At 69.1% G+C, this 112951-nt stretch carries 103 protein-coding genes and 1 tRNA gene; 41 read left to right on the forward strand and 63 right to left on the reverse strand.

Annotated features, from left to right (window positions below):
- The 4 genes from QWY80_RS05275 to QWY80_RS05290 all read right to left on the reverse strand — a co-directional run.
- On the reverse strand, positions 1–1455 hold a 1455-nt coding region (locus QWY80_RS05275), incomplete at its 3' end, for a fumarate hydratase (protein WP_290229658.1).
- Between the two features lie 212 nt (positions 1456–1667).
- Complete coding sequence (gene uvrB / locus QWY80_RS05280) at positions 1668–3695, reverse strand: excinuclease ABC subunit UvrB (RefSeq protein WP_290229659.1); 2028 nt, start codon at positions 3693–3695, stop codon at positions 1668–1670.
- 12 nt (positions 3696–3707) lie between these two features.
- Entirely contained in the window at positions 3708–4124 is a 417-nt protein-coding gene (locus tag QWY80_RS05285) for an OsmC family protein (RefSeq protein ID WP_290229660.1), read from the reverse strand.
- Between the two features lie 13 nt (positions 4125–4137).
- Positions 4138–4335, reverse strand: coding sequence for a hypothetical protein (locus QWY80_RS05290; protein ID WP_290229661.1), 198 nt, complete (start codon positions 4333–4335; stop codon positions 4138–4140).
- Positions 4336–4468: 133 nt separating this feature from the next.
- On the opposite strand from QWY80_RS05290, the gene ygfZ reads away from it, so the two are divergent.
- Positions 4469–5506: a CAF17-like 4Fe-4S cluster assembly/insertion protein YgfZ gene (gene ygfZ, locus QWY80_RS05295; RefSeq protein WP_290229662.1), complete on the forward strand. Its 1038-nt coding sequence runs from the start codon at positions 4469–4471 to the stop codon at positions 5504–5506.
- A gap of 12 nt (positions 5507–5518) precedes the next feature.
- Here the strand turns inward: ygfZ and QWY80_RS05300 are convergent, their stop codons facing one another.
- On the reverse strand, positions 5519–6280 hold the full coding sequence (locus QWY80_RS05300; protein ID WP_290229663.1) for a TatD family hydrolase: 762 nt from the start codon (positions 6278–6280) through the stop codon (positions 5519–5521).
- A 170-nt stretch (positions 6281–6450) separates the two neighbouring features.
- Entirely contained in the window at positions 6451–8040 is a 1590-nt protein-coding gene (prfC, locus tag QWY80_RS05305; protein WP_290229664.1) for a peptide chain release factor 3, read from the reverse strand.
- A 133-nt stretch (positions 8041–8173) separates the two neighbouring features.
- On the opposite strand from prfC, the gene QWY80_RS05310 reads away from it, so the two are divergent.
- Together QWY80_RS05310 and QWY80_RS05315 are read left to right on the forward strand one after the other, a co-directional pair.
- Positions 8174–9448 carry an ATP-binding protein gene (locus QWY80_RS05310; RefSeq protein ID WP_290229665.1) on the forward strand — a complete coding sequence of 425 codons (1275 nt, stop codon included), beginning with the start codon at positions 8174–8176 and terminating at the stop codon, positions 9446–9448.
- Between the two features lie 23 nt (positions 9449–9471).
- The gene (locus QWY80_RS05315; RefSeq protein WP_290229666.1) at positions 9472–10011 is read left to right on the forward strand and encodes a response regulator transcription factor; all 540 of its coding nucleotides are present in this window, start codon (positions 9472–9474) and stop codon (positions 10009–10011) included.
- Between the two features lie 109 nt (positions 10012–10120).
- Here QWY80_RS05315 and QWY80_RS05320 read toward each other — a convergent pair whose 3' ends face one another.
- Positions 10121–10894, reverse strand: a complete 774-nt coding sequence (locus tag QWY80_RS05320; RefSeq protein WP_290229667.1) for a 3-hydroxybutyrate dehydrogenase — start codon at positions 10892–10894, stop codon at positions 10121–10123.
- A 79-nt stretch (positions 10895–10973) separates the two neighbouring features.
- The gene (gene hybE / locus QWY80_RS05325) at positions 10974–11402 is read right to left on the reverse strand and encodes a [NiFe]-hydrogenase assembly chaperone HybE (RefSeq protein ID WP_290229668.1); all 429 of its coding nucleotides are present in this window, start codon (positions 11400–11402) and stop codon (positions 10974–10976) included.
- 108 nt (positions 11403–11510) lie between these two features.
- Between hybE and QWY80_RS05330 the strand changes: the two genes are divergently transcribed.
- From QWY80_RS05330 to QWY80_RS05340, 3 genes are all read left to right on the forward strand, one after another.
- A complete protein-coding gene (locus tag QWY80_RS05330) occupies positions 11511–12332 on the forward strand; it encodes an inositol monophosphatase family protein (protein ID WP_290229669.1) in 822 nt (273 codons plus the stop codon).
- 126 nt (positions 12333–12458) lie between these two features.
- The gene (locus tag QWY80_RS05335; RefSeq protein WP_290229670.1) at positions 12459–12734 is read left to right on the forward strand and encodes a GrxA family glutaredoxin; all 276 of its coding nucleotides are present in this window, start codon (positions 12459–12461) and stop codon (positions 12732–12734) included.
- A 126-nt stretch (positions 12735–12860) separates the two neighbouring features.
- Positions 12861–13628 carry a VOC family protein gene (locus QWY80_RS05340; RefSeq protein WP_290229671.1) on the forward strand — a complete coding sequence of 256 codons (768 nt, stop codon included), beginning with the start codon at positions 12861–12863 and terminating at the stop codon, positions 13626–13628.
- A gap of 164 nt (positions 13629–13792) precedes the next feature.
- On the opposite strand, the gene QWY80_RS05345 is transcribed toward QWY80_RS05340, so the two are convergent.
- Together QWY80_RS05345 and QWY80_RS05350 are read right to left on the reverse strand one after the other, a co-directional pair.
- The gene (locus QWY80_RS05345) at positions 13793–14452 is read right to left on the reverse strand and encodes a CoA transferase subunit B (protein ID WP_290229672.1); all 660 of its coding nucleotides are present in this window, start codon (positions 14450–14452) and stop codon (positions 13793–13795) included.
- A 44-nt stretch (positions 14453–14496) separates the two neighbouring features.
- Positions 14497–15198 (reverse strand): CoA transferase subunit A, encoded by a 702-nt coding sequence (locus QWY80_RS05350; protein ID WP_290229673.1) that lies wholly within the window; start codon positions 15196–15198, stop codon positions 14497–14499.
- Between the two features lie 125 nt (positions 15199–15323).
- Between QWY80_RS05350 and QWY80_RS05355 the strand changes: the two genes are divergently transcribed.
- From QWY80_RS05355 to QWY80_RS05405, 11 genes are all read left to right on the forward strand, one after another.
- Positions 15324–16232 carry a LysR family transcriptional regulator gene (locus QWY80_RS05355; protein ID WP_290229674.1) on the forward strand — a complete coding sequence of 303 codons (909 nt, stop codon included), beginning with the start codon at positions 15324–15326 and terminating at the stop codon, positions 16230–16232.
- A 31-nt stretch (positions 16233–16263) separates the two neighbouring features.
- Positions 16264–18216, forward strand: a complete 1953-nt coding sequence (locus tag QWY80_RS05360) for an acetoacetate--CoA ligase (RefSeq protein WP_290229675.1) — start codon at positions 16264–16266, stop codon at positions 18214–18216.
- Between the two features lie 343 nt (positions 18217–18559).
- On the forward strand, positions 18560–19429 hold the full coding sequence (gene yihG / locus QWY80_RS05365) for a 1-acylglycerol-3-phosphate O-acyltransferase, YihG family (RefSeq protein WP_290229676.1): 870 nt from the start codon (positions 18560–18562) through the stop codon (positions 19427–19429).
- Positions 19378–20310 carry a M23 family metallopeptidase gene (locus QWY80_RS05370; protein WP_290229677.1) on the forward strand — a complete coding sequence of 311 codons (933 nt, stop codon included), beginning with the start codon at positions 19378–19380 and terminating at the stop codon, positions 20308–20310. Before yihG ends, QWY80_RS05370 begins: the two co-directional genes overlap by 52 nt.
- A gap of 97 nt (positions 20311–20407) precedes the next feature.
- The gene (locus QWY80_RS05375) at positions 20408–21562 is read left to right on the forward strand and encodes a glycosyltransferase family 4 protein (RefSeq protein WP_290229678.1); all 1155 of its coding nucleotides are present in this window, start codon (positions 20408–20410) and stop codon (positions 21560–21562) included.
- Positions 21534–22076 (forward strand): phosphatase PAP2 family protein, encoded by a 543-nt coding sequence (locus QWY80_RS05380; protein WP_290229679.1) that lies wholly within the window; start codon positions 21534–21536, stop codon positions 22074–22076. The genes QWY80_RS05375 and QWY80_RS05380 overlap by 29 nt, the downstream gene beginning before the upstream one ends.
- Before the next feature lie 25 nt (positions 22077–22101).
- Positions 22102–22701 (forward strand): alpha-ketoglutarate-dependent dioxygenase AlkB family protein, encoded by a 600-nt coding sequence (locus QWY80_RS05385; protein WP_290229680.1) that lies wholly within the window; start codon positions 22102–22104, stop codon positions 22699–22701.
- 228 nt (positions 22702–22929) lie between these two features.
- Positions 22930–24510 carry an ABC transporter substrate-binding protein gene (locus QWY80_RS05390; protein ID WP_290229681.1) on the forward strand — a complete coding sequence of 527 codons (1581 nt, stop codon included), beginning with the start codon at positions 22930–22932 and terminating at the stop codon, positions 24508–24510.
- 66 nt (positions 24511–24576) lie between these two features.
- The gene (locus QWY80_RS05395) at positions 24577–25524 is read left to right on the forward strand and encodes an ABC transporter permease (RefSeq protein WP_290229682.1); all 948 of its coding nucleotides are present in this window, start codon (positions 24577–24579) and stop codon (positions 25522–25524) included.
- A complete protein-coding gene (locus QWY80_RS05400) occupies positions 25521–27431 on the forward strand; it encodes a dipeptide/oligopeptide/nickel ABC transporter permease/ATP-binding protein (protein ID WP_290229683.1) in 1911 nt (636 codons plus the stop codon). The genes QWY80_RS05395 and QWY80_RS05400 overlap by 4 nt, the downstream gene beginning before the upstream one ends.
- Entirely contained in the window at positions 27428–28435 is a 1008-nt protein-coding gene (locus QWY80_RS05405; protein WP_290229684.1) for an ABC transporter ATP-binding protein, read from the forward strand. The genes QWY80_RS05400 and QWY80_RS05405 overlap by 4 nt, the downstream gene beginning before the upstream one ends.
- 52 nt (positions 28436–28487) lie before the next feature.
- Here the strand turns inward: QWY80_RS05405 and QWY80_RS05410 are convergent, their stop codons facing one another.
- The 3 genes from QWY80_RS05410 to QWY80_RS05420 all read right to left on the reverse strand — a co-directional run bounded on the left by QWY80_RS05410 (position 28488) and on the right by QWY80_RS05420 (position 32119).
- Complete coding sequence (locus tag QWY80_RS05410; protein WP_290229685.1) at positions 28488–29519, reverse strand: zinc-binding metallopeptidase family protein; 1032 nt, start codon at positions 29517–29519, stop codon at positions 28488–28490.
- A gap of 24 nt (positions 29520–29543) precedes the next feature.
- Positions 29544–30656 (reverse strand): glycine cleavage system aminomethyltransferase GcvT, encoded by a 1113-nt coding sequence (gene gcvT, locus QWY80_RS05415; protein WP_290229686.1) that lies wholly within the window; start codon positions 30654–30656, stop codon positions 29544–29546.
- Between the two features lie 77 nt (positions 30657–30733).
- A complete protein-coding gene (locus QWY80_RS05420) occupies positions 30734–32119 on the reverse strand; it encodes an alanine/glycine:cation symporter family protein (protein ID WP_290229687.1) in 1386 nt (461 codons plus the stop codon).
- Positions 32120–32614: 495 nt separating this feature from the next.
- On the opposite strand from QWY80_RS05420, the gene gcvH reads away from it, so the two are divergent.
- Both gcvH and gcvP read left to right on the forward strand, forming a co-directional pair.
- Entirely contained in the window at positions 32615–33007 is a 393-nt protein-coding gene (gcvH, locus tag QWY80_RS05425; protein ID WP_290229688.1) for a glycine cleavage system protein GcvH, read from the forward strand.
- Between the two features lie 107 nt (positions 33008–33114).
- Positions 33115–36009: an aminomethyl-transferring glycine dehydrogenase gene (gene gcvP / locus QWY80_RS05430; RefSeq protein WP_290229689.1), complete on the forward strand. Its 2895-nt coding sequence runs from the start codon at positions 33115–33117 to the stop codon at positions 36007–36009.
- 12 nt (positions 36010–36021) lie between these two features.
- On the opposite strand, the gene QWY80_RS05435 is transcribed toward gcvP, so the two are convergent.
- Positions 36022–36936, reverse strand: a complete 915-nt coding sequence (locus QWY80_RS05435) for a LysR family transcriptional regulator (protein WP_290229690.1) — start codon at positions 36934–36936, stop codon at positions 36022–36024.
- Positions 36937–37033: 97 nt separating this feature from the next.
- On the opposite strand from QWY80_RS05435, the gene ppnN reads away from it, so the two are divergent.
- Complete coding sequence (gene ppnN, locus QWY80_RS05440; protein ID WP_290229691.1) at positions 37034–38395, forward strand: nucleotide 5'-monophosphate nucleosidase PpnN; 1362 nt, start codon at positions 37034–37036, stop codon at positions 38393–38395.
- 250 nt (positions 38396–38645) lie between these two features.
- Here ppnN and QWY80_RS05445 read toward each other — a convergent pair whose 3' ends face one another.
- Together QWY80_RS05445 and QWY80_RS05450 are read right to left on the reverse strand one after the other, a co-directional pair.
- Entirely contained in the window at positions 38646–39011 is a 366-nt protein-coding gene (locus QWY80_RS05445) for a hypothetical protein (protein ID WP_290229692.1), read from the reverse strand.
- 1 nt (position 39012) lies between these two features.
- Positions 39013–39477 (reverse strand): flavodoxin, encoded by a 465-nt coding sequence (locus tag QWY80_RS05450; RefSeq protein ID WP_290229693.1) that lies wholly within the window; start codon positions 39475–39477, stop codon positions 39013–39015.
- Positions 39478–39653: 176 nt separating this feature from the next.
- On the opposite strand from QWY80_RS05450, the gene QWY80_RS05455 reads away from it, so the two are divergent.
- The gene (locus QWY80_RS05455) at positions 39654–39863 is read left to right on the forward strand and encodes a DUF2788 domain-containing protein (RefSeq protein WP_290229694.1); all 210 of its coding nucleotides are present in this window, start codon (positions 39654–39656) and stop codon (positions 39861–39863) included.
- Between the two features lie 57 nt (positions 39864–39920).
- Here QWY80_RS05455 and ihfA read toward each other — a convergent pair whose 3' ends face one another.
- The 13 genes from ihfA to QWY80_RS05520 all read right to left on the reverse strand — a co-directional run bounded on the left by ihfA (position 39921) and on the right by QWY80_RS05520 (position 52035).
- Positions 39921–40223, reverse strand: a complete 303-nt coding sequence (gene ihfA, locus QWY80_RS05460; protein ID WP_290229695.1) for an integration host factor subunit alpha — start codon at positions 40221–40223, stop codon at positions 39921–39923.
- Between the two features lie 61 nt (positions 40224–40284).
- Positions 40285–42666: a phenylalanine--tRNA ligase subunit beta gene (gene pheT, locus QWY80_RS05465; protein ID WP_290229696.1), complete on the reverse strand. Its 2382-nt coding sequence runs from the start codon at positions 42664–42666 to the stop codon at positions 40285–40287.
- A 34-nt stretch (positions 42667–42700) separates the two neighbouring features.
- Positions 42701–43720: a phenylalanine--tRNA ligase subunit alpha gene (pheS, locus tag QWY80_RS05470; protein WP_290229697.1), complete on the reverse strand. Its 1020-nt coding sequence runs from the start codon at positions 43718–43720 to the stop codon at positions 42701–42703.
- A gap of 115 nt (positions 43721–43835) precedes the next feature.
- Positions 43836–44189 carry a 50S ribosomal protein L20 gene (gene rplT / locus QWY80_RS05475; protein WP_013332273.1) on the reverse strand — a complete coding sequence of 118 codons (354 nt, stop codon included), beginning with the start codon at positions 44187–44189 and terminating at the stop codon, positions 43836–43838.
- A gap of 36 nt (positions 44190–44225) precedes the next feature.
- Entirely contained in the window at positions 44226–44420 is a 195-nt protein-coding gene (rpmI, locus tag QWY80_RS05480) for a 50S ribosomal protein L35 (RefSeq protein WP_102586569.1), read from the reverse strand.
- Between the two features lie 84 nt (positions 44421–44504).
- A complete protein-coding gene (infC, locus tag QWY80_RS05485) occupies positions 44505–45044 on the reverse strand; it encodes a translation initiation factor IF-3 (protein WP_290229921.1) in 540 nt (179 codons plus the stop codon).
- 11 nt (positions 45045–45055) lie between these two features.
- On the reverse strand, positions 45056–46978 hold the full coding sequence (gene thrS, locus QWY80_RS05490; protein ID WP_290229698.1) for a threonine--tRNA ligase: 1923 nt from the start codon (positions 46976–46978) through the stop codon (positions 45056–45058).
- 266 nt (positions 46979–47244) lie between these two features.
- The gene (locus QWY80_RS05495) at positions 47245–47901 is read right to left on the reverse strand and encodes an OmpA family protein (protein ID WP_290229699.1); all 657 of its coding nucleotides are present in this window, start codon (positions 47899–47901) and stop codon (positions 47245–47247) included.
- Between the two features lie 254 nt (positions 47902–48155).
- The gene (locus QWY80_RS05500; RefSeq protein ID WP_290229700.1) at positions 48156–48623 is read right to left on the reverse strand and encodes a DUF2489 domain-containing protein; all 468 of its coding nucleotides are present in this window, start codon (positions 48621–48623) and stop codon (positions 48156–48158) included.
- 139 nt (positions 48624–48762) lie between these two features.
- On the reverse strand, positions 48763–49686 hold the full coding sequence (locus tag QWY80_RS05505; RefSeq protein ID WP_290229701.1) for a heme o synthase: 924 nt from the start codon (positions 49684–49686) through the stop codon (positions 48763–48765).
- Positions 49679–50749, reverse strand: a complete 1071-nt coding sequence (locus QWY80_RS05510) for a COX15/CtaA family protein (protein ID WP_290229703.1) — start codon at positions 50747–50749, stop codon at positions 49679–49681. The genes QWY80_RS05505 and QWY80_RS05510 overlap by 8 nt, the downstream gene beginning before the upstream one ends.
- Before the next feature lie 18 nt (positions 50750–50767).
- Positions 50768–51316 carry a redox-active disulfide-containing membrane protein gene (locus QWY80_RS05515; RefSeq protein WP_290229704.1) on the reverse strand — a complete coding sequence of 183 codons (549 nt, stop codon included), beginning with the start codon at positions 51314–51316 and terminating at the stop codon, positions 50768–50770.
- A gap of 5 nt (positions 51317–51321) precedes the next feature.
- Positions 51322–52035, reverse strand: coding sequence for an SURF1 family protein (locus QWY80_RS05520; protein ID WP_290229705.1), 714 nt, complete (start codon positions 52033–52035; stop codon positions 51322–51324).
- Here QWY80_RS05520 and QWY80_RS05525 point away from each other — a divergent pair.
- Positions 52034–52225, forward strand: coding sequence for a DUF2909 family protein (locus tag QWY80_RS05525; RefSeq protein ID WP_290229706.1), 192 nt, complete (start codon positions 52034–52036; stop codon positions 52223–52225). The two genes, QWY80_RS05520 and QWY80_RS05525, sit on opposite strands and share 2 nt — an antisense overlap.
- A gap of 5 nt (positions 52226–52230) precedes the next feature.
- Here the strand turns inward: QWY80_RS05525 and QWY80_RS05530 are convergent, their stop codons facing one another.
- From QWY80_RS05530 to QWY80_RS05550, 5 genes are all read right to left on the reverse strand, one after another.
- Positions 52231–53088 carry a cytochrome c oxidase subunit 3 gene (locus QWY80_RS05530; RefSeq protein ID WP_290229707.1) on the reverse strand — a complete coding sequence of 286 codons (858 nt, stop codon included), beginning with the start codon at positions 53086–53088 and terminating at the stop codon, positions 52231–52233.
- A complete protein-coding gene (locus tag QWY80_RS05535; protein WP_290229708.1) occupies positions 53085–53684 on the reverse strand; it encodes a cytochrome c oxidase assembly protein in 600 nt (199 codons plus the stop codon). The genes QWY80_RS05530 and QWY80_RS05535 overlap by 4 nt, the downstream gene beginning before the upstream one ends.
- 19 nt (positions 53685–53703) lie before the next feature.
- Complete coding sequence (gene ctaD, locus QWY80_RS05540; RefSeq protein WP_290229709.1) at positions 53704–55341, reverse strand: cytochrome c oxidase subunit I; 1638 nt, start codon at positions 55339–55341, stop codon at positions 53704–53706.
- A gap of 63 nt (positions 55342–55404) precedes the next feature.
- A complete protein-coding gene (gene coxB / locus QWY80_RS05545; RefSeq protein WP_290229710.1) occupies positions 55405–56523 on the reverse strand; it encodes a cytochrome c oxidase subunit II in 1119 nt (372 codons plus the stop codon).
- A gap of 147 nt (positions 56524–56670) precedes the next feature.
- Entirely contained in the window at positions 56671–56844 is a 174-nt protein-coding gene (locus tag QWY80_RS05550) for a DUF2970 domain-containing protein (RefSeq protein WP_290229711.1), read from the reverse strand.
- Between the two features lie 138 nt (positions 56845–56982).
- Between QWY80_RS05550 and QWY80_RS05555 the strand changes: the two genes are divergently transcribed.
- On the forward strand, positions 56983–57312 hold the full coding sequence (locus QWY80_RS05555; RefSeq protein WP_290229712.1) for a hypothetical protein: 330 nt from the start codon (positions 56983–56985) through the stop codon (positions 57310–57312).
- Between the two features lie 48 nt (positions 57313–57360).
- Here the strand turns inward: QWY80_RS05555 and QWY80_RS05560 are convergent, their stop codons facing one another.
- Both QWY80_RS05560 and QWY80_RS05565 read right to left on the reverse strand, forming a co-directional pair.
- Positions 57361–58095 (reverse strand): LrgB family protein, encoded by a 735-nt coding sequence (locus QWY80_RS05560; RefSeq protein ID WP_290229713.1) that lies wholly within the window; start codon positions 58093–58095, stop codon positions 57361–57363.
- On the reverse strand, positions 58092–58451 hold the full coding sequence (locus QWY80_RS05565; protein WP_290229714.1) for a CidA/LrgA family protein: 360 nt from the start codon (positions 58449–58451) through the stop codon (positions 58092–58094). Before QWY80_RS05565 ends, QWY80_RS05560 begins: the two co-directional genes overlap by 4 nt.
- A gap of 186 nt (positions 58452–58637) precedes the next feature.
- Here QWY80_RS05565 and QWY80_RS05570 point away from each other — a divergent pair.
- Positions 58638–58714: transfer RNA gene (locus tag QWY80_RS05570), tRNA-Pro, on the forward strand.
- Between the two features lie 178 nt (positions 58715–58892).
- Here QWY80_RS05570 and QWY80_RS05575 read toward each other — a convergent pair.
- Positions 58893–60476: a DNA recombination protein RmuC gene (locus tag QWY80_RS05575; protein ID WP_290229715.1), complete on the reverse strand. Its 1584-nt coding sequence runs from the start codon at positions 60474–60476 to the stop codon at positions 58893–58895.
- 151 nt (positions 60477–60627) lie between these two features.
- On the opposite strand from QWY80_RS05575, the gene QWY80_RS05580 reads away from it, so the two are divergent.
- Positions 60628–61575: a zinc metalloprotease HtpX gene (locus QWY80_RS05580; RefSeq protein WP_290229716.1), complete on the forward strand. Its 948-nt coding sequence runs from the start codon at positions 60628–60630 to the stop codon at positions 61573–61575.
- 143 nt (positions 61576–61718) lie between these two features.
- Here the strand turns inward: QWY80_RS05580 and QWY80_RS05585 are convergent, their stop codons facing one another.
- Positions 61719–62192 (reverse strand): hypothetical protein, encoded by a 474-nt coding sequence (locus QWY80_RS05585; RefSeq protein WP_290229717.1) that lies wholly within the window; start codon positions 62190–62192, stop codon positions 61719–61721.
- 104 nt (positions 62193–62296) lie between these two features.
- Here QWY80_RS05585 and nfo point away from each other — a divergent pair, with 104 nt between their 5' ends.
- From nfo to QWY80_RS05600, 3 genes are all read left to right on the forward strand, one after another.
- Complete coding sequence (gene nfo, locus QWY80_RS05590; RefSeq protein WP_290229718.1) at positions 62297–63145, forward strand: deoxyribonuclease IV; 849 nt, start codon at positions 62297–62299, stop codon at positions 63143–63145.
- Positions 63142–63630, forward strand: coding sequence for a GNAT family N-acetyltransferase (locus QWY80_RS05595; protein ID WP_290229719.1), 489 nt, complete (start codon positions 63142–63144; stop codon positions 63628–63630). Before nfo ends, QWY80_RS05595 begins: the two co-directional genes overlap by 4 nt.
- A 105-nt stretch (positions 63631–63735) precedes the next feature.
- The gene (locus QWY80_RS05600) at positions 63736–63939 is read left to right on the forward strand and encodes a hypothetical protein (RefSeq protein ID WP_290229720.1); all 204 of its coding nucleotides are present in this window, start codon (positions 63736–63738) and stop codon (positions 63937–63939) included.
- On the opposite strand, the gene QWY80_RS05605 is transcribed toward QWY80_RS05600, so the two are convergent.
- From QWY80_RS05605 to QWY80_RS05635, 7 genes are all read right to left on the reverse strand, one after another.
- Entirely contained in the window at positions 63936–64553 is a 618-nt protein-coding gene (locus tag QWY80_RS05605; RefSeq protein WP_290229721.1) for a DUF938 domain-containing protein, read from the reverse strand. The two genes, QWY80_RS05600 and QWY80_RS05605, sit on opposite strands and share 4 nt — an antisense overlap.
- Positions 64554–64618: 65 nt before the next feature.
- Positions 64619–64936 carry a cytochrome C oxidase subunit IV family protein gene (locus QWY80_RS05610; RefSeq protein ID WP_290229722.1) on the reverse strand — a complete coding sequence of 106 codons (318 nt, stop codon included), beginning with the start codon at positions 64934–64936 and terminating at the stop codon, positions 64619–64621.
- Positions 64937–64957: 21 nt separating this feature from the next.
- Positions 64958–65668, reverse strand: coding sequence for a heme-copper oxidase subunit III family protein (locus QWY80_RS05615; RefSeq protein WP_290229723.1), 711 nt, complete (start codon positions 65666–65668; stop codon positions 64958–64960).
- A 15-nt stretch (positions 65669–65683) separates the two neighbouring features.
- Entirely contained in the window at positions 65684–66346 is a 663-nt protein-coding gene (locus QWY80_RS05620; RefSeq protein ID WP_290229724.1) for a cytochrome c oxidase subunit 3, read from the reverse strand.
- A complete protein-coding gene (locus tag QWY80_RS05625) occupies positions 66343–68133 on the reverse strand; it encodes a cytochrome c oxidase subunit I (protein WP_290229725.1) in 1791 nt (596 codons plus the stop codon). Before QWY80_RS05625 ends, QWY80_RS05620 begins: the two co-directional genes overlap by 4 nt.
- Positions 68134–68138: 5 nt before the next feature.
- On the reverse strand, positions 68139–69539 hold the full coding sequence (locus QWY80_RS05630) for a c-type cytochrome (RefSeq protein ID WP_290229726.1): 1401 nt from the start codon (positions 69537–69539) through the stop codon (positions 68139–68141).
- Positions 69540–69599: 60 nt separating this feature from the next.
- Positions 69600–70136, reverse strand: coding sequence for a DUF1269 domain-containing protein (locus tag QWY80_RS05635; protein ID WP_290229727.1), 537 nt, complete (start codon positions 70134–70136; stop codon positions 69600–69602).
- 346 nt (positions 70137–70482) lie between these two features.
- Between QWY80_RS05635 and QWY80_RS05640 the strand changes: the two genes are divergently transcribed.
- Entirely contained in the window at positions 70483–71808 is a 1326-nt protein-coding gene (locus tag QWY80_RS05640) for an ABC transporter substrate-binding protein (protein ID WP_290229728.1), read from the forward strand.
- A 67-nt stretch (positions 71809–71875) separates the two neighbouring features.
- Here QWY80_RS05640 and QWY80_RS05645 read toward each other — a convergent pair whose 3' ends face one another.
- The 7 genes from QWY80_RS05645 to QWY80_RS05675 form a co-directional block, all read right to left on the reverse strand.
- The gene (locus QWY80_RS05645) at positions 71876–73081 is read right to left on the reverse strand and encodes a branched-chain amino acid ABC transporter permease (protein WP_290229729.1); all 1206 of its coding nucleotides are present in this window, start codon (positions 73079–73081) and stop codon (positions 71876–71878) included.
- Between the two features lie 6 nt (positions 73082–73087).
- Positions 73088–74155 carry a branched-chain amino acid ABC transporter permease gene (locus QWY80_RS05650; protein WP_290229730.1) on the reverse strand — a complete coding sequence of 356 codons (1068 nt, stop codon included), beginning with the start codon at positions 74153–74155 and terminating at the stop codon, positions 73088–73090.
- A 3-nt stretch (positions 74156–74158) separates the two neighbouring features.
- A complete protein-coding gene (locus tag QWY80_RS05655; RefSeq protein WP_290229731.1) occupies positions 74159–74866 on the reverse strand; it encodes an ABC transporter ATP-binding protein in 708 nt (235 codons plus the stop codon).
- A complete protein-coding gene (locus QWY80_RS05660) occupies positions 74847–75671 on the reverse strand; it encodes an ABC transporter ATP-binding protein (RefSeq protein ID WP_290229732.1) in 825 nt (274 codons plus the stop codon). The genes QWY80_RS05655 and QWY80_RS05660 overlap by 20 nt, the downstream gene beginning before the upstream one ends.
- A gap of 144 nt (positions 75672–75815) precedes the next feature.
- Positions 75816–77195, reverse strand: coding sequence for an FAD-binding oxidoreductase (locus tag QWY80_RS05665; RefSeq protein ID WP_290229733.1), 1380 nt, complete (start codon positions 77193–77195; stop codon positions 75816–75818).
- Between the two features lie 15 nt (positions 77196–77210).
- Positions 77211–78113, reverse strand: coding sequence for an alpha/beta fold hydrolase (locus tag QWY80_RS05670; protein WP_290229734.1), 903 nt, complete (start codon positions 78111–78113; stop codon positions 77211–77213).
- A 206-nt stretch (positions 78114–78319) separates the two neighbouring features.
- Positions 78320–78802, reverse strand: a complete 483-nt coding sequence (locus tag QWY80_RS05675; protein WP_290229735.1) for a hypothetical protein — start codon at positions 78800–78802, stop codon at positions 78320–78322.
- A 275-nt stretch (positions 78803–79077) separates the two neighbouring features.
- Here QWY80_RS05675 and QWY80_RS05680 point away from each other — a divergent pair, with 275 nt between their 5' ends.
- Complete coding sequence (locus tag QWY80_RS05680; protein WP_290229736.1) at positions 79078–79335, forward strand: DUF4242 domain-containing protein; 258 nt, start codon at positions 79078–79080, stop codon at positions 79333–79335.
- Between the two features lie 13 nt (positions 79336–79348).
- Here QWY80_RS05680 and QWY80_RS05685 read toward each other — a convergent pair whose 3' ends face one another.
- Positions 79349–82366: a helix-turn-helix transcriptional regulator gene (locus tag QWY80_RS05685; RefSeq protein WP_290229737.1), complete on the reverse strand. Its 3018-nt coding sequence runs from the start codon at positions 82364–82366 to the stop codon at positions 79349–79351.
- Between the two features lie 175 nt (positions 82367–82541).
- On the opposite strand from QWY80_RS05685, the gene hutC reads away from it, so the two are divergent.
- The gene (hutC, locus tag QWY80_RS05690) at positions 82542–83258 is read left to right on the forward strand and encodes a histidine utilization transcriptional repressor HutC (RefSeq protein ID WP_290229738.1); all 717 of its coding nucleotides are present in this window, start codon (positions 82542–82544) and stop codon (positions 83256–83258) included.
- A 96-nt stretch (positions 83259–83354) separates the two neighbouring features.
- Here the strand turns inward: hutC and QWY80_RS05695 are convergent, their stop codons facing one another.
- Positions 83355–84725, reverse strand: coding sequence for a YjiH family protein (locus QWY80_RS05695; protein ID WP_290229739.1), 1371 nt, complete (start codon positions 84723–84725; stop codon positions 83355–83357).
- A gap of 278 nt (positions 84726–85003) precedes the next feature.
- Here QWY80_RS05695 and hutI point away from each other — a divergent pair, with 278 nt between their 5' ends.
- From hutI to QWY80_RS05720, 5 genes are all read left to right on the forward strand, one after another.
- Positions 85004–86233: an imidazolonepropionase gene (gene hutI / locus QWY80_RS05700; protein WP_290229740.1), complete on the forward strand. Its 1230-nt coding sequence runs from the start codon at positions 85004–85006 to the stop codon at positions 86231–86233.
- A complete protein-coding gene (hutG, locus tag QWY80_RS05705; protein ID WP_290229741.1) occupies positions 86226–87215 on the forward strand; it encodes a formimidoylglutamase in 990 nt (329 codons plus the stop codon). Before hutI ends, hutG begins: the two co-directional genes overlap by 8 nt.
- Before the next feature lie 33 nt (positions 87216–87248).
- Entirely contained in the window at positions 87249–88943 is a 1695-nt protein-coding gene (gene hutU, locus QWY80_RS05710; RefSeq protein ID WP_290229742.1) for a urocanate hydratase, read from the forward strand.
- Between the two features lie 26 nt (positions 88944–88969).
- On the forward strand, positions 88970–90505 hold the full coding sequence (gene hutH / locus QWY80_RS05715) for a histidine ammonia-lyase (protein WP_290229743.1): 1536 nt from the start codon (positions 88970–88972) through the stop codon (positions 90503–90505).
- A gap of 76 nt (positions 90506–90581) precedes the next feature.
- Complete coding sequence (locus QWY80_RS05720) at positions 90582–91928, forward strand: Na+/H+ antiporter family protein (protein WP_290229744.1); 1347 nt, start codon at positions 90582–90584, stop codon at positions 91926–91928.
- 51 nt (positions 91929–91979) lie between these two features.
- Here the strand turns inward: QWY80_RS05720 and QWY80_RS05725 are convergent, their stop codons facing one another.
- The 3 genes from QWY80_RS05725 to QWY80_RS05735 are packed head-to-tail and all read right to left on the reverse strand — an operon-like array spanning position 91980 to position 95606.
- Positions 91980–92438, reverse strand: a complete 459-nt coding sequence (locus tag QWY80_RS05725; RefSeq protein ID WP_353960439.1) for a YchJ family protein — start codon at positions 92436–92438, stop codon at positions 91980–91982.
- 53 nt (positions 92439–92491) lie between these two features.
- On the reverse strand, positions 92492–94924 hold the full coding sequence (gene hrpB, locus QWY80_RS05730; RefSeq protein ID WP_290229745.1) for an ATP-dependent helicase HrpB: 2433 nt from the start codon (positions 94922–94924) through the stop codon (positions 92492–92494).
- A gap of 7 nt (positions 94925–94931) precedes the next feature.
- Entirely contained in the window at positions 94932–95606 is a 675-nt protein-coding gene (locus QWY80_RS05735) for a TetR/AcrR family transcriptional regulator (RefSeq protein WP_290229746.1), read from the reverse strand.
- A gap of 275 nt (positions 95607–95881) precedes the next feature.
- On the opposite strand from QWY80_RS05735, the gene xdhA reads away from it, so the two are divergent.
- From xdhA to QWY80_RS05760, 5 genes are all read left to right on the forward strand, one after another.
- Positions 95882–97339: a xanthine dehydrogenase small subunit gene (gene xdhA / locus QWY80_RS05740; RefSeq protein WP_290229747.1), complete on the forward strand. Its 1458-nt coding sequence runs from the start codon at positions 95882–95884 to the stop codon at positions 97337–97339.
- A complete protein-coding gene (gene xdhB / locus QWY80_RS05745; protein WP_290229749.1) occupies positions 97323–99881 on the forward strand; it encodes a xanthine dehydrogenase molybdopterin binding subunit in 2559 nt (852 codons plus the stop codon). The genes xdhA and xdhB overlap by 17 nt, the downstream gene beginning before the upstream one ends.
- Positions 99878–100729 carry a xanthine dehydrogenase accessory protein XdhC gene (gene xdhC / locus QWY80_RS05750; RefSeq protein WP_290229750.1) on the forward strand — a complete coding sequence of 284 codons (852 nt, stop codon included), beginning with the start codon at positions 99878–99880 and terminating at the stop codon, positions 100727–100729. Before xdhB ends, xdhC begins: the two co-directional genes overlap by 4 nt.
- A gap of 125 nt (positions 100730–100854) precedes the next feature.
- A complete protein-coding gene (gene guaD, locus QWY80_RS05755; protein WP_290229751.1) occupies positions 100855–102177 on the forward strand; it encodes a guanine deaminase in 1323 nt (440 codons plus the stop codon).
- Positions 102178–102433: 256 nt separating this feature from the next.
- Positions 102434–103801, forward strand: coding sequence for an NCS2 family permease (locus tag QWY80_RS05760; protein ID WP_290229752.1), 1368 nt, complete (start codon positions 102434–102436; stop codon positions 103799–103801).
- 118 nt (positions 103802–103919) lie between these two features.
- Here QWY80_RS05760 and QWY80_RS05765 read toward each other — a convergent pair whose 3' ends face one another.
- The 6 genes from QWY80_RS05765 to QWY80_RS05790 form a co-directional block, all read right to left on the reverse strand.
- Positions 103920–104915, reverse strand: coding sequence for an adenosine deaminase (locus QWY80_RS05765; protein WP_290229755.1), 996 nt, complete (start codon positions 104913–104915; stop codon positions 103920–103922).
- 67 nt (positions 104916–104982) lie between these two features.
- Positions 104983–106953 (reverse strand): DUF4139 domain-containing protein, encoded by a 1971-nt coding sequence (locus QWY80_RS05770; RefSeq protein ID WP_290229757.1) that lies wholly within the window; start codon positions 106951–106953, stop codon positions 104983–104985.
- Between the two features lie 27 nt (positions 106954–106980).
- The gene (gene cydC, locus QWY80_RS05775) at positions 106981–108711 is read right to left on the reverse strand and encodes a thiol reductant ABC exporter subunit CydC (RefSeq protein WP_290229758.1); all 1731 of its coding nucleotides are present in this window, start codon (positions 108709–108711) and stop codon (positions 106981–106983) included.
- Complete coding sequence (cydD, locus tag QWY80_RS05780) at positions 108708–110381, reverse strand: thiol reductant ABC exporter subunit CydD (RefSeq protein ID WP_290229759.1); 1674 nt, start codon at positions 110379–110381, stop codon at positions 108708–108710. The genes cydC and cydD overlap by 4 nt, the downstream gene beginning before the upstream one ends.
- A gap of 4 nt (positions 110382–110385) precedes the next feature.
- The gene (gene cydB / locus QWY80_RS05785) at positions 110386–111387 is read right to left on the reverse strand and encodes a cytochrome d ubiquinol oxidase subunit II (protein ID WP_290229760.1); all 1002 of its coding nucleotides are present in this window, start codon (positions 111385–111387) and stop codon (positions 110386–110388) included.
- A gap of 3 nt (positions 111388–111390) precedes the next feature.
- Entirely contained in the window at positions 111391–112803 is a 1413-nt protein-coding gene (locus QWY80_RS05790; RefSeq protein ID WP_290229761.1) for a cytochrome ubiquinol oxidase subunit I, read from the reverse strand.
- Positions 112804–112951: the final 148 nt, after the last annotated feature.

A 112951-nucleotide genomic window follows, 5' to 3' on the forward strand; every position in this document is an offset into this window, starting at 1 on the left:
CACCGAGGTGCCCTGGCTGTCCACCGCCACGGTCACCGGCATGTCCTCGACCTCGAACTCGTAGATGGCCTCCATGCCCAGGTCCTCGAAGCCCACCACACGCGACTTCTTGATCGCCTGGGCCACCAGGTAGGCGGAGCCGCCCACCGCCATCAGGTAGACCGCCCGGTTGTCGCGGATCGCCTCGATGGCCGCCTCGCCGCGCTCGGCCTTGCCGACCATGCCCAGCAGGCCGGTCTCCTCGAGCATGGTGCGGGTGAACTTGTCCATGCGGGTCGCCGTGGTGGGACCGGCCGGGCCGACCACCTCCTCGCGCACCGGATCCACCGGCCCCACGTAGTAGATGAAGCGCCCCTTCAGGTCCACCGGCAGCGGCTCGCCCTTGGCGATCATGTCGACCATGCGCTTGTGGGCGGCGTCGCGGCCGGTGAGCAACTTGCCGTTGAGCAGCAGCGTATCGCCGGGTTGCCAGGTGCGCACCTCCTCCGGGGTGACGCTATCGAGATCGACGCGCTTGGCGTTGTCGCCGGCCTCGCGAGTGATCTCCGGCCAGTCCTCGAGCCTGGGCGCCGGCAGCGTGGCCGGGCCGGTGCCATCGAGGGTGAAGTGGGCGTGACGGGTGGCGGCACAGTTGGGGATGATGGCCACCGGCTTGTTGGCGGCGTGGGTCGGGTAGTCCTTGACCTTGATGTCGAGCACCGTGGTCAGGCCGCCCAGGCCCTGGGCACCGATGCCGCTACAGTTGACCTTGTCGAACAGCTCGAGGCGCAGTTCCTCGGCGCGATTGTCAGCGCCACGCGCCTGCAGTTCCTGGATGTCGATGGGGTCGAGCAGCGCCTCCTTGGCCAGCTCCATGGCCTTCTCGGCGGTGCCGCCGATGCCGATGCCCAGCATGCCGGGCGGGCACCAGCCGGCGCCCATCCTGGGCAGCTGCTCCATCACCCAGTCGACCACGCTGTCGGAGGGGTTGAGCATGGCGAACTTGGACTTCGCCTCGCTGCCGCCGCCCTTGGCAGCGACATGCACCTCGACGTCGTCGCCGGGCACCAGCTTGTGATGGATCACCGCCGGGGTGTTGTCGCCGGTGTTCTGGCGGGCACCATCGGGGTCGGCGAGCACCGAGGCACGCAGCACGTTGTCCGGCAGTTGGTAGGCGCGACGCACCCCCTCGTTGATCATGTCGTCGAGGCTCATGTCCGCCTCGAAACGCACGTTCATGCCGACGTGGACGAAGACCGTGACGATGCCCGTGTCCTGGCAGATCGGCCGATGACCCAGGGCGCACATCCGCGAGTTGATGAGGATCTGGGCGATGGCATCCCTGGCCGCCGGGTTCTCCTCGCGCTCGTAGGCCTCGGCCATGGCGTCGATGAAGTCCTTCGGATGGTAATAGGAGATGTACTGCAGTGCATCGGCGACGCTCTGGATCAGGTCGTCCTGGCGGATCACGGTCATGGGCAAGGGGCTCCTTGGCGTTGTCGGCATGCCCGCTTCTGGCACTATCCCCTGGCACGGGGCGGCGGGCTCGAACGCCCGGCATTATACCCGATCACGCAGGTGTCGACATTGTCGTCACCGAGGGTTGGATCGGGATGCTTGGTTGCAGCAGAAAGATAACGGTATAAATCTTCCCAAGTCCTGGAAACGTCGGCGGAAGTCCAGACTCCCTAGGCCTCGCCCAGCGCCAGTTGCCGCTCCTTGAGCTCATGCAGCCGATCGCGCAGCCGCGCGGCCGCCTCGAACTCCAGGTTCTGGGCCGCCTCGAACATGGCGTCCTCGACCCGGGTCAGCTCCTTGTGCAGCTCCTCGGGGGACAGATCGGCCGGATCGTAGACGGCCTTGGGTTCGGCCACCTTGCGCTCGCCGCGGCGGCCCTTGCCCTTGCGCCCCGGGGCCTGGGCGGCCTCGAGGATGTCGGCCACCGAGCGGCTCACCGTCTGCGGGGTGATGCCGTGCTCCTCGTTGAAGGCGACCTGCTTGGCGCGCCGGCGCTCGGTCTCGTCGATGGCGCGGCGCATGGAGTCGGTGACCCGATCGGCATAGAGGATGGCCCGGCCGTGGGCGTTGCGCGCGGCCCGGCCGATGGTCTGGATCAACGACCGCTCGTTGCGCAGGAAGCCCTCCTTGTCGGCGTCGAGGATGGCCACCAGCGACACCTCGGGGATGTCGAGCCCCTCGCGCAGCAGGTTGATGCCCACCAGGACGTCGAACTTGCCCAGGCGCAGGTCGCGGATGATCTCCACCCGCTCCACGGTGTCGATGTCGGAGTGCAGGTAGCGCACCCGCACGTCGTGCTCGTCGAGGTATTCGGTGAGATCCTCGGCCATGCGCTTGGTGAGCGTCGTCACCAGCACCCGCTCCCCCACCTCGGCACGCAGGCGGATCTCGGAGAGCAGGTCGTCCACCTGGGTGCCGGCGGGTCGCACCTGGATCTCCGGATCCACCAGGCCGGTGGGGCGCACCACCTGCTCCACCACCTGCCCGGCGTGCTCCGCCTCGTAGGGCCCCGGGGTGGCCGAGACGAAGATGGTCTGCGGGCTGATCGCCTCCCACTCCTCGAAGGTCATGGGGCGGTTGTCCAGCGCCGAGGGCAGCCGGAAGCCGTACTCCACCAGGGTCTCCTTGCGCGAGCGGTCGCCGCGGTACATGCCGCCCACCTGGGGCACGCTGACGTGGGACTCGTCGATGAACAGCAGGGCATCGTCCGGGAGATAGTCGAAGAAGGTCGGCGGCGGCTCGCCGGGATTGCGTCCCGACAGGTAGCGGGAGTAGTTCTCGATGCCGTTGCAGTAGCCCAGCTCGAACATCATCTCGATGTCGTAGAGGGTGCGCTGCTCGAGGCGCTGGGCCTCGACCAGCTTGTCGTGCTTGCGCAGCCACTCGAGCCGCTCGGCCAGCTCGCCCTTGATGGCCTCGGCGGCCTCGAGAATGGTCCCGCGCGGCGTGACGTAGTGGGACTTGGGGTAGATGGTCATGCGCGGCACCTGGCCGCGCACCTCGCCGGTCAGCGGGTCGAAGAGGCGGATGGAGTCGATCTCGTCGTCGAACAGCTCGACGCGCACCGCCTCGTCCTCGGCATCCGCCGGGAAGACGTCGATGACGTCGCCGCGCACGCGATAGGTGCCGCGGCGGAAGTCCGCCTCGTTGCGGGTGTACTGCAGCTCGGCCAGGCGCCGCAGCAGGGCGCGCTGGTCGATCAGTTCGCCGCGATTGAAGTGCAGGCGCATCTTCAGGTACTGGTCGGGGTCGCCCAGGCCGTAGATGGCCGACACCGAGACCACGATCAGGGCGTCGCGCCGCTCGAGCAGTGCCTTGGTGGCGGAGAGGCGCATCTGCTCGATGTGGTCGTTGATGGAGGCGTCCTTCTCGATGAAGGTGTCCGACGACGGCACGTACGCCTCGGGCTGGTAGTAGTCGTAGTAGGAGACGAAGTACTCCACGGCGTTGTCGGGGAAGAACGCCTTGAACTCGCCGTAGAGCTGCGCCGCCAGGGTCTTGTTGGGGGCCATGACGATGGTCGGCCGCTGCTGGCGCTCGACCACGTTGGCCATGGTGAAGGTCTTGCCCGAGCCGGTCACGCCGAGCAGCGTCTGGTGGGCCAGGCCGGACTCCAGCCCCGTTACCAGGCCATCGATGGCCTGGGGCTGGTCCCCGGCCGGCTGGAACTTGGCGGCGAGGCGGAAGGGCTTGCTCATGGCGTCTCCGTATCAGGCCTCGACGACGGTCCGGGTGGTGATCTCGACGGTCGAGACGGTCATCAAGCGGTGGATCGGGCACCTGTCGCTGATCTCCTCGAGGCGCGCCCGCTGCCCGGGATCCCCGATGCCGTGGAAGGTCATCTCCACCTCCAGCCGATAGGTGCCGCGGCGCTCCTCGCTGTCGTCGCGATGGACCCGCACGCTCACCCGCTCCAGCGGCCAGGCCTTGCGGCGGGCGTACATCATGGCGGTGATCGCCTTGCAGGCCCCCAGCGAGAGGTCGAAGTAGTCGTGGGGGTCGGGGGCGCTGTCCTCGCCGCCGAAGGCCTCGGGCACGTCGACGAAGAGATCCTCGAACCCATCCAGTTCGACCCGTTGCCGATAGATATGGTTGCGGAGACTGGTGACTTCAATGGTCTTCCTCACGACGACTCCTCGCTCACTCGACCTCGATGGGCAGCTTCAGGGCCCGCACGGCCTGGATCAGGGTCTCGCGCCGCACGCGCCCCTCCACGTCGGCGCCGTGGCGCCCCACCTCGACGCTGTCGACTCCGTCGAGCATCATCAGTGTCGTGGTGATACGGTTGATCTGATCGGCGTTCTCGACGCCCTTGAAACGCAGCGACTGCTGGGCCATCTCGGTTCCCTCGGCGGCATGACAGGACTGGCCGTCGAGTCTAGCATGGCGTCGCACCGGTCACAGCGGTTGCAATGCCGCCGTACCGCCCGCATTAGATCGACTATCCCCCAGAATACGACGAGGAGCCCCCATGCACGACTGGATTACCGCCCAGGGCGGACGGCAGGAGGCCGAGTACCGGGTCGCCTTCGACACCCCCTCCCCCGCCCGCCAGGCCCTCGACGCCACGGCCATGGCCCCGCTGGTGCATATGGGCGTGCTCGACGTGGTCGGCCCCGATGCCGAGAAGTTCCTGCAGGGGCAGGCGAGTGCCCCGGCCAACCTGGCCGATGGCCACTTCGCCCCGCTCACCGTCTTCTGCACCCCCAAGGGGCGCATGCTGGCCAACGCCCAACTGCTGCGGGTCGCCCCCGAGCGCTTCCGCCTGATCCTGCATCGCGGCCTGGTGGCAGGGCTGGCCGAGCACCTGGGCAAGTTCGCCGCCTTCTACAAGGCCGAGCTGACGCCCCGCGACGACCTGGCGCTGATCGGCCTGATCGGCCGCGAGGCGACGGCGCTGGCAGAGGTGCGGCTGGACATCGAGCCGCCCGCGACCTGGCACCAGGCCGGCGACGACGATACCCAGCTGCTGGCGCACCCCGGGCCGCGCCCCCGGCTGCTGGCCTGCCTGCCGGCGGAGCGCGCCGCCGCCCTGTGGTCACGGCTCGCCGAGCAGGCCACCCCGGTGGGCAACGCCGTCTGGGGCCTGCACGACATCCAGGCGGGCCTGGCCTGGCTGACCCCGGCCCACCGGGATGCCCTGCTGCCGCAGATGATCAACTGGGAGGCCCTGGGCGGCATCAGCTTCAAGAAGGGCTGCTACACCGGCCAGGAAGTCGTCGCACGGGCGCACTTCCGCGGCCAGGTGAAGCGGCGCCTGATGCGTGCCCAGCTCGACGGCGGCCTGCTGCCCGAGCTCGGCAGCCCCGTGGAGGACGAGAACGGCAAGGCGGTGGGCGAGGTGCTGGCCGCCGAGCTGGATGCCTACGACGAGGCCGAGATCCTGGCCGTGGTCAGCACCAAGGAGGACCTCGGGCCGCTGCGGGTGGCCGGCCAGCGACTCAAGCAGCTGAAGCTGCCCTACCCCGTCGAGCGGCTGGATCCGGAGAGCCTGGCGGCCAGGGACTGACCGCGGCGCGGATCAGCCCAGCCGGAAGAGCCGGCGTGCGGTGGCGCTGCTGCAGGCCGCCACCTCGGCCTCGCCCTGGTCGCGCAGCGCCGCCACCACCCGACACACCTCGATGAGCCGCGCCGGCTCGTTGCGCTCGCCCCGGTGGCCGGCCGGTGGCATGTCGGGGCTGTCGGTCTCCAGCACATAGCCCTCGTCGGGCAGGCTCGCCACGGCCCGGTGCAGGCGCCGGGCCCGCTCATGGGTCGGCGCTCCGCCCAGGCCGACGACGAAGCCCAGGTCGAGGAACTTCCGCGCCTGCTCGGGGGAGCCGGCGAAGGCGTGGATCAGCCCGCCCACCGGCAGGTCGAGCTCCCTCAGGCGCCTGGCCACTCGGTCATTGGCGCGCACGCAGTGGATCACCACCGGCAAGCGGCGTGCCTTGGCGATCCTCAGCTGGGCGTCGAAGAGGGACCACTGGGCGTCCAGGGTGTCGGCGAAGCGCGCATCGATGCCGCACTCCCCCACCGCCACCGCCTCGGGATGGGCGTCCAGCGCCCGCGCCAGGGCCTCGACATCCCCCTCGGCATGCGCATCCATGAAACAGGGATGCAGGCCCAGGCAGATAGCGACGTCCTCCCGCTCGCCCAGCGCCAGCACATCGGGCCAGCGGGTCCGGGTGGTGCCGGGAACCACGAAATGCCCGACGCCCGCCGCCCGGGCCCGCGCGAACACCGCCTCACGGTCGGCATCGAAGTCAGGTAAATCCAGATGGCAGTGGGCGTCGATCAACATCGGCAGCTTCTCCGCTGGCAGGCTTCGAGTCGCGGCTTTCCCGGCGACAGCCCTTCGCGGAGGCGCTGTGAATCCCTCCCTGGACGCTACCGATGCCATCCCTGGCATAGGACCTCCGCTTCGGGCTATCCCCGGCGCCGCTTGGGGCGGCACCATCCTGCTAGGCGCTCTTAATGCTCTCGGGTCGGCTGGAAGCGGACCTCCGGCCAGCGCTCCTGGGTCATCTGCAGGTTCACACGCGTGGGGGCGATATAGGTCAGGTAGCCACCGCCGTCCAGGGCCAGGTTGGCGCTGGCCTTGCGCTTGAACTCGTCGAGTTTCTTGGCGTCGTCGCAGTAGACCCAGCGGGCGGTCTGGACGTTCACCCCCTCGTAGACGGCGTCGACCTTGTATTCCTCCTTGAGGCGATGGGCCACCACGTCGAACTGCAGGGTGCCCACGGCGCCGAGGATCAGGTCGTTGTTGTCCAGGGGCATGAACACCTGGGTGGCGCCCTCCTCGGAGAGCTGCTGCAGGCCCTTCTGCAGCGCCTTCATCCTCAGCGGATCCTTGAGGCGCACGCGCTTGAACAGCTCCGGGGCGAAGTGCGGGATGCCGGTGAAGCGCATGTCCTCGCCCTGGGTGAAGGTGTCGCCTATCTGGATAGTGCCGTGGTTGTGCAGGCCGATGATGTCGCCGGGCCAGGCCTCCTCGACGTGGGCGCGATCCGAGGCCATGAAGGTCAAGGCATCGGCGATCTTGACGTCCTTGCCGATGCGCACGTGACGCATCTTCATGTTCTTCTCGTACTTGCCCGAGCAGACCCGGAGGAAGGCGATGCGGTCGCGGTGGTTGGGATCCATATTGGCCTGGATCTTGAATACGAAGCCGGTGAAACAGCCGTCCGCGGCCTCGACGCTGCGGGTGTCGGTCTCGCGAGGCTGGGGCGGCGGGGCGTATTCGACGAAGCCGTCGAGCATCTCGCGCACCCCGAAGTTGCCCATGGCGGTGCCGAAGTAGACCGGGGTCAGCTCACCGCGCAGGTAGGCCTCGTGGTCGAATTCGTGTGAGGCGCCGCGCACCAGTTCCACCTCCATCCGCAGCTCCTCGGCCTGCTCATCGCCGAGCACCGCGTCCACCTCGGGGTTGTCGAGTCCCTCGATGCGGCGATCCTCGGGGATGCGGCTGCCCTGGCCCTGGGTGTAGAGGTGGACGGTGTCGTTGTAGAGGTGGTAGACCCCCTTGAAGTGACGCCCCATGCCGATCGGCCAGGTCATGGGCGCACACTGAATGTCGAGCACCTCCTCGACCTCATCCATCACCTCGATGGGATCGCGGATGTCGCGGTCCATCTTGTTGACGAAGGTGAGGATCGGCGTGGTGCGCAGGCGGCACACCTCCATCAGCTTGATGGTCCGCGCCTCGACGCCCTTGGCACCGTCGATCACCATCAACGCCGAGTCCACCGCGGTCAGGGTGCGGTAGGTGTCCTCGGAGAAGTCCTCGTGGCCGGGGGTGTCGAGCAGGTTGACGATACGCCCGCCGTAGGGGAACTGCATCACCGAGGTGGTCACCGAGATGCCGCGCTCCTGCTCCATCTTCATCCAGTCGGAAGTGGCGTGGCGGTCGTCGCGCTTGCTCTTCACCGAGCCGGCCAGCTGGATGGCGTTGCCGAACAGCAGCATCTTCTCGGTGATGGTGGTCTTGCCCGCGTCGGGGTGCGAAATGATCGCGAAGGTCCTGCGCAGCCCGACTTCGCGGGCCAGGGTGGCGTCTGACATCGATGGAGGATTCGTCTTCGTGGCACCGCGAAGGTGCGTGAATGGAGGCCGGAACGGCGATGGCCGGCATTCTACGCCGTCGCGGGAGCGAAATGTAGGGCGTATCATGTCGGCGCAGTGTCGAGGAGTCTCCATGCCCATCACCCAGCCCCTGCCGCTCTCCACCCCCAACCGCAACCTGGTGCGCCTGACCATCGTGCGCGGCATCACCTGGACCGGCTTCCTGGTCGGCATCATCGTCGGCGTCGAGCTGCTGCACTTCGAGCTGGCCGTGGGCGCGGTGATCGGCGTCATCCTGGCCATGGCGCTGATCAACCTGGGTACCTGGTGGCGGCTGGGGCGCTACCGCGCGGTCAACCACGAGGAGTACCTGGCCCACCTGCTGGCCGACGTGGCCGGCCTGACGCTGCTGTTCTACTTCACCGGCGGCGCCAGCAACCCCTTCATCACCTACTACCTGGTACCGGTGACCATCGCCGCCGCCACCCTGCCCTGGCGCTACGCCTGGATCATCGCCGGCACCTCGATGCTCGCCTACTCGGGCCTGATGCTGTTCCACCACCCGGTGCCGCAGTTCGGCCAGGGCCACCAGGCCGGCCTGCCCTTCAACCTGCACGTGCTGGGCATGTGGCTGAACTTCGCGCTCTCGGCGGGCCTGGTGACCTTCTTCATCTACAAGATGGCCCACGCCCTGCGCAGCCGGGAACAGTCGCTGTCGCGCACCCGCGAGGCGGCGCTGCGCAACGAGCAGGTGCTGGCCGTGGCCACCCAGGCCGCCGGCACCGCCCACGAGCTGGGCACGCCGCTCTCCACCATGGCCGTGCTGCTCGCCGAGATGCGCGACGAGGCCAGGGGCAACCCCACGCTCGAGAAGGACCTGTCGCTGCTGCGCCAGCAGGTGGAGACCTGCAAGACGCGCCTGCAGCAGCTGGTGGAGAGCGCCGACCGCCGGCGCATCGGCGAGCCCCAGGTGCGCGACGCCGAGGCCTGGCTGAGATCCCTGGTGCAGCGCTGGCTGGTACTGCGCCCGGACGTCAGTCATCGGCTCGAGGTGGCCGAGCGCCGCGGCCGGCCCTGGCTGTCGGTGGACACCACCCTGGAACAGGCGCTGACCAACCTGCTCAACAACGCCGCCGACGCCAACCCCGACGACATCGTGATCAGCCTCGACTGGCACGACGCCGAGGTGGTCATCGACATCCGCGACCACGGCCCCGGGGTGGCACTGTCCATCGCCGACCAGCTCGGCGAGACCTTCGTCTCCACCAAGAGCAAGGGGCTGGGCATCGGCCTCTTCCTGACCCACGCCACCATCAACCGTTTCGGCGGCGGGGTCAGCCTGTACAATCATCCCGAGGGCGGCACCCTGACCGAAGTGGTCCTGCCGCTCGGCCCGCCCGGGGCCTGAGCCCCGCCGCACGCGAGGACGCCATGCAAGAGACACCCGAACGCCTGCTGATCATCGACGACGACGAGATGTTCTGCCACGTCCTGGACCGCGCCATGGCGCGACGCGGCTTCGAGGTGCTGGTGGCCCATGACGCCCAGCAGGCCCTCTCGCTGGCCCGCCGGCACCGCCCGGCCCTGGCGACCCTGGACCTCAAGCTGGAGAACGAGTCGGGCCTCAAGCTGCTGCCGGAGTTGCTGGAAGCCGTGCCGACCTGCCGGGTGGTGGTGCTGACCGGCTACTCGAGCATCGCCACCGCCGTGGAGGCGATCAAGCTGGGGGCGGTCAACTACCTGTGCAAGCCCGCCGACGCCGACGAGGTGCTGGCCGCCTTCCACAAGGAGGCCGGCGACCCGGAGACCGAGGTGGCCGAGCAGCCGCCCTCCATCAACCGCATCGCCTGGGAGCACATCCAGAAGGTGCTGCAGGAGCACGACGGCAACATCTCGGCCACCGCCCGCGCGCTCGGCATGCACCGCCGCACCCTGCAGCGCAAGCTGCAGAAGCGGCCGGTGCGGCGCTGATCCAAGACGTAAGAAGGAAGAATGAAGAGGGAAGAAGGGATGGTGTTTTTTCTTCCAGCTTCCAGGCGCGTAGCGCCGCTCTTCACTCTTCGAGCGGCGCAGCCGCGTCTTACTGAGCCGTCCACCCCAGGTCGATGTTCCAGCTGGCGCCGGTGACGGCGCCGGCGGCATCCGAGGCCAGGTAGGCGACCAGCTCGGCCACCTCACGGGGCTCGATCAGGCGCTTGACGGCGGCATTCTTGAGCATGATCTGCTCGATCACCTCCTGCTCCGCCATGCCGTGCAGCCTGGCCTGGTCGGCGATCTGGTGGTCCACCAGCGGGGTCTTCACGTAGGCCGGGCAGATGGCGTTGGCGGTGATGCCCTGGGCGCCGCCCTCCAGGGCCGCGGTCTTGGTCAGGCCGATCATGCCGTGCTTGGCGCTGATGTAGGCGGCCTTGCCCGGCGAGGCCACCTGGGCGTGCACCGAGGCGATGTTGACGATGCGCCCCCAGCCATTCTCGCGCATGGACGGCCAGGCCGCCTGGCTGAGCAGGAAGGGCGCGGTGAGCATCAGGTCGAGGATCTGCCGCCACTTGGCCTCGGGGAACTCCTCGATGGGCGCAACGTGCTGGACGCCGGCGTTGTTGACCAGGATGTCCACCCGGCCGAAGCGCTTGAGCGCCTCGGCCACCGCCGCCTTGCATGCCTCGCCATCGGTGAGGTCGGCCTGGAAGAAGGCCGCCCCGGCGCGTTCGGCCACCGCCTGGCCCGCGGGGTTGAAGTCCACCGCCAGGACCTGGTGGCCGAGCTCGCAGAAGTGCTGCACCACCGCCTCGCCGATGCCGCTGCTGGTACCGGTGACCAGGGCGACCCGCGGGGTGGACGTGGCAGAAGCTGTCATGGGCGACTCCTCGTTCGATCTCGTGTCTGTGTCCGGGATGAGGCAACGCCTCCAGCATAAGGCCGGGCTCAGTGTGGCGCTACCTCGCCGGCGTCATGACCCGCTCCATCAGCCGCTGGGCCAGGCGGCTGGCAGCCTGGCGACTCTCCAGGTCGGCGAGGTCGTCGAGCAGCACCAGCCGCCAGCAGCGCTCCGTGTCGCCCAGCGCCACCGCCTCCAGGGGAAAGTCGCCGGCGGGCAGCGAGACCCGACAGCGCCGCCCCGGCTCGGGGCACGGCGCCTGCTCCGCGGCCGGCAGCATCACCAGCCACAGCGAGACCGGCGTGACCAGCGCCCCCACCAGTTGCTCGCCGTGGTCGGGCAGGGAGACCCGCTGGAAGCACAGGGCATCGGCGGCCAGGCGCGGATTGAAGGTCGGCTGCGTCTTGGCCTCGCGGAGGTAGGCGGCGGTCCAGGCCTCGGCGAGGCGGCGCAGGCGGGCATACTGCTCCGGGGTCAGGGCGTGCATGGGGCTCTCCGCCAAATGGCCACCAGTATACCCACCCGGATGCCGGCGGGCAGCCCGCCTGCTAGGCTGTCGAGGCCACGCCCATGGGATCATCAGGGAGACCCCGTCATGACCGACGCCGAACGCCTGCAGCACACCATCGACATCGCCCACGAGGCCGGCACGCTGATCCGCGACGCCCGCCAGGGCCAGGACTTCGGGTACCGCTACAAGCAGGGCCAGGAGCTGGTCACCGATACCGACGTGGCCGTGGATCGGCATATCTCCACACGACTCGACGCACTGTTCCCCGACGAGGCACGGCTCAGCGAAGAGCTGGCCCCGGACCGCAGCGCCCTGGCCAGCGAGGGGCCGCTGTGGGTGGTGGATCCCATCGACGGCACCGTGAACTTCGCCCATGGCCTGCGTCACGTCGCGGTGTCCATCGCCTGGGTGGTGGACGGGCGGATCCGCCTCGGGGTGGTCCATGCGCCCTTCCTCGACGAGACCTTCACCGCCCTGGCCGGCCAGGGGGCCTTCCTGAACGACCAGGCGCTTCACGCCAGCCGCAGCGGCGACCGGGCGCGCAGCCTGGTCGGTACCGGCTTTCCCTATCGCCGCGACAGCCGTCCGCCGCTGATGCGCCGCCTGGCCGCGGTACTCGACCGCTGCCAGGACGTGCGGCGCAACGGCTCGGCCGCCCTGGACCTGTGCGACGTGGCCTGCGGCCGCCTCGATGCCTACTACGAGAGCGTCTCGCCCTGGGACTTCGCCGCCGGCTGGCTGATTGCCCGCGAGGCGGGCGCCCGCACCGGGCACCTCTACCCCTGCCCGGACGGCATCCCCGAGGAGCTCTACGGCGAGAACCTGCTGGCCGCGAGCCCCGGCATCCATGCCGAACTCGCCGACCTGTTGCGCCGCGCCGATGCCGGCGCATTCGAACCGCGCTGAGCGCCACGATAGCGCCAGGCAATGGCCCCCCTCGACCGCGACTATTGGCGCCACACCGGGGGATGCTGCACAATGCGCGGCATTTTCATTCCCCGTTATGTACGCGCCCAGCGCTGAGGAGTTTGCATGTTCGTCGTCATCTTCGGTCGTCCCGGCTGCCCGTTCTGCGTCTTCGCCCGCGACCTCGCCCAGCGGCTCGAGGACGCCGGCGCCATCGAGGGCTTCCGCTATGTCGACATCCAGGCCGAGGGCATCACCAAGGCCGACCTGGAGAAGACCATCGGCAGGCCGGTACGCACGGTGCCGCAGATCTTCGTCGACCAGACGCCCATCGGCGGCTTCAGCGAATTCGACCAGTACGTCCGCGAACACGACCTGCTCGCCGCCGTCGAGGCCCGCTAGCCGCCGTCCGTCCCGGGCCGGGCGTTTCCCGATGGCGGGCAACGAACGTGGTCCGGGCGTTGAAAGGTCTGACCAGCCCGCTGCCTATACTTCCCGCCAGCATCACTCGACAAGGGAAGCGCCACGATGCAGAGGGAAGAGTTCGTCCAGCAGCTGTGGCTGGACTTCATCCACCAGCACCCGGAGATCGGCGGCTTGCGCCTGTGGCCGGTCGACGCGCCCGTGGAGTATCTGGCGCTCGTCACCCTCAACCACGGCGACTACGGCATGGACGCCCTGCTGCCGACCCTCGCCCACTTCGGCTACCGGATCCGCCATCGGCACGCCATGGCCGACCGCGGCCTGCTGGTGACCCTGCTCTCCCCGCCCGAGCCCGGCGCCTGGCTGGTGCTCGGCGAGCTGCAGCTGGGCACCCTGGCCAGGCGCCCCCGCGCCCTGCTCGAGAAGCTGGTGACCCAGGCCCCGCGCGAGGCCCGCCGCGGCCAGAACCTGCTGTGCCGGGGTCGCCCCTGGCCGATGCCCGACTGGGCCACCTTCCAGACGCTGCAGCAGGCCCATCCCCTGGCCGCCCTGCTGGCCGTCAACGGCCCGCGCATGCACCACGTGGGCTACGACTGCCAGCGCCTGGCCACCAGCCTGGACGAACTCGACGAACGCCTGCGCCGGGCCGGCCTGGACGGCAGCCCGGACCGCCAGCGCGGGATCTTTCCGGTCTCGCCCCTGCTCGACCATCGCTACTACCCCACCTGCTCGCGACGCCTGGCCTTCGCCGAGGGCGACGAGCACCGCATCGAGATGGGCGGCCTGGCACTCCTGCAGAAATCGGTCAGCGCCAACCAGGAGCGGGCCGTGGAACTGCTGCTTCCCCACCATACTCGTTGCGAGCTGTCGTGACGCTTTCATCCACAGATTCTGTGGATAACGCTGTGCAATAGGACATCCCACCCGCCTTCCCACGGGCCCTGCCACGGAATGGTCAGAAAATCGTCACCGCCACGAGCGACGCGGCCCGGACGTCGTACGTCCGGGCCGCGTCGGGCGTCGGGTGGCCTGAGGGCTCAGTCGAAGGTCATCTCCGGGACGTGCTCGGGCACCACCAGCTTGCCGGCGGTCTTCTCGACGATCTCCTCCACGGAGACCCCCGGTGCGCGCTCAACCAGGTGGAAGGCGCCGTCCTTGATCTCCAGGTAGGCCAGGTCGGTGAGCACCCGGTTGATGCAGCCGGCACCGGTCAGCGGCAGGTTGCACCTCTCCAGCAGCTTGGACTCGCCGTGCTTGGAGGCGTGGGTCATGGTGCAGATGATGTTCTCGGCGCCGGCCACCAGGTCCATGGCGCCGCCCATGCCCTTGATCAGCTTGCCGGGAATCATCCAGGAGGCGATGTTGCCTTGCTGGTCCACCTCGAAGGCGCCCAGCACGGTCAGGTCCACGTGGCCACCGCGGATCATGGCGAAGGACTCCGCGGAGTCGAAGATCGCCGCCCCCGGGCGGGCGGTCACGGTCTGCTTGCCGGCATTGATCATGTCCGGGTCGACCTCCGCCTCGGTGGGGAAGCGCCCCATGCCCAGCAGGCCGTTCTCGGACTGCAGCATCACGTCGATGCCCTCGGGCACGTAGTTGGCCACCAGGGTGGGGATGCCGATGCCCAGGTTGACGTAGAAGCCGTCCTCGAGTTCGCGCGCCACGCGCATTGCCATCTGTTCGCGAGTGAGTGCCATCTTGTTGCCTCTTGTGTTCGGTGAGAAACGGGGAAGCGGGCGCCTCAGCCCTCGCGCACGGTGCGCTTCTCGATACGCTTCTCGAAGCTGCCCTGGATGATGCGGTCGACGTAGATGCCCGGGGTGTGGATCTGGTCCGGCTGGAGTTCGCCCGGCTCGACGATCTCCTCGACCTCCACCACGGTGATCCTGCCGCAGGCGGCCGCCAGCGGATTGAAGTTCTGGGCGGTGTCGCGGTAGACGACGTTGCCGTAGCGGTCGGCCTTCCAGCCCTTGACGATGGCGAAGTCGGCGTGGAACGCCTCCTCGAGGATGTAGTGGCGACCGTTGAACTCGCGTACCTCCTTGCCCTCGCCGATGGGCGTGCCGTAGCCGGTGGCGGTGTAGAAGGCGGGGATGCCGGCGCCGCCGGCGCGCATCTTCTCGGCCAGGGTGCCCTGGGGGGTGAGGATCACCTCGATCTCCTCGTCGAGCATCTGCTGCTCGAACAGCGCGTTCTCGCCCACGTAGGAGGCGTAGATGCGGCGGATCTGCTTGTCCTCCAGCAGCAGGCCGAGGCCGAAGCCGTCGACGCCGCAGTTGTTGGAGAGCACGGTGAGGTCCTTGACGCCACGGTGCTTGATCTCGGCGATCAGGTTCTCGGGGATGCCGCACAGGCCGAAGCCACCGGCGGCCAGCGTCATGCCGCTCTCGAGGCCGGCCATGGCCTCTTCATAGGAGTGCACGCGTTTATCGAATCCGGACATGGAGCGCCTCGTCTTGTTGTCGATGGGAACCTAGGCCAGTGTTGTGCCTGACGATATATTTGTTAAGTTTGTTTTTTTTATCATTTGATTTATTATTTCTATAAATTGACCCCGGGTGGCCTGCCATGACCCTCAAGCAGCTCCGCGCCTTCCTCGCCGTGGCCCAGACCCTGAGCTTCACCCAGGCCTGCGAGCGCCTGCACCTGTCGCAACCGGCACTGAGCCTGGCGATCAAGGGGCTGGAGGAGAGCCTGGGCGGGCGGCTGCTGATCCGCACCACCCGCAGCGTGCGCCTCACCCCCGAGGGCGAGTCCCTGGTGGCACTGGCCAGGCGCCTGCTGGCCGACTGGGACAATGCCGAGGAGCAGATGCGCCAGCGCTTCACCCTGCAGCTGGGCCGGGTGGCGCTGGCCGCCATGCCCTCCTTCGCCTGCAACCAGCTGCCGTCGGCACTGATGGCCTTCCGCCGCTGCCACCCGCGCATCAAGGTGACGGTCCACGACGTGATCAACGAGCAGGTGATCGACATGGTACGCCGTCGACACGTCGAGCTGGGCATCGCCTTCGAGCCCGCCGCCGGCGAGGGACTGACGTTCACGCCGCTGTTCGAGGACCGCTTCGTGGCGGTGGTGCCCGGCGACTCGCCGCTGGCCGAGAGGAGATCGGTGCGCTGGGCCGAGCTGCTGATGCACGACTTTATCACCCTGCAGCGCCCCTCCATGGTGCGCCTGCTGCTGGAGCAGGAGCTGGCCGCCCAGGGCATCGAGCTGCCGGTGGCCTTCGAGAGTCACCAGCTGGCCACCGTGGGGCGCATGGTGGCCAGCGGCCTGGGGGTCAGCGCGGTGCCCGCCCTGTGTCGCCGGCAGATGCACGAGGTGGGCGGACGCTGCGTGACGCTCATCGACCCGGTGATCGCCCGCCCCGTGGGCGTGCTGAGCCCCGCCGGTCAGGAGCTTTCGGTGGCGGCCCAGGCCCTGCAGGAGGTGCTGGCCGGGACCCTGGTCCCGACGGCAGACCCGCCTGCTACGTTATAGGGAGAACGTCACGAGCGAGCGAGGCAAGAGCATGACCACTCCCCTCTGGCAACCGTCCCCCGAGCGCCGCGAGGCCACCCAGCTGGCCGCCCTGATGCGCGAGCTGGCGGCCGAGACCGGCACCCCCTTCCACGACTACGCCGACCTCCACGCCTGGAGCCTGGACCATCCAGAGGCCTTCTGGTCGCGGGTGTGGGGGCTGGGCGTGATCGGCGAGCCGGGTCAACGCGTGCTGGAGAACCCCGAGGCGATGCCCGGGGCGCGCTGGTTCCCCGAGGCGCGCCTCAACTTCGCCGCCAACCTGCTGCGCCGCCGCGACGACGGCCCGGCGCTGATCGCCTGCGACGAGCGGGGCCGGCGCCAGGCCCTCAGCCACGCCGAGCTCGCCGACCGGGTGTCGCGCCTGGCCCGCGCCCTGCGCGACAGCGGCGTGCAACGCGGCGACCGGGTGGCGGGCCTGGTGCCCAACAGCGAGCACGCCGTGATCGCCATGCTGGCCGCCGCCAGCCTGGGCGCCGTGTGGTCCTCCTGCTCGCCGGACTTCGGCGTCCAGGGGGTGCTCGACCGCTTCGGCCAGATCGAGCCCAGGGTGCTGGTCGCCTGCGACGGCTACCACTGGAATGGCAAGGCCATCGCCCTCCACGAGCGCCTGCGGGAACTCGTCGATGCCCTGCCGGGGCTCGCGCGGCTGGTGCTCTTCCCCTTCCTCGCCCCCGAGGCGGCGCCCGACACCCGCGGCATCGACAAGGCGGTGGCCTGGGACGACGCCCTCGCCGGCGCCGCCGAGCCCCTGGAATTCGTCGAACTGCCCTTCGACCACCCGCTCTACATCCTCTACTCCTCCGGCACCACCGGCCGCCCCAAGTGCATCGTCCACGGCGCCGGCGGCACCCTGTTGCAGCACCTCAAGGAGCACCGCCTGCACTGCGACCTGGGCGAGGGCGACGTACTCTTCTACTACACCACCTGTGGCTGGATGATGTGGAACTGGCTCGTCTCGGGGCTCGCCGCGGGCGCCACCCTGGTGCTCTACGACGGCTCGCCCTTCGCCCCCGACGCGCACAGCCTGTGGCGGATCGCCGAGCGCGAGGGGGTGACCTGCTTCGGCACCAGCGCACGCTACCTCACCGCCTGCGCCAAGGAGGAACTGCAGCCGGGCCGCGACCACGACCTCTCGGCCCTGGACACCCTGCTCTCCACCGGCTCGGCCCTGCCCCATGAGACCTTCGACTACGTCTACCGGGCAATCAAGGAGGACCTGCTGCTGGCCTCCATCTCCGGCGGCACCGACATCGTCTCCTGCTTCGCCCTGGGCTGCCCGATCCGCCCGGTCTACCGCGGCCAGCTGCAGTGCCGGGGCCTGGGCATGGCGGTGGCGGTCCATGACGAGTCGGGCGAGCCGTGCGACGTGGGGGAGAAGGGCGAGCTGGTCTGCACCCGGCCCTTCCCCTGCATGCCGCTGGGGTTCTGGAACGATCCGCAGGGTGAGCGCTACCACGGCGCCTACTTCGCCCGCTTCCCCGGCGTCTGGGCGCATGGCGACTACGCCGAGCTCACCGCCGAGGACGGCCTGATCATCCACGGCCGCGCCGATACGGTGCTCAACCCCGGCGGCGTACGCATCGGCACCGCCGAGATCTACCGCCAAGTGGAGAAGGTCGAGGAGGTACTGGAGTCGCTGTGCATCGGCCAGCAGTGGCAGGACGACGAGCGCGTGGTGCTCTTCGTGCGCCTGCGTGACGGCCTGACCCTCGACGACGCCCTGCGCCGGCGCATCCGCGACACCATCCGCGCGAATGCCAGCCCGCGCCACGTACCGGCGCGAATCGTCCAGGTCCAGGACCTGCCGCGCACCCGCTCCGGCAAGCTGGTGGAACTGGCCGTGCGCAACGTCGTGCACGGCCGCCCGGTGACCAATCCCGAATCGCTGGCCAACCCCGCGGCCCTGGCCGAGTTCGAGGATCTGCCGGAACTCCGCGAATAATCCGTCGCAGTTCCCCGCGGCGAGAGGCGCCGGGGACAGCGTCCGATAGTCCGCTATACGAGGGATAGGGCTATCGCAGTTTCCGACAGCGAGGGGCGCCGGGGACAAGCCGAAGAGGAGGTCCTACGCCAGGGATGGCGTCGGTAGCGCCCAAGGAGGGGTTCACAGCGCCTCCTCGCAGGCTTGTCGCCGGATCAGCCCCGAGCGATGGAAGCTATCTGCGATAGCCCTGATACGAGGGAGGAAGCGCTGGGCAGCCCAAGCGGCATGCAGTAGCATGAGTCGGCCCGCATCCGCGGGTAGGGGCGGACTCATACCATCAGGGGCGCATGAAGGAGGGTGCATGCCGTTGCTCAAGGGGATCGTCAGCATCCTGCTGCTCAGCCTGACCACCCTGCTGTGGGGGATCCCCCTGGTGCTGTTGACCCTGGTCAAGATCGTCACCCCCGGGCGGCGACTGCGTCGGCTGGTGCTGGGCGGCCTCAACGCCGTGGCCCTGAACTGGGTAGGCAGCAACCTCTGGTGGATGCGCCGCTGGCTGCGCCCGCGGCTCGACATCCGGCTTCCCGAGGGCCTGTCTGCCGATCGCTGGTGGCTGGTGCTCGCCAACCATCGCAGCTGGACCGACATCTTCCTGCTGTTCCTGGCCCTGCATCGGCGGATTCCCATGCCCCACTTCTTCGTCAAGCGCCAGCTGATCTGGGTACCCATCGTCGGGCTCGCCTTCTGGGCCATGGAGTTCCCCATGTTGCGGCGCCTGACCCGCGAGCAGCGCGAGCGCCATCCGCAACTGGCCCGCCGCGACCGGGAGGCCACCGAGCGCATGTGCCGCCACGCCCGGGAGCGCCCCATCGCCATCTACAACTTCGTCGAGGGCACCCGCTTCACCCCGGCCAAGCATGCCGCCCAGGCCTCCCCCTACCGCCACCTGCTGCGCCCACGCGCCGGCGGCATCGCCCAGGTGGTCGGCCTGCTCGGCAGCCGCCTCGACGGCATCCTCGACGTCACCCTCTACTACGACGTCCCCTCCCCCAGCTTCTGGCGCTTCCTGAGTGGCCGCGAGGGCACCATGCACCTGGAGGCGCGCCGCCTGCCGGTGCCGGCCTGGATGCTCGAGGGCGACTATCACGATGACGACGACTACAAGGAACGCTTCCACTCATGGCTGAACGCCCTGTGGCAGGAAAAGGACGCCTACCTCTCGCGCTACTGATCCTGGTGTCGCTGCTCGTCACCGGCTGTGCCTCCCGCTCCGGCGGGGAAACCGAACGCGACACGGCCGCCGCGGGCGGCGGCTGGGTCGTCGTGCAACGCGGCGACACCCTGGGGCGGATCGCCCGACGCGGCGGCATTCCCCTGGAACGCCTGCAGCGCTTCAACCCCGGCGTCGACCCCCGGGGCCTGGCCGTGGGTCAGCGCCTGCTGATGCCCAGCCAGCGCGAACGCGCACCCTCCGGCGGTCCCTATCGCTACCAGGTGCGGCCGGGCGATACCTACTCGAGCATCGCCCGGCGCTTCGCGACCCGCCCGGCACGCATCCAGGCCGCCAATCCCGGTATCGAACCCACGCAACTGCGAGTCGGCCAGCTGATCGGCGTGCCGCTGGCCGGCGTGAATGCCTCGGCCAGCGGTGCAAGCGCCTCGTCGAGCCCTCCCGCAAGCCCCGCGCCTCCGGACGGCTCGGGCGCCAGCCGCCCCGATCCGGGCGACCCGCCCGCCTCGGCCCGGGGCTGGTCCTGGCCCCTGGAGGACTACCGCGTGGTACGCGCCTACGGCACCGATGGCCGCGGCACCCTGCAGCCCATGCTGCTGGCCACCGACGCCGGGGCCCGCGCCCGGGCGGTGGCCGACGGCGAGGTGCGCTTCGCCGGCAGCATGCGCCAACTGGGGCGGGTGGTCATCGTGCACCACGCCGACAACCTGCAGAGCGTCTACGCCCTGTGCGACGGCCTGGTGGTGAAGGACGGCGAGCGCGTCGCCCGCGGCACACCGCTGTGCGAGGTGGGCTACAGCAACGCCACCGAGCGCCACGACCTGCTCTTCGACCTGCGCCGGGGCGGCAAGCCGCTCGACCCCAGGCGCGTGCTGCGCTGAGGCCGCCGCTGACATCGTCCCTTAACGACGGTGTCGTCGGACTGTCATGCCGTGTCGGCATCCTCGTGTCTGGAAAGGGGCCACCGACGAGGACGTCATGCGCATCTGTCTGGTCAGCGAGACCTGGGCGCCGGAGATCAACGGCGTCGCCCACACCCTGGGGCACCTGAGCCGGGAACTCGAACCCCGGGGGCACCGCCTGCAACTGGTGCGTCCGCGTCCCAGCGGCGGTGGACACAGCCCGGGCGTCGAGGCCGAACTGCAGGTCCCGGGCTTCTCCATGCCGGGGTATCGAGAGGTCCGGCTGGGCCTGCCCGCCGGTCGCGCCATCCGCCAGCTGTGGCGGCGCCAGCGTCCGGACGTGGTCTACCTGGCCACCCAGGGGCCGCTGGGCTGGTCGGCCCTGGGCGCGGCGCGGCGCCTGGCGATCCCGGTGGTGGCCGGCTGGCACACCAACTTCGACCACTACTGTCGCGACTACGGCGTGGCCTGGCTGGCCGCGCTGGTCACGCGGCGCCTGCGCACCTTCCACAACCGCTGCACGACCACCCTGGTGCCCACCCATGCCCAGGCCCGGGCGCTCGCCGGGCACGGCTTCGCCAATCTGCGCCTGATGGCCCGCGGCATCGACGGCGAACGTTTCGCGCCGCGCCATCGCGACGCCACCCTGCGCCGCGACTGGGGCGCCGACGACCATACCCCGGTGGCGCTCTACGTGGGTCGCCTGGCCCCGGAGAAGAACCTCGACCTGCTGCGCGACACCTGCCTGGCCATGCAGGCGTCGCGACCCGACATGCGCATCGTGATCGTCGGCGACGGCCCGGGTCGGCGCCAGCTGGAACGCAGCCTGCCCGACGCGCGCTTCACCGGCTTCATCTCCCCGGACGCGCTGGCGCGCCACTACGCCAGTGCCGAACTCTTCCTCTTCCCCTCGGTATCGGAGACCTGGGGCAACGTGGTGCTCGAGGCCATGGCCAGCGGCCTCGGGGTGGTGGCCTTCCGCCACGCCGCCGGCGCCGAGCTGATCGACCATGATCGCACGGGGCTCGCCCTCGCCGTGGGCGACGCGGCCGGCTTCCGCGAGGCGGCGGTCACCCTCTGCCAGCAGCCCGCCCGCTATGCTCGGCTGGGCCGCGCCGCCCGCGAGCGCGCCCTGCGCTACACCTGGCCGGCCATCGCCGATGACTTCCTGTCCGCCCTGACCCACGCCCGGGAGGCCTACCATGAAGCCACGCGCCCCTGCCGTGTTTGACCGCCTGGACCTGCTGGAATGGCAGCTCTGCCGTCGCATCGGCCGCTACAACCTCTACCGGCCCTGGCTGGCCATCCTGCGCCTGGCCAGCCGGCTCGGCGACTGGCCGGTCTGGGTGCTGCTGATCGCCTGCCAGCCGTTGCTGCACGGCCCGGCGGGCTGGCCGCGGCTGCTGCAGTATGCCCTGACCGCCCTGCTGGCCATCGTTGTCTATCGGCTGGTCAAGACTCGCCTGTGCCGCGAGCGCCCCTTCATCACCTTCGTCGGCAACGTCGATTGCCGGGAACCCGCGCGCGACCGCTACAGCTTCCCCAGCGGCCACACCATGCACGCCGTGATGTTCTGCGTACTCGCAACGGCCCACTCGCCCTGGCTGCTGCCGCTGCTGGTGCCCCTCTCCTTGCTGATCGCCGTCTCGCGGGTCGCCCTGGGCCTGCACTACCTGAGCGACGTCCTGGCCGGGGCCGTGATCGGACTGGGGTTCGCCCACGCCAGCCTGGCGCTGGCCGGCTGAGCCGGGGCCTGGCATCCTGGCCGGGATGACCACGCCACTGCTCGACGACCCGCCCCTGTGGCTCGCGACGCCCCTGCTGGGCGAGCCCCATGCCCGCCGCCTGCTCGAACGGCTCGACGCCGAACTCGACTGGCGGCGCCCCCGCCTGCGGCTGTACGGGCGCGAGCACCCCGTTCCCCGAAGCCAGGTATGGATGGGCGACCCCGAGGCCCGCTATCGCTACTCGGGACAGGCCTTCGTTCCCGAGCCCTGGCATCCGGCGGTGCGCGACCTGCGGGATGCGGTGACGGCTCGCCTGGAGGCAGCGGGGCAGCCGGGCCGCTTCAACGGCGTGCTGCTCAATCGCTACGCCGACGGCCGCGAGCGCATGGGCTGGCACAGCGACGACGAGCCGGAGCTGGGGCCCGACCCGCTGATCGCCAGCGTCTCCCTCGGCGCCGAGCGCCCGCTACGCTTCCGCTGGAAGGATGGCCAGGCCGAGCCGTTCAATGTCTGGCTGCCCCACGACAGCCTGCTGGTGATGGGGCCGGGGACCCAGCGCCGCCTCCAGCATGCCCTGCTGCCGCGCCGCCTGCCGGGGCTGCGCATCAGCCTCACCTTCCGCCTGGTGCTGGCGTCACGCTGAGCGCATCGCCTCGCAGGCAGGTGGCGCCCGCCGCCCCCGAGCACGGGCCACGTCGATGCTTCCAGGCCCCCGGCCTCCAGGGCCATCGGGGACTCCTCGCCGATACTTGCGGGCACCGCCAGGCTGTGCCATACCTGTTACGGAAGGGATTTATCATGATAAATAACGACGCAGTCTCCTAGCCGCCCTCGCCGACGAATGACAACTCCACGAGCCCAAAGGAGAGGCATGATGACTTCACCCTATACCCAGGCCCGCCGGTGGCTGCTGCCCACCCTGGCCGGCGCGGCCCTGGGGGCCGCCGGCACGCTCCACGCCCAGACACCCCCCGAGGTACTGGTGGTCGGCCAGATCGCCGAGCCCAAGGCCCTCGACCCCGCCCAGGTCACCGCGGTCAACGATTTCCGCATCATGATGAACCTCTACGACGGCCTGGTGCGCTACACCGACGGCAGCCTCGAGGTGGAACCCGCCCTGGCCAGCGACTGGACCATCAGCGACGACGGCACCGTCTACACCTTCACCCTGCGCGACGACGTCAGCTTCCACGACGGCAGCGCCTTCGACGCCGAGGCGGTGGTGTTCAACTTCGAGCGCATGCTCGACGAGGCGCATCCCTACCATGACACCGGCCCCTTCCCGCTGGCCTTCTTCTTCGACGCCATCGAGGAAGTCGAGGCCACCGGCGAGCACGAGGTGACCTTCACGCTCGAGGAGCCCTATGCGCCCTTCCTCTCCAACCTCGCCTACCCCACCGGGCTGATCGTCTCGCCGGCCGCGGTGGAGGAACACGGCGAGGAGATCGGTCGCCACCCCTCCGGCACCGGCCCCTTCCGGTTCGAGGAGTGGGAGAGCAACCGCCGCGTGGTGGTGACCCGCAACCCCGACTACTGGGACGGGGCCCCCGAACTCGAGGCCGTGGTCTTTCGCCCGATCACCGATGCCAACACCCGGGTCTCGGAGATGCTCGCCGGGGGCATCGACCTGATGGTCGAGGTGCCACCCGACAACGTCGCGATGTTCGCCGAGGATCCCATGTTCGAGGTCCACGAGCAGGCCGGACCTCATCTGTGGTTCCTGATCCTCAACATGCGCGAAGGCCCCTTCACCGACCCACGCATGCGCCAGGCGATCAACTACGCCATCGACAAGCAGGCGCTGGTCGAGGACGTCCTGCAGGGCACCGCCGAGGTCGCCGCCGGCCCCATTCCACCGGCCTTCGAATGGGCCTACAACGCGGAGCTGGAGCCCTATCCCCACGCCCCGGAGCGGGCCCGCGAGCTGATCGCCGAGGCCGGCCACGAAGGCGCCGAATTGACCTTCTACGTCACCGATGGCGGCTCCGGGATGCTCGACCCCATCCCCATGGGGGCCGCCATCCAGGCCGACCTGGCCGAGGTCGGCCTGGACGTGTCGATCGAGACCTACGAATGGAACACCTTCCTCGACCGGGTGAACCCGGGACTCGAGGGCAAGGCCGACATGGCCCAGATGGCGTGGATGACCAATGATCCGGACACCCTGCCCTTCCTGGCGCTGCGCACCGACGCCATGCCCGATCAGGGCGGCTTCAACTCCGGCTACTACAGCAATGCCGAGGTCGACGAACTCCTCGAGCAGGCCCGACGCAGCACGGACCAGGCGGAGCGTGCCGAGCTCTACCGGCGCATGCAGGTCATCGTCCACGAGGAGGCGCCCTGGGCCTTCGTCGCCAACTGGAAGCAGAACGCCGTGACGACCGCCGATGTGGAAGGCTTCCGCCTGCAGCCCTCCTTCTTCCTGCTCCTGCACGACGTCGCCAAGCGCTGATCCCGGGCCCGGGGAGGGCGATTCGCCTTCCCCGGCATCGTCCCGTCCGCCGCCGGAGCCGCCGTCATGACCCGCTATGCCCTGCGTCGCCTGCTGATGACCATCCCGGTGCTGCTTGGCCTGTCGGTCATCGTCTTCCTGATCATGTCGCTGATTCCCGGCGACCCGGCCCAGGCGATCCTGGGCTCCTACGCCACGCCCGAGAATCTCGAGCGGCTGCGGGCCGACCTGGGACTCGACCTGCCACTGCCCCAGCAGTACCTGGTCTGGCTGGGCAACATCCTGCAGGGGGACCTCGGCCGCTCCTTCACCCTCAACCGTCCGGTGCTCGACGAGGTACTGGAGCGCTTCGGGGCGACCCTGATCCTCGCCGGCACCTCCCTGGTGCTCTGCGTCCTGGTCGGGGTCGCCGCCGGCATCGTCTCGGCGGTGCGCCAGTACGGCTGGTCGGATCGTTTGATCACCCTGCTGGTGCTGATCGGCATCTCGGTGCCGGCCTTCTGGCTGGGCATGCTGATGATCATGACCTTCGCGGTGGGCCTGCGCTGGTTCCCGGCCAGCGGCATGACGGCGGCCTATGGCGGTGGCGGCTGGCTCGACATCCTCCACCACCTGGTGCTGCCGGCCATCGCCCTGGCGGTGGTGGCCGCGGGGGTCATCGCGCGCCTGACACGCTCCAACATGCTCGAGGTGCTGCGCCAGGACTACATCCGCACCGCCCGGGCCAAGGGCCTCGACGAGGGGCGGGTGGTGCTGCGCCACGCCTTCAAGGTCGCCCTGGTCAACCTCATCCCGGTGATCGGCGTCCAGGCCGGCTTCGTCATCGGCGGCGCCGTCTACATCGAGACCGTGTTCCAGTGGCCCGGTATCGGCCGCATGCTGGTCAACGCCATCTCGACCCGCGACATCCTGCTGGTCCAGGGCGGCGTGCTGGTCGTCGCCGCCAGCTACGTGTTCTTCAACCTCTGCGCCGACCTGCTCCAGCACTGGCTCGACCCGAGGATCAAGGCATGATGGCCTTCCTCAGGCTGCTCGCCCGCAACCGCCTGGCGGCCTTCGGCGGCATCGTGCTGCTGCTGTTGCTGCTGCTGGCGCTGATCACGCCCTGGCTGCCGCTGCTCGACCCCGACGTCACCGACCCGGCCAACCGTCTCCAGACGCCCTTCAGCGCAGGTCACCCGCTGGGCACCGACGCCCTGGGCCGCGACATCCTCTCCCGGCTGCTGTGGGGCACCCGCGTCAGCCTGGCGGTGGGCATCGCCGCCTCCCTGGTGGCCGCCCTGGTCGGCTCGCTGATCGGCATCGTCGCCGGCTACTTCGGCGGGCGCACCGACAACCTGCTGATGCGGGGCATCGACATGCTGATGGCCTTCCCCTACATCCTGCTGGCCCTGGCCATCGTCGCGGTGCTGGGCCCGGGGCTGATGAATGCCCTCTATGCCATCGCCATCGTCAACATCCCCTTCTTCGCCCGCAATATCCGAGGCGTCACGGTGGGCATCGCCCACCGGGAGTTCATCGATGCCGCCCGCCTCTCCGGCAAGGGTAACCTGCGCATCCTCTCCAGCGAGATCCTCCCCAACGTCCTGCCCATCATCGTGGTCACCCTCTCCACCACCGTGGGCTGGATGATCCTGGAGACCGCCGGACTCAGCTTCCTGGGCCTGGGTGCCCAGCCGCCCCAGGCAGACCTCGGCTCGATGCTCGGCGAGGGCCGGCGCATGATGATCAACGCCCCCCATGTGGCCATGCTGCCCGGCCTGGCCATCTTCATCCTGGTGATGAGCATCAACCTGCTGGGCGACGGGGTGCGGGATGCCCTCGACCCACGCCTGAAGTCAGGGGCCCTCTCCCGGCCGGCGCCCATCACCCGGATCCGGCGCGGGGCAGCGCCCCCCGGGGACGGACGGCAGGGCCGGGCCGATGGCCTGCTGGCGGTGGACGACCTGCGCACCGACTTCGAGGTGGGCCGCACCACCTACCACGCCGTCAATGGGGTGAGCTTCGCCATCGGGGCCAACGAGTGCCTGGGCCTGGTCGGCGAGTCGGGGTCGGGCAAGTCGGTGACCGCCCTGTCATTGATGGGCCTGGTTGCATCGCCCCCGGGGGTCATCACCGGCGGCCGGGTGTGGCTCGGGGGACGCGACCTGCTCGCCCTCCCGCCCCGCGGCATCCGCCGCCTGCGCGGGCGTGAGGTGGCCTATGTGTTCCAGGACCCGCTCTCGACCCTGCACCCGCTGATCCGGGTCGGCGACCAGCTCGTCGAGGCCATTCGCCAGCATCAGCCCCTGTCGCGGCCGGCGGCCCGGGAGCTGGCCGTCAGCCTGCTCGACCGGGTGCGCATCCCCAATGCACAGCGTCGCGCCGACCAGTATCCCCACGAGCTCTCCGGCGGCATGCGCCAGCGGGTCGGCATCGCCATGGCCCTGGCCAATGATCCGGAACTGATCATCGCCGACGAACCGACGACGGCGCTTGACGTCACCGTCCAGGCGCAGATCCTCGCCCTCATCCAGCGCCTGCGCACGGAGAAGGGCACCTCGGTGCTGTTCATCACCCATGACTTCGGCGTGGTCTCCCAGATCTGCGACCGGGTCGCGGTGATGTACGCCGGCCGCATCGTCGAGATCGGTCCCACGGCGGAGATCCTCGAGACGCCTCGCCACCCCTACACCCGTCGCCTGATCGACTGCGTGCCCCGGCTGGGCGAGCCGGACAACGAGCCCGAGGCCATTCCCGGCCTGCCACCGGCGGCCGATGCCCTGCCACGGGGCTGCGCCTTCGCCGACCGCTGCGACCTGGTCGAGCCCGCCTGCCGGCAGGGCGAGATCGAACTGATCGCCACCGATGCCGAGCGCCGGGTGCGCTGCATCAAGCCGCTGGGCATCCCCACTGCCGCCTCCCAGGGAGAGTCCCGATGACCGCGCCCCTCCTCGAGATCCGTGGCCTGACCCGCACCTTCGGCGGCGGCCGCCGCTGGTTTGGTCCCCAGCGTCCCGGCGTGCAGGCGGTGCAGGGCATCGATCTGGACGTGCTGCGGGGCGAGACGCTGGGCATCGTCGGCGAATCGGGCTGTGGCAAGTCGACCCTGGCGCGCCTGCTGGTGGGCCTGGACGCCCCCACCGCCGGCAGTATCCGCTATGCCGGCGAGGACCTCCAGGCGCTGCGCCGGCGTGACCGCCATGCCCTGTCACGCCGCATCCAGTACGTCTTCCAGGATCCCCTGAGCTCGCTCAACCCGCGCCGCCGCATCCGCGACATCCTGGCGGCACCGCTGCGCCACCTGCGCGGCATGCGCGGCCAGGGGCTGGAGCGGCGCCTGGGGGAGCTGCTGGAGGTCGTCAACCTGCGCCCGGAGTTCATCGACCGCTACCCCCACGAGTTCTCCGGCGGCCAGGCCCAGCGCATCGGCATCGCCCGCGCCCTGGCGGCGGAACCGGAGCTGCTGGTACTCGACGAACCCGTCTCGGCGCTGGATGTGTCCGTGCAGGCACAGGTGTTGAAGCTGCTGCGCCGCCTCAAGGCGGAATTCGACCTCACCTACCTGTTCATCAGCCACGACCTCTCGGTGGTCGAGACCATCAGCGACCGGATCGCCGTGATGTACTTCGGCCGGGTGATCGAACAGGCTCCGGCGCGCGCCCTGTTCCGGACGCCCGCCCATCCCTACACCCGCCTGCTGCTGGGCAGCGCTCCGGTCCCGGGCGGTCCTGCCATCCAGGCGGAATCGGGCGATGCCGAGCTACCCGATCCCCTGGCGCCACCGCCGGGCTGCGCCTTCGCGCCCCGCTGCCCCCGCGCCCGGGCGCACTGCCGGGGGGCGCCGCCGCCCCTCGATCCGCTGAGCGGGCGGGAACGGCATGCCGCGGCCTGCTACTACCCGGTGGAGGGCGCCTGGCAACGCCAGGCACCCCCGCCGCCCTAGCCAGTCCCTCGAGGTCGACGCGGCCAGGCAGCACAATCCGGAAGTGACCCGCTCAGCGGGCCGGATCGTCGAGCCACAACGCGACCAGCCGGGCCAGGGCCTCGAGGGAGTCACGATGCACGCGCTCCCAGCCGTGGGAAGCGTCGGCGCCGAAGCAGGCCAGGGCGTTGCGCACGTCGGCACCGGCCCGGGCGGCCGAGTCGCCGTCGCACGAGTAGTACGGGAAGCAGTCGGTGGCGAAGGGGATGGCATGCTCGCGGCACAGCGCCAGCAGCCGGCGGGTCGGGAGCGGATGCAGGGGCCCCAGGGAATCCATCATGGCGATGGTGACGCCGCGCAGGCAGACGTTCTGCCCCTCTCCCTGGGCGGCGATGTCCAGGTTGAGGATCTCCCGGATGCCCTCGAACATCGGCCGGGTGAGCCCTAGGCCCAGCTCCTCGGCACAGGAGAACAGCAACCGGGTATCGCGTGGCTGCGCACCCGCCTCCAGCGCCGCCAGCACACAGGCGATCGCCGCCTTGTTGTCCAGGTGGCGGGCATTGATGAAGCCGGTGTCGGTCACCGCGATCCCGGGGTCGACGCTGACCAGGCTGCCCACGCCGATGCCGAGCGCCGCGAGTTCCACCGGGGCGGTCTCGACCAGGTCCAGGCGCAGGGCGACATGCTCCCAGTCGCTGGGCTGGGCATCGACCGCCTCGTTGAAGACGTGTCCCGAGGCCTTGTCCGGCAGCAGGGTGCCCAAGGCGGCGACTTCGCCCTGCCAGTCGTGGACCCGCACCCGCGCCCCGGGGGCGAAGCGGGCGTTCCAGTTGCCGACGGGGCGCACGCCCAGGCGGCCATCGGGGAACCGGCGCACCACCATGGCGGCCAGGGTATCCAGGTGGGCGGTGAGCGCCCGGCTCGGACGATCGCCGGGGCACTGGGCGATCAGGTCGCCCCGCGCGGTGCGCATGACTTCCAGGCCTTGAGCCTCGAGCCTGGGCGTCAGCCAGTCCGCCAGCGCCTCGCCATGCAGCGAGGGCGACGGGATCGCCAGCATCGCCTCCAGCTGCTGGATCAGGGACTGCGTATCGATGCGGTACATGCCCCTCCCTCCGTGGGAACGCCGTCAGCCACGATGATAACCCGGCGTGACGAACGGCAGCTTGCCGACGGTCATGGGCAGGCGCTTGCCGCGCACCTCGGCGAACACCCGGGTGCCGATCTCGGCCTGCTCGATGGCCACATAGCCCATCGCGACCGGCTGGCCGACGGTGGGCCCGAAACCACCGGAGGTGACACGGCCGATGGGGTTGCCGTCGGCATCGAACAGCTCGGCGCCCTCGCGTACCGGGGCGCGTCCCTCGCCCAGCAGGCCGACCCGCTTGCGCCGGTGGTCCTTCTTCTCCACCTGGTGGAGGACCAGGTCGGCGCCGGGAAAGCCGCCGGCACGCTCGCCGCCGCGGCGCCGCGACTTGCCGATGGCCCAGATCAGCGAGGCTTCCACCGGCGTGGTGGTGGTATCGATGTCGTGACCATAGAGGCACAGGCCCGCCTCCAGGCGCAGGGAGTCGCGGGCGCCCAGGCCGATCGCCGCCACCTCGGGCTCCTCGAGCAAGCGGCGCGCCAGGGCCTCGCTGCGCTCGGCCGGTACCGAGATCTCGAAGCCATCCTCGCCAGTGTAGCCGCTACGGCTGATCCACACTTCGATCCCATCGAGGGTGAACTTGCCGTGCTGCATAAAGACCAGCTCGCAGGCCTCGGGACAGAGTCGCGCCATCACCTCGGCCGTCCGGGGCCCCTGCAGGGCCAGCAGGCCACGGTCCAGCTCCTCGATCCGATGTCCCTCGCCCAGGCCGCGGCGCAGGTGGGCGCCGTCCTGGGCCCGGCACGCCGCATTGACCACCAGATAGAGATGATCGCCGGCGTTGACCACCATCAGGTCGTCGAGGATTCCGCCCTCCTCGCTGGTGAACAGCGCATAGCGCTGCATGCCCTCGGCAAGCCCGAGGAGATCGGCCGGCACCAGGGTCTCCAGAGCCTCGGCGGGCCGCGGGCCGCGCAGCAGCAGCTGGCCCATATGGGACACATCGAACAGGCCGCAGGCGGCCCGGGTGTGCTCGTGCTCCTTCTTGACCCCGAGTGGGTACTGGACCGGCATCGCGTAGCCCGCGAAGGGCACCATCTTCGCCCCCAGCTCGTGGTGGAGGGAATGGAGGGGAGTCTGCTTGAGTTCGCTCATGTCGTCGTCGCTCATGGTAACGAGGCCAGCAACGACGAGAGGTGCCCACGGGGGCACCTCTCGACGGGCGGTCAGCCTCAGGACTTGTCGTGGTCCAGCTCCTCGCCCGGCAGGATCTCCTTGCCTTCGAAGTAGTCGCGGGTCAGCTTGAACACCACCGGCGACAGCAACGCCAGGGCGATCAGGTTGGGAATGGCCATCATGGCGTTGAAGACGCTGGCGAGCAGCCACACGAAACCGAGCGGCAATACCGAGCCGGCGAAGATCGCCAGGATGTAGATCACCCGATAGTACTTGATGGCCCCCACCCCGAACAGGAACTCGAAGCACTTCTCGCCGTAGAAGGCCCAGCCCAGGATGGTGGTGAAGGCAAACACCGCCAGGGCGAAGGAGACCACATATTGGCCGACCCCGGGCAACGCATCGTTGAAGGCCAGGGAGGTCAGGGAGGCCCCGGTCTCGCCGGAGGTCCAGGTGGTGGTCAGGATGGCCAGGGCGGTGATGGAACACACCACGATGGTGTCGATGAAGGTGCCCAGCATGGCGATCAGGCCCTGGCGAACCGGGTTCCTGGTCTGGGCGGCGGCGTGGGCGATAGGCGCACTGCCCAGGCCCGCCTCGTTGGAGAAGACGCCGCGCGCCACGCCGAACTGGATCGCCTTGGCCACCGCCGCACCGGCGAAGCCGCCTGCCGCCGAGATCGGGGTGAAGGCATGCCCGAAGATCAGGCCCAGGGCGCTGCCTACCTGGTCGGCGTTGATGATCAGCACCAGCAGGCCGCAGCCGATGTAGGCGACGGCCATGATCGGCACCAGTTTCCCGGCCACCTTGGCGATACGCTTGATGCCGCCGAGAATCACCATGCCGGCCAGCACCATGATCACCAGGCCGGTGATCCAGTGCGGCAGATTGATGGACTGGCCGAGGCCGTCGGCCACGGAGTTGGACTGCACGGTGTTGCCGATGCCGAAGGCCGCCACGGCGCCGAACAGCGCGAAGGCGCCGCCCAGCCAGCCCCACTTCTTGCCGAGGCCGTTGCGGATGTAGTACATGGGGCCGCCGACGTGGTCGCCGGCCTCGTCGACCTGGCGATAGCGCACCGCCAGCACGGCCTCGGCGAACTTGGTGGCCATGCCCACCAGGGCGGTGATCCACATCCAGAACACCGCCCCGGGCCCACCGAGGAAGATGGCGGTCGCCACCCCGGCGATGTTGCCGGTGCCGATGGTGGCCGACAGCGAGGTCATCAGGGCGTTGAAAGGCGATACCTCACCCTCGCCTTCTTCGCCCTTGGCGGTGGTACGGCCCTGCCACAGCAGCTTGAACCCCATGCCCAGCTTGCGGATCGGCAACAGCTTGAGGCCGGCCTGCAGGTAGAGGCCAACGCCGAGCAACAGGACCAGCATGAGCGGGCCCCAGACGACCCCTTCGATGGCTGACAATAGATTGGTCAAGGTTTCCACGTGAATCTCCCTATGCGGTTGTTGTTATGCACTGCCGAGTACCGGGAACGCCCAGGCGATCTTGTTGCCTACTGGCGCGACCGGCGAGGTTTCGGCAGCGCAGACCCGCGTAACATAGCGGAATCCGTGCCCGATGCACCACCCGGACGAACGACGCAGAATCAACCCGGATGGCGGGAAAGGAAATTTGTTTCCTATACGAAACCTGCCGGCCTGCCGGCCAGCTCGACTATTGCCAGCATAGACGCCGTGCCAGAGGGCGTCGCGCCCATCGGTCGGGAGTCGGCGGTGAGCCGCCGTCCAGGCCCGCGGGCATCCCGCGGCTCCCCGTCCCACCAACGGCGACGCCCATGGCCACTGCGCGGCCCGCAGGCTGGACGTCTCGGGGATCGCGGGCCACCCTGAGAGGCGGGCGGGCCGCCGGACTCGCCAAACGCCGCCAATGGCGGTAGCATTCGCGCTATCCCGAAAACCATTTTCTTATAGGAAATTCCGATGAGTTCAATTCCCGCCAACCTGCGTTACGCCGAAAGCCATGAATGGGTGCTGGACAATGGTGACGGCACCGTGACCATCGGCATCACCGACCATGCCCAGGAGGCCCTGGGCGACGTGGTCTTCGTCGAGCTGCCCGAGGTGGGCCGTGCCCTCGAGCTCAAGGAGGAGTTCGGCGTGATCGAGTCGGTCAAGGCCGCTTCCGATCTCTACGCCCCGGTGGCCGGCGAGATCCTCGAGGTCAACGAGGCACTGGAGGACGCCCCGGAGACGGTCAACGACTCCCCCTATGAGGAGGGCTGGATCATGAAGGTGCGTCTCGACGACGCCGCCCAGCTCGACGACCTGCTCGACGCCGACGGCTACCAGGCCGTGGCCGACGCCGACGACTGACGTCGCCCCGGCGTTTCCCGCTTCGCCCCCGGCTTCCGGGCCGGGGTGCCTCCGTTCACCGATCCGTGTCGTCCACGACCGGTCCCGATCAATCGACAGGATGCCCCATGGCTCTCGACACTCGCCGCCTGGCCGACCTGGCCGCCCACGATGCCTTCATCCAACGCCATAACGGTCCCCGCGAGGAGGACGTGTCGGCCATGTTGGCCAGCCTCGACGCGGAGAGCCTGGAAGCGCTGATCGAGCGTACCGTGCCGGCGGACATCCGCCTGGGGCGTGGGCTCGACCTGGATCCGCCTCGCAGCGAAGCAGAGGCCCTCGACTACCTCAAGCGCCTCGCCGCCCAGAACCGCGCCTACCGGAGCTATCTCGGCCAGGGCTACCACGGCACCCACCTGCCCACGGTGATCCAGCGCAACGTCCTGGAGAACCCCGGCTGGTACACCGCCTATACGCCCTACCAGCCGGAGATCGCCCAGGGACGCCTGGAGGGCCTCCTCAACTTCCAGCAGATGGTCATGGACCTGACCGGCATGGAGCTGGCCAATGCCTCCCTGCTCGACGAGGCCACCGCCGCCGCCGAGGCCATGGCCCTGTGCCGGCGGGCCAACAAGAAGGCCAGGAGCGATGTCTTCTTCGTCGCCGACGATGTGCTGCCCCAGACCCTGGACGTGGTGCGCACCCGCGCCGCCTACTTCGGCTTCGAGCTGGTGGTGGCCCCGGCCGACCAGCTCCCCCGGACCGAGGCCTTCGGCGCCCTGCTGCAGTACCCGGGCGAGAGCGGCCGGGTGCGCGACCTGGCCCCGCTGATCGCCGGCGCCCGCGAGCGCGGCGTCATGACCTGCGTGGCCGCCGACCTCATGGGCCTGGTGCTGCTCACCGAGCCCGGGGCCCTGGGCGCCGACATCGTGGTCGGCAGCTCCCAGCGCTTCGGCGTACCCATGGGCTACGGCGGCCCCCACGCCGCCTTCTTCGCCACCACCGACAAGCTCAAGCGCTCGATCCCCGGGCGCATCATCGGCGTCTCCCGGGATGGGCGTGGCAACCCGGCGCTGCGCATGGCCATGCAGACCCGCGAGCAGCACATCCGCCGCGAGAAGGCCACCTCCAACATCTGCACCGCCCAGGCGCTGCTGGCCAACATCGCCGGCTTCTATGCCGTCTACCACGGTGCCGAGGGCCTGCGCACCATCGCCGGTCGCATCCATCGCCTGGCCACCATCCTGGCCCTGGGCCTCCGGGAGAAGGGCGTGCGGCTGGCCCACGACAGCTGGTTCGACACCCTGCGCCTGACCGGCATCGATGCCGGCAAGATCCATGGCCGCGCCCTGACCCAGCAGATCAACCTGCGCTACTTCGCGGGGGGCGACGTGGGGGTGGCGCTGGACGAGACCACCACCGCCCACGACCTGGACGTGCTGTTCGACGTGCTGCTCGGCGAGGAGCACGGCCTCTCGGTGCGCGAGCTCGACGAACGGGTCGTCGCCGAGGGCGTTTCCGGCATCCCCGCGGCCTGCCGGCGCGAGAGCGACTTCCTGACCCACCCGACCTTCAAGCGCTATCGCAGCGAGACCGAGATGCTGCGCTACCTCAAGCGCCTGGAGAACAAGGACCTCTCGCTGACCCATGCAATGATCCCGCTGGGTTCCTGCACCATGAAGCTCAACGCCACCAGCGAGATGATTCCCATCACCTGGCCGGAGTTCGCCGAGGTGCACCCCTTCGTGCCCCAGGACCAGGTGGCCGGCTACCGGCAGATGATCGACGAGCTGGCCGCCTTCCTGGTGGAGCTCACCGGCTACGACCACATCTCCATGCAGCCCAACTCCGGCGCCCAAGGCGAGTACGCCGGCCTGGTGGCGATCCGCCGCTACCAGGCGTCCATCGGCGAGGGCCACCGCGACGTCTGCCTGATCCCCAGTTCCGCCCACGGCACCAACCCCGCCTCCGCGGCCATGGTGGGCATGAGGGTGGTGGTCGTGGAGTGCGACGCCCAGGGCAACATCGACACCGACGACCTGAGCGCCAAGGCCGAGCGACACCACGATGACCTCTCGGCGATCATGATCACCTATCCCTCGACCCATGGCGTCTTCGAGACCAATGTGCGCGAGGTGTGCGCCATCGTGCACGAGCACGGCGGCCAGGTGTACGTGGACGGCGCCAACATGAACGCCCAGGTGGGCCTGGCCCGTCCCGGCGACTTCGGCGGCGACGTCAGCCACCTCAACCTGCACAAGACCTTCTGCATCCCCCATGGCGGCGGTGGCCCGGGTATGGGCCCCATCGGCGTCAAGGCGCACCTGGCGCCCTTCGTCTCCAACCATGTGGTGACCCCGATCGGCGGCGTGAATCCCGACTGCGGGGCGGTGGCGGCCGCCCCCTTCGGCAGCGCGGCGATCCTGCCGATCTCCTGGGCCTACATCAAGATGATGGGCGCCGCCGGCCTGAGGCGTGCCACCGAACTGGCGATCCTCAACGCCAACTACGTCGCCGCGCGCCTCGCCGCGCATTACCCGGTGCTCTACCGGGGCGAGAACGGCACCGTGGCCCACGAGTGCATCATCGACATCCGGCCGCTCAAGGCCGCCTCGGGCATCAGCGAGGAGGACATCGCCAAGCGCCTGATGGACTACGGCTTCCATGCCCCGACCATGTCCTTCCCGGTGCCCGGCACCCTGATGATCGAGCCCACCGAGTCGGAGTCGCGCTACGAGATCGACCGCTTCTGCGACGCCATGATCGCCATCCGCGAGGAGATCGCCCGCGTGGAGCGCGGCGACTGGCCGGCGGACGACAACCCCCTGGTCAACGCTCCGCACACCATGGCCGACCTGATGGACGAGAACTGGCGGCGCCCCTACTCCCGCGAGCTCGGCGCCTTCCCCACCGAGGCGGTCAAGGCGGCCAAGTACTGGCCCGCGGTGAACCGGGTCGACAACGTCTTCGGCGACCGCCAACTGGTCTGTTCCTGCCCGAGCATCGACGAGTATCGCGACTGAAGCGCCGACGCCTCAGTCGGCGCGCAGCGGATCACCGTAGCCGTGCAGCGCCTGACGGCGCTGCTCGCGGAAGTCCTCCAGCAGGCGAATGTAGCGGCGCGGCATCTCGGCGCCGCGACGCTGCACCAGGTGCAGACTCTCGTGGACCGCCACCGGCAGGTCCAGCGCCTTCACCTGCCGCTGCCAGGGCGAGGTCTCCAGTACCGGTCGTGACACCACCGTGAAACCCAGGCCACGCGCCACCGCATCCAGCACCATGCCCACCTCGTTGGTGAACCCCTGGCGCCGGAAATGGCTCATGGAGCGGAACTCCCCGGGGAAGTTGCCGCGCAACAAGGCGCTGGCGTGGTTGAGGCCGTCGAAATAGCTGACGAAGCCGATCCCCATCAGGTCGGTCAGGCCGGCGCCGGCGAAGTCCGCGGGCACCACCAGGCACAACGGCTCGCGGTGCCAGGGCGCCACCTCCAGGTCGGGGTGACGCACCGGGTCGGTGACGATGCCCAGGTCGTAGCGACCGGCCAGCACGTCCTGGGCGATCTCGTGGTTGAAGGCGAAGCTGTAGCTCACCGTCAGCCCCGGATGCATCTGCTGCTGCCCCAGCAGGAAGGGGTAGAGCATCGCCCCGACACTGCCAGGTGAGGCCAGGCGGCAATCGCCCGAGTAGGTGGAATCGGCGTCCAGGGAGTGGCGGAACTGCTCGTGCTCGGCGAACAGCTTCAGGGCGTAGTCGTAGGCGCGGCGCCCCGCCTCGGTCAGCGTGAAGCGCCGCCCGTGGCGCTCCAGCAGCGGCCTGTCCAGGTACTGCTCCAGCTTGCGCACGTGCTGACTGACGCCGGGCTGGGTCATCTCCAGGCGGCGTGCCGTCCGGGTGAAGCTTCCCGTCTCGACCAGGGTGATGAAGGTACGGAAATACAGGGCATTGAACATGGCAAGGCGGCCGTCGCGGACGGAGCCCCATACTAGCACCCCACCGGCCGCAGGCGTGATAGCATCGGCCTGAGAACCGGACGCCAAGGACGCTCCCATGCCCGACACCATCTCCAGCATCATTTCCCCGGAAGGAAGCCTCGAGATCCTCTCCCAGCACGAGGTGAGTCGCCTGCACGACACCTCGAAGGCGGGCCTGCACGACCTGCTGCGCCGCTGCGCCCTGGCGGTGCTCAACTGCGGCTCGCCCATCGACGACAGCCTGGCACTGCTCGAGGCCTACGCGGACTTCGACATCGAGGTGATCCCCCAGGACCGCGGAATCCGTCTCAAGCTCACCAATGCCCCCGCCGAGGCCTTCGTCGACGGCAAGATGATCCGCGGCATCCGCGAGCACCTCTCCTCGGTGCTGCGCGATATCGTCTACGTCTACAACGAGATCCAAGGCCACCAGCGTTTCGACCTGACCACCGCCGAGGGCACCACCAATGCGGTGTTCCACATCCTGCGCAAGGCCGGCACGCTCAAGCCGGGCCGCGACCCCAGCCTGGTGGTGTGCTGGGGCGGCCACTCCATCTCCCGGGAAGAGTACGAGTACAGCAAGGACGTGGGCTACCACCTGGGACTGCGCGAACTGGACATCTGCACCGGCTGTGGCCCCGGCGCCATGAAGGGCCCCATGAAGGGGGCCAACGTGGCCCACGCCAAGCAGCGACGCCGCCAGGGACGCTACCTGGGCGTCTCCGAGCCAGGGATCATCGCCGCCGAGGCGCCCAACCCCATCGTCAACGAGCTGGTGGTGATGCCCGACATCGAGAAGCGCCTGGAGGCCTTCGTGCGCCTCGGCCACGGCATCATCGTCTTCCCCGGCGGCGTGGGTACCGCCGAGGAGATCCTCTACCTGCTCGGCATCCTGCTGCACCCGGGCAATGCCGACATGCAGCTGCCGGTGATTCTCACCGGGCCGGCCGACAGCGCCGACTACTTCAAGCGTATCGATGAGTTCCTGGTCTACACCCTCGGCGAGGAGGTCCGCCGCCTGTACCGGATCATCGTCGACGACCCCACCGAGGTGGCCCGCACCATGCGCCAGGGCGTCGACGGCGTGACCGCCTATCGCCGGGCTCGCCAGGACGCCTTCTATTTCAACTGGCGGCTGACCATCGATCGCGACTTCCAGGAACCCTTCGCCCCCACCCATCAGGCCATGGCCTCGCTGGCCCTGGATCACCGAGAGCCGGTCCATGTGCTGGCGGCCAACCTGCGTCGCGCCTTCTCTGGGATCGTCGCCGGCAACGTCAAGGAGCAGGGCATCCGCGCCATCAAGGCCCACGGCCCCTTCCGCCTGCACGCCGAGGCGGAACTGATGGCGCGCCTGGACGACCTGCTGACCTCCTTCGTGGCCCAGGGCCGCATGAAGCTCACCGGCGAATACGAGCCCTGCTATACGCTGGGCTAACGCCGAGCGCCGCAGGAGGATAGCCACTTCCTCGGAGGCGTGGCGTGCAGGAGGCCAATTCATTGGGCGATTGGAGGCCGCAGGCCACCCGGCGGGGTACGTCAACGCCAGCATTCCCGCCGGGCGCCTGACGGCGCCAGTCGCGCAGCGGAGCTGCCCTCCTACGTGGCGGCAGGCGTCCCAGGAAGCAAAAGGCGCTAGCCAAGGGGGGCCTTGGGGCTTGCTCCTTGAAGCTTGTAACTGACCGAGTTCAGCGAGGAACCTTCACCCATAGCCACAGCGCATGCAGCAGCAGCCCCAGGGTGGTGGCGTGGGAGATCAGCAGCTCCCAGCCGATGAAGTCGGTGAACAGCGCATGCCAGGCACCCATGCCGACCAGGCCGGCGACCAGGCAGGCCCCCAGGCGTCCCAGCAGGCGCGGCAGCCGGGCCCGGGCCTCGGCGGCCAGCAACCGCCACTGCAGGCTGGCGACGACGAGCACCGCGACCAGGGCCATCAGGATCAGGTTGAGCCGGGTGCCGTGGCCGCCCACCAGATAGCGAGGCACGGTCGCCAGCATCAGCAGCGCCAGTCCCAGCAGCAGGCTGAGCCGCTCGGGGGTCGGCCGGGCGCCCACCTCAGGCCACCTTCAACTGCTGGGACTCGATCCACTCCTCGACCCAGGGCAGGGCCTCATCGTCCGCCATGAAGGTCTCCATGGCGTCCACTTCCAGGCGCTCGCCCAGGCGCTGGGCGCCCTGCTCCTCCAGCAGCCGGTCCAGTTGGCGACCGGCGCCGCAGAAGGTATCGCCGTAGGAGCTGTCGCCCAGGGCGATCAGGCCGTAGCGCAGCGAGGCGAGCCCGGGACTCTGCTCCTCGATGGCGCGGGCGAAGGGCACGAAGTTGCCCGGGAAGTCACCGCTGCCGGTCGTGGAGACGCAGAACAGCGCCAGGTCGGTGGGCGAATCGGTCAGGTCTTCCAGGGTGGGCTGGTCGAAGATGGCGACCTCGTAGCCGGCCTCCTCGAACACGGGCTTGACCTGCTCGGCGACGTCCAGGGCGCCGCCGTACATGGTTCCGACGAAGATCTTGAGCATGGGCATGTCACGGATTTACCTGAGAATTCTACTCGGATACTAACATGTCCCGCGCCTCCGGCGCATCCGCGGCGCCTTCGGGCCATCGCAGATCGCCATGGCCCTCGACGATTCGCCGCCCCCCCTGCGCGTCCGGCCGGGGCCCCGTATAATGCCCGGGTTTCCCCTGTACGGAGGGCATCATGCAGCAGACCTTCGAGGCCTGGATCACCCCGCTGATGATCGGCGGCCTGATCCTCTTCATGGGCTTCATCATCTGGGACCTGGCGAAGAAGTCCAACGCCGGCCGCTTCGGCACCATCATGCTGTTCATCGTGCTGGGCGCCGGTATGCTCGGCTATGTCCTCAAGGTGGTCATCACCTGGATGCTGGAGAACGGCGGCGGGGTCTAGGCCGCTCACGCAAGAGGCCACCCCGACGGGTGGCCTCTTGCGCGATGGCGGCAGCGCTCAGTGGGATTCGCCGCGATAGCCTTCCACCTGAGTCTTGAGCTTCTGCCCCGGCCGGAAGGTCACTACCCGTCGTGCCGAGATGGGGATCTCTTCCCCCGTCTTGGGGTTACGACCGGGCCGTTCGCGCTTGTCGCGCAGATCGAAGTTACCGAATCCGGAGAGCTTCACCTGCTCGTTCTCGCGCAGGCAGGCACGAATCTCCTCGAAGAAGGCCTCCACCATGGACTTGGCCTCGCGCTTGGAGAGGCCGAGCTCGGCGTGCAGATGCTCGGCCAGCTCCGCCTTGGTCAATGCACCCATCTTCATTCCCTCGTCTGGGGGCGGGATGATGGTCGACGCCTGCCCGGTCGCTTGCAGGGCGTCACCCACGCAGCTCGGCGCCCAGGTGCTGACGGGACTCGCCGACGATGGCATCGACCAACTCGTTGATTTCCTCGTCATTAAGCGTGCGCGATGGATGCTGCCAGGTCAAGCCCAGGGCCACGCTCTTGCGCCCTTCCGGCACCCCCTTGCCGCGGTAGACGTCGAACAGGTGGCTCTCCACCAGCCACTCCCCGGCCCGGCCGCGGATGGTGTCCAGCAGGGCCTGCACGGGCAGGTCCTCATCCACCAGGAAGGCCAGGTCGCGACGCACCTCGGGGAAGCGCGACAACGGGGTGAAGGCCGGCACTTGTCCCTGGGTCAGGGCATCCAGGCGCACCTCGAAGAGCACCGCATCGACCCTGAGCCCCAGCTCGGCACGCACCGCAGGGTGCAGGGTGCCGATCCAGCCGGCCTCCTCGCCACGGTGCAGGATGCGCGCGCACTGCCCCGGATGCAGTGCCGGGTGCTCGGCGGGCTCGAAGCGCCAGGCAGCGGCCTCGCCGCCCATTGCCAGCAGGCTTTCCAGGTCGCCCTTGAGGTCGAAGAAGTCCACCTCCTCCTGGCTTCCCGCCCAGCCTTCGGGCTCTCGAGTGCCGCAGACCAGGGCGCCGAGCATCGGCACCTGGCTGAGGTCATCGAGCTCGCCGCGGAACACCAGGCCGGTCTCGAACAGGCGCACCCGGGTCTGCTGGCGGTTGAGGTTGTACTCGAGCGCCCGCACCAGGCCCGGGAAGAGGCTGGCACGCATCACCGAGAGGTCGCTGGAGATGGGGTTGGCGAGTGCCGGCGACACCGCCTCGGGCAGCAGCGCCTGCTGCAGCTCGGGGGACACGAAGCTGTAGGTCACCGCCTCCTGGTAGCCGCGGGCGACCATCTGGCGACGCAACCGGGCCAGCGGTGTGCGTGCCTCACGGTCGGGGCGCAGCGCCAGGCGTGCCGCCGGACGACGCACCGGCAGGCGGTTGTAACCGTGGATGCGCGCCACCTCCTCGATGAGGTCCTCCTCGATGGCGATATCGAAGCGCCAGCTGGGGGCCAGGGCGCTCCAGCCATCGGCACGGCCCTCCACCACCATGCCCAGCCGCTCGAGGATCTCGACCACCTCCTCGGTGGGCAGCGCCTTGCCCAGCGCCTGCTCGAGGCGTGCCGCACGCAGCGGGACACGCCGCTCGGAAGGCAACTGCTCGCGACTCGCCACCTCCACCAGGGGACCGGGTTCACCGCCGACGATCTCCAGCAGCAGTGCCGTGGCACGCTCGGTGGCCTGACGGGTCAGCTCGAAGTCGACGCCGCGCTCGAAGCGGTGGGAGGCGTCGGTGTGCAGGCCGTAGGTGCGCGCCTGGCCCGCCACGGCCAGGGGCGTGAAGAAGGCCGACTCGAGGAAGATGTCGCGGGTCTCGGCACTCACGCCCGAATGCTCGCCGCCCATCACCCCGGCGATGGCCAGCGGGCCACGCTCGTCGGCGATCACCAGGGTCGCGGCATCCAGGCGCACTTCCTGGCCGTCGAGCAGCACCAGCCGCTCCCCTTCCCTCGCCAGGCGCACGATCACCGCTCCCTGGAGGTTGGCTCGATCGAAGGCGTGCAGGGGCTGGCCGAGCTCCAGCATCACGTAGTTGGTGACATCGACCACCGGGTCGATGGCGCGGATGCCACCGCGACGCAGGCGCTCGACCATCCACAGCGGCGTCTCGGCGGCCACGTCGACCCCCTTGATCAGCCGGCCGATGTAGCGCGGGCAGCGCGACGGATCCTCGACCCGCACCGGGAAGGTCTCGTCATGGGTGGCGGCCACCGGCGCCAGGGCGGGGCCCTCCACCGGCAGGCGGTTGAGCACGCCCACCTCGCGGGCCAGCCCCTTCACGCTCAGGCAGTCGCCGCGGTTGGGGGTCAGGTCCACCTCGATGGCGTGGTCGTCGAGCCCCAGCCAGTCGCGGAAGCCCTCCCCCAGCGGGGCAGTCGCCGGCAGCTCCATGATGCCCGGCGAGGTCTCCTCCTCGAGCCCCAGCTCGGAGGCGGAGCAGATCATGCCGCGCGATTCCACGCCGCGCAGCTTGGCCTTCCTGATCTTGAAGTCGCCGGGCAGCACGGCACCGACCCGGGCGAAGGGCACCCTCTGCCCCACCGCCACGTTGGGTGCGCCGCACACCACCTGGGGCGTCTCGCCGGAGCCGTCGTCGACGCGGCAGACGCTGAGCTTGTCGGCATCCGGATGCTGGCGCTTCTCGACCACCTCGGCCACCACCACGCCCTCGAAGGCGGCCGCCACCGGCTCCACGGCATCCACTTCCAGGCCGGCCATGGTGATCTGGTCGGCCAGCGCCTGGGTCGCCAGCGCCGGGGAGACCCAGTCGCGCAGCCACTGTTCGGAAAATTTCATGACAAATCCTGTGTTCAGCTTATCCGGTGGACGATCAGTCGAACTGGCGCAGGAAGCGCAGGTCGTTGTCGAAGAACAGCCGCAGGTCGTTGACCCCGTAGCGCAGCATGGCCAGGCGCTCCGCGCCCATGCCGAAGGCGAAGCCCTTGTAGCGCTCGCTGTCGATGCCGGAGTGGTGGAACACCTCGGGGTGCACCATCCCGCAGCCCATCACCTCCAGCCAGCCACTGTGGCCACACACCCGGCAGCCGTCGCCGTTGCACATCACGCACTGGATGTCCACCTCGGCCGAGGGCTCGGTGAAGGGGAAGTAGGAGGGACGGAAACGCACCGAGAGGTCTTCGCGCTCGAAGAAGGCGTGCAGGAAGTCCTCGATGGTGCCCTTGAGGTCGGCGAAGCTGACATCCTCGTCCACCAGCAGCCCCTCCACCTGGTGGAACATGGGGGTATGGGTCAGGTCCGAATCGCTGCGGTAGACGCGGCCCGGGCAGACGATGCGAATCGGCGGCTCGCTCGCCTTCATGGTGCGCACCTGCACCGGCGAGGTGTGGGTGCGCAGCAGCCGGGTGGCGTCGAAGTAGAAGGTGTCGGCCATGCCCCGGGCGGGGTGATGGGCCGGGATGTTGAGCGCCTCGAAGTTGTGGTAATCGTCTTCGATCTCCGGGCCCACCGCCACGTCGTAGCCGATGCGCGTGAACAGGCCCTCGATGCGTTCCAGGGTACGAGTCACCGGGTGCAGCCCCCCGCTCGGCTGGCCGCGCCCGGGCAGGGTCACGTCGAGGCGCTCCTCGGCCAGACGCGCCTCCAGGGCCGCCTTCTCCAGTTGGGCCTTGCGTGCCTCCAACTCACCGGCGAGCTCCTGCTTGGCCTGGTTGATGCGTTCGCCGGCGGACGGGCGCTCGGCGGGTGGCAGCTTGCCGAGGCCCTTGAGCAGTGCGGTGATCTCGCCCTTCTTGCCGAGATAGCGCACGCGAAGCTCGTCCAGGGCCGGGATGGTGTCGGCGGCCTGGATCGCCTGGCGGGCCTCGGTGACCAGGGTAGGAAGGTGGTCCATCCGTTGCGCTCCGAATTCGATGCTCCAAAAAAAACAGGGGAAGAGCGGCTGCTCTTCCCCTGCGGCGTCAGCGGTCGGCCGGCATGTACCGGACGACCGGGATCGACGCTGTCACTTACTGGGCAGCCTTGGCCTTCTCGACGATGGCCGCGAAGGCCGCCTTCTCGTTCACGGCCAGGTCCGCCAGGACCTTGCGGTCGATCTCGATACCGGCCTTCTTCAGGCCGCCGACGAAACGGCTGTAGGACAGGCCGTGCTGACGGGCGCCGGCGTTGATGCGCTGGATCCACAGGGCGCGGAACTGGCGCTTGCGCTGGCGACGGTCGCGATAGGCGTACTGGCCGGCCTTGATGACGGCCTGCTTGGCAACGCGGAAGACGCGACTGCGGGCACCGTAGTAGCCCTTGGCCTGCTTGAGGATCTTCTTGTGACGGCGACGGGCGACGACGCCCCGCTTGACACGTGTCATGGCTTACTCCTGACGAAAGTGGGTTCTACCAAGGGTTCAGAGGTTGGGCAGCATCCGCTGGATGAGCTGCTTGTCGGCGTCGTGGATCTGCTTCATCCCACGCAGCTGACGCTTACGCTTGGTGGACTTCTTGGTCAGGATATGGCTGCGGAACGACTGCTTGTGCTTGAAGCCGTTGGCCGTCTTCTTGAAGCGCTTGGCAGCACCGCTGTTGCTCTTGATCTTCGGCATGAGGAAAACTCCGCTCGAGGTTGTTAAGAAAACCCGGGGCCGGCGACGGGGATCACCCCGTCGCCCGTTTGACTGGCCGCCGGATCACTTCTTCTTGGGGGCAATGATCATGATCATCTGGCGCCCTTCCATCTTGGGGAAGGACTCCACGGTGCCGATCTCCTCGAGATCGGTGGCGATCCGCTCCATCAGCTTGCGGCCGATGTCCTGGTGCGCCATCTCGCGACCGCGGAAACGCAGTGTGACCTTGCCCTTGTCGCCACCTTCGAGGAAACGCGTCAGGTTCCTGAGCTTGACCTGATAGTCGCCCTCGTCGGTGCCAGGCCGGAACTTGACTTCCTTGACCTGGATCTGCTTCTGCTTCTTCTTCTGTGCCGCCTTCTGCTTCTTCTGCTCGAAGACGAACTTGCCGTAGTCCATGATCTTGCAGACCACGGGGTCGGCGTTGCTGATCTGCACGAGATCCATACCGGCAGCCTCGGCACGCTCCAGCGCCTCACTGGTGGGCACGATGCCCAACTGCTCGCCGTCGCTGTCGATCAGGCGTACCTGATCCTCGGTAATGCGCTCGTTCATCGGGGGACGCCGATCCTGGGGGCGTCCACGCTGGTTGCTACGCTTGATGTTCCGTCTCCTTAGGCAATTGACGAATGTCTTCCGCCGAGTTCGGCACTCAGACGCTCGACGAGGGCATCCACCGTCAGAGTGCCGAGATCCTCGCCGCTGCGCGTGCGCACGGCCACCGAATCGGCTTCGACTTCCTTATCTCCCACCACCAGGAGATAGGGAACCTTCTGCAACGTATGCTCGCGGATTTTAAAGCCGATCTTCTCGTTCCTCAAGTCCGCCTTGACGCGCAGGCCGATTTTCTGCAACCGCCCCTCGAGCGCCAGGGCGTAATCGCGCTGCGCATCGGTGATGTTGAGGATCGCCGCCTGCTGGGGAGCGAGCCACAGCGGCATGGCCCCGGCGTAGTGCTCGATGAGGATGCCGAGGAAGCGCTCGAAGGAGCCGAGGATCGCCCGGTGCAGCATCACCGGCGTCTTGCGGGCGCCATCCTCGTCGACGAACTGGGCCCCCAGCCGCCCCGGCAGGTTGAAATCCAGCTGTAGGGTACCACACTGCCAGACCCGATTGAGGCAGTCGCGCAGGGCGAACTCGATCTTGGGGCCGTAGAAGGCGCCCTCCCCCGGCTGCAGCTCCCAATCGAGGCCGGTGGCGTTCAGCGCCGCCTCCAGGCCCGCCTCGGCACGATCCCACATCGCCGGGTCCCCCATCAGTTCACCGTCGGGGCGGGTGGAGAGCTTGAGCTCCACGTCGTCGAAGCCGAGGTCGCGGTAGACCTGCATGGTCAGGGCGATGAAGGCCTCGGCCTCGGCCTGGATCTGGCCTTCGGCGCAGAAGATATGGGCGTCGTCCTGGGTGAAGCCGCGCACCCGCATCAGGCCGTGCAGGGCGCCGGATGGCTCGTTGCGGTGGCAGCTGCCGAATTCGGCGAGGCGCAGCGGCAGGTCGCGGTAGCTCTTCAGCCCCTGGTTGAACACCTGGACGTGGCAGGGACAGTTCATCGGCTTGACCGCGTAGTCGCGCTTCTCCGACTCGGTGGTGAACATCATCTCGCTGTAGTGGCCCCAGTGGCCGGACTTCTTCCACAGCGACAGGTCGACGATCTGCGGCGTCTTGATCTCCTGGTAGCCGTTCTCGATCTGCACCCGGCGCATGTACTGCTCCAGCGCCTGGTACAGGGTCCAGCCGTTGGGGTGCCAGAACACCATGCCCGGCGCCTCCTCCTGGAGGTGGAAGAGATCCATCTTCTTGGCCAGCTTGCGATGGTCGCGCTTCTCGGCCTCCTCGAGGCGCTGCAGGTAGGCCTTGAGCTGCTTCTTGTCGGACCAGGCGGTGCCGTAGATACGGGTCAGCATCGGCTTGCTGGCATCGCCGCGCCAGTAGGCACCGGCCAGCTTGGTGAGCTTGAACGCCTTCAGGTGTCGGGTATTGGGCACATGGGGGCCCCGACACATGTCGACGTACTCCTCATGGTGATAGAGGCGGATCGTCTCGCCCTCGGGAATCTCGCGGACGATCTCCTGCTTGTAGGGCTCGTCGCGGTGCAGGAAGGTGAGCATGGCCTGGTCGCGGTCGACGTACTCGCGCACCACGTCATAGCCGGCCTCGATCAGCTGCTTCATGCGCTTCTCGATGGCCTCGAGATCCTCCGGGGTCACCGAGCGACCGAAGTCGATGTCGTAATAGAAGCCGTCGTCGATGACCGGACCGATGGCCATCTTGGCGTCGGGATAGAGTTGCTTGACGGCATGGCCGATCAGGTGGGCGCAGGAGTGGCGGATCACTTCCAGCCCCTCGGGGTCCTTGGCGGTGAGGATCGCCACCTCGGCGTCGCGGTCGATGACGTCGGCGGCGTCCACCGCCACACCGTCGATCTTGCCGGCCACGCACGCCTTGGCCAGGCCGGGGCCAATCTCCTCGGCCAGTTGCATCACGCTGAGCGGTTCGTCGAAGCTTCTCTGGCTGCCGTCGGGCAGGGTCACGATGGGCATGCAGGGGTCCTTTGGCGCAGTGGTGGCCCATACGAAAGACCACATGTCGCATTGAACGGGGAATGGAGAACGGAATCCGCCCGCTTTCCGGCCATCGCCAGGCATCGCGCATGGCGATGGTGGCGAGACGGTGCCGGCCCGTAGCGGAAACGCCGTACCATAGCAAAGCGCCGGCGAGGGCGCCATCCCGCAGACGCGACAGGGGCGCCCGGAGGCGCCCCTTGGGATCGGGACCGGCGTCCCGATGAGTCGCGCGTCAGTGCCGATTACTGGCTGCTGATCTCCACGCGACGGTTCTGGGCACGCCCGGCATCGGTGTCGTTGGTGGCGACCGGACGCTCCTCGCCATAGCCCACGGTGCGCATGCGATTAGCGGCGACGCCCTGGCTCTGCAGGTAGCTCGCCACGGAATCGGCGCGGTCCTGGGAAAGCTCCAGGTTATACTCGTTGGAGCCGACGGAGTCGGTGTGACCGGCGATGGTCACGCGAACCTCGGGGTTGTTGTTGAGGGTATCGGCGACGCTATTCAGCTCGCCCTCGGCCCCCGGACGCAGCTCGGCGGAGTCGAATGCGAAGGTGACGTCGCTCTGCAGGGTCACCGGCTCGAACTCGGGCTCGGGCTCGGGCTCGGGCTCCGGCATCGGCTCGGGCTCGGGTTGCGGCTCCGGGGTGCGATCGGCGCACAGCAGCGCCCCGATAGCGGCACCGGTACCGGCGCCGATGCCGATGCCCTCATCTTGGTCGGACTCGCCGCTGGTGGCGTAGCCGATGCCACCGCCGATCAGGCCACCGGCGATGCCGCATACCACGGGCTGTTGATACCAGGGACGATCGGAAGAGGGGTCAGTGTTGGGGGTGGCGCAGCCAGCCAGGCCGACCACCAGAGCAGAACCGAGCAGCAAGCCAGTCGTGGACTTGTTCATTTTCAAACTCCTTCTCTTTTCTTTCTTACGCTCCAGGGTAGGCAACCGCTTCTCCGCCTCCCGGGGATCCCGACGATCGAAGATGCGTCCCGTCCTGCAACCGCGGCGGCGTGCCCAGCTTACGATGGATGCCCCATCCCTCGGCGGCCATCCAGGGCACGGGGCCAAGCTTGCAGTAGCCGGGCCCATCTTTCAATCGTCATGTGCTGACATTAGCAGAATAACGGCCATGTCGCACAGCGTTCGATATCGCGTCAGTGGAGGCTGGCCGGCCAGTCGCGACGGAATGCCAGCACGGCTCGCGCCGCTTCCAGCACCGCCGGGCGCAGTTCATCCTCCACCGCCAGGCGCTCCTTGTCTTCCCGGAAGCGCTCCTTGGGGCTCAGCGCCAGGCGTGCCGAATGGGTATGCAGGTGGTGGGTTCGGGCATGCACCGTGCCGAAGGCGCGGAAGCTGTCGCGCTCCATCAGGCGTGGATCGAGGATCTCCAGCAGCGTCTTGCAGCGCCACGCCCCTTCGGTGACGTCGACCTGTTCCTGAAGCAGGGCCGAGGCCACCAGCTCGAGGTTCTCCAGGCAATTGTCGTGGGCGCGACGCTGCTCTTCCTCGCGGAAGGCACGACGCCGACGGACCTCTCGCCACAGGGTGGCGGCATAGGCACCCAGGCCGGCGATGATCGCCAGGCCCAGGCCGACGAGGATCAGGGCAGTGGTGGTGCTCATCAGGGTTCGGCACTCGCATCGGATCAAGGGAACGGGACGACATTCTACCCGCCAGGCGACATGCACCCCAAACCCTCGATGGCATACGGCCCTCGTCATCGGCAGAGGCGATGACGCTCTGGATACCGGATCGCCGGACTCAGCCCGCCAGCATCCAGGCCGCGGCGTAGTGATCGAGCAGCAGCACGCCGAACAGGCCCAGGATATAGCGGATGGAGAACCAGAAGGCCGCCAGGGGCGCCCCCGGGTCCCGGCCTCGCCACACCTTGAAGTTCCAGAACATGAAGCGGGCATTCAGCGCCATGACCCCGACCAGGTAGACGGCGCCGCTCATGCCGATGGTGAAGGGCAGCAGGGTCACCGCCACGGTGAGCCAGCCATACAGCCAGACCTGCAGCCGGGTGAAGGCCGAACCATGGGTAACCGGCAGCATCGGCACCCCGGCCCGGGCGTAGTCGTCGCGCTTATGCAGCGCCAGGGCCCAGAAGTGCGGCGGCGTCCAGGCGAAGATGATCAGCACCAGCAGCAGTGGCTCGGGCCCCACCTGGCCGGTCACCGCGGTCCAGCCGAGCAGCGGAGGCGCGGCCCCGGCGACACCGCCGATCACGATGTTCTGCGGCGTAGCATGCTTGAGGAAGGCGGTATAGACCAGCGCGTAGCCGATCAACGACCCCAGGGTCAGCCAGGCCGTCAGGGCGTTGACCTGCCACAGCAGCAGGCCGATGCCGGCCACCGAGAGCAGCGTGGCCCAGGCCAGCGCCACGGCATTGGGCATGCGCCGCGACGCCAGCGGTCGCCGCGAGGTCCGCAGCATCATGGCATCCAGGCGTCGGTCCACCACATGGTTGAAGGCGGCCGCCCCACTGGCCGCCAGGCCGATCCCGGCCAGGCCGTAGAACACCGCCGCCAGGGACGGCAGCACCGGACGCGCCAGGGCCATGCCGACCAGGGCGCACACCAGCATCACCACCACCACCCGCGGCTTGCCAAGGGTCACCAGGTCCCGCCAGCCCCAACGGGCCGTCTCGGTGACACGGACCTCTGTCGTCACGGCGTCAGACATGCGCCCACTCCTTCTGCGTCGGTGTCCGGGATTGTGTCGAATCATGCACGGGGGCGTTGCGCCAGGCCCAGGCGGCCAGCGCCAGCGTGACCGCCAGCGCCACGGCACCGGCGGTGTGCAGCAGAGCCAGCCACAGCGGCAGCCACAGCAGCACGTTGGCGATACCGATGCCCAGCTGAAGCCCGTAGGCCGTCAGCAGGGCGCCGAGCCAGGGGCGCAGCCGTGCCTCCCGCCAGTGACGCACCGCCAGCACCAGCAGCACCAGCCCCAGGGCCAGGGCGCCCAGACGGTGTCCGACCTGGATGGCGGCACGGGCATCGGCATGCAACTGGCCGTGGAGGTAGTTCGGCCCCACGCCCTGGGTCAGGTGGAAGCCCTCGCTCCAGTCCATGGTCGGCCACCACTGGCCGTTGCAGGTGGGGAATCCCTGGCAGGCGATCCCCGCGTAGTTGCTGGAGACCCAGCCGCCCAGCGCCAGTTGCAGCACCAGCAGGGCCGCGGCCAGGCCCCAGAGCGGGGTCAAGCGGCGCCCCGGCGGGGCCACCCCGCCCAGGGTCAGGCGCCCGGTGCTGCAGCGGCGCAGACGCAGATGCAGCCACAGGAACATCAGCATCACGCTCAGCCCCCCCAGCAGGTGCAGGGTCACCACCTGGGGCCATAGCCTGAGGGTCACGGTGAAGGCCCCGAAGGCGCCCTGGACCAGGATCACCACCAGCAGGCTCAGCGAGACCCACCAGGGATAGTCCGGTCGGCGACGCAGCGGTGCCCCCAGGACGACGAGGACGATCACCAGCAGGCCCAGGGTCGAGGCGACGTAACGGTGGACCATCTCCACCCAGGCCTTGGCGGTCTCCAGCGGCGCCCCGGGCGTATGGGCCAGGGCCCCCGCCGCGTCGGGGACCACCAGCCGACCGTAGCAGCCGGGCCAGTCGGGGCAGCCGAGCCCCGCATCCACCAGCCGCGTCCAGGCACCGACCAGGATCACCCCGATGGTGAACACCAGCCCCACCAGGCTCAGGGCCTGCAACAGGCGAAGCCTGCGCCACTCCTCGCGCGTCGTCACTCGGCCAATCTCCTCCGTTCAGCCTTCCGCCAGCTCGCGCCCTTCCTGCCAGGGCGCCTCGGGGTTGGCCCTCAGCAACCGGTTCAGGTCGTCCAGCACGTCCCGCGCCTCGCTGTCGGGACCGTACCCGAGCACCGGCAGGCCCCGCGGATCGAGGATCCACAGATGATCGTCCGCCCGCCAGTCGGGACGCGCGGCCCAGCTGGTCACCACCTCGCCGGGCAGCGCCTCCTGCGCTCCGCCGATGCGCAGGCGACTGACCCTGGGCGCCTCTCGCCCCAGCGCCCGATGCAGCCGCCACCACTGGTCGCTGAGCTCCGCGCAGCGCTCCCCGCAATCGAAGGCCAGCACCCAGTCGCCGGCCACACCCTCCCCCGCCGGCACCGCCAGGGGCCACTCCGCCAGCGGCGGGACGTCCGGCGCCAACTCCCCGTTGGCGGTACGCCCTTCGGGTATGCCGATGCGCCATACCGCCATCACCGTCGCCACCAGCACTGGCAGCGAGAGGAAGGTCAGCAATCCCACCAGCTTGAGCCTGGCCAGGCGGTCGGCACGAGATCGGGTCATCGTCATCACTCCCGGGTAGCGGCGGCACGCGACAGGCGTCGGCCGCCGATGATCATGGTCGCCAGGGCGGCCAGCGCCAGGCCCCACCACTGGACAGCGTACCCCAGGTGGCGGCTCGGCGGCATGACGCTGGGCGTCCACCAGCCGGGCAGCCCTCCCGGCCCGGACTCCAGATGCAGCCAGCCCGCATGGGCGAAGGCCAGGTCCCAGGCGCCCTGGCGAATGCGCTGCAGTCGCCGACCCTCGCGGTTGGGGCCGAACAGGGGCGCCTCGTCGCCTGTCGCCTGCCAGCGCCCCTCCAGGGTCACTCGGCCGGACGGCGTGTCGACCCGCGGGGTATCGCGGGAGGGCCCGGTCTCCAGGAAGCCCCGCTGCACCAGCCACAGGCGCCCGTGGTCGTCGCGGAAGGGGGTGAGGGGGGCCACGCCGAGGCGCCCCTCGCGGGTCCGGTTGTCCAGGAACAGGGTCCGGTCGGCGAGATACTCGCCACTCAGCGTCAGGCGACTGCCGTCGGGGGGCGTCTCGCGGGGGGCCTCGAGCCGGGGCGCCGCGGCCAGGCGCTCGAGGTAGTCGCGCTTGTCGGCGGCACGCTCCCACTGCCAGGCGCCCAGGGCCAGCCCGAGCCCCACCAGCAGGCTCCACAAGCCCCACCACAGGCATTGCCGCCGCCGACCAGGGCGGGCATGCTGATAACGACTGACATCCAAGGAGTGTTGCATGCTGCTCAAGGTCCTGATCGCCCTGGTATTCCTGGCCATGCTCGCGAGCCTGGCCGCCGGCGCCGGCTTCCTGCTGTACGACGGCAGTGCCTCACGGCGACTACTGGTCTCGCTCAAGGTGCGCGTCACCCTGGCGACCACCCTGTTGGCGCTGCTCTTCTACGGCTTCTACGCCGGCAACCTGGCCTGATCCTCTCAGAACACGTAGACGAACAGGAAGAGGCCGATCCACACCACGTCCACGAAGTGCCAGTACCAGCAGGCCGCCTCGAAGCCGAAGTGGTTCTCGGCGGCGAAGTGGCCGCGCAGGACCCGAATGAAGATGATCGCCAGGATGGTGGCGCCGATGATCACGTGGGCGCCGTGGAAGCCGGTCAGCAGGAAGAAGGTGGCGCCGTAGATCCCCGCCTGCAGGGTGATGCCGTAGTGGTGATACGCCTCGTAGTACTCGACCCCCTGGATGATGATGAAGGAGATGCCCAGCAGCAGGGTCACGAACAGCCAGTTGCGGGTGGTGGCGCGATAGCCCTCCTTCAACCCCTCGTGGGCCACGGTCAGGGTGATGCTCGAACCCACCAGGATCAGGGTATTGACCAGCGGCAGCTGCCAGGGGCTGAAGGTCTCCACCGGCCCGGCCACGTCGCCGGGCGGGTCGAGCAGCGGCCAGCTGGCGGTGAAGTCGGGCCACAGCAGCGCCGCTACCCCCTTGGCGCCCTCGCCGTCCAGCCACGGCAGCGCGAAGGTGCGCACGTAGAACAGGGCGCCGAAGAAGGCGGCGAAGAACATCACCTCCGAGAAGATGAACCACCCCATGCCCTGGCGGAAGGAGCGATCCATCTGGGCGTCGTAGAGGCCCTGGCGGGACTCCTTGATCACGTCGCGGAACCACAGCGCCATCACCGCCAGCACCCCGACGAGCCCCAGCCCCATCACCAGGGTGCCACGCCCGTGCACCAGCACCGAGCCGGTGCCGACCATCATCGTGCCCACCGCCAGCGACCCCAGGATCGGCCATTTGCTGGTTGCGGGGACGTAGTAGCTGCCACCACTCATGCCTCATCTCCTTTGCCGGCAGTCGCCCGGGACTGAAGCGGCGCCTCGTCGCGGGTGACCGGATACAGGGTGTAGACCAGGGTTACGGTGTTGACCTCGGGCGGCAGGTCACGGCCGAGTTGGAACACCAGCGGCAGTTCCAGCCGCTCGCCGGCCTCGAGGTGCTGCTCGTCGAAACAGAAGCAGGTGACCTTGCGCAGGTGCCGGTTGGCATTGGAGGGCGACACGCTGGGCACCGCCCGCGCCCAGCTGCCCGTGGCCCCCGAGTTGTGGAAGGCGAAGTACACCTCGGCGCTCTGCCCCGGATGCACGCGCATCTGGCGGGTCTCGACCTCCAGGTTCCAGGGCAGCCCGGCGCTGCCTCGGGTCACGAACTGTACGGTGACCATACGGGACTCGTCCACCTCCTCGTGGACCAGGGCCTGGCCCGAGGTGTCCACCTTGCCGTTGAGCCCGGTGACCTGGCAGAAGACGTCGTACAGCGGCACCAGGGCGAAGGCGAAGGCGAACATGCCCGCCAGGGCCACCAGGGTGCGCCTCACGGTTCGCCTGACGCCGCGATCCGCCGGGCTGTCGGTCGTGCGACTCTCGCGCATGGGCTCGCCTCCCTGCCGGTCAGTGGGGGGTATCGGGACGGAAGGTCGGCGGATGCTCGAAGGTGTGCAGCGGCGCCGGGCTGGGCACGCTCCACTCCAGGTCCTCGGCCCCCTCCCAGGCCCTGGCCGGCGCCTTCTCGCCGCCGCGCACGCACTTGACGACCAGCCACACGAAGAGCAGCTGGGAGGCACCGAACAGGAAGGCTCCCAGGCTCGAGGCCAGGTTGAAGTCGGCGAACTGCAGGGCGTAATCGGGGATCCGCCGCGGCATGCCCGCCAGCCCCGAGAAGTGCATGGGGAAGAAGGTCAGGTTGACGCCGATCACCGACAGCCAGAAGTGCCACTGGGACAGCTTGAGGTGGGGATAGTGGCCGGTCCACTTGGGCAGCCAGTAGTAGACGCCGGCGAGGATGGCGAACAGCGCCCCGGGCACCAGCACATAGTGGAAATGCGCCACCACGAAGTAGGTGTCGTGGTACTGGAAGTCGGCCGGCGAGATGGCCAGCATCAGCCCGGAGAAGCCGCCGATGGTGAACTGCACCACGAAGGCCAGGGAGAACAGCATCGGCGGCTCGAAGCTGATGGAACCGCGGAACATGGTGGAGATCCAGTTGAACACCTTCACCCCGGTGGGCACCGCGATCAGCATGGTGGTGTACATGAAGAACAGCTCGGCCACCAGCGGCAGCCCCACGGTGAACATGTGGTGCGCCCAGACCAGGAAGGAGAGGACGGCGATGGAGGCCGTGGCGTAGACCATGGAGGCGTAGCCGAACAGCGGCTTGCGCGAGAAGGTCGGGATGATCGCCGAGACGATGCCGAAGGCCGGCAGGATCATGATGTACACCTCGGGATGCCCGAAGAACCAGAACAGGTGCTGGAAGAGCACCGGGTCCCCGCCGCCGGCGGCGTTGAAGAAGCTGGTGCCGAAGTTGATGTCCAGCAGCATCATGGTGATCACCCCGGCCAGCACCGGCATCACCGCGATCAGCAGGAAGGCGGTGATCAGCCAGGTCCAGACGAACAGCGGCATGTCCATCAGGCGCATGCCCGGGGCCCGCAGGTTGAGGATGGTGGCGATGATGTTGATGGCGCCGAGGATCGAGCTGATGCCGGCGATGTGCATCGACAGGATGAAGAAGGTGGTGGACGGCGGCGCGTAGGTGGTGGAGAGCGGCGCATAGAAGGTCCAGCCGAAGTCGGGTCCGCCGCCCGGCATCAGCAGGGTCGACAGCAGCAGGGTGAAGGCCACCGGCAGCAGCCAGAAGCTGAAGTTGTTGAGCCGCGGCAGCGCCATGTCCGGCGCGCCGATCTGCAGCGGCACCATCCAGTTGGCCAGGCCCACGAAGGCGGGCATGATCGCCCCGAACACCATGATCAGGCCGTGCATGGTGGTCATCTGGTTGAAGAACTCGGGGTTCACCAGTTGCAGGCCGGGCTGGAAGAGTTCGGCCCTCACCACCAGGGCGAAGATGCCGCCGATGAAGAACATCGTCAGCGAGAAGATCAAGTAGAGGCTACCGATCTCCTTGTGGTTGGTGGTGAGCAGCCAGCGCATCAGGCCGCGGGGCGGCGCCGGGTGCTCGGCCGCCTGTCCGCCGGCGGCGGTGGAGGTACTCTGCTCGACGGGGTGATGCGGAGGCAGCTTCGGCGCCATCGTGAATCTCCCTGATCTCTCGTTGTTCTGGCACGGGGTGGCAATGGCTCGGGACGTTCGGCACTAGTCGGCCAGCCGCTCGGCCACCTCGGCGGGCTGCACCAGCTCGCCGGTGTCGTTGCCCCAGGCGTTGCGGGTCCAGGTCACCACGGCGGCGATCTCCACCGGGTTGAGGGTGTTGCGGAAGGCCGGCATGGCCGCCCCGGACACCCCGTTGATCACCTTGTCGAGGTGCCACTCCACATCCTCGATCAGCTGCTGGTTGCCGGCCAACGCCGGGAAGGCGGGCGGCGAGCCCTGGCCCTCGGGCTGGTGGCAGGAAGCGCAGATGTTGCCGTAGACGCCCTCGCCGCGCTCCATCAGCTCGTCCATCTCCCACTCGCGGTCGACGCCCATGGCCTCCTGGGCGGCGGCCTCCTTGCGCTCGACGAGCCAGGCGTCGAACTCCTCCTCCTCCATGGCGTGCACCACCACCGGCATGAAGCCATGATCCCGACCACACAGCTCGGCACACTGGCCACGGTAGATGCCGGGCTCGTTGATGCGTACCCAGTTCTCGTTGACGAAGCCGGGAATGGTGTCCTGCTTCACGGCCAGCTCCGGCACCCACCAGGCGTGGATGACGTCATCGGAGGTCAGCAGGAAGCGCACCTTGCGATCGACCGGCAGCACCAGCGGCTCGTCGACCTCGAGCAGGTAGTTCTCGTCGCGCGCCTCGGCGCCGCGGATCTGCTCCCGCGAGGTGGCCAGGCTCGAGGTGAAGGCGACGTCCTCGCCCAGGTACTCGTAGCGCCAGCGCCACTGCTGGCCGGTGATCATCACGTCGAGGTCGGCGTCCGAAGGATCGTACATCTTGCTGAGGGTGGCGGTGGCCGGCACGGCCATGCCGATGAGGATCAGCAGTGGAATCGCGGTCCAGATCACCTCCACCGTGGTGTGCTCATGGAAGTTGGCCGATTCGGCACCCCGCGAGCGACGGAAGCGGAACAGGGAGTAGAACATCACCCCGAACACCACGACGCCGATGACCACGCAGATCCAGAAGATGGTCATGTGCAGCGAATGCACCTCGCGACTGACGTCTGTCACCCCGACCGGCATGTTCCAGCCCTGGGCCATGGCCACGGGCACCATCAGGGTGACGACCAGGCAACCTGCCATCCACACGATGAACGTGCGCATCGGCGCCTCCTCCTTGCTTGTCGTTGTCTTGCCGCGCGGCATGCCGCACGAAGATCGTCAGGACAGATAAGTCATGCCTCAAGTAACAGTATAGGAAGCCACCCCCCTGGAGACTCCCCACCGGGCGCCGTACAGCCAACGCGGGATTCAACGCGCCACCAGCGTGGCGACCAGCGCCACCAGCAGCACCAGCACCAGCGCCATCAGGATCCCGACCGCGATGAAGGCGCCCGCCCTGCCCTGCTCGAAGTCCTCGCGCCGACGGTCCTCCTTCTGTACCCCGAAGAAGGCGGCCAGCACCGACTTGACCACATTCCACATCCACACCCCCTCCTGGCTTGACTGTCGTCATGCTGTCACCCTTCTGCCGGCACGCTGTACGGTGACTCCCCTATACTAGATGGGGTGTACCCGTTTCCGGCAACCCGTTCCGCGCCGCGGGGCGAAAGGAGGCCCAGAATGACCCCGAATCCCTTCGCCAACCCCATGCTGGACTGGTGGCAACAGCAGTGGATGAAAGGCACCCAGCCGATGGCCCGGCTACAGCTCGCCTGGATGGAGAGCCTGGCCGAGTCCATGCAGTTCGAGGCCCAGTTCATTCGCTCGATCGCCGAGAGCGGCGAGCGCATGGCCCAGTGCTTCGAGGGCGAAGCCCCCACTACCCCCGAGGAGGTGCAGGCCTGCTACGAGAAGCTGGTCAAGGAGGTGAGCGATGCCCAGATGAAACGCCTGGAGCAGGCCTCCCAGCTCACCGAAGACTTCCGCCAGCGGCTCTGGGAGGAGATCTAGGCCCTGGCAGCCCTCGCGACGCCCCTTCCCGGGGCGTCCTCATCTCATTCAGGCCCCGAAGCCGAACAGCCGGGTGATCAGCGGCAGCAGGAAGGCCGTCAGCAGGCCGGTCAGGCCCATGGCCAGGCCAGAGAAGGCGCCCGCCACGGCCCCGATGCGCGCGAAGGCATGGGCTGTGCCGAAACCATGCGCGGATAGCCCCAGGGCGAAGCCCTTGACCGCCGGATCGCGCACCCCCAGCAGGCGGAAGACCGCCGATGACAAGGCGCAGCCGATGGAGCCGGTGAGCAGCACCAGGCCGGCGGCCAGGGAAGGAATGCCACCGATCTGTTCGGCGATACCCATGGCGATGGGCGAAGTGACCGAGCGTGGCGCCAGCGACATCAGCGTCTCCGGCCGGGCGCCCAGCGCCATGGCCAGGCCCAGGGTGGTGGTCACCGCGGTGACGATCCCCACCAGGCAGGCCAGCAGGAGCGGGCCCAGCAGGCGACGGACCCGCTCGCGATGGTCGTAGAGCGGGATCGCCAGGGCCACCGTGGCCGGCCCCAGCAGGAAATGGATGAACTGGGCGCCCTCGAAGTAGGTGGCGTAGTCCATGTCCACCGCCAGCAGCAGGCCGATCAAGATGGCGATGGACAGGGTCACGGGATGCACCAGGGGCGTGCCGCCCAGCATCCTGTTGAGGCGCACCGCGAGGGCGAAGACCACCAGGGTGGCCAACAGCGACAGCAGGGGATTCCCGGACAGGTAGACCCACAGCTGGTCGAGGCTCGCCACGTTCATTCGCCCTGCCCTCCCCGCCGGCGACTGAGGCGGTCCAGCACCCAGGCGGTGACGGCCAGCGTCAGCGCCGTGGAGACGACGAGGGCCGCGAGGATCGGCCAAAAGTCGCGGCCGATCAGCTCGAAGTGCGCCATCAGGCCCACGCCCGCCGGCACGAACAGCAGCGTCAAGTAGCGCAGCAGGCCTTCCCCCGTCAGGCGCAGGCTGTCCGGCACCCGCCCCCGCACCATCAGCCCCGCCAGCAGTATCACCATGCCGATCACCGGCCCCGGGATCGGCAGCGTCAGCCCACGCGCCACCAGTTCGCCGGCGAACTGGCAAGCCAGCAGCACGCTCATCCCCATGATCAGCGGCATCCCTCGCCCTCCTCTCTCCTGCGCCTCCCCGACATCCGGCCCCAGGCATGATGCCCCGTTCGCACGAGATCCCCAAGCAGTTGAAAAGAAAGTGCTATAAGGGCTTTTCATTTACCCGGTAACGCGCTAGTATACGCCTCGTTCTCGGGGGCCAGCCGACACGGCCGAGCCATCCGAAACTCGAGTCGGAGCGTGGCGCAGCTTGGTAGCGCGTTGCAATGGGGTTGCAAAGGTCGCAGGTTCGAATCCTGTCGCTCCGACCACTGAATCTTGCCAGAACAGCCGCTTACGGGTCATGCCGGGCGGCTGTTCTGCTATGCGCTCAACGGGTTATCAAAACGTCCTGGTCCAAGGCCGTCACTTGGAAGTTGATTCAACTCACCTAGCGCTGCGATATCCGCCCAGCGAGTCGACCACTCGAAGCACCCGCCGATACGCCGTTCATTCGGAGGGCGTCGCCGGGGTCTCGACCCCCGGTCTGGGAACGTCCCCCTCCCCCAGTTCCATGCGGGCCCGCTCCACCAGCTCGGCGGGCAGCTCCTTCTTCACCGCCACGCCCAGCTCGCCGAACTCGTCGACCTGCTTGATCAGGTTGCCCTTGCCACTGACCAGCTGGCCCATGGCCTTGTCGTAGCTTCCGCGGGCACCATCCAGCTTGCGCCCCACGTCCTGCATGCTCTCCAGGAAGGCACGCAGCTTGGCGTGAAAGCGCTCGGCGCGGCGCGCCAGCTCGGCACTGTGACGGCTCTGGTCCTCGAAGCGCCACAACTGGCGCACGATGTTGAGGCTGGTGAGCAGCGTGGTGGGCGTGGCCACCAGCACGTTGCGCTCGATGGCCCGCTGGTAGAGGGTGTCGTCGTGACGCAGCGCTTCCACGTAGGCCGACTCCACCGGGATGAACATCACCACCACCTCCGGCGAGTTGAGCCCCGGCAGGTCGTAGTAGTGCTTGTCGGCCAGCTCCTCGATGCGCTCGCCCACCGCCCGGGCGTGCTCGGCCAGGGCCTGGCCACGCGCCACCTCGTCCTCGCCGTTGACGTAGCGCACGTAGGCGGAGAGCGAGGTCTTGGCGTCGATCACCAGGTGCTTGTTCTGGGGCAGGTAGACCACGGCATCGGGACGCCGTCGCCCATCCTCGGTAGCGAAGCTCTCCTCGCGGCGATAGTCTTTGCCGGGGCGCAGGCCGGAGCCCTCCAGCACGTTCTCGAGCATCAGCTCGCCCCAGTTGCCCTGGATCTTCTTCTGCCCCTGCAGCGCCTCGGTCAGCCGGCTGGCCTGGTCGGTAATCTCGCGGTTCAGCGCCTGCAGGTGCTTGAGCTCCGTCTGCAGGCTGGCCCGCTGGGCCGTCTCCTGGGTATGCAGCGTCTCGACCTTCTCGCGGAAGCCCTTCATCTCCTGCTGGATGGGCTGGAGCAGGCCATTGATGTTCTTCTCGGAGAGCGCCGAGAAGGCCCTGCCCTTCTGCTCGAGGATCTCGTTGGCCAGGTTCTCGAACTCCTGCCTGAGCTGCCGGCGATGCCCCTCCACCATTTCCAGTTGTTCACGGAAGTGCCGCTCGCGCTGCTCCAGGGTGGTGGTCAGCGCCTGGTGCTCCTGCCCCAGGGCCTGATGCTGCTCGCGCAACGCCTCCAGGCGGCCCTCCGCACGCTGCAGGCTGTCCCGGTAGGCCGCCAGCGACTGCGCCTGGCTTTCCAGCCGGGCCTCGGCCCCCTTGAACGCCTCGCGTACCTCGCCGAGCCGGGCGCGGGTCGATTCCAGCTGCTGCCGCTGGCCCTCGGCTTCCTCGCGACTCGCCCGGCCATCCGCTTCGGCATGCTCCAGGCGAGTGCTCAGACGTGCTGCGGAGAGCTGCTGTTCGCGCAGCTCTCCGGCGATGGCTTCGCGGGCTCGTTCGGCTCGACTCAGCGCCTCCGCGGCGTTGGCCCGCGCGCGACCGAGGACGGCTCGCGCCCACAGGCCGGTGGCCAGCATACCCAGCGCCAGCGCGGCCAGGGCCGTCACCAGCAGATCGGTCGAGATCGGCATCGAGCTTATCCAACTCACTGTCAGCATTGAGGATGCCGCCATCCTAACGCAATCGGGCGATCCCCGGCAGTCACCTCCGCCGAGCGGGTTGCGCCACGCCGGCCATGGCCCCAGATTGACGGTAGGAAAGGAGGCATCGCGAGGTGATGCCATGCCCGATCGGTTCACCGCCCAGCGGCTTTACAACGCCCTCCAGCACCTGCTGATCCTGGCGGGGCTGGGGCTGATGCTGTCGGTGCCGGCCTGGCTGCTGGCGGGCGGCATCGGGGTACTGTGGGTCTTCGGCCTGGTGCTGATGACCCTCTACCTGGGGGCACGCATCCCGGCGCGCCTGGTGCTCGCGCACTCGGCGGCCGGCCTGCTGCATCCCCACCAGGCGCCCAGGGTCTATCGGGTACTCGAGCAGCTCTATCGACGCGCCGGGCTGCCGGGAGCCCCGCTGCTGTTCTACGTACCGTCGCGGGACCTCAACGCCTTCGCGGTGGGCGACGCCCGCGACGGCGGCATCGCCGTCACAGAGGGCCTGCTGCAGACGCTGTCGCTGCGCGAGCTGGCCGGGGTGCTGGCCCACGAGGTGAGCCACCTGCGCAACGGCGATACCCGGGTGATGTCGATGGCAGCGACCATGACCCGGCTGACCATCTGGGGCGCCTTCCTGGTCCAGCTGGCGCTGGTGCTGATGTTGCCCATGGTCGTGGTCGGCGAGGTCCGCATGCCGTGGCTGGAGCTGTTGATGGTGGGACTGGCCCCGACGCTGAGCACCCTGCTGCAGCTGGCACTGTCGCGCAACCGCGAGTTCGCCGCCGACCTGGAGGCCGCCAGCCTGACCCGCGACCCGCTGGGGCTGGCCACGGCCCTGGAGACGCTGGAGCGCCGCCAAGGCCTGTGGCTGACGGCGGTCTTCGGCCGCCAGACGCCCGGCTGGTTCTGCTACCTGCAGACGCACCCGTCCACCCGGGAGCGGGTGCGGCGACTGGCAATGCTGGCCGACCAGTCGCCGCAGCGCCCGGAACCCCGTCCGTCCCACCCCGACGAGCCGCTGGTGATCTCGCGCCCCGCCTCCCGGGGGCATCGCTACTGGTTGGGCAGGCACCGCTGATGGCCGACTGGGTGTCAGCCAGGCACGCGATCACGCCCTCGTCACGGCCAGACGGCGGCCAGAAACACGAAGGGCGGCACCCGCATCGGATGCCGCCCTCGGATCGCGGTGACCAGATCTGACCGGCCACCGGAGGCGCCGGCTTACTGGGCCGGCTGCTGCTGTTGCTGCTGTTGCATCTGCTGCTGCATCTGGCGCATCTGCTCCTGCCGCTCCTGCATACGACGCTCCAGCTCGTCGCGCTGCTCCTGGGTCAGGGTCGACTCGATGCGGGACTGCATCAATATGCTCTCGGCGGTCATGTCACCGGTGAGCTGGCCGAGACGCTCGGCATCCTGACGCACCGTCGCCTCGTCGACGTCGGGACCGATGCTCTCCTGCAACTGCGTCTGGACCGTCTGGGCTTCGCTCTCGAGTTCCTGGATGCGACCCTGGGAGTCGTTGAGGAGGGCCACCAGTTCCTGCTCCTGGCTCTCGTCGAGCTCGACCAGCTGATCGAGCTGGCTGACCTGCTCCTCGGCGCTGGGCGCCTGCCCCTGGGGCATCTGCTGGGCGAGTGCCGGGGAGGCCAGTGCCAGGGAGAGGATCGAGAGGGCGAGGGGCTTGAGTCGGGTCATGAAAACTCCGTTGCTGTTGAAGGGGGTATTACCGCACCTGAAAACGGACTGGGGTAGAATCCCCAGACAGTTCCCTGACAACACGAGGATGCGGTTCGTTCATCATGAAGTATCTAGGAGCCCATGTCAGCGCGGCGGGCGGCGTCGACCAGGCGGTATCGCGCGCCGTGGAGATCGGCGCCAACGCCTTCGCGCTGTTCACCAAGAACCAGCGCCAGTGGCGGGCCAAGCCGCTCGAGGACGCCACCATCGAGGCCTTTCGCGCCAGCTGCGAGAGGCACGGCTTCGGCTCGGGGCAGATCCTTCCCCACGACAGCTACCTGATCAACCTGGGCCATCCGGAGGCGGAGGGGCTCGCCAAATCGCGGGCGGCCTTCCTCGACGAGATGCAGCGCTGCGAACAGTTGGGCCTCTCGCTGCTCAATTTCCACCCCGGTAGCCACCTGAGGAAGATCGACGAGGGCGACTGCCTGGCGCGCATCGCCGAATCGATCGATCTGGCACTGGCCGAGACCCGAGGCGTCACTGCGGTAATCGAGAACACCGCCGGCCAGGGCAGCAACCTCGGCTGGCGCTTCGAGCAGCTGGCCGAGATCATCGCCCGGGTCGACGACAAGGCCCGGGTCGGGGTGTGCATCGACACCTGCCACGCCTTCGCCGCCGGCTACGACCTGCGCACGGCCGAAGCCACCACCGCCATGCTGGACGAGCTCGACCGGGTGGTGGGCATCGAGTACCTGCGCGGCATGCACCTCAACGACGCCAAGAGCGAACTGGGCAGCCGAGTGGATCGTCACCACAGCCTGGGGCGGGGCAACATCGGCCTCGAATGCTTCACGACGCTGATGCGCGACCCGCGTACCGACGGCATCCCCATGGTGCTGGAGACCATCGAGCCGACCATCTGGCCCGACGAGATCGCCTGGCTGCGCGCCCAGGAGGAGGCCGCATGATCACCCTCCGTGCCTATCGCCCCGAGGACTGGCCGGCCCTCTGGGCCTTCATCGAACCGGTGTTCCGCGCCGGCGAGACCTATGCCGTGCCCCGCGACATCACCGAGCAGGACGCCCACCGCCTGTGGATCGAGCTGCCCCGTGCGGTGCGCGTGGTCGAGGTCGAGGACGGCCGGGTGCTGGGTACCTACTACCTCAAGCCCAACCAGGCGGGCCCCGGCGACCACGTCGCCAACTGCGGCTATATCGTCTCCCCGGCGGCACGCGGCCGCGGCCTGGCCGGGGCGATGTGCGAGCATTCCCTCGACCTGGCCCGGGAGCTGGGCTTCACCGCCATGCAATACAACCTAGTGGTGACCACCAACGAGGTGGCGGTGAAACTGTGGCAGAGGCACGGCTTCGCCATCGCCGGCACCCTGCCCCACGCCTTCCGCCACCCCGAACTCGGCCCCGTGGACGCCCATATCATGTACCGGCGGCTGTGAGCAGGACCCTCTCATCAGCGTGGTAGGGCCAGCCCGACCACGCCTTGACGCCCCGCCGGCCAGCGGCCACGCTGGCCGGCATCCGCACCTCCCGGGAGACCCGACGTGAGCCTGACCCGACACCTCCTGACGCCCATCGCCGGCCTCGCCCTGGCCCTGCTCGCCGGCTGCACCACCTACACCTTCGAAGACGGCCATCGCGAGACGGTGTGGGGCGTGCCGGCCGAGGACGAGACCCTGACTCCCGAAGAACGCCAGGCACAGCCGATCCGCTATCGCGAACCCGGCGAACTCCCCGAGACTCGCTAGCCGGCGGGCTCGGGCCGGCGCAGCACCACGCTTAGGTTGTTGGCCGGCATCGCTACCGTCCGCGTGAGCGCCAGGCCATGGCGCTCGGCCTCGGCCGCCACCGCCTCCAGGTCGCGCACGCCCCAGCGCGGGTCGCGACGCCTGAGGTCGGCATCGAAGGCGGCATTGCTCGGGGCGGTGTGCTCGCCGCCCCGCCGGTAAGGACCGTAGAGGTAGAGTACCCCGTCCGGTGCCAGGCGCTCGCCGGCGCGGGCCATCAGCGCCTCGGTCACCGCCCAGGGCGAGATATGGAGGAGGTTGATGGCGACGATGGCATCGAAGGGCCCCGCCGGCCAGGCGGTGGCGTCGGTGGCATCCAGATGGATCGGCGCGGCCAGGTTGGCCGGCCCGGCATGCTCGCGCCAGGTGGCGATGGAAACCAGCGCCGCGTCGCCGGGGTCGCTGGGTTGCCACGCCCAGCCGGGCATGGCGGTGGCACAGTACAGGGCGTGCTCGCCGCTGCCGCTGGCCAGCTCCAGCACCCGGGCCCGCGGCGGCAGCACCGATGCCAGCACCTCGAGGATCGGCCGGCGGTTGCGGGCGGCGGCGGGGCTCCTGAGACGGGTGGCATGCATGGTGGGGTCACCTGGCGATGGGCGTACCCGCGATGGTACCGGCCTGCCCAGGCCCTGTCTGCCAGTCACTGCAGGAAGCCGGCCAGGCGGTTCGACAGCACGTGCTGTCCCTCGATGGCCATCAGCAGCATCAGGAACAGCAGCACCCCGGGGGGCACCAGCACCGCACAGATCAGCGCCAGGCGTTCCCAAACCAGGTGCATGAACACCGCCATGATCAGGCCCGCCTTGAGCAGCATGAACAGGGTGATCAGGAACCACTTCAGGTAGCCCTCGAACCCCGTCACGTCCACCAGGTAGGAGAGGACGCTGAGCACGAAGAGCATGAACCATACCCAGAGGTAGGTACTGAGGGGATGTTGTTGGCCTTCGCCCTTTGCCATCTCGACCTCCCGGCTCGCGCCTCACCAGAGATAGAAGAATGCGAAGATGAAGACCCAGACCAGGTCGACGAAGTGCCAGTAGAGGCCCAGGGTCTCGACCATCTCGTAGCGCCCCCGGCGACCGGTCAGGAAGCCCGGTCGCTGCGCCTCCAGCGAGCCGCGCATCACCTTGACCGCCATGATCACCAGGAAGAGCACGCCGAAGCTCACGTGGGTGCCGTGGAAGCCGGTGATCAGGAAGAAGGTGGCGCCGAACTGCTCCGCCCCCCAGGGATTGCCCCAGGGCCGCACGCCCTCGTGGATCAGCTTGGTCCACTCGAAGGCCTGCATCCCCACGAAGCTGGCTCCCAGCAGGGCGGTGAGGATCAGCAGTCCCCCGGTGGCCAGGCGCCGCCGTTCGTAGCCGCACTTGACCGCCAGCGCCATGGTGCCGCTGCTGCTGATCAGGATGAAGGTCATGATGGCGATCAGCAGCAGCGGCACGTGGTGGCCGCCCACCTCCAGGGCGAACACCTCGCTGGCGTTGGGCCAGGGGGCGGTGGCGGTGATCCGCGCCGCCATGTAGCCGACCAGGAAGCAGGCGAAGATGAAGATGTCGCTGAGCAGGAAGCCCCACATCATCGCCTTGCTCCAGGGCACCTCCTTGAAGGCCCGCTGATCGGAAGCCAGGTCGCCGACCATCCCCCTCAGGCCGGGCTCCAGGAAAGGGTCGCGTAGCGTCGACTTGGCCATGGTGTCGTCCTCCCTTCAGGTCGCCAGCAAGAGGCCGAACAGCAGGGCCCAGACCAGCAGCAGGAAATGCCAGTAGAGCGCGCACAGTTCGACGCCGGCACGCAGGCTGGTCGCATCGGCGCCGCCGCCAAGCCTCGCCAGGACGCGCCCCCAGGCCACCAGGCCGCCCAGCAGGTGCGCCCCGTGCAGGGCGGTCAGCAGGTAGAAGAAGGCATTGGCCGGATTGGCGGCCAGGTAGTAGCCGGCTGCCTCGAGGCGTTGCCAGGCCAGCAGCTGGCCGATCAGGAAGGCCAGGGTGAAGCCGCCGCCCGCGGCCAGCGCCTGACGCAGCCGACGTGCCTGGCCGCGGGCGGCGGCGCGCCAGGCCAGCTGCAGGGCCAGGCTGGCCAGCACCAGGGCCGCGCTGTTCGCCCACAGCAGGCCGGGCAGCGGCACGGGGCGCCAGTCCGCGCCCATCTCCATGCGCATCAGGTAGGCGCTGACGGTCAGGGCGAAGACCGAGACCACCACCGCCAGGAACGCCACCAGCCCCACCCGCGATGCGGTGAAGGCGGCGGGGATGCTCGCCGGTCGCTGCCCCGAATCCGCAACCCAGGGGCGCACGGCGATCGATTGTCGCAGCAGCCAGCCGACGAAGGCCGCCATCATCAGGGCGATCAGGATCAGGGTTACCGTCATGCCGTCCCTCCTCGCCCGGCGTCGGGCTCACGCTCCACCGCCTGGGGCGGCACGTTCTGCGGAATGAAGTCCTGCTTCACCCCGGGCACGCTGTAGTCGTAGGGCCAGCGGTAGACCACCGGGAGTTCGTCGCCGAAGTTGCCGTGGCGCGGCGGGGTGTGGGGCGTCTGCCACTCCAGGGTAGTGGCCTGCCAGGGATTGGGCCCCGCCTCGCGGCCACGGGAGTAGCTCCAGGCCAGGTTGAACAGGAACAGCAACTGGGCGAAGGCGACGATGAAGGCGGCCACGCTGATGCCGGCGTTCAGGGCCTGTACGGAATCCGAGATGAAGGTCGTCTCGCCATAGGCGTAGTAGCGCCGCGGCACTCCCTCCAGTCCGATGAAGTGCATGGGATAGTAGATGGCGTAGGTGCCCAGGAAGGTGATCCAGAAGTGGAGCTTGCCCAGGGTGTCGTTGAGCAGGCGCCCGGTCATCTTGGGATACCAGTGGTAGATGGCGCCGAAGATCACCAGGATGGGCGCCACGGCCATCACCATGTGGAAGTGGCCGACGACGAAGTAGGTGTCGGAGAGCGGCACGTCCACGGTGACGTTGCCCAGGAAGAGCCCACTCAGCCCGCCGTTGACGAAGGTGAACAGGAAGCCGATGGAGAACAGCATGGGCACCGTCAGGCGAATGTTGCCCCGCCACAGGGTCAGCACCCAGTTGTAGACCTTGATCGCCGTGGGTACGGCGATGATCAGGGTGGTGGTGGCGAACAGGAAGCCGAAGTAGGGGCTCATGCCGCTGACGTACATGTGGTGGGCCCAGACCACGAAGCTCAGCGAGCCGATGATGATGATCGCCCAGACCATCATGCGGTAGCCGAAGATGTTCTTGCGTGCATGGGTGGCGATCAGGTCGGAGACGATGCCGAAGGCCGGCAGTGCCACGATATAGACCTCGGGATGGCCGAAGAACCAGAACAGGTGCTGGAAGAGCAGCGGGCTGCCCCCCTGGTGGTCGCCGCCCTCCCCCGTGGACAGCATCTCCGGCATGAAGAAGCTGGTGCCGAGCAGGCGGTCCATGAGCATCATCAGCACCGCCACGAACAGGGCGGGAAAGGCCAGCAGCGCCATCACCGTGGCCATGAAGATGCCCCACACCGTCAGCGGCAGGCGCATCAGCGTCATGCCCCGGGTGCGCGCCTGGAGCACCGTCACCACATAGTTGAGCCCGCCCATGGTGAAGCCGACGATGAACACCGCCAGCGACACCAGCATCAGCACGATGCCGGCATCGATCCCCGGGGTGCCCGGACTGATCGCCTGGGGCGGATAGAGGGTCCAGCCGGCCCCGGTGTTGCCGCCGGCCACGAAGAAGCCCGCCACCAGGATCAGCACCGACGCCAGGTAGACCCAGTAGCTGAGCATGTTGAGGTAGGGAAAGGCCATGTCCCGGGCGCCGCACATCAGCGGGATCAGGTAGTTACCGAAGCCGCCGAGGAAGATGGCGGTGAGCAGGTAGACCACCATGATCATGCCGTGCATGGTCACGTACTGCAGGTAGCTGCCCGGATCGATGATCGAAAGGCTGTTGGGGAAGCCCAGCTGCAGGCGCATCAGCAACGACAGTACCAGGGCCACCAGGCCGATCGCCGTGGCGGTCAGGCCGTACTGGACCGCGATGACCTTGGCGTCCTGGCTCCACACGTACTTGCCGATGAACCCCTTGGGATGAGGCAGCTCCATCTCGCCCACCTCGGCCGGCGGGGCATAGCGGCTGGCATCGTACTCGCGCTCGGCCATGTGGTTCACTCCTCCGTGTCATCGGGGGCATTCGCTGCCGATGCCCCGCCCTCGGCCAGGCTGCCGATATAGGCCACCACGTCGCGGATGGCGGTGTCGTCCACCAGGACCTGGGCCATGTCGACCATCTGGCTGCCGTAGGCATCCCGGGGATGGCGGCCGCGGACGCCCTCGCGGAAGTTGTGGAGCTGGCGCACCAGGTACCAGTCGTCCATGCCCGCCAGGCGCGGCGCCTTGAAGGCCTGCCGGCCCTGACCGTCGGCACCGTGGCAGCTGGCGCAGCTGCGATAGAGCACCTCGCCGCGCCGCTCGTCGCCGGTGATGGTGGAGCGCGTGGGCTCGACCGGTAGCGTCTCGATATGGGCGACGAGGTCCTCGATCGCCGCCGGGTCCTCCAGCGACTGGGCGAAGGGACGCATCTGCTGCCCGAAGCGGTCCGCCTCGTGCTCGCCCCTGGCGCCGGTGCGGAAGTTGCGCAGTTGGCGCCTCAGGTAGTCGGCATCCAGCCCGGCCAGGCGGGGGGCATTGGTGGCCTGCTGGCCCCCGCCCTGGGGGCCGTGGCAGGCCACGCAGGCGGCGAAGTGTTGCTGGCCGGCCTCGGGGTCGCCCGGGCCGCGTTCGGCCAGTTCGCCGTGGGTGGGCTGTTCGGCGAGCCAGGCCTCGAAGCGTTCGGCTTCCACCACCTCGACCCGGCCGCGCATTGCGAAATGGGCGATGCCGCACAGCTCCGCGCAAACCGCCTCGAACTCCCCGGTGCGGGTGGGGGTGAACCAGAAGTAGGAGCGCTGCCCCGGGATGGCGTCCATCTTGGCGCGGAAGGGAGCAACCTTGAAGTTGTGCAGCACGTCCTTGGAGCGCAGCAGCATCTTCACGGGACGGTCGACGGGCAGCAACACGCGGGGCTCGTTCACCAGGACGTCGTCCTCGCCGTGGGGATCCTCGGGGTCGATGCCGTAAGGGTTGTCCGTGTCCACCAGGCCGTTGCGTGCCGCGCCGAACTCGCCGTCCTCGCCGGGGAAACGGAAGCTCCAGTGCCACTGCTGGCCGACCACCTCGACCTCGTGAGCGTCGTCCGGCACGCTGACGAAGGCGCCCCATACGAAGAGCCCCGGCGCCAGCAGGGCCGCGATGCCCACCGTGGTGATCCCCGTCAGCCAGAGTTCCAGCCGCTTGTTCTCCGGCTCGTAGTAAGCCCGGCCCTGACCCCGGTCACGGAAGCGGATCAGGGCCACGACCATGAACAGCGTCACGGCCACGAACACCGCCCCGGTGACCCAGAAGGAGATGACGATGGTCTGGTCGATGGCTCCCCAGTTGGAGGCCAGCGGGGTCAGTTGCCACGGGCTCAGGAAGTAGAAGAGCACCGACCCCCCCGCCAGCACGATCAGCGCAATCGCAATCGCCATCGGCGTTCCCTCCTTTTTACGCCACCGCCAGGCCCGCCGGCCGGCGGTCATCTCCTGCGATCAGGCTCCCGTTCCCCAATGGTGCTTGAGCTCCGATCGGGTCACCTTGTCGATCACCACCTCGGGATGGTGGCGATGGATGATCGAGTAGATAGCCTCCTCCCGCTCGTTGGGGACATCGACCATCATCAGGAAGGCGCCCTCATGGAGTTCATGCTCGTACTTGTCGACCTTCACGTCGTGCACCGAGACGCCGACCATGGTGCTGGTCCAGATGCCGAAGAGACCGCCGAATACCCCCATGCCCGCGATCAGGGCGACGATGCCCAGGGGACCGAACTCCTCGCCGAGGCCATAGTAGACCGCGACGCCCAGCACGCAGCCGAGCGGCAGTCCGAACTTGAGGCCACGCCAGGCGGCGTGGACCACGTCCGAGGTCTGGCGCAGGGTGGCGTTGTTGACGCCGCGCTGCTCCAGCGCCTGCCAGTCGCGGCCGGTGACGTGCACCTGCTGCTTGGTCAGCCCGAGCTCATCCAGCTCGTGGGCGATGTTGACCGTGGTGTCCAGGTCAGGGGTCAGGAAGTAGAGACGCTGCATGTCACGCCCTCCGTTCGCTGGGGGACGACCAGGCGCCATGGGGCAGCCTTGCACTGCCCTGTGCCCGGTGCTCCACTTCCCTTCGGCTGTGTAGGGTGCGGCGCCGACGTTGGCCGCCCTGTCGAATATGCTCTCCCTCAAGGTTGTCGATAATCGTCGTATCGGCAAGTTCCAATATCCGCCGCGGCCACCTCCGGCGGCGCCACGAAGTGGCGGGCACCCCCGGGGCGAACTAGCCTGAGTGTCGCATCCTGTTGCGATCCGCAACGCCCGGGCGGGCGTCGCACCTCGTGCAGATGGCAGGAACATCGATTCCAGCAACCGTGCCGCAACGGAGGGAGCAGTCATGACGAAACGTCATTCCACGGCCACATCGGCCACCGGCATCCGGACGGTCGGCGTGCTGACCTTGACCCTCGGCGTCGCCACCGCCGCCCTCGCCCAACCGCCATCGATCCCCCTGGGCCAGATCGCGCCCTTCACGGGAGCGGGCGCCGAGTTCGGCGAGTACTACCGCGATGGCGCGGCCCTGGGCATCCAGCACATCAACGCCGCGACCGAATCGGCGCTCGGCGGCGCCATCATCGGCGATCATATCGCCGAGGACAGCGCGACCCTGCCCAGCCCGGCCATCGAGGCCGCCCGCGGGCTGGTCGAGGTACACGGCGTACCGGCCATCATCGGCGGCTGGTCCAGCGGCGTGACGGTCGCCGTCTCCACCTCCGTGACCATTCCCTCGGAGGTCCTGCAGGTCTCCAACGGCTCGACGTCGCCGCTGATCTCGGTGCTCCCCGAGGACCGCGACGCCGACCTGCTGTTCCGGACCACGGCCTCCGACGCCCTGCAGGGGGTGGTAGCCGCCCAGCTCGTGGCCGGCGAGATCCTCGACGACTACCAGTTCGACAGCGCCTCGACCATCTTCATCAACAACCCCTACGGCCAGGGCCTCTCCAACGCCTTCGCCCGCTCCTTCCAGCTGCGCGGCGGGGTGGTCCACGCCCAGGTGCCGCATCCCGAGGAGGTCCAGCCGACCTACACCTCGCAGCTCGCCTCGGCGCTGCAGGACGAGCCCGACCTGCTCTTCGCGGCCAGCTATCCGGCGCATTCCGCCACCTTCCTGGCCGAGGCCCGGGACCTCTTCGACCCCGTGGCCTGGCAGTTCGTCGACGGCAACCGCTCCGACGAGGTCATCGAGGCACTGGGCGCCGACACCGTCGAGGGCATGATCGGCACGGCCCCCGGCCAGGATCCCAGCATCCCGGGCTTCCAGAACTTCTCCGAGCAGTTCATGGCCGAGTTCGGGCACGACCGCATCCCGCCGTTCACCGAGTCCGCCTATGACGCGGCGATCGTCATCGGCCTGGCGGCGGTGAAGGCCTATGCGGACGGCTTCGAGACCGCCGAGGAGATCACCGGCCCGGTGCTGCGCGACCGCCTGCGCGAGGTCGCCAACGGCCCCGGCACGACCATCACCGCGGGCGATGCCGACAGCCTGGTGGCCGGCATCGAGGCCATCATGGCCGGCGAGGACGTCCAGTACAGCGGCGCGGCCGGCCCGGTGGACTTCGACGACAACGGCGACGTCCTCACCCCCATCGCCATCTGGGAGTTCCGCGACGGCGGCAGCGAGACCCTGGTCATTCGCTCGCCGGACGAGATCCCCGAGGAGTGATCGTCCCGAAACCGCCACGACCGGCGGGGTCCGTCCCAGACCCCGCCCTTGCGTTCACGGCATCGGCTCACCGGCCGCGCGGCCCACGCAGGTAGTTGGAGACCCGCATCTCCTCGGGCAGCAGTCCCTGGGGCCGGAACAGCACCACGGCGGCCAGCAGCAGCGACACCAGCAGCCAACGGACGTACTGGGCACGGCCCGGCAGTTCCGGGTGGATGGCCGCCAGCACCGGCTCCAGGGCATTGGCCAGGAAGGCCGTGCCCGCCCACACGCCCCACACCAGGATCGCCCCCAGGATGGCCCCGCGGTGGTTGCCGCTGCCGCCCAGCATCAGCATGATCCAGACGAGGAAGGTCCCGAACAGCGCATGGAAATGGCTGTAGTCGATGGCCACGGTGTAGTGCGCGTACAGGGCCCCGGCGACGCCCATGACCATGGCACCGACCACGAACGCCTGGATCCTCGCGAAGGGGACATTCTTGCCGTTCATGGCCGCCGAGGCCTCCTCGTCACGCACCGCCCTCAGCATGCGTCCCCAGGGCGATCGGCAGGCGCGCTCGATCAGCGCATAGCCGAGCGCCAGGAAGGCCGCCACGACCATCAGGTAGAAGGCGGTATAGTCCCGGGTGCTCAAGGGCTCGACGACCCATGCCAGGGAGTCGGGGAGCCATTCGCAGGGACGGGACTCGAACAGGCAACGCCCCGGCTGGGGTATGCCGCGCAGCGGCTGGGGGCCGTTGGCCAGCCAGCGCTCGTTCTGGAAGACCAGGCGGATGATCTCGGCCACGCCGATGGTGGCGATGGCCAGGAAGTCCAGGCGCAGGCGCAGCACCGGCACTGCCACGATCAGCGCCACCACCCCCGAGACCAGCGCCGCGGCGAGCACCCCGACCAGGAACGGCATCTCCAGACCGAACAGCACCTGGGTGTACTGGGCGGCCAGGCCGCTGGGCGCCTCGATGGTAACCAGCGCCGAGGTGAAGGCGCCCACCGCAAAGAAGCCCGCCACCCCGAAGTTCAGGTGGCCGGTGTAGCCCCACTGGGTGTTCAGGCCCAAGGCGAGCAGGCCATAGAGGCTCGCCATGGTCAGGAAACCGACGAGGTAGGAGAGATACCCCGGCGGCACGCTCGCCGCGATGCCCAGGCCGGCGGCGAGCCCCAGCAGGATCCCGCCGGGCACCCGCCACCTGGGCCCGGGTGGCAGGAGGATGGGCAGCAGGAAGGCCAGGGCGATCCCCAGCATCAACCCCTTGAGGAATAGCACCTGAGACATGGCGGATCACCCCTCTGTGCGACCGAGCAGCCCCTGGGGGCGGATGAGCAGCGTCAGCACCATCAGCACGAAGGCCACCGCGGGGCCATAGGTGGGATCGAGGAAGGACGTCGACACCTGATGGGCGATACCGATGATCAGCGCCGCCAACAGGGCCCCCTGGGGATTGCCGATCCCCCCCATGATGGACGCCGCGAACATCGGCAACAGCAGCCAGAAGCCCATCTCCGGGCGAAGCTGCGAGCTGAGGCCATACATGACCCCACCGGCGGCGGCGAGGCCGCCGCCGAGCATCCAGGTCCAGGCGATGACACGCTCGGTATCGATCCCGCGGATCTGGGCGAGGTCGGGATTGTCGGCGGTGGCGCGCATCGCCTTGCCCAGGCGGGTCCGAGCCAGCAGGCCATAGACGGCGCCGACCAGCACGAAGGCTAGCGCCAGGATGAACAGCTGGTCGGCGCGGATGCGAATGCCCAACGGCAGCTGGAGCGCGGGATTGGCCTGCCCCGGATAATAGAAGTGGAAATCGGGCCCCCAGATCAGGTAAATCAGGCTGCGCAGGAAGAAGGCCATCGCCAGGGAGGCCATGGCGAAGAACACCAGGTGGGCGCCGGTGCGCCTCAGGCGGCGGTACACCACCCGGTCGATGGCCAGCGCCACCAGCCCCACCACCGGCATGGCGACGACCAGCGCCACCAGGAATTCGTAGCCGAAGGACAAGGGACGCAACGTCGACCCGGGGGGCAGCAGGTGCATCACCGAGAAGCTCACGTAGGCACCCAGGGTGACCAGGGCGCCGTGGGAGAAATTGGGGAACTTCATCACCCCATAGACCAGCGACAGGCCGATGCTGCCCAGGGCGATGACGCCGCCGAGCATCAGCCCCCAGGCGGTCAGCGCCAGCAGACGCAGCCCCCCGGCCCCTGCGGCCAGTCCGGCGAGGTACATGGCGACCAGCACCGCCACCAGGCTGACGAGCAGGAAGACCCGGGTGCGGATCACCGCCCGCAGGCGCTCCCCGGGGCGACGCTGGTCGTCGGCGGCGGTTCCCCGCCGGATATCGGGTACGGCCATCGCTCATCCCCCCAGATACAGGCGTGCCACGTCGGGGTCGGCGAGCAGCGCCTGCCCCGTCCCGTCCTGGCGATTCGCACCGTTGGCCAGCACATAGCCGCGATGCGCCATCTCCAGCGACTTGCGGGCGTTCTGCTCGACCATGAGCACGGCCAGGCCGGCGGCATTGATACGGCGAATGTTGTCGAAGATCTCCTCCACCAGCCTGGGCGACAGCCCGGCCGACGGCTCGTCCAGCAGCAGCAGGTCCGGCTCCAGCATCAGGGCGCTGCCCATGGCCACCATCTGGCGCTCGCCGCCGGACATCTTGCCCGCCCGCTGGCGACGGCGCTCGCGCAGCTTGGGGAAGAAGTCGTAGACCCGTTCGCGGCGCCGCGGGAGTTCCCGCTCATCGAGCAGGTAGCCCCCCATATCGAGGTTCTCCTCCACCGTCAGGGTGACGAAGACGTTGGCGACCTGGGGCACGTAGCACAGGCCCAGGGTGACGATCTCGTGGGGCTTGCGGCCGTGGATCGGCCGCCCACGGTAGAGGATGGTCCCGGCACGGGGCCTGAGCAGACCGAAGACGGTCTTCATGAGGGTCGATTTCCCCGCCCCATTGGGGCCGATCAGCGAGACGATCTCCCCCTCCTCCACCCGCAGGTCGACGTCATGCAGGATTTCCATGTCGCCGTAACCGGCGGTGATCCCCTCAGCCTCCAGCAGCGGCATACTGGCCTCCCAGGTAGGCCTCCAGGACGCGGGGATCGCGGCGCACCTCCGCGGGCGATCCCTCCATCAGGTAGCGCCCCTCGCTCATCACGATCACCGGATCGCAAAGGCGCATGATCAGGTCCATGTCGTGCTCGATGATCAGGAAGGTGATGTCCCGCTCGCGATTGAGGCGTTCGATGTTCTCCACCAGGCGGCCCATGAGGGTGGGGTTGACCCCGGCACCCGGCTCGTCGAGCAGCACCAGCTTGGGCTCGGCCATCAGCGTCCGGGCCAGCTCGAGCAGCTTCTTCTGGCCGCCGGAGAGGTTGCGGGCATACTCCTGGGCCAGATGCGAGAGGTCGAGGAAGGCCAGCACCTCCTCGGCGTGGCGCCGGTGGGCCTGCTCCTCCTCTCGCACCCGCCCCGGCCGCAGCAGGCTGGTGAGGAAGCTCTCGCCGGCCTGGTGACGCGGTACCAGCATCAGGTTCTCCAGCACCGACAGACTGGCGTGCTCCCGGGGGATCTGGAAGGTCCGGCACAGGCCGCGGGCAAAGATGCGGTGCGGCGGCAGGCCGGTGATATCGTCGCCGTCGAGGTAGACGCGCCCGGCACGCGGCTCGTAGACGCCGGCTACGACATTGAAGAGGGTGGTCTTGCCCGCCCCGTTGGGCCCGATCAGTCCGGTGATGGTCCCCGGCCGGACGTCGAGGGAGGCCCCGTCCAGGGCACGCAGGCCGCCGAAGTCCATGATGAGGCGGCTCACCTCCAGCAACGGCCTGGTGGTATCGGCGGTATCGCTTGCGTCCGAGGGGGTGGTCGCCATCCGCAACGGCTCCAGTCGCGATCGGAAGGAGAGGCACGCAGACCTCACTTGACGTTAGCAAAGCCCCCGGGGGGTGTCGAACAGGGTCCGGCATGAAGGAGCGCCGGAAAGCCCGCCCTCGACAAGCGCTCCGGCCGGTGCGTGTTAGCCCACCGGCGGTATGTTGTGATTGATCCTGAACAGGTTGTCGGGATCGTACTCGGCCTTGATGCGTGCCAACCGCGCGTAGTTGTCGCGGTAAGTGGCCCGAACTCGCTCCTGGCCCTCGTCGTCCATGATGAAGTTCACATAGCCGCCACCCGAGGAATAGGGGTGCAAGGCGTCCCAGTAGTCCCTGGTCCACTGGGTGATCCTTTCCTTGTTGGCGGGATCGGGATCGACGCCGACGATGACTTCGGACCACTTCGCCTCGCGGTAGCTGAAGGCGGTATCGTTACGCCCAACCCGGTGTACCGCGCCGTCGACCGGATACAGGTGCATGGTCGACAGCGGCGTCGGTACCTCGGCGAACTCCACATGGCGTTCGATGACCGTATCGCTGAGCTCGGTGACGAAATCGCCACGCCAGTACCATTGCAATCCGGGTCGATAGAGTTCATCGAAGGCGCCCTGCAACATTGGGTATGGCATGGGCTGGACGCCGTGCAGTGCCGGTGCGGCGGGTTCGTGCACTGCTGCAAGCAGCTTATCGGCCTCGGTTGCCGATCCGGTATGGCACCAGACGACGCCACACATCCGTCTATTGTGCAGGTGCTCGGGGAACGGCGGCCCCGGCGGTACGCTCAGGAAGGCGAAGAAGCCATTCAGCGATTCGGGGGCATTGGGGATGAAGTCGCGGTACCAGCGCAGTACCGCGGCCGAGTGTTCCAGCTCCCAGAGCGTCGGGCCGGCGTTCACGATGTTCACCGGATGCAGCTGGAACAGGAAGGAGGTCGCCACGCCGAAGTTGCCGCCGCCGCCGCGGATGGCCCAGAACAGCGCCGGATGCTGGGTCTCGCTCACGGTGACGAAGCGCCCGTCGGCCAGCACCAGGTCGGCCTCCAGCAGGTTGTCGATGGTCAGCCCGTACCGACGGCTCAGATGGCCATGGCCGCCGCCCAGGGTGAGGCCGCCCACCCCGGTGGTGGAGATGATACCGCTGACCGTGGCCAGCCCGAAGGCGTGGGTGGCGTGGTCCACATCGCCCCAGGTGCAGCCCCCCTCGACCCGGGCGGTGCGCATGGCGGGATCGATGCGGATGCCCCGCAGGGCCGAGAGATCGATCACCAGGCCGTCGTCGCAGCCGCCCAGCCCGGCGCCGTTGTGGCCGCCGCCGCGCACCGCCAGGGGCAGCCCCTGCTCGCGGGCGAAGTGGACCGCACGGATCACGTCGCCAACGTTCCCGCAACGGGCGATCAGCCGCGGGCGCTTGTCGATCATGCCGTTGTAGAGCCGGCGGGCCGGCTCGTAGTCGGGATCCCCGGCCTGGAGCAATGCGCCACGCAAGGTAGCCTGGAAGGTATCCCGTGCGATATCAGTGCTCATGGCAGTGCCCTCCTCTCAATGCTCGGCCAGAAAATCGAGAATGGCGGCGGTGAAGTCCTCGACGGCATTGAAGGTTCCGTCATGATTGACGCCGGGAATCACCCCCAGCTCGGCCTGGGGCTGGCACTGCGCCATGGTGCCGGCAACCGACTCGTAGAAGAGGTCGCTGTACTCGCCCTTGAGGATCAGGGTCGGTTGCTCGAGGGTCGCCAGATCATCGCAGCTGATGGCAGGCCGCGACATACTCATCTGGAGCGGTACCGTGCGGGCGTTGTCCAGATATATGGTCTGCATATACTCGGGTACCTGCTCGAAGCCGCCCGCTGAACGCTGGAACACGGCCTCGATGAACAGCTTGGTGGCCTCAACTTCATCGCCGGTCTCCAGGGCCTCCATGGCAGGACCGTACTTGTTGTTATCTTCAGCGATTGCAGCTTGCATTTCCTCCGGCAGCTCGGCGAGCAGTGAGGGGATAAAGGGTTCGTAGTGCACCATGCCACGCACCAGTTCCGGATTCTCCAGAGCCACCAGAGGGGCCAGCATGCCACCAAATGACCAGGTGACCAGATAGACCGGCCCGGCATCCAGCGCCCGGATGAAGGCGGCCAGGTCGGCGGCATGGGTCTCGGTGGAGAACCGCTCGCCGTCGTCCGGCCAGGGCTCGGTGCCGAAATAGCGCTTGGTATAGGCGATGAAACGGTGCTCGCTGGCGATGGCCTCGCGGTACGGTTCCCAGACCCGGTGATCGGCAATCGCAGAAGGCACGAACACGACAGGTTTGCCTTTCCCCTCGTCGACATAGGGCAGGGTGACGCCGTTGACCTCGACGGTGCGGGTCTGCTCGGCGGACAAGGCGGCCGATGACACGGCAAGCGCCAGGGCAGCCATCACTAACGAACAAGTCAACCATCGGCACATGACACTCTCCCCTTCGATCCAATCGATCGATCATGCATTATAAGGGCAGTCTAGAGTGCAATGTCGGGAGACCACATCGACAAGGTCGACTATTCTCAAGCCGGCACCCAATCGGAAAAATAGTCAGAATCGACTATCGCAACGCAATGACAGCGAAATACACGGCCTTCTGGGGTCGTGTATTTCGCTGGAGACTCTTGACCCGATCATTCACCGATGACTGCGCTTCCTCGCCCACTGGCAGTAAGCTGAGGCGCTTGATGGCCATCACTTTCTATCCTTTGGCCGCGCGGGCAGAGGACCAGGCGCTGCAGTGGGGTCGGATAGGCATTCTCGGGCCCACTGCACCGCTGTGCATAGGCCGGCGTCTCAGGCGTGCCCACCATGACCACTTGGCCCGCATCGTTGCGCACGGTGAACTGCACCGGCAGTCCGAGACCGATCAGTGACAGGGTATAGCGCTGGCCGGGCTCGAGGTAGGCGATATGGCGCATCTGCACCTCCTCTTCACCCACCCAGGTGGTGACAACTTCATGCCCGCCTCCCCGTTCGGCGTAATACAGCACCGCACGTTGGTCATCACCTCCCAGTCGATAGGCATGGATGGGCTTCAATATCTGCTCGGCGGCCACCTCGGAGGCAAGTACCAAAGCAATAACCATGGCACAGATGACAGTAATAGTTTTCATGGCATTATTCTCCTAAGACTGGATGACACGTCTGTCGCTTACCGACGTGTCAATCAGCCTAGGGGGCGACCATCTCCATGACATCGACAGGACGGATCATTTTCCGGTCCTATTTACGACACCTCGAATGGTCAGGGTTGGCCATCGAGTCGAGCCATGACGAATGCTCACCCGTCTCACGTCTATCCGCGCGAATGTTGCAAGTTCCCTACTCCTCGATTGGCCTATAGTGAAAAAGCCATTCGCACTTTATCTCCCCTAGGAAGGAATGACCCATGCCCTTGTTTCTTATCGAGCGGAATTTTGCCGAACAGCTCGAATTCACCACCGACTCGGTAAGGGAAGTCACCGAGATCAATCAGGAGATCGGGGTCCACTGGCTATACTCCTTTCTCAGTTCCGACAAGAAGAAGACCTACTGCCTCTATGAAGCCACGGATCCCGAGGCCATCCGCGAGGCAGCAAGGCGAGCTGGGGTACCGGCCGACGTGATCGTCGAGGTCGACCAGATCAACCCCTCGGCCTTCAGGTGAAGGAAATATCCACCTACTCTTCCACCAGGCCATGCCGGATGGCGTAGGCCGCCGCCTCGGTGCGGTTGGCGGTGTGGGTCTTGGCCAGGATGTTGCGTACATGATTGGCGACGGTATTGGGGCTGACATACAGCCGTTCGGCCACCGCACGGTTGCTGCGCCCTGCGGCGAGTAACTTCAGCACCTGTACCTCCCGCCGGCTCAATCCGTCCGGATAGACCGGTCGGGTCGAGAGAGTTTCCCGTAACGCGTCACAGCGCCGTGCCAACTCCCCCATACCGAGTTCGTGGGCGGTCAGCAACGCCGCTTCCACCAGTGCCCGCGCCGGCTCGGGTTGCTTGCGTTGCGCCAGCAAACGGGCGTAGTGGTATCGATCGTGGGCCAGCCAGGGCCATCCCCCGGTGCGTTCATCCATGGCCAGTGCGGTCTGGAAGTGGCGCTCGGCGGTGTCCCACTGCTTCAGGGTGACCGCCAGCATGCCGAGAAACCGGTCTGCCGATCCGTAGCAGGCAGTATGGGCGCCGGAGACGATGTTGCGGCCGACATAGGGCAGCAGAAAGCGGTACAGGGTGGGGGCATACTCGGCCTCGTCGAGACGGGCACAGACCTCTGCCAGGTAGGTGATACTGGTCGACCACATGGCATCGCGGGCAACGGCCTTGAGCTCATCGGTCATGAGGTACTTGAACTCGATGCGAGCCTCCTCCACCAGTTCCAGGTCGGCGTACAGCACGGCCAGCCCCGGTCGCCATGCCGCCGCCTCGGGAGTATTCCGCACGAAATGACGCAGTGCCGGCTGCAGCTCGCCCAGCCGGCCCTGCTCCCGGCGCAAGGTGAACATCTGCATGCCGAACACTCCCTCGGCATGGTCCGGGGAAAAGCGCCGGCCCACGATCAGGTTTTCCCGCGCTTGCTGCTCGGCCTCGGCGAAGCGTCCCCGGTGAGTGGTCAACATAGACTGGGCACTCAGGCCGACGGCCTGCAAAAAGGGCTGTCGCCAGGCATTGGCCACTCGCATGTGCAGTTCGAGCACGGCCCGGGCACTGTCGATGTCGCCGTATTCCATCAGATCCCCGATGTACCAGCCGGTCATGTCGCCGACCGCCCATTCCGGGTGCCCCGCCTGGGACACCAGCTCGAGAGCCTCGCGTGCTGCGGCCAGGCGCTCATCCAGGTGTTCCGGCCACGAGCGTGCCGGAACGATGGCGCTGAGAGCCTCGAACAGGGTGAGTGGATCACCCAGTCGGCGCGCCAGCCTGGTCGCCTGTTGGAGCGCCGCATGGGCAGCCTGGGGCCGGTCGCAGTAGATATTGGCCCGACACAGCGCTGCCAACAGCTCGGCCCGAAGACGCTCCGCCGATGGCTCCAGGGCCGCCAGTGCTTCCTCCAGCAGGGCGACCGCCTGATCGCCGTGACGACCGATCCGCCAGCCGACGCTCTCGTAGCCGAGGGCGGCTCGGGCCAGCATGGCGACGGCCCAGTCAGCGACCGGGTCCGCGTGGCGAGCCAGTTCGGCGGCCTGCACGAAGATATTCAGGGATTCATCGGCACGCCCGCCGGCCCGGTTGCGGGCTTCCGCCAGGGCCAGCAGCAAGCGGCAGCGACGTTCGCTGTCCTGTGTCAGGTACTGCTCCTGCAGTTGCAGGGCCAGATGGTAGAAATGCACCGCTTCCTCGTAGGCCAGCAGCGTATCGGCCCGGGCGCCGGCCCGTTGGGCATAGTCGATCGCCGTTTCGGCCGTGCCGGCGGGGGCGGCCTCGGCGAAGTGGTGGGCGAGCTCCGGCAGACGGGTCTGTAGATCGTGTCGGTGCAGCGTTTCCAACTGCTCACCGGCCTGTCGATGCAGGCGCATTCGTCGGGTGGTCGATAGCTCCTCGTATAGGGTTTCCCGAACCAGGGCATGACTGAACTGGAAGCGGCCCGGTTGTGGCAGCGCCTCGACGATGTGCGCCTCCAACGCCTCGTCCAGTATGTCCAGTAACTCGGTTTCCGGCAGCGCCAGGCCGGCCAGCAGCTCGAGTTCGAAGCGCCGGCCGATCACCGCGGCCATGCCCAGCAAACGATTACAATCGCGCGACAGCCGGTTCAAACGCTGCCCGATGATCTCGCGGATGCCCGCCGGGATGCGTGGCACCACCCCGTCAGCAGGCAGGCCTTCTTGCAACAGGTGGCGGGACAGCTCACGCATGAACAGCGGATTGCCTTCGCTGTGCTGGTATATCGCTGTCGCTACGGCAGTCAGCGGGAGGTCCCCGGCCAGCGAGCCGAGGAACCGTTCGGTTTCATCGCGCGACATGCCGCTCAGCGGCAGGCGCTGGCAGTGGGACAGACGGGACAGTTCACCGAGGGTGTCGGAGAGCGGATGCTGACGCCTCAGCTCGTTATCACGGAAGCTGCCGAGCAGCAGCAGGGGGCTGGTCGCGATCTCCCGAGCCAGGAATTCCAGCAGCTTGAGCGAGGCGGTATCGACCCAGTGCAGGTCGTCCAGAATCAGGACCAGCGGCTGGTGCCGTGCGGCCCGTTGCCAGAACCGCGTGAGGGTATCGAGCAGCCGAAAGCGGGCCTGGGCAGGATCCTCGATGGGCGGCGGCTCTATCAGGTCAGGCAGGCGCTGCCGGAGTTCCGGTAGCAGTTCGGCGATCACGCCGGCATCACTATCCGGAATTTCACCCGACAGGGCCGCGTCGGCCTCCTCCAGCCAGCCGCGCAGCAGCTGCAGCCAGGGCCAGTACAGCGGTGCACCCGGCTCCTCGTAGCAGCGGCCCCAGAACACCCGCATCCCCTGCTGCTCGGCCCGAGTGGCGAATTCCTGCGCGGTGTGCGTCTTGCCGATGCCGGGGTCACCACTGAGCAGCACTATCCGCCCCTGCCCGGCGCAGCTCTGCTGCATCGCGGCATCGAGGGCGGCCAGCTCGGCCTGGCGTCCGATGAAGCCAGTCTGCGGCACTGCGAGGCCTGCCAAGGCCGCGCCGCATTCGTCACAGAACGCCGCCTCCTCACGATTGACCCAACCACAGTGGTGACACCGCATGACGTCGCTCGCAGAGCTGAACGATTATTTATCTTGTCAGCCTAGCTTAACCGTATCCCGCGGGGTCGCCCCAAGTTCGACCAGGCATCGCACGGGATGCCGGGGCGCCCCGCTGCGGGTAAACTGGATGCGTCGTCCCCCACTCCACTCCCGGCGAAAGGACTCAACGCAGACCATGGGCAGTTCTCCTCCTCTCTACCTGCAGATCCAGCAGCATCTCCTGGAGAGGATCCAGGGCGGCGACTGGCCGGCGCACCACCAGATCCCGCCGGAGGAGCAGCTGGCCCGGGACTTCGGCGTCAGCCGCATGACCGCCAACAAGGCGATTCGCGACCTGGTGCAGAAGGGCTACCTGACCCGCCAGCCGGGACTCGGCACCTTCGTCACCGACCGCAAGGCGGAATCGCCGCTGCTCGACGTCCACAACATCGCCGAGGAGGTGCGTGGCCGGGGCCACGACTACCGCAACGAGGTCTTGACCCGCGAGGCCATCGAGGCCGACGACGAGGTAGCGCTGCGCCTGGGCATGCGCCTGGGCAGCCGGGTCTTCCACACCCTGCTGGTGCACCACGAGGACGGCGTGCCGATCCAGCTGGAGAACCGCTACGTCAATCCGCGCTGGGTACCGGATTACCTGGAGACCGACTTCAGCCGCCACACCCCCAACGAGGTGCTGGTGGCTGCCTGCCCGATCACCGATATCGAGCATATCGTCGAGGCGGTGTTGGTGGATGCGCGCACCGCCGAGTGGCTGGCCATCGACACCGCCACTCCCTGCCTGAGCATGGTCCGCCGCACCTGGTCCGGGGAACACCTGATCAGCTATGCCCGGTTGATACACCCCGGCGACCGCTACAAGCTGCGTTCCTCGGTGCACCGCCGGGCCTCCTGAGGCCACTCGCCCCCACGCTCGGCGAGTCCCCCGCAAACGCCCGCGAGGCCGGGAGTGCCCCGGCCTCGCGACGGTCGACCGAGCCGCGACCCTGGCTCAGCCGGCCAGGGCCTGCACCAGGTACCCCGTGGGCACCGCCAGGGTCAGGCTGAGCGCCACCCGGATGAACCACACCACCAGCATGCGCCCCACCGTGAGCGGGATGCGGGTGGCGAGGATGCAGGGAATCGACGCAGAGAAGAACAGCACCGCGGAGACCGACACCACCCCGGCGGCGAAGCGTGCCACGAACTCGGCCTCGCCCATCAGCAGGGCCGGCAGGAACATCTCGGCCAGCCCCGAGGCGGCGGCCTGGGCCAGCGCCGCAGCATCCTCCAGCCCCCACACCGCCACGAAGGGATAGAAGAACCAGCCCAGCCACTCGAACAGCGGCGTGTACTTGGCGGCGAGCAGCCCCAGCAGGCCCACCGACATGATCGACGGCAGGATGCTGATGGCCATCACCAGCCCCTCCCTGAAGTTCAGCGCCACGCTGCGGTGCAGGCCGGGAGCCCTGGCGGCGACCGCCAGGCCGGTGTGCCAGGCGGTGACCAGTCGCCGGCCGGGCAGCGCCTCCGGCTCGCCGTCGGTCTTGCGATCATCCATGCGCGAGAGCGGCGGCAGCCGCACGGTGATGGCGGTGACGACGAAGGTGATCAGCAGGGTCAGCCAGAAGTAGAGGTTCCACACGCCCATCAGGTCCAGGGTGCGGGCGACGATGATCATGAAGGTCGCCGAGACCGTGGAGAAGCCGGTGGCGATGATCGCCGCTTCCCGGGCCGAGTACTGCCCCGCCTGGTAGACCCGGTTGGTGATCAGCAGGCCGATGGAGTAGCTGCCCACGAAGGAGGCCACGGCATCGATGGCGCTGCGCCCCGGGGTCCGCCAGACGGGGCGCATCACTGGCTGCACCAGCACCCCGACCAGCTCCAGCAGGCCGTAGCCGATCAGCAGTGCCAGGAAGATGGCACCGATGGGCACGATCAGCCCCACCGGGATCACCAGCTTGTCGAACAGGAAGGGCAGCATGTCCGGTTGATGCAGGAAGGCCGGCCCCCAGCCGGTCAGTGCCATCAGCGCCGCGGCCACCCCGCCGAGCTTGAGCAGCGTGAAGATGCGCTCGGTCGGGCTGCGCCGCCAGGTGCCCCTGAGCAGCGGGTAGGCGGCGCCCGCCACGATCAGCGCCAGGGCATAGAGCCCACTGGCGTCGCCCAACAGGTCGCGGGCACCGGTGACCATATGGTCGAGCAGGATGGTGCGACGCCCGGCCAGTTCCAGCGGGACGAAGAAGATCAGGACGCCCAGGGCGCTGGGCAGGAGCAGCTTGAGAACGGTGGCGGCGCAGGGCCGCGGCCGGGTCGAACTGGTGGTCGGGGTGTCCATGGGCACGCCTCTCGTGTCGTGGTGGCTGGTGGTGGAGAACGGCATCCCGCCTCGTTATGTATATACAATATAATAGCCACAACACCTCATCGCCGACCAGGCCCCTTGCCTAGACCTTGGTCTAATCCCGTATGCGTCCCCGCCCCCATGCCGCCGGTCCAATATTCTCCTTACTCACTGTTTTTACGAGGATAAAAGGCGCAACACCCATGACGGGACGACATCCAGAGGCCTCAACGCTCCCCCTCGCGAGGGGATGACATGGCGCCTGATCGGGGCTAATCTATTTGTATATACATTACATCGACCCAGGAGGAGGCCCCATGCAGAGCACCATGCAGCGTCGCCTGTGGCGCGACGTCCACGTCTTCGACGGCCTGCGCACCCTGCCCGAGCCCATGGCGGTGATCGTCGAGGGCGACCGCATCGCCCGGATGATCCCCATGGCCCAGGTCGACGAGGCCGAGCTGGCCGACGGCGCGGAGATGGCCCGCGGCGGCGTGCTGACCCCGGGCCTGGTGGACTGCCACACCCACCTGGTGTTCGGCGGCTCCCGGGCCGACGAGTTCGAGCAGCGCCTCGAAGGCATCAGCTACGCGGAGATCGCCCGTCGCGGCGGCGGCATCCTCAGCACCGTCGCGGCCACCCGGGCGGCCAGCGAGGACGAGCTCTTCGCCCAGGCCCGGCCACGCCTGGAAGCGCTGATGAATGAAGGCGTCACCACCGTGGAGATCAAGTCCGGTTACGGCCTGACGGTCGACGACGAGCTGAAGATGCTGCGCGTGGCGCGCCGCCTGGGCGAGGCGCTGCCGGTACGGGTGGTCACCACCCTGCTCGGCGCCCATGCCCTGCCCCCGGAGTTCAAGGACGACAGCGACGGCTATATCGCCCTGGTGTGCGAGGAGATGATCCCCGCCGCGGCCGCCGAAGGCCTGGCCGACGCGGTGGACGTCTTCTGCGAGAGCATCGCCTTCTCGGTAGCCCAGTGCGAGCGGGTCTTCGAGGCCGCCCGTGCCCATGACCTGCCCATCAAGGCCCATGCCGAGCAGCTCTCCAACCTCGGCGGCAGCGCCGCGGCGGCCCGCTTCGGGGCGCTCTCCGCCGACCATATCGAGTACCTGGACGAGGCCGGCGTGGCGGCCCTGCGCGAGGCCGGCAGCGTCGCCGTGCTGCTGCCCGGGGCCTTCCATACCCTGCGCGAGACCCGGCTGCCACCCATCGCGGCACTGCGCCACGCCGGGGTGCCCATGGCCGTGGCCACCGACGCCAACCCGGGCAGCTCGCCGATCTTCCACCCGACCCTGATGCTCAACTTCGCCTGCACCCTGTTCCGCCTGACGCCCCAGGAGGCGCTGGCCGGCATGACCGCCCACGGCGCCCGCGCCCTGGGGCTGGCCGAGCAGGGCCTGGGCCGTATCGCCGAGGGCGCCGCGGCGGATCTCTGCCTGTGGGATGCCGACACCCCGGCGGCACTCGCCTACGCGGTGCAGTCCGGCCGCCTACGTCAGCGCTGGTGCCGGGGCGAACGCCAGGGAGGGACGGACCATGACTGACAGGACGATGACCGAGTCCGCGCCGACCATCGAGATGTCGGCCTGGAGCGGGCGCACCGATCCCGAACCGGACAGCCTGCGCTGGCATCAGGCGATCCGCCCCCTGGACGACCTCGCCCGGCCCGCCGGCGCCGCCCTGCTCGGCTTCGCCTGCGATGCCGGCGTGGCCCGCAACCTGGGGCGTCCCGGCGCCGCCGGTGGCCCGGCGGCCCTGCGCCGGGCGCTGGCCCCACTGGCCTGGCACCGTCAGGGTCCGGCCTATGACGCCGGCGATATCGCCTGCGAAGGCGACGCCATGGAGACCGCCCAGGCCCGGCTCGCCGAACGCGTCGCCGACCTGCTCGGCGCCGGCCACCTGCCCATCGTCCTGGGCGGCGGCCACGAGGTGGCCTTCGGCAGCTGGTCGGGGCTGGCCCGCCATCTGGAAGCGCGTTATCCCGATAACAGGGGCGACACGGTCCCCAGGGTCGGCATCATCAACCTCGATGCCCACTTCGATCTGCGCGATCCGGCGCATGTGCGCTCCTCCGGCACCCCCTTCGCCCAGATCGCCGACGCCTGCCAGGACCGCGGCTGGCCCTTCCGCTACGCCTGCCTGGGGGTGAGCCGCGCCGCCAACACCCGGGCGCTGTTCGCCCGCGCGACCGAGCTCGGCGTCCTGGTGCGCGAGGATCGCGAGATCGACGCCCGGCGCCTCGACGGCATCGTCAGGGATCTGCAGCGCTTCATGGCGCGCTGCGACCACCTTTACCTGACCCTCGACCTGGACGTGCTGCCGGCCGCCGAGGCCCCCGGGGTCAGCGCCCCGGCCGCCCGCGGCGTGCCGCTCGCCCTGCTCGAGCCGCTCATCGAGGCGGTACGCGACAGCGGCAAGTTGCGCCTGGCCGACCTCGCCGAGCTCAACCCCGACTTCGATATCGACAACCGCACCGCCCGCGCGGCGGCGCGCCTGATCCACCAGCTGACCCTGGACGTCCGCTGAACCCATACCGCCCCTACGACACAGGAGACGACCATGACCAGTCATCAATCCCTCGACCGCGACCCGCGTCACGATTCCAGCCGTAAGATCGGCGCCCCCACCGGCCCCGAGCTCTCCTGCAGGAGCTGGCTCACCGAAGCGCCGTTGCGCATGCTGATGAACAACCTCCACCCGGACGTCGCCGAGCGCCCCGAGGACCTGGTGGTCTACGGCGGCATCGGCCGCGCCGCCCGCGACTGGGCCTGCTACGACACCATCGTCGAGACCCTCCAGCGCCTGGAGGAGACCCAGACCCTGCTGGTGCAGTCCGGCAAGCCGGTGGGCGTCTTCGAGACCCACAAGGACGCTCCCCGGGTGCTGATCGCCAACTCCAATCTGGTGCCGGCCTGGGCCAACTGGGAGCACTTCAACGAGCTCGACCGCAAGGGCCTGATGATGTACGGCCAGATGACCGCCGGCTCCTGGATCTACATCGGCTCCCAGGGCATCGTCCAGGGCACCTACGAGACCTTCGTCGAGGCCGGTCGCCAGCACTATGACGGCAAGCTCGCCGGCCGCTGGATCCTCACCGCCGGCCTGGGCGGCATGGGTGGCGCCCAGCCGCTGGCGGCGAGCCTGGCCGGCGCGACTTCGCTTACCATCGAGTGCCAGCAGTCGCGCCTCGACTTCCGCCTGCGCACCCGCTACCTGGACGAGCAGGCCGAGGACCTCGACGACGCCCTGGCCCGGATCGAGCGCTACACCGCCGAGGGCAAGGCGATCTCCATCGGCCTGTGCGCCAATGCCGCCGAGGTGCTGCCGGAGTTGGTCAAGCGCGGCGTCAAGCCGGACATGGTCACCGACCAGACCAGTGCCCACGACCCGCTGCACGGCTATCTGCCGTCCGGCTGGAGCTGGGACGACTACGTGGCCCGCGGCCAGGCCGAGCCCGAAGCGACGGTCAGGGCCGCCAAGCGCTCCATGGCGGTGCACGTCCAGGCCATGCTCGACTTCCAGGCGATGGGCGTGCCGACCTTCGATTACGGCAACAATATCCGCCAGATGGCCCTGGAAGAGGGCGTGGCCAACGCCTTCGACTTCCCCGGCTTCGTGCCGGCCTATATCCGGCCGCTGTTCTGCCAGGGCATCGGGCCCTTCCGCTGGGCGGCCCTCTCCGGCGACCCGGAGGACATCTACCGGACCGATGCGAAGGTCAAGGAGTTGATCCCCGACGACCCGCACCTGCACCGCTGGCTGGATATGGCCCGGGAGAGAATTTCGTTCCAAGGACTCCCCGCCAGGATCTGCTGGGTGGGCCTCAAGGACCGCGCCCGCCTCGGCCAGGCCTTCAACGAGATGGTCGCCAACGGCGAACTCAAGGCGCCGGTGGTCATCGGCCGCGACCACCTCGACTCCGGCTCGGTGGCCAGCCCCAACCGCGAGACCGAGGCGATGCGGGACGGCTCCGACGCCGTCTCCGACTGGCCGCTGCTCAACGCCCTGCTCAACACCGCCGGCGGCGCCACCTGGGTCTCGCTGCACCACGGCGGCGGCGTGGGCATGGGCTACTCCCAGCACGCCGGGGTGGTGATCGTCGCCGACGGCACCGATGACGCCCACGCCCGCCTGGGCCGGGTGCTGCGCAACGACCCGGGCACCGGGGTGATGCGCCACGCCGACGCCGGCTACGAGATCGCCAAGACCTGCGCCCGTGAGAACGGACTGGACCTGCCGATGCTCGATAAGTAAGAGAGGCCCGACAAGGAACTTCCATCATGTCCCAGATTGAAATCCAACCCGGCAAGATGACCCTGGCCCAGGCGCGCCGGGTCTACCAGGCGCATCTGCCGGTCAGCCTGCCAGCCAGTGCCGACACCGCCATCCAACGCGGCGTCGACTGCGTCAACCGCGTGGTCGCCGAGGACCGCACCGTCTACGGCATCAACACCGGCTTCGGCCTGCTGGCCCAGACCCGCATCGACAAGGACCGCCTGGAGGACCTGCAGCGCTCCCTGGTGCTCTCCCATGCCACCGGCGTGGGCGAGGCCATGGACGATGCCCTGGTGCGCCTGATCATGGTGCTCAAGGTCAACAGCCTGGCCCGCGGCTTCTCCGGCATCCGCCGCGAGGTGCTGGATGCCCTGGTGGCGCTGATCAACGCCGAGGTCTACCCGCATATCCCGCTCAAGGGCTCGGTGGGCGCCTCCGGCGACCTGGCACCGCTGGCCCATATGAGCGTGGTACTGCTCGGCGAGGGCAAGGCCCGCCACCGGGGCGAATGGCTCCCCGCCCGCCAGGCCCTGGAGATCGCCGGCCTGGCGCCGCTGTCGCTCGCCCCCAAGGAGGGCCTGGCGCTGCTCAACGGCACCCAGGTCTCCACCGCCTACGCCCTGCGCGGCCTGTTCGAGGCGGAAGACCTCTACGCCGCCGCCACGGTGTGCGGCTCGCTGACCGTGGAGGCGACGCTCAGCTCCCGTGCCCCCTTCGACGCGCGTATCCACGAGGTGCGCGGACAACGGGGCCAGATCGATGCCGCCTCGGCCTACCGCCACCTGCTGGGCCGCCGCAGCGAGATCAGCGATTCCCATGCCCATTGCGGCAAGGTGCAGGATCCCTACTCCCTGCGCTGCCAGCCCCAGGTCATGGGGGCCGCCCTGACCCAGCTGCGCCAGGCCGCCGAGGTGCTGGCAGTGGAGGTCAATGCGGTGTCGGACAACCCCCTGGTGTTCGCCGAGCAGGGCGACATCATCTCCGGTGGCAACTTCCACGCCGAGCCGGTGGCCATGGCCGCCGACAACCTGGCGCTGGCCATCGCCGAGATCGGCTCGCTCACCGAGCGGCGCGTCTCGCTGATGATGGACCAGCACATGTCCCAACTGCCGCCCTTCCTGGTGGAGCACGGCGGGGTCAATTCCGGCTTCATGATCGCCCAAGTGACAGCCGCCGCCCTGGCGAGCGAGAACAAGGCGCTGGCCCATCCGCACAGCGTCGACAGCCTGCCCACCTCGGCCAACCAGGAAGACCACGTCTCCATGGCCCCGGCGGCCGGCAAGCGCCTCTGGGAGATGACCGCCAACGTGCGCGGCATCCTGGCCATCGAGTGGCTGGCCGCCTGCCAGGGGCTCGACTTCCGCCAGGGACTCAAGACCACCGAGGCCCTGGAAGGGGCCCGCGCCAGCCTGCGCGAGCGCGTCGCCTACTACGACCGGGACCGCTTCTTCGCGCCGGACATCGAGGCCGCCACCGAGCTCCTGGCCGCGCGCACCCTGGGCGACCTAGTGCCCGCCGGCCTGCTGCCGAGCCTCCACTGACGCGCCCTGCGCCCCACGGCCGTCGGGCCGTGGGGCATCTCCCCCGCATTCGCATCCAACGACAAGAGCGTCCTCCATGAATGCCATCGTACTCGCCATCCTGGTGATGGTCGGCCTGAGTCTTGCCCGGGTCTCCGTGGTCTTCGCCCTGATCGCCGCCAGCCTGGTGGGCGGCCTCTACGCCGGCATGCCGCTGGCCGATATCCTCGACGCCTTCAACGACGGCCTGGGCGACGGCGCCACCGTCGCCCTCTCCTATGCGGTACTCGGCGCCTTCGCCGTGGCCCTCTCACGCTCCGGCCTCACCGAGCTGATGGCCGACCGGGCGATCCGCCGCTTTCATCTGGATGAGGCGGGCGGTAACCGTCGCACGATCCTCTACGCCCTGCTGGCGGCCCTGCTCGCCGCGGCGGTGAGCTCCCAGAACCTGATCCCGGTGCATATCGCCTTCATCCCGGTACTGGTGCCGCCGCTGCTCAAGCTGATGAACCACTTGCAGCTCGACCGCCGCCTGGCGGCCTGCGTGATCACCTTCGGCATCACCGCCCCCTACATGCTGCTGCCGGTGGGCTTCGGCGCCGTCTTCCTCAACGACATCCTGCTGGCCAACCTCAATGAGAGCGGCGCCGCCCTGGGCCTCGAGGTGACCCGCAAGATGGTCCCCCTGGCCATGGTGATCCCCATCGGCGGCATGGCGCTGGGGCTGGCCGTCGCCGTGCTGTGGAGCTATCGCCAGCCGCGTCATTACCAGGATCGCGACCTGGCCCACGGCGACGAGGCGCCCGCCGAGGCGGCGACGCACCTGGCACCCAGGCAGCTCGGCGCCCTGGCCGTGGCCCTGGGCGGCACCGTGGCCCTGCAGCTGATCACCGGCTCCATGGTGCTGGGCGGGTTGTTCGGCTTCGCCCTGCTGTCGATGAGCGGCGTCTTCCGCTGGCACGAGCAGGACGGCATCTTCACCGAGGGCATGCGCATGATGGCCCTGGTCGGCTTCATCATGATCTCGGCGGCGGGCTTCGCCAGCGTGATGCAGGCCAGCGGCGAGGTGGAAGGCCTGGTGGCCGGCTCCGCCGAGCTGATCGGCGACAACAAGGGGCTCGCGGCCCTGGTCATGCTGCTGGTGGGGCTCTTTATCACCATGGGCATCGGCTCGTCCTTCTCGACGATCCCGATCATCGCCTCCCTCTATGTGCCGCTGGCGCTCGGCTTCGGCTTCTCGCCCCTGGCCACCGTGGCGCTGGTGGGTACCGCCGCGGCCCTGGGCGACGCCGGCTCGCCGGCCTCGGACTCGACGCTGGGTCCCACTGCCGGCCTCAATGCCGACGGCCAGCACGACCATATCTGGGACAGCGTGGTGCCCACCTTCCTGCACTACAACATCCCGCTGATCGCCTTCGGCTGGGCCGCCGCCATGCTGCTGTAGGCCACCCCCATCACGCGAAGGGCCGGGAACCGTCCCGGCCCGGTTCGGCTATCACCGCCTATACGCGCAGCAGGCCTTGAACTTGCGTCCGCTGCCGCAGGGGCAGGGGGCATTGCGGCCTGGCTTGAACCGCATGATGCTCGGTTCACCATCGACGTAGATCCACTTGCCCTCTCTGCGAGCGAATTCTGAGTCTTCTTCCATCACGCTCCAGCGGCGGCCTTCACGGAAGATGGCGCGAAAAAGCACGCGCCCCCAAGCCCCCTCCGTCTCGGTGTCGACGATCTCCAGACGAACCCGTTCCGTCGAGTCGTCATCCGGCAGGCTCGTCGGACGGAAATCCGGATGCCAGGTCGCCAGCAGATAGTCGGTAAGGTTCATTGCGAAGGCGCTATAGCGCGAGCGCATCAGCGCCTCTGGCGTCGGCGCCGGCTCACCGGCGTGGTAACGGCCGCAGCAGGCGGCATAGGCCTGGCCGCTGCCGCAGGGACAGGTCGTGGGTCGCATCATGGAAGGTTCTCCCGTTTCACAAGCACTCTGGAGTGGCATGCCGCCGACACGGCTCACCCCCGGCGCTTGGTCCGGGCGGTGGCCTCGGCGGTGAGTGGGTCCTCGGGCCAGGGGTGCTTGGGGTAGCGGCCGCGCATCTCGCGGCGCACCTCCGGATAGCCGTTGACCCAGAAGCTCGCCAGGTCGGCGGTCACCTGGAGGGGACGCCGCGCCGGCGAGAGCAGGTGCAGCAGCACCGCCACCCGTCCGTCGACGAGGCGCGGCGAGGCCTGCCAGCCGAAGCACTCCTGCAGCTTCACCGCCAGCACCGGCGGCCGGCCCTCCAGGCAGGGGGTGTAGTCCAGCCGCACCGCCGCGCCGCTGGGCACCGTCAGCCGCTCGGGAGCCAGGTCGTCGAGCCGCGGGCGCAGCGACCAGTCAAGGCCGTCGAGCAGCAAGCGTCCGAGCGGCAACCTGTCGATGGCGTCGAGCCGCGTCACGCCATCGAGATGCGGCGCCAGCCAGGTCTCCAGGCCGTCGAGCAGCGCCTCCTGCGACCAGTCGGGCCAGGCGTCGCCCAGCGTGTGGCGCAACAGCGCCACCCGGCCTCGCAGCTGGTCGGCGGCCTCGTCGAAGGGCAGCCGCTCGCGGCGCCGCAGCGCCTCGAGAAGCGCCTCGCACACCGCCTCGGGCGGTAACGTCTCGAGCGACCGACGTTCCAGCACCACGGCACCCAGGCCGCGCACCTCCTCGCCCACCAGGCGCCCCTGGGCGTCGGACCACTCGAGACGGGCCCGCCAGTCGGCGGTCTCGGGATAGAGGGCCTCGAGGCGTGCCCGGTCGAGCGCGGCGGCGCGGAAGATCCTGGCGCCGTCGGCCCGGCCATCGAGCTCGGCGGCCACCAGCAGCTCGGCATGGGCCAGCGGATGGGATTCGGGCAGCACCGCCAGCCCCCCACCGGCCAACCGAAAGCGGCCAGGCTCCAGGCACTGGGCGATGCGTTCCGGATAGGCCAGCGCCAGCAGCTCGCCGAGCGGTTCGAGGCTCGCCGCCGCCAGGCGGCAACCGGCGATCTCCGCCAGGCGCCGGGCGTCGCGCTGCCACTGGCGGTCATCGCGGGGCGAGGCCAGGCGCGCCGCGAGTGCCCGCTCCAAGTCGCGCTCGGCATCGAGCTCGCGCCCCTCGAGCAGCGCCACCAGGGCACAGGCCAGGGGCCGGGCCCGGAACTCCGCGGCACGCTCCAGCATCATCGCAAGGCGCGGATGGGTCGGCCAGCGCGCGCACGCCCGGCCCAGCTCGGTCAGGTGGTGGGTGTCGTCCAGCACGCCGAGCCGCCCCAGCAACTCGCGCCCGGCGGCCAGCGCCGCGGCGGGCGGCGGGGTCACCCAGGGCAGGCTCGCCGGATCCGTGACGCCCCAGCGGGCCAGCTCGAAGCCCAGCGGCGCCAGGTCCGCCTGGCGGATCTCCGGCTCGCCGTGGGGCACGAGCGGCTGCTCCTCGGCCCACAGCCGCACGCAGAGGCCGGGTCCCTGGCGGCCGGCGCGGCCGCGGCGCTGGTCGGCGCTGGCGCGATTGACCCGGCGGGTCTCCAGGCGGGTCAGGCCGCTCTTCGGCTGGAAGACCGGCACCCGCTCCCGACCCGCGTCGACGACGACGCGCACGCCATCCACGGTGACGCTGGACTCGGCGATCGCCGTGGCCAGCACCACCCGGCGCCGGCCCTCGGGGTCGGGGCGCAGCGCCCGGCGCTGGGCCCCGAGGGGCAGTCGACCATGCAGTTCCATCACCGCCAGCTCGGGGGCCCGTGAGGCCAGTTCACGGGCCAGGCGGCGGATCTCGGCCACCCCGGGCAGGATCACCAGGGCATCGTCGGCCTGCTGCTCGAGAGCCTCGAGGATTGCCCGGGCCTGCTGGGGCGTAGCCTCCTCGCGACTCTTCAGAGCCCGGTAGCGGGTCTCCACGGGGAAGCTGCGCCCCGGACAGTCGACCACCGGGGTGTCCCCGCCCAGCGTCTCGAGTAGTGCCTCGACGTCCAGGGTCGCCGACATCACCAGCAGGCGCAGGTCCTCGCGCACCGACTGGGCGTCCAGGGTCAGCGCCAGCCCCAGGTCCGCCTCCAGGCTGCGCTCATGGAACTCGTCGAAGATCACCCCGGCCACGCCCTCGAGCAGCGGGTCCTCCTGGAGCATGCGCGTCAGCACCCCCTGGGTGACCACCTCCAGGCGGGTGTCGGGCCCCACCCGGCTCTCGCCGCGCATCCGATAGCCCACCGTCTCGCCGACTCGTTCGCCCAAGGTATCCGCCATAAAGCCCGCGGCCAGCCGCGCGGCGACGCGCCGGGGCTCCAGCAGCAGCAGCTTGCCGTCCGCGCACCAGGGCGCGTCGAGCAGCGCCGGCGGCACCCGGGTGGTCTTGCCCGCCCCGGGCTCGGCCACCAGCAGCGCCCGGGGATGCCCGGCCAGGGCCTCGCGGATCGCGCCGAGGTGCGCGTCGATGGGCAGGGACATGGCGGGCTCAGGAGGCGACCCGGTCATCCCGGGAGCGCACTCCACAGCCCTTGAGGATCACCTGGGTGAGGAAGGCGGTGATCCGCTCCACGTCGGCGTCGCTGAGCGTCTCCTTGCCGGTGATGCCCAGCACCTGGGCCTCGAAGTCGGCGTAGTGCTGGGTCGCCGACCAGATCAGGAAGATCAGCCACACCGGGTCCACCGGATCCATCAGGCCGCGCTCGGCCCACTGCTCGAAGATCCGCGCCCGGGCCTGGACCCAGTCGCGCAGCTCGCCGCTGAGGTACTCCTGCAGGAAGGGGGCGCCGCCGAGAATCTCGGCGGCGAACAGCCGCGACCCCTCAGGATGGCGCCGCGACAGCTCCATCTTGCTGCGGATGAAGGCCTCGAGCACCTCGGCCGGATCATCCTCGACGCTGATATCGTCCAGCAGGGCGTTCCAGCGCGCCATCATGCGCTCCAGCAGGCGAATGTAGAGGCCGCGCTTGCTGCCCATGTAATAGAGGACGTTGGACTTGGGCAGCCCGGCCTGCTCGGCGATGTCCTGCAGGCTGGCCCCACGATAGCCGTGGCGGGCGAAGACCCGCTCGGCGGCGGCCAGGATCTCGCGCTCGTTACGCTCCCGCGTGGCACCGTTGCCGCTGTCTCCCCTGGTCCTGACGGGTGCGTCGCGCTGCGTCATCAACCTAACTCCTGCCCGAATGGAACGATGGCAGGAGTTTGCCGCACGCCCCTGAGCGGTGCAAACCCGAGCCGAGCCCGCGGTCCCCTGCTACGCCCCGTTACCGGCGCCCCTCGCCCTGGGGAGCCGCGACCGCCCGTTCGATATCGGGCTTGCATTGTCACGGATTCTGGACCATGCTGAAATCAATCCTGACCGATTGGTCAAGATAAGCCCCCGACACGATCGACACACGATCAACGAAAGAGCCTTCGGCCAACAAGAGAGACAAGGCGATGATCGACTTCCTGCTAAACGGGCAGCCCCGCCACTGCGAGGTCACGCCCGACGCCAGCGTGCTCGAGTTGCTGCGTGACACGCTCGGCCAGACCGGCACCAAGGAGGGCTGTGCCTCCGGCGACTGCGGTGCCTGCACCGTGGCCATCGGCGAGGCCGGCCCCGACGGCCGGGTGCGCTACCACAGTGCCAACGCCTGCATCACCCCCGCCCATCAGCTCCACGGCTGCCAACTGGTCACCGTGGAGGGACTGGCCCAGGGCGAGACCCTGCATCCCGCCCAGGCGGCCATGGTGGCGTGCCACGGCAGCCAGTGCGGCTTCTGCACCCCGGGTATCGTGATGTCGCTATTCACCCTGCACGAGGAACAACGACAGGCCCCGGCCCCGCTGACGCCACAGCGCCTGGAGGCCGCGCTGGGCGGCAACCTGTGCCGCTGCACCGGCTACCGGCCGATCCGCGACGCCGCCCTGACCATGGCCGAGCATCCCGCACAGCGTCCCCTGTGGCTGGACGCTGCCGCGCCCCAGCCATCGGCCAGGGCCGCCGACAGCCGCGAGGCGGCCTTCGCCCAGCCCGACAGCCTGGCCGAACTGGTCGAGGAGCGCCGCCGTCACCCCGAGGCGCCGATCGTCGCCGGCGGTACCGACCTGTGGCTCGAGGTCACCCAGCGCCTGGCGCGCTTCGCGCGCGTGGTGGACGTCACCCGCGTCGCCGAACTCCAGGCCATCGAGGCGGCCACCCTGGACGATGGCCGCGAGGGCTGGTGGATCGGCGGCGCCGTGACCTACTCGCGCCTGGAGCCACTGCTCGAGGAGCACCATGAGGCCTTCGCCCATCTGCTGCACCGCCTGGGCTCGGCCCAGGTGCGCAACCGCGGCACCCTGGGCGGCAACATCGCCAACGCCTCGCCCATCGGCGACACCCCGCCGGTACTGCTGGCCCTGGGCTCCCGGCTGTGGTTGGCCGGCCCGGAGGGCGAGCGCGAGCTGCCCCTCGACGACTTCTTCCTCGACTACAAGCAGACCGCCCTGCGCGAGGGCGAGGTGATCCGCGCCGTCTTCCTGCCCCGTTCCCAGGCGGGACGACACCTCAAGGTATGGAAGCTGTCCAAGCGTCGTGAGGACGACATCTCCGCGGTGCTCGGCGCCTTCGTCTGGCGCCTGGAGGACGGCGTGCTGCGCGACGTGCGCCTGGCCTTCGGCGGCATGGCCGCCACCCCCCAGCGGGCCGCGGAAGCGGAGGCCGCCCTGGAGGGACGCACCCCCTCCGCCGCCGCCTTCCAGGCCGCCCGCCTGGCCCTGGGCCGCGACTTCCGGCCGATGAGCGACGTGCGCGGCAGCGCCCACTATCGCCAGCTCTCCGCCGCCAACCTGCTCGAGCGGCTGCGTCTCGTCATCGCACAGCAGGCAGACCACACTAATCGGGAGGTGATGCTCCATGCGTACGCTCACTAAGCTTTCCCAGGCGCCCGAAGCCGCGCCAGCTCAGGCACCCGACACCGCGCCGGCCCAGGCCGTCGAGGCGACCCCCGAGGTGGCCCCGGAATCGGCCCGCGTCCGCGAGGAGCAGCGCGGCCGCATCCAGGGTGACGGGCCGCTGGCCCGCGACACGGCCAGCGGCGCCATGCCGGCGCACCTGCGCCAGGGCGGCGCGGGCAGCGCACGCGCCCACGAGAGCGCCGTCAAGCACGTCACCGGCCGTGCCGCCTATATCGACGACCTCAAGGCCCCGGCGGACTGCCTGCACCTGGCGCTGGGCCTCTCGCCGGTGGCCTACGGCCGGCTGACCCGCCTCGACCTGGAGAAGGTGCGGGCCATGCCCGGAGTGGTGGACGTGGTGTCGATCACGGAGGTGCCGGGGCATACCGATATCGGCCCGGTCTTCCCCGGCGACCCGATCTTCGTCGAGGACGAGATCAGCTACGTCGGCCAGGTGCTCTTCGCGGTGGCCGCCGAGAGCCACCGCGCCGCCCGCGAGGCGATCCAGGCCGCCGTGGTCGAGATCGACGAGCAGCCGGCGAGCCTCGATCCGGTGGCCGCCGCCGAGCGCGGGGAGGTCGTGCGCCCCACCCATGTCCAGCAGAGCGGCGACTGGGAGGGGGCGCTGGCCGAGGCCGCCCATGTGGTGGAGAGCGAGCAGTTCGTCGGCGGCCAGGAACACTTCTACCTGGAGGGCCAGGCCTGCCTGGTGACTCCCACCGAGGACGAGGGCGTGGTGGTCCACACCTCCAACCAGCACCCCAGCGAGACCCAGAAGCTGGTCGCCGAGGTGCTGGGCATCCCCTTCCACGCGGTGACCGTGGAGATGCGCCGCATGGGCGGCGGCTTCGGCGGCAAGGAGACCCAGGCCTCGCCCTGGGCCTGCATCGCCGCCCTGGTGGCCCGGCGCACCGGGCGTGCCGCCCGCATCCGCCTGCCCCGCGCCGAGGACATGCGCGTCACCGGCAAGCGCCATCCCTTCCATAACCGCTACCGGCTGGGCGTGGACGCCCGCGGCGTGCTGCTCGGCGGCGAGATCACCGTGATCGGCGACTGCGGCTACTCGCCGGACCTCTCCGAGGCCATCGTCGACCGCGCCATGTTCCACTCGGACAACGCCTACTCGCTGGGCGCGGCCCGGGTCACCGGCCATCGCGCCCGTACCCACACCGCCTCCAACACCGCCTTCCGCGGCTTCGGCGGCCCCCAGGGCATGATGGTGATCGAGGCGGCCATGGACGACATCGCCCGCCGGATCGGCGAGGACCCGCTGACCATCCGCAAGCGCAACCTCTACCGTGAGGGCCGCAACGTCACCCACTACGGCCAGACGGTGGAGCAGATCGCCCTGCTCCACGAGCTGGTCGAGCGCCTCGAACGGAGCAGCGACTACTGGGCCCGCCGCCGGGCCATCACCGAGTTCAATGCGGGAAGCCCCATCGTTCGCAAGGGCCTGGCGCTGACCCCGGTGAAGTTCGGCATCTCCTTCACCGCCAAGCACCTCAACCAGGCCGGCGCCCTGCTGCACGTCTATGCCGACGGCAGCGTGATGATCAACCACGGCGGCACCGAGATGGGCCAGGGGCTGCACACCAAGATCTGCCAGGTGGTGGCCCGCGAGCTCGGCCTCGACCTGGAGACGGTGCGCATCACCGCCACGCGCACCGACAAGGTGCCCAACACCTCGCCCACCGCCGCCTCCAGCGGCGCCGACCTCAACGGCCAGGCCGCCCGCGACGCCTGCGTGAGGCTCAAGGAGCGCCTCTTCGACTTCGCCAGTGAGCACTTCGGCGCCGAGCTGGGCGGGCTCGACCGCGAGGGCATGCGCCTGGAGGCCGGCCACCTGGTGGCAGGCGTTGGCGAGAGCGAGCGGCGCATTCCCTGGGGCGAGCTGGTGCAGGCGGCGTATCTCTCCCGCATCTCGCTCTCCGAGAAGGGTTTCTACGCCACCCCGCTGATCCACTATGACCGCGAGACCGGCAAGGGGCGCCCCTTCTACTACTACGCCCACGGCGCCGCCGTGGCCGAGGTCAGCGTCGACACCCTGAGCGGCGAGTACCAGGTCGACCGGGTCGACATCCTGCATGACGTGGGCGACTCCCTGAACCCGGCCATCGACCTCGGCCAGGTCGAGGGCGGCTTCATCCAGGGCGTGGGCTGGCTGACCAGCGAGGAGCTCAAGTGGAACGACGCCGGGCGGCTGATCTCCGACGGCCCGGCCACCTACAAGATCCCCACCTACGGCGACCTGCCGCCGGTGTTCAATGTCGCCCTGCTGGAGGGGCACCCCAACTCCATGGCCAGCATCTACCGCTCCAAGGCGGTGGGCGAGCCGCCCTTCATGCTCGGCATGAGCGTCTGGTCGGCGCTGCGCGACGCCCTGGCCAGCCTCGCCGACTACCGCGAGGCGCCACGGCTCGACACCCCGGCCACCCCGGAGCGGGTCCTGCTCGCCGCCGAGGCGCTGCGTTCCCGGCACAACCCCTGGCCGCTGGCGACGGATACGGGAGACGCATGATGACCGCACGCCCCGAGAGCTGGCACGCCGCCCTGCACCGCCTGCAACGCGACGGGGTGCCCCATGCGCTGGTCACCCAGGTGACCAGCGCCGGCTCCACGCCCCGGGAACCCGGGGCGCGGATGGTGATCACCGAGGACGCGGTGTTCGACACCCTGGGCGGCGGCAACTTCGAGTGGCAGACCATCGAAGCGGCCCGCGAGCGGCTGGCCCGCGGCGAGACCGGCATCGCCCTGGAGGCCTTCGCCCTGGGCGGGCGCAGCGGCCAGTGCTGCGGCGGCTTCGTCAACGTGCTGATCGAGGTCTTTCCCGGCAGCACCTCGGCGCTCGCGCTGTTCGGCGCCGGCCACGTGGGTCGCGAGCTCGTGCGCCTGGCCGCCCCGCTGCCCTGGCGGGTGCTGTGGCACGACAGCCGGGACGACGCCTTCCCCGCCTGGGCCGGCGACCAGCCGCGGCTGGCGTGCCACCACAGCCCGGATCCCCAGGCCGCCGTGGCGGCCCTGCCGGCCGGCGTCCACGCCCTGGTGCTGACCCATGACCACGCCGAGGACCGGGCCCTGGTGGATGCCCTGCTCGCGCGCGACGACATCGCCTCCCTGGGCCTGATCGGCTCGAAAAGCAAGTGGGCCAGCTTCCGCTCGCGGCTGGGCGATGCCGGCCACGACGAGGAGGCACTCGCCCGGGTGCGCTGTCCCATCGGCATGGCCGCCGGCGGAACGGGGGGCGACAAGACGCCCTATGCCATCGCCATCGCCGCCCTCGCCGAGCTGCTGCCGCTGATGGCCGCCGACCAGCGCCCCGACCAGCGCGGCCTCGATCCGGCCGAACTGCGCCGCCTGTTTTCCTAAGTTCCCTATGGGGATAGACCCCAAAATTCCCAATGCCACAGGGGCCCGGGGACAGGCCGAAGAGGGGAAGGCAGGCCTGTCGCCGGGAAAGCCCCGGTGCCATAGATCGAGACGAGTCCGAGACCATGACCAAGACCGACTCGCGCCTGCTGCGCGCCGAACTGCTGAGCTTCGATGCCGATCCCGGCGAGGGCGACGTTCCCGCCGCGGGCAGCCTTCGCCACCACGAGGATGGCGCCCTGTGGATCGAGAACGGCCGCATCCGCGCCGTGGACGACTACGCCCGCCTGGCCCCCGCACTGCCCGAGGACATCAGCGTCATCGATCATCGCGGCAAGCTGATCACTCCCGGCTTCATCGACAGCCACGTCCACTACGTGCAGTTGGAGATCATCGCCTCCTATGGCCGCCAGTTGCTCGACTGGCTCAACGAGTACACCTTCCCCGAGGAGTTGCGCTTCTCCGACCCGGAGCACGCCGCGACGCTCTCCGAGGCCTTCCTCGAGGAACTGCTGCGGGTCGGCACCACCACCGCCCAGGTGTTCTGCTCCAGCCACCCCGCCTCGGTGGACGCCTTCCTTGCCGCCAGCCACCAGCGCGGCCTGTGCATGCTGGCCGGCAAGGTACTGATGGACCGCCACGCCCCCGAGGACCTGTGCGACGACACCCGGGGCGGCATCCGCGACACCGAGCGGTTGATCGGCGACTGGCACGGCAAGGGGCGGCTCGGCTACAGCCTGACCCCGCGCTTCGCCCCCACCTCCACCCGCGAGCAGCTCGACGCCACCGGCGCGATCCTGCGCAGCGACGCGAGCCTCTGGCTGCAGACTCACCTCGCCGAGAACACCGGCGAACTGGACTGGGTGGCCGAGCTGTTCCCGGGCAGCCGCGACTACCTGGCGGTCTATGAGCGGTCCGGCCTCGTCGGGCCGCGCAGCACCTTCGCCCACGGCATCCACCTGGACCAGGAGATGCGTGGCCGCCTCGCCGAGCGCGGGGCGAATCTCGCCTTCTGTCCCAGCTCCAACATGTTCCTGGGCAGCGGCCTGTTCGACCGCCTGGCGGCCCGCGACACGGCGCTGAACGTCAGCTACGCCAGCGACGTGGGCGGCGGCACCGACCTCTCGGGCCTGGCGACGCTGAAGGCCGCCTACCAGGTCGGCCAGCTGCGCGGCCAGCCCCTCACCGCCTGGCAGGGCTTCTATGGCCTCACCCTGGGCAACGCCCGGGCCCTGTCGCTGGACGACCGCATCGGCCGCCTGGCGCCGGGGATGGACGCCGACTTCGTGGTCCTCGACCCGGCGGCCACGCCGCTGCTGGCCCGTCGCACGGCACGCTGCCGTGCGCTTTCCGAGACGCTCTTCGCCCTGATGATGATGGGCGACGACCGCAGCGTCTTCGAGACCTGGGCCGGCGGCCGCCTCCAGCATCGCCGCGTCGCGACCTGATCGTCACCGAATGCCGATGATGGGGTTGGCATCTTGGCCGGAGTCTGCCCTGAGACAGGGTGGCTCCGGCATTTTTTGCTGCCTCGGAATCCTCTCTTATCCCCTCCGAAGGGCGCCTCGATTCGACGAAATCGTTACTTGTCCGATCGGTCAATTCTTGCCTATGCTGTACCCGAGGCGATATTGACCATTTGGTCAAGACATTGCTCAGCGAATCACGATTCCATCCTCCACACCAACAACAATGGTACTTCCCATGGACTCCAATACCTCCTCCCTGTCAGGCGAGCCACTTCGCACGTCGTCGTCAACGGAAGGACACTGGCTGGATCGATACTTCGGCGTCAGCCGGCGCGGCTCCACGCTGCGCACCGAGATCCTGGCCGGCATCGCCACCTTCCTGGCCTCGATGTACATCATCGTGGTCAACCCGGCGATCCTCTCGGATGCCGGCATCCCCTTCTCGGCGGCGCTCTCCGCCACCGTGCTGATCAGCTTCATGAGCAGCCTGGCCATGGGCCTCTACGCCCGCAACCCCATCCTGGTGGCCCCGGGCATGGGCATGAACGCCCTGTTCACCTACACCCTGGTGCTGGGCGCCGGCCTCTCCTGGGAGGTGGCCCTGGGCTGCGTCTTCTGGTCCGGCGTGCTGTTCGCCACCCTGGCCGTCTTCAACGTGCGCAAGGCGATCATCGAGGCGATACCCGCCTCGCTGCGCTATGCCATCACCTGCGGCATCGGGCTGTTCATCACCTTCATCGGCCTGAAGAATGCCGGCTTCATCATCGGCAGCGAGGCCACCCTGGTTACCCTGGGCAGCTTCGATCCCAGCCTGGTGACCTTCTTCATCGGCCTGATCGCCACCGCCGTCATGGTGATCCTGCGCATGAACGGTGCGCTGATCCTGGGCATCGCCCTCACCACCCTGCTGGCCGCCCCCATGGGCCGACTGTGGGGCGACGAGATGATGGTGGAGTGGAGCGGCCTGGCCGCCTGGCCCGACTTCGGCGCGGTGATGCAAGTGGACATCTGGGGGGCCCTCGAGGTCGCCTACCTGCCGTTCATCTTCGTGATGCTGTTCACCAACTTCTTCGATGCGCTGTCCTGCTTCATGGCGCTCTCGGAGTCCGCCGACCTCAAGGACGAGGACGGCAACCCGCGCAACCTCAAGCGCTCCATGACGGTGGACGCCTTCGCCTCGATGATCGCCGCCCCGCTGGGCACCAGCGCCGCCCAGACCTTCATCGAGTCCGGCGCCGGCGTGGCCCAGGGCGGGCGCACCGGCCTGGTGGCGGTGACCATCGCCCTGCTGTTCCTGCCCTTCCTCTTCCTGTCGCCGCTGCTCTCGCTGGTGCCGGGCATCGCCACGGCCCCCGCGCTGGTGCTGGTGGGGCTGTTCATGCTGTCGCCGATCGCCAAGATCGACTGGGGCCGCTACGACGAGGCCTTCCCGGCCTTCCTGGCGATCATCCTGATGCCGCTCACCTACTCCATCACCCTGGGGATCGCCTTCGGCTTCCTCTCCTTCGTGCTGATCAAGCTGTTCACCGGCAGGTTCGGCGAGATCAAGCCGGCCATGTGGGTCTCCGCCGCGCTCTGCGTGGTGCTGCTGGCCACCACCTGAGCCCCCGCCCCCGGAAACGCGACACGGCAGCCCTCGGGCTGCCGTGTCGCGTGGCGGGATCGGCTCTGCCTGACGTCGAGCGGCCTGGTGGTTGGCCGGCCCGATCAGGCCGCATCCCTCAGTCGCATGCCTCCAGCCGCTCGCGCAGCTCGGCGCGGCGCGCCTCGCCCATGAAGGCCGCCTCGATGGCGTTGCCGGCCAGCGTCCGGAAGGTCGCCCGATCCCAACCGAAGGCCTGGTGGCAGGCCAGGAAGTTGTCGAGCATGCCGCCGCCGAAGTAGGCGGGGTCATCGGAGTTGAGGGTGACGTTGAGCCCCTCGGCCAGCAGCCGCGGCAAGGGGTGGTCCGCGAGGCGTTCCACGACCCGCAGGCGCACGTTGGAGAGCGGGCAGACGGTGAGCACCATGCGCTCGTCGCGCAGCCGCGCCACCAGCGCGGGGTCCTCCAGGCAGCGCACGCCGTGGTCGATGCGACAGACGCCCAGCCGATCCAGGGCCCCGCGGATGTAGTCCGGCGGGCCCTCCTCGCCGGCATGGGCGACCCGGGCGATACCCAGCCGGGCGGCACGCTCGAACACCTCGACGAACTTCTCCGGCGGGTTGCCGCGCTCGGCGCTGTCGAGGCCCACCGCGTCGAGCATCTCCCAGTAGGGGGCGGCCTCCTCGAGGAGCGTCATCGCCTCCTCCGCCGGCCGGTCGCGCAGGAAGGCCATGATCAGCGCCGTTGAGAGCCCCAGCTCGCGCTCGGCACGCCGCCGCGCCAGGGAGAGCCCCTCCATCACCACCGACAGCTCGACGCCGCGCACCCGGTGGGCCTGGGGATCGAAGTGCAGCTCCACGTGCACCACGCCCTCGGCGTGGGCGCGGCGAAAATAGTCCATGGCCAGCTCAAAGAAGTCCTCGGCGGTGCGCAGCACGCTCATGCCCTGATAGTAGAGATCGAGGAAGGACTGCAGGTCGCTGAAGTCGTAGGCGGCCCGCACCTCTTCCACCGAGGCATAGGACAGCGCGACGCCGTTGCGCTCGGCGAGCGCGAACATCAGTTCGGGTTCCAGGGAGCCTTCGATGTGCAGGTGCAGCTCCACCTTGGGCAGACGCTCGAGGAAGTCACGCATGGTTCGTCCCACTCCATCAGGTTTTCCCCATCCTGATATAAACTGACCGTTTGCGCAAAGTCCCCGCTCAGTCCAGCTCGCGCAGGAAGGCGGCCAGCGCCTCGCGGCGCTCGACGAGCCGTGCCTCGGCGGCCTCGCGCTCCGACTCCAGCTCGCCGACGCGGTTCTCCTGGGCCTCGAGGTCGGTCAGGTAGCGCTGCCCCAGGTCGCTGTCGGTTCCCACGGCGGCCAGGTTGTCGCGCAGGCGCGCCTGGTGGTCGGCGGCCCGTTGCAGGCGCTCGCGGATGCGCGACAGCTCGCGCTCCACCTCGGCCACGCCACGACGGTGCTCGAGCAGGTCCTCCAGCCGGCGTGCGGTCGCCTCGTCGGCCGCCTCGCTCCACTCCATCAACTGCTGCATGCCGGCATCCACCAGGGCCAGGGTCCGACTGCGAGTCAGTTCCTCCCGAGCCTCGACCTCGTGGCCGGCACCGGGCGCCAGGGTCACCCCGAGGCGATGGTGGGTGGGCGTGGACGCCACCAGGGCCGGCGAGTCGAAGCGCCAGCCCTGCCGGATCGGATGCTCGATCAGCAGCTCCCGGGAGCGACGGGCGTCGCTGGTGACGGTGTAGCGCGTGGTGACCCGCGACAGGTGCGTGGCCCGCAGGGCGCCGTCGACGATGGTGACCCGGGTGAGGCGCTCCTCCGGCCGCGACTCGCTGGAGACGCGCAGCTTGCGATCGGCGGCGAAGCTCGCCAGGCGCGTCTCCCCGGCAGGGACCCCCGGCAGGTCGACGTCCCCCAGATGCCCCACCCCCGCCTCGTAGACGGTCACCAGGCCCGGTGGCAGCCAGGTCTCGGTGGCGTTCTCGAGTCGCACGGCGGCCACCGGATGACGCTCACCACGCCCCGGCTGGAAGAGCGACACCCGACCGGCGGGCAGCGCGGCATCCACGTAGGGCAGCGACAGGCTGCGTCCCGCCTCCAGGTCAACCGGGAAGGGCAACCGCCAGGTGGCCGCGGTATCGCTCTCCATGGCCCGCGCCGGGCGCGCGGGGGCGGCGACGGCATGCTCCCGGGAGGCGTCGGCCGTGGCGGCGGACTCCAGCAGCGCCGGGGCGTGCCCGCGCATGGTCCCCTCGTCGCGCCTCACGGGCGCCGTGGTATCGGCCCTGACCGGCACCTCGGGCCGGCTCGGCCAGTAGCGCTCCAGCAGCCGCTGGGAGAGCGACACCGGCGCACCACTGGCGAGGGTCAGCGTCACCCCGTCCCAGTCGCTGCCGCTGGCATTCTCCACCACCGCCCAGGCCTGCAGCCGAGCCTCCCCGTCGCCATCCAGCAGCAGGCGATAGGCGGTCTTCCAGACCGGTGCGGCCACCACGTAGGCGAGCGTCACCTGGCGTTCGCCCTCGCCCTCCAGCTCGATGGCGATACGCCGCACCGCCTCGCTGCGCGCCCGCCCGCTCACCGCGACGGCCTGGCGCAGTCGCTCGGCCAGGGCCGCGTCGAGCACCTCGAGCCGGGCATCGTCGCGCAGCCGCAGGGTGGCCACGGCCCCCTCGGCGTCGAGCACCGCCAGGGTGTGCAGGGTAGCGCCCTGGTCGTCCCGGCCCGCCGCGTCCACGCCCAGCAGCTGGCCCTCGACACGGCGCCCGCCGGAGGCGACACGCACCGGCACGCCCTGCAGGGTGGCAGCCAACCGGACCACCGATCCCAGGTCGTCCGGGCCGAAGGGCAGCCGGCGGAAGGTCTCCTCCAGGGCCGCCAGGCCGTCCAGGCGCATGCCCCGCAACCGCCCGCCGGGATCGCGCACCACCAGGCTCTTGAGGATGTCGTTGACCTGCTCCAGGGGAACCCGGAGCTCGAGGGTGCCGTCCCCCTCCAGGCTCGCCACGCGATGGACCTCCGCCAGGCCACCGGAGGAGAGGGTCACCGCTTCCACGCGCTGCGCCTCTGTCGGGCCCGACGCCGCCAGGCCGAGCAGCCCGACCATGGCCGCCAGCGGCCCCGGACGGCCGAACCGGGCCCTCCGTCGCGGGCTACGTCCCTTGCCACTCATCGGCGCTTCCTCGTCAGGGATTCACGCTCAGGTATAGCCGCCGAGGCGCCCTTCCTCCAGCCGCAGCGCCCGATCGACCCCGGGGGGATCGAAGGGGCCGCCCGTCAGCTGGTGTACCAGGTAGATCACCGCGCGTCCCGCCAGCCAGGCGTCGAGCCGCGGCGCGAGGCGGGCCACGGTGTCGGCATCCAGGCCGGCGAAGGGCTCGTCGAGCAGCACCAGGTCGGGCTCCAGGAGATGCAGGCGGGCCAGCGCCAGGCGCCGGGCCTGGCCGCCGGAGAGCCGGCGGCCGCCCTCGCCCACCCGGGTGGCCAGTCCCTGTGGCAGCGATTCGGCCCAGGCATCCAGGTCCACCCAGGCCAGCGCCGCCCACAGCTCACCCTCGGTGGCGTCGGGGCGGGCCAGGCGCAGGTTGGCCGCCAGGCTGTCGTCGAGCAGGTCGACGCGCTGGGTCAGGGCGGCGACGCGCCGACGCAGTGCCGCCTCGGGCCAGTCGGCGAGCGCCACCCCGCCCAGGCGGATGCGGCCGCCGGAGGGCGCCAGCTGGCGCAACACCAGCGCCGCCACGCTGGACTTGCCGGCACCGGAGGCGCCGCACAGCGCCAGCCGCTCCCCCGGCGCCAGATGCAGGGAGACGTCGTCCAGCGCCGGCGCCAGGGCGCCGGGATAGGTCAGCGAGACCCGCTCGAGCGCCACGCCCAGGGCCCCGGCCGGCGCCTCCTCGCCGCGGGCAGCCTCGGCGGCCGGCCGGGAGCGCTCGGCCAGGCCATTGAGGCGTTCGGCGGCGCCCCAGGTGGCGCCCAGCCAGGTGAAGGCCGCGGGCAGCCCGGCCAGCGCCTCGCTCATGGCCAGGGCCGCCAGCGGCATCATCACCGCCAGCGGCCCCGAAAGCTCCCCCGCCGCCCAGGCCCGGGCGGCCAACCACAGCGCCAGCACCAGGGCCGTGCCCACCAGCAGCGTGACCAGGGCGTTGCCCAGGGCCACCCAGGCGCCGAGGCGCCGCTGGTCGCGGTAGAACCGCGCCTCCAGCGCCTCGACCTCGCGCCGATGGTGGCCCAGGCTGCCGTAGGTCTCCAGCTCGGCCAGCCCCTGCAGCTGCTCGATCAGCCGCCCGCGCAGCGCCTCCCGGTCGGCCCCCTGGCGCCGGCCGGCGGCGAGCCCCAGCCGCGCCTGGCCCAGGGTGAGCCATAGCCAGCCGGCGAGCAGCAGCAGGCCCAGCGCCAGCCCCACCGGCGGGGCCCAGGCCGCCAGCAGGCCGACCAGGCCCAGGATCGCCAGCAGCGCCACCCCCGCCGGCGCCAGCAGGCGCAGGAAGAGGGCATCGAGGGTGTCGATGTCGGCGGTCAGGCGGTTCAGCCAGTCGCTGGCGCGGTGACGCATCAGGGCCTGGGCGTCCAGGCCGGCGATCACCGCGAACAGCCGCGCGCGCAGGTCGGCGAGCAGGCGCAGCACGGTATCGTGGTTGTAGAGGCGCTCCAGGTAGCGCGACACCGTGCGGGTCACGGCGAACAGGCGGATCCCGCCGCCCGGCACATAGACGTCCAGGCTCGCCGCCATGCCCGCCGCCAGCAGGGCTCCCGTCAGCGCCGAGGCGGTGATAAACCAGCCCGACAGCGCCAGCAGGCCGATGGCCGAGAGCAGCGTCAGCGCCATCAGCGCGGCGCCGGCGGCCAGGCGGCCGCGGCGCCGGGCCAGCAGCCTCAGCCAGGGCCGCAGCGTCGCCAGCGGCCCGGGCGCCCGCTCACCGCGATGCCTCATGGGATCGCCTCCGGCACGCCGTCCCGCAGCGCCAGGCGGCGGTCGGCCAGGGCCATCAGCGCCGGCTGGTGGGTGGCGATCACCAGGCAGCGCCCCTCGCCGGCCAGCGCCGCCAGGGCCTCGGCGACCCGCGCCTGGGTGTCGGCGTCGAGGCTGGCGGTGGGCTCGTCGAGCAGCACCAGGGACGCATCGGAGAGGAACACCCGGGCCAGCGCCAGGCGTTGGGCCTGGCCGCCGGAGAGGCCGGCGCCCCGCTCCCCCAGGGGCGTGTCGAGCCCCGCGGGCAGACCGGCCAGCAGCTCGCCCAGACCGGCCCGCGCCAGCGCCCGGCTCAGGGCCGCGTCGTCGGCCGCCGGAGCGGCCAGGCGCAGGTTGTCCGCCAGGCTGCCCTGGATCAGCAGCGGCCGCTGGTCCATCCAGGCGATGCGCACGCCCTCGCCCGGGCGGCGGCTGCCCTCGCCGGGGCCGACGAAGCCGGCCAGCAGCTGCAGCAGGGTCGACTTGCCGGCCCCGGAGGGGCCGGTCACCGCCATCACCGCGCCGGGTGCCAGGCGCAGGTCCAGGGGGCCCAGTACCCGCCCACGACCGGGATGGGTCACCGTCGCCGCCGCGAGTTCCATCAGGCCCCCCTGGGAGACCGCGTCGACCGGCGTCTCGCCACGCACCGCCGCCGGCTCGGCCTCGAACAGCACCGCCAGCTCCCGGGCGGCCCCCAGGGCGGCGGCGCGGTCGTGGTAGTGCTGGGCGAGGCTACGCAGCGGCTGGAAGAACTCCGGGGCCAGCAGCAGCACCAGCAGGCCGCTGAACAGGGTCAATTGTGGGGCGGGACCGAAGTCGACGTAACCGAGCAGGCCGAAGCCCACGTAGATGGCCACCACGGCGATGGCCACCGAGGCGAAGAACTCCAGCACCGCCGAGGAGAGGAAGGCGAGGCGCAGGGTGCGCAGGCTGCGTCGGCGGTAGTCGTCGGCGGCGGCGTGCACCTCGGCGGTGGCCGCGCGGGTGCGGCCGAACAGCTGCAGGGTGGTCACGGCGCGCACCCGGTCGATGAAGTGGCCCGAGAGCCGCGCCACGGCGGCGAACTGTTCGCGGTTGAGGCGCTCGGCACCCATGCCCACCAGGGCCATGAACAGCGGGATCAGCGGCGCGGAGAGCAGCAGGAAGAGCGCCGCCAGCCAGTCCAGCCAGATCACCGTGGCGAGAACCATCAGCGGCTGGATCACCGCCAGGACCAGTTGGGGCCGGAAGCGGGCGATATAGCCGTCCAGCGCCTCCACCTGCTCCACCAGCTGACTGGCCAGCGACGCCGAGTGGCGGGCCCCCAGCCACGCCGGCCCCAGCCGCGCCAGGTGGTCCAGCAGCGCGCTGCGCACCCGGGTGCGCAGCCGCAGGCTCGCCGCCTGGCCCAGGGTCTCCTGGGTGAAGAGCGCCAGGGCGCGCAAGGCCAGTAGCGCCAGCATGCCCAGCGCCGGCAGGAGGAGCTCGGCCGGCGGCCTCCCATCGGCCAGCAGGGCGTCGACGAAGCGGGCCAGCAGCGCCAGCTGGCCCAGGGTGGCCAGGGTCGCCAGGCCACCGGCGACCACCGCCAGGCCCAGGCGCCGGCGCTCCGCCGCGGCCAGTCCCGCCAGCCAGCGGGCCGCCTGCCGGGTCGCCTCCCTGCCCTCGACCACGGCCCTAGTGGTATCCCTCGCCGACCTTGACCTTGCCGCGGAACACCCAGTAGGTCCAGGCGGTATAGGCCAGCACGATGGGGATCACGAAGAGCACCCCGAGCAGCAGGAAGAGCTGCGACTCGGGCGCCGAGGCGGCGTCCCAGATGGTGTAGTCCGGCGGCACGATCACCGGCCACTTGCTGGCCACCAGCCCCAGGTAGGTGAAGACGAACAGGCCCAGGGTGGCGACGAAGGGCTGGCCCTCCTGGCGGCGGCGCAGCGCGCTCCACAGCCAAGCCGCGCAGGCCAGCGCCAGGGCCGGCAGGATCCAGATCAGCTGCAGGTGGTCGAACCAGCGGCTGCGCACCGCCTCGTTGACGAAGGGGGTCCAGACACTGATCACGGCGAACACCGCGAGTACCGCCGCGAGCAGGCCCGGGGCGATGCGATAGGCCCAGGCCTGGACGTGGCCCTCGCTCTTGAGGATCAGCCAGGTGGCGCCGAGCAGCGCATAGCCCACCATCAGCCCCAGGCCGGTCAACACCGTGAAGGGGGTCAGCCAGTCCAGGGCACCGCCCACGTAGACGAAGTCCTCCACGGCGAAGCCCTGGATGTAGGCGCCCACCACGGCCCCCTGGGCGAAGGCGGCGACCGCCGAGCCCCAGCAGAAGGCGCGGTTCCACCAGCGCCGGCTACGTCGCGCCTTGAAGCGGAACTCGAAGGCGATGCCGCGGAAGATCAGCCCGGCCAGCATCAGGAAGACGCCGATATAGAGTGCCGGCAGGAACACCGAGTAGACCAGCGGGAAGGCGCCGAGCAGCCCGGCACCGCCCAACACCAGCCAGGTCTCGTTGCCGTCCCACACCGGGGCTACGGAGTTCATCATCACGTCCCGGGCCGCCTCGTCCGGGGCGAAGGGATAGAGGATCCCCAGCCCCAGGTCGAAACCGTCCATCAGCACGTACATGATCACCCCGAAGCCGATGATCAGCGCCCAGATCAGGGACAGGTCGAAGAGTTCCATGGCTCACTTCCTCCAGGTCGGGGCCGCATCGTGTTCGAAGCTGGCGTGCGCGGCGGAGAGCGGTCGCATGGGCCGGTGCACCTCGCCGTGGTCCTCCTCGTCCTCGGGCAGCATGCCCTGGCGTACCACCCGGGTCAGGTAGTAGACCCCGGAGGCGAATACCACCGCATAGACCGCCACGTAGCCGATCAGGGTGAACAGCGCCATGCCCCCGGTCAGCGAGGGCGTCACCCCTTCGGCATGGCTCATCATGCCGTAGACCAGCCAGGGCGCACGCCCGGTCTCGGTGACGATCCAGCCGGCCAGCACGGCGACGAAGGGGGTCACGCTCATCCCCCTCAGCACCTGCAGGTACCCGCGGTGCCGGTAGAGGCGCCCGCCGCGACGCAGCCAGAGCCCGGCCAGGACCACGGCGATCATCGCCACGCCCAGGCCCACCATGACGCGGAAGGCCCAGAACACCAGCCACACCTCGGGCTGTTCGTCCCGGGGGGTGTCGGCGAGCCCGGGCACCTCGCCGTCGGCACGGTGGGTCAGGATCAGGCTGGCCAGGTTGGGGATGCCGATCTCGAAGCGGTTGCCCTGCGTCTCCTGGTCGGGCCAGGCGGCGATCAGCATCGGCACGTTGCCCCGGGTCTCCCAGTTGCCCTCCATGGCCGCCACCTTGGCGGGCTGGTGCTCCAGGGTATTGAGGCCATGGAAATCACCGATCACCGCCTGGGCCGGCGCCAGCACCAGCAGCAGCCACAGGCACATGGAGAGCGCCCGGCGATTGGCGTCGGGGTCGCGGCCGATCAGCAGGTACCAGGCGCTGACGCCGGCCACCACGAAGCCCCCGGTGAGGAAGGAGGCCATGACCATGTGCGCGAAGCGCCACGGGAAGGAGGGGTTGAAGATCGCCGCCCCCCAGTCGGTGACCCGGAAGCTGCCGTCGACGAGCTCCACCCCGGCCGGGGTCTGCATCCAGCTGTTGGCGGAGAGGATCCAGAAGGAGGAGATGAAGGTCCCCACGGCCACCATGATGGCGGCCAGCAGGTGCACCCCCTGGGGCACCTTGCCGCGGCCGAACAACAGCACGCCGAGGAAGGCCGCCTCGAGAAAGAAGGCAGTGACCACCTCGTAGCTCAGCATCGGCCCCAGGAAGTTGGCCGCCGCCTGGGAGAAGTTGCTCCAGTTGGTACCGAACTGGAAGGACATGACGATGCCCGAAACCACGCCCATGCCGAACACCACGGCGAAGACCTTGGTCCAGAACAGGGCCAGGCGATCCCAGGCCGGGTTCTCGGTCTTGTAGAAGAGGCCGTTGAGCACGGCGATATAGGACGCCAGCCCGATGGTGAACACCGGGAAGATGGCGTGGAAGGAAACCACGAAAGCGAACTGCAATCGTGACAGCAGCAAGGGATCCAGTTCCATGACGCCTACGCCTCGTGACTGCGGTGGGTTCGGGGAGAGCCGCGACGGACGCGGTCGACAGCCACAGCCTAGCACCGGATCGCCGGGCGATCTTGTCCAGACGAGAGTCGCTGTATCGGGCTTGTATCAGCCACGCCCATCAGCATGC

Source organism: Halomonas ramblicola, assembly GCF_030409215.1.
In the GTDB taxonomy this organism is placed as follows: Bacteria; Pseudomonadota; Gammaproteobacteria; order Pseudomonadales; family Halomonadaceae; genus Halomonas; species Halomonas ramblicola.

Excerpts from the sequence above, each read along its gene's own strand:
- gcvH (WP_290229688.1), top strand. The coding sequence starts at position 32,615 with ATGAGTTCAATTCCCGCCAACCTGCGTTACGCCGAAAGCCATGAATGG.
- QWY80_RS05625 (WP_290229725.1), bottom strand. The coding sequence starts at position 68,133 with ATGGCCGAGCGCGAGTACGATGCCAGCCGCTATGCCCCGCCGGCCGAG.
- QWY80_RS05515 (WP_290229704.1), bottom strand. The coding sequence starts at position 51,316 with ATGACCCGATCTCGTGCCGACCGCCTGGCCAGGCTCAAGCTGGTGGGA.
- hybE (WP_290229668.1), bottom strand. The coding sequence starts at position 11,402 with ATGCACGCCCTGACCCCGGAGCAGTATGCCCGCCTGCGCCGCCTCGCC.
- QWY80_RS05330 (WP_290229669.1), top strand. The coding sequence starts at position 11,511 with ATGACCGACGCCGAACGCCTGCAGCACACCATCGACATCGCCCACGAG.
- QWY80_RS05660 (WP_290229732.1), bottom strand. The coding sequence starts at position 75,671 with ATGGCGACCACCCCCTCGGACGCAAGCGATACCGCCGATACCACCAGG.
- QWY80_RS05435 (WP_290229690.1), bottom strand. The coding sequence starts at position 36,936 with ATGTTCAATGCCCTGTATTTCCGTACCTTCATCACCCTGGTCGAGACG.
- QWY80_RS05315 (WP_290229666.1), top strand. The coding sequence starts at position 9,472 with ATGCAAGAGACACCCGAACGCCTGCTGATCATCGACGACGACGAGATG.
- coxB (WP_290229710.1), bottom strand. The coding sequence starts at position 56,523 with ATGCGCACGTTCATCGTGTGGATGGCAGGTTGCCTGGTCGTCACCCTG.
- rpmI (WP_102586569.1), bottom strand. The coding sequence starts at position 44,420 with ATGCCGAAGATCAAGAGCAACAGCGGTGCTGCCAAGCGCTTCAAGAAG.
- QWY80_RS05335 (WP_290229670.1), top strand. The coding sequence starts at position 12,459 with ATGTTCGTCGTCATCTTCGGTCGTCCCGGCTGCCCGTTCTGCGTCTTC.
- QWY80_RS05645 (WP_290229729.1), bottom strand. The coding sequence starts at position 73,081 with ATGTCTCAGGTGCTATTCCTCAAGGGGTTGATGCTGGGGATCGCCCTG.
- xdhB (WP_290229749.1), top strand. The coding sequence starts at position 97,323 with ATGCGTACGCTCACTAAGCTTTCCCAGGCGCCCGAAGCCGCGCCAGCT.
- QWY80_RS05525 (WP_290229706.1), top strand. The coding sequence starts at position 52,034 with ATGCTGCTCAAGGTCCTGATCGCCCTGGTATTCCTGGCCATGCTCGCG.
- QWY80_RS05355 (WP_290229674.1), top strand. The coding sequence starts at position 15,324 with ATGACCCTCAAGCAGCTCCGCGCCTTCCTCGCCGTGGCCCAGACCCTG.
- pheT (WP_290229696.1), bottom strand. The coding sequence starts at position 42,666 with ATGAAATTTTCCGAACAGTGGCTGCGCGACTGGGTCTCCCCGGCGCTG.
- xdhC (WP_290229750.1), top strand. The coding sequence starts at position 99,878 with ATGATGACCGCACGCCCCGAGAGCTGGCACGCCGCCCTGCACCGCCTG.
- QWY80_RS05610 (WP_290229722.1), bottom strand. The coding sequence starts at position 64,936 with ATGGCAAAGGGCGAAGGCCAACAACATCCCCTCAGTACCTACCTCTGG.
- QWY80_RS05665 (WP_290229733.1), bottom strand. The coding sequence starts at position 77,195 with ATGAGCACTGATATCGCACGGGATACCTTCCAGGCTACCTTGCGTGGC.
- QWY80_RS05575 (WP_290229715.1), bottom strand. The coding sequence starts at position 60,476 with ATGCCGATCTCGACCGATCTGCTGGTGACGGCCCTGGCCGCGCTGGCG.
- QWY80_RS05410 (WP_290229685.1), bottom strand. The coding sequence starts at position 29,519 with ATGTACCGCATCGATACGCAGTCCCTGATCCAGCAGCTGGAGGCGATG.
- QWY80_RS05345 (WP_290229672.1), bottom strand. The coding sequence starts at position 14,452 with ATGGCACTCACTCGCGAACAGATGGCAATGCGCGTGGCGCGCGAACTC.
- QWY80_RS05640 (WP_290229728.1), top strand. The coding sequence starts at position 70,483 with ATGACGAAACGTCATTCCACGGCCACATCGGCCACCGGCATCCGGACG.
- QWY80_RS05765 (WP_290229755.1), bottom strand. The coding sequence starts at position 104,915 with ATGCGTGACTTCCTCGAGCGTCTGCCCAAGGTGGAGCTGCACCTGCAC.
- QWY80_RS05450 (WP_290229693.1), bottom strand. The coding sequence starts at position 39,477 with ATGCCCATGCTCAAGATCTTCGTCGGAACCATGTACGGCGGCGCCCTG.
- ihfA (WP_290229695.1), bottom strand. The coding sequence starts at position 40,223 with ATGGGTGCATTGACCAAGGCGGAGCTGGCCGAGCATCTGCACGCCGAG.
- QWY80_RS05560 (WP_290229713.1), bottom strand. The coding sequence starts at position 58,095 with ATGAACGTGGCGAGCCTCGACCAGCTGTGGGTCTACCTGTCCGGGAAT.
- QWY80_RS05300 (WP_290229663.1), bottom strand. The coding sequence starts at position 6,280 with ATGTTGATCGACGCCCACTGCCATCTGGATTTACCTGACTTCGATGCC.
- hutG (WP_290229741.1), top strand. The coding sequence starts at position 86,226 with ATGACTGACAGGACGATGACCGAGTCCGCGCCGACCATCGAGATGTCG.
- QWY80_RS05790 (WP_290229761.1), bottom strand. The coding sequence starts at position 112,803 with ATGGAACTGGATCCCTTGCTGCTGTCACGATTGCAGTTCGCTTTCGTG.
- QWY80_RS05350 (WP_290229673.1), bottom strand. The coding sequence starts at position 15,198 with ATGTCCGGATTCGATAAACGCGTGCACTCCTATGAAGAGGCCATGGCC.
- hutU (WP_290229742.1), top strand. The coding sequence starts at position 87,249 with ATGACCAGTCATCAATCCCTCGACCGCGACCCGCGTCACGATTCCAGC.
- QWY80_RS05550 (WP_290229711.1), bottom strand. The coding sequence starts at position 56,844 with ATGTGGAATGTGGTCAAGTCGGTGCTGGCCGCCTTCTTCGGGGTACAG.
- QWY80_RS05360 (WP_290229675.1), top strand. The coding sequence starts at position 16,264 with ATGACCACTCCCCTCTGGCAACCGTCCCCCGAGCGCCGCGAGGCCACC.
- QWY80_RS05455 (WP_290229694.1), top strand. The coding sequence starts at position 39,654 with ATGCAGCAGACCTTCGAGGCCTGGATCACCCCGCTGATGATCGGCGGC.
- QWY80_RS05290 (WP_290229661.1), bottom strand. The coding sequence starts at position 4,335 with ATGGCCCAGCAGTCGCTGCGTTTCAAGGGCGTCGAGAACGCCGATCAG.
- QWY80_RS05725 (WP_353960439.1), bottom strand. The coding sequence starts at position 92,438 with ATGATGCGACCCACGACCTGTCCCTGCGGCAGCGGCCAGGCCTATGCC.
- gcvT (WP_290229686.1), bottom strand. The coding sequence starts at position 30,656 with ATGAGCGAACTCAAGCAGACTCCCCTCCATTCCCTCCACCACGAGCTG.
- QWY80_RS05320 (WP_290229667.1), bottom strand. The coding sequence starts at position 10,894 with ATGACAGCTTCTGCCACGTCCACCCCGCGGGTCGCCCTGGTCACCGGT.
- hrpB (WP_290229745.1), bottom strand. The coding sequence starts at position 94,924 with ATGTCCCTGCCCATCGACGCGCACCTCGGCGCGATCCGCGAGGCCCTG.
- QWY80_RS05675 (WP_290229735.1), bottom strand. The coding sequence starts at position 78,802 with ATGAAAACTATTACTGTCATCTGTGCCATGGTTATTGCTTTGGTACTT.
- QWY80_RS05400 (WP_290229683.1), top strand. The coding sequence starts at position 25,521 with ATGATGGCCTTCCTCAGGCTGCTCGCCCGCAACCGCCTGGCGGCCTTC.
- prfC (WP_290229664.1), bottom strand. The coding sequence starts at position 8,040 with ATGTCAGACGCCACCCTGGCCCGCGAAGTCGGGCTGCGCAGGACCTTC.
- QWY80_RS05735 (WP_290229746.1), bottom strand. The coding sequence starts at position 95,606 with ATGACGCAGCGCGACGCACCCGTCAGGACCAGGGGAGACAGCGGCAAC.
- QWY80_RS05520 (WP_290229705.1), bottom strand. The coding sequence starts at position 52,035 with ATGCAACACTCCTTGGATGTCAGTCGTTATCAGCATGCCCGCCCTGGT.
- QWY80_RS05375 (WP_290229678.1), top strand. The coding sequence starts at position 20,408 with ATGCGCATCTGTCTGGTCAGCGAGACCTGGGCGCCGGAGATCAACGGC.
- QWY80_RS05310 (WP_290229665.1), top strand. The coding sequence starts at position 8,174 with ATGCCCATCACCCAGCCCCTGCCGCTCTCCACCCCCAACCGCAACCTG.
- QWY80_RS05505 (WP_290229701.1), bottom strand. The coding sequence starts at position 49,686 with ATGTCTGACGCCGTGACGACAGAGGTCCGTGTCACCGAGACGGCCCGT.
- QWY80_RS05620 (WP_290229724.1), bottom strand. The coding sequence starts at position 66,346 with ATGACGGTAACCCTGATCCTGATCGCCCTGATGATGGCGGCCTTCGTC.
- QWY80_RS05615 (WP_290229723.1), bottom strand. The coding sequence starts at position 65,668 with ATGGCCAAGTCGACGCTACGCGACCCTTTCCTGGAGCCCGGCCTGAGG.
- xdhA (WP_290229747.1), top strand. The coding sequence starts at position 95,882 with ATGATCGACTTCCTGCTAAACGGGCAGCCCCGCCACTGCGAGGTCACG.
- QWY80_RS05370 (WP_290229677.1), top strand. The coding sequence starts at position 19,378 with ATGGCTGAACGCCCTGTGGCAGGAAAAGGACGCCTACCTCTCGCGCTA.
- cydC (WP_290229758.1), bottom strand. The coding sequence starts at position 108,711 with ATGAGGCATCGCGGTGAGCGGGCGCCCGGGCCGCTGGCGACGCTGCGG.
- QWY80_RS05395 (WP_290229682.1), top strand. The coding sequence starts at position 24,577 with ATGACCCGCTATGCCCTGCGTCGCCTGCTGATGACCATCCCGGTGCTG.
- QWY80_RS05655 (WP_290229731.1), bottom strand. The coding sequence starts at position 74,866 with ATGCCGCTGCTGGAGGCTGAGGGGATCACCGCCGGTTACGGCGACATG.
- hutH (WP_290229743.1), top strand. The coding sequence starts at position 88,970 with ATGTCCCAGATTGAAATCCAACCCGGCAAGATGACCCTGGCCCAGGCG.
- QWY80_RS05720 (WP_290229744.1), top strand. The coding sequence starts at position 90,582 with ATGAATGCCATCGTACTCGCCATCCTGGTGATGGTCGGCCTGAGTCTT.
- QWY80_RS05685 (WP_290229737.1), bottom strand. The coding sequence starts at position 82,366 with ATGCGGTGTCACCACTGTGGTTGGGTCAATCGTGAGGAGGCGGCGTTC.
- QWY80_RS05680 (WP_290229736.1), top strand. The coding sequence starts at position 79,078 with ATGCCCTTGTTTCTTATCGAGCGGAATTTTGCCGAACAGCTCGAATTC.
- QWY80_RS05390 (WP_290229681.1), top strand. The coding sequence starts at position 22,930 with ATGATGACTTCACCCTATACCCAGGCCCGCCGGTGGCTGCTGCCCACC.
- QWY80_RS05530 (WP_290229707.1), bottom strand. The coding sequence starts at position 53,088 with ATGAGTGGTGGCAGCTACTACGTCCCCGCAACCAGCAAATGGCCGATC.
- pheS (WP_290229697.1), bottom strand. The coding sequence starts at position 43,720 with ATGGACCACCTTCCTACCCTGGTCACCGAGGCCCGCCAGGCGATCCAG.
- yihG (WP_290229676.1), top strand. The coding sequence starts at position 18,560 with ATGCCGTTGCTCAAGGGGATCGTCAGCATCCTGCTGCTCAGCCTGACC.
- thrS (WP_290229698.1), bottom strand. The coding sequence starts at position 46,978 with ATGCCCATCGTGACCCTGCCCGACGGCAGCCAGAGAAGCTTCGACGAA.
- QWY80_RS05535 (WP_290229708.1), bottom strand. The coding sequence starts at position 53,684 with ATGCGCGAGAGTCGCACGACCGACAGCCCGGCGGATCGCGGCGTCAGG.
- QWY80_RS05670 (WP_290229734.1), bottom strand. The coding sequence starts at position 78,113 with ATGTGCCGATGGTTGACTTGTTCGTTAGTGATGGCTGCCCTGGCGCTT.
- rplT (WP_013332273.1), bottom strand. The coding sequence starts at position 44,189 with ATGACACGTGTCAAGCGGGGCGTCGTCGCCCGTCGCCGTCACAAGAAG.
- nfo (WP_290229718.1), top strand. The coding sequence starts at position 62,297 with ATGAAGTATCTAGGAGCCCATGTCAGCGCGGCGGGCGGCGTCGACCAG.
- QWY80_RS05340 (WP_290229671.1), top strand. The coding sequence starts at position 12,861 with ATGCAGAGGGAAGAGTTCGTCCAGCAGCTGTGGCTGGACTTCATCCAC.
- QWY80_RS05650 (WP_290229730.1), bottom strand. The coding sequence starts at position 74,155 with ATGGCCGTACCCGATATCCGGCGGGGAACCGCCGCCGACGACCAGCGT.
- QWY80_RS05605 (WP_290229721.1), bottom strand. The coding sequence starts at position 64,553 with ATGCATGCCACCCGTCTCAGGAGCCCCGCCGCCGCCCGCAACCGCCGG.
- QWY80_RS05585 (WP_290229717.1), bottom strand. The coding sequence starts at position 62,192 with ATGACCCGACTCAAGCCCCTCGCCCTCTCGATCCTCTCCCTGGCACTG.
- gcvP (WP_290229689.1), top strand. The coding sequence starts at position 33,115 with ATGGCTCTCGACACTCGCCGCCTGGCCGACCTGGCCGCCCACGATGCC.
- ppnN (WP_290229691.1), top strand. The coding sequence starts at position 37,034 with ATGCCCGACACCATCTCCAGCATCATTTCCCCGGAAGGAAGCCTCGAG.
- QWY80_RS05405 (WP_290229684.1), top strand. The coding sequence starts at position 27,428 with ATGACCGCGCCCCTCCTCGAGATCCGTGGCCTGACCCGCACCTTCGGC.
- QWY80_RS05770 (WP_290229757.1), bottom strand. The coding sequence starts at position 106,953 with ATGAGTGGCAAGGGACGTAGCCCGCGACGGAGGGCCCGGTTCGGCCGT.
- QWY80_RS05595 (WP_290229719.1), top strand. The coding sequence starts at position 63,142 with ATGATCACCCTCCGTGCCTATCGCCCCGAGGACTGGCCGGCCCTCTGG.
- QWY80_RS05630 (WP_290229726.1), bottom strand. The coding sequence starts at position 69,539 with ATGGCGATTGCGATTGCGCTGATCGTGCTGGCGGGGGGGTCGGTGCTC.
- QWY80_RS05495 (WP_290229699.1), bottom strand. The coding sequence starts at position 47,901 with ATGAACAAGTCCACGACTGGCTTGCTGCTCGGTTCTGCTCTGGTGGTC.
- QWY80_RS05565 (WP_290229714.1), bottom strand. The coding sequence starts at position 58,451 with ATGCCGCTGATCATGGGGATGAGCGTGCTGCTGGCTTGCCAGTTCGCC.
- ygfZ (WP_290229662.1), top strand. The coding sequence starts at position 4,469 with ATGCACGACTGGATTACCGCCCAGGGCGGACGGCAGGAGGCCGAGTAC.
- QWY80_RS05555 (WP_290229712.1), top strand. The coding sequence starts at position 56,983 with ATGACCCCGAATCCCTTCGCCAACCCCATGCTGGACTGGTGGCAACAG.
- QWY80_RS05695 (WP_290229739.1), bottom strand. The coding sequence starts at position 84,725 with ATGCCGTTCTCCACCACCAGCCACCACGACACGAGAGGCGTGCCCATG.
- QWY80_RS05380 (WP_290229679.1), top strand. The coding sequence starts at position 21,534 with ATGAAGCCACGCGCCCCTGCCGTGTTTGACCGCCTGGACCTGCTGGAA.
- guaD (WP_290229751.1), top strand. The coding sequence starts at position 100,855 with ATGACCAAGACCGACTCGCGCCTGCTGCGCGCCGAACTGCTGAGCTTC.
- uvrB (WP_290229659.1), bottom strand. The coding sequence starts at position 3,695 with ATGAGCAAGCCCTTCCGCCTCGCCGCCAAGTTCCAGCCGGCCGGGGAC.
- QWY80_RS05385 (WP_290229680.1), top strand. The coding sequence starts at position 22,102 with ATGACCACGCCACTGCTCGACGACCCGCCCCTGTGGCTCGCGACGCCC.
- QWY80_RS05635 (WP_290229727.1), bottom strand. The coding sequence starts at position 70,136 with ATGCAGCGTCTCTACTTCCTGACCCCTGACCTGGACACCACGGTCAAC.
- ctaD (WP_290229709.1), bottom strand. The coding sequence starts at position 55,341 with ATGGCGCCGAAGCTGCCTCCGCATCACCCCGTCGAGCAGAGTACCTCC.
- QWY80_RS05580 (WP_290229716.1), top strand. The coding sequence starts at position 60,628 with ATGCCCGATCGGTTCACCGCCCAGCGGCTTTACAACGCCCTCCAGCAC.
- hutI (WP_290229740.1), top strand. The coding sequence starts at position 85,004 with ATGCAGAGCACCATGCAGCGTCGCCTGTGGCGCGACGTCCACGTCTTC.
- QWY80_RS05500 (WP_290229700.1), bottom strand. The coding sequence starts at position 48,623 with ATGAGCACCACCACTGCCCTGATCCTCGTCGGCCTGGGCCTGGCGATC.
- QWY80_RS05760 (WP_290229752.1), top strand. The coding sequence starts at position 102,434 with ATGGACTCCAATACCTCCTCCCTGTCAGGCGAGCCACTTCGCACGTCG.
- cydB (WP_290229760.1), bottom strand. The coding sequence starts at position 111,387 with ATGGAACTCTTCGACCTGTCCCTGATCTGGGCGCTGATCATCGGCTTC.
- hutC (WP_290229738.1), top strand. The coding sequence starts at position 82,542 with ATGGGCAGTTCTCCTCCTCTCTACCTGCAGATCCAGCAGCATCTCCTG.